Origin of the sequence: Proteus vulgaris, from assembly GCF_033708015.1 — a bacterium.
In the GTDB taxonomy this organism is placed as follows: Bacteria; Pseudomonadota; Gammaproteobacteria; order Enterobacterales; family Enterobacteriaceae; genus Proteus.
Map to the genome: position 1 here is coordinate 3,857,974 of NZ_CP137920.1, position 115,343 is coordinate 3,973,316.

Below are 115,343 nucleotides of genomic sequence, written 5' to 3' on the forward strand. Positions count from 1 at the left end.
CATTAATTGAGAATAAAGAAATAACAGATAATGTCTCTGTTATTCCAGTGACGTTTATTCAAGGTGAAAGCAGTTAATGGTTGATTCAGTTCTTATAGCCGTTTTGTGATAAAAAACGCCAAAGAAAGTTAGCCCTCTTTGGCGTTTTAATTGATTATGTTTTACTTCAAAACGAAATAAAAGCTACCGTCTTTATTTTGCAGGACGAACAGCGATAACTTCAATTTCTACACGCCATGCTGGATTTGCCAGTTTAGCGATTTGGAAAGTTGAACGCGCTGGCAATTGTTCAGTTTTAGAAGCATCAAAGTACTTAGAATAGCCATCCATAAAGCCTTTAAAGTCCATCTCACCTTTAGTTTCTTCACCGCCAACTAAGAAGACTTGCATTTTAACAACGTCTTTCATGTCTAAGCCAAGTTCATTCAAGTGAGTTTTGATTTGCTCTAATACACTGATAGTTTGTTCTTCAGTATTACCATAAGACGCTAATACACCTTCTGGCGCATCTGCTGATTTCTTAGCAGGAACTTTACCGCTTAAGAAAACAAGGTTGTTACCTGCACTCACTTCAACAGATTCTGAAATAGGCATACCGTTTAATTTATGGTGCACAACACCCTCCGCATTCGCACTTGCTACACCAAAAATAAAAGGTAGAGCAACAAGTAAACTTTTATAGCGCATGAAAACTCCTTAACATGTTTAATTTACAGTAAAACAAGGGGTTACTTATTTCTTAAAACGATCCATACTAAATGGTGTTGGATCAATAACGGGTTTTTTGCCCGTAACAATATCCGCAGTCACTTCACCTGCGGCAGGACCTTCAGTCATACCCCATACTGTTGCTGTATTGATAACCAGACCAGGGTACTCTTTGACCTCAGAAATAATTGGCAATTCATCAAATGTTGGGCTAACAACAGCCCCCCAACGTTCTACAACTTGTGATTTTTCAAATACTGGGAATTCTGCTTTCATTCTTTGGAATACAGCATCTAAGTGCTCAGTATTTTGTGTTGCTGTTGCAATGCGATATTGTTCAAACGGTGTTTTTTCATCTAATTTCCAAGATGTTGCCATCTTGAATGAATTAAATAAGTCTTCACCAATAGAAAATTCTAATGGCAGCTCACCACCACCTAATAGGTGCATGAACTTAGGCCCTAACAAGAAGCTATCTTTCACGATAGAACTGGTGAAAATACGTGGCGCGACAGCATAAGTTCCATCGGCTTGTTCACGGAAGTGAATACCATTTGGTAAATGCACGTTACCACGAGGTGCGCCTGGAACACCGGATACACGTTGTTGTGATAAGTAAACATTCAGCGTTGGAATATCAATGCCCATGTTCCCCATAAATAAACGTGACCAAATACCACCAGCAAGAACAACGTGAGATGTTCTAATTGCGCCTTTTTCTGTTACAACATCAGAAATTTTACCACCCGCAGTTTCAATGCCTCTTACCGCGCAGTTGGTATAGATTTTCACGCCAATCTGTTTAGCATAGCGTGCTAATGCTGGTGTCCCTGTTTCAGGATCAACAGAACCTGAGTCTTCTTCAAAAGCGGCAACCGTCCATGGTGTTTGAGCACCAACAAGACGATTTGATAACTCTTCACCTTTAATAATGCGAGTATTTAGTGGTGTATCAAATCCTGCCGTTTCTTTTGCTGTTTTGATCCATGCTTGAGCTTTATCAAATGCTTTTTCATCTGCAAGGGCTTCTACACGACCTTGTGTACGATAACTGGTATCAGCACCAATTTTCTCGTTCATTCCACGCCATAAGATTTTCCCGTAATGGTGTAATGGGAAAATTTCGGGTGATGTTTGATAACTAATAATTTGGCTGTATGCACGGCCAGATTGTTCACCACCAATCTCGCCTTTTTCTAAAATAGTGACACTCATGCCACGTTCTGCAAGGTTGATAGCGGTCATAATACCTTGAATACCACCACCAATAATCACTGCATCAGACTCTTTAGGCAGAGCACCCTCTGTACCTTCGACAAACGATACTCTAGATTTAGCTTCAACGAATTTGCCATCACGACGAACCATCGGAACTAATGCAGCACCACCGGCTAAAACACCCGCAGCACCAACACCTAAAAGCAGCTTTCTCCTTGAAATTTTCATCTTCTACCTCAGTAATGGATTTACCATTTATATTTATAATGTTATTAGTTTGTATCTTTAAAAGTGGATATTACCATAGTTCATTATATTGTTAATAATTATAATTATTTGTTAAGCATTTCACTAAGCAACAATATCCATAGATACTATATGGTTACTATAATTACTTTTTCTCATAAAAAACCGTCAGTTACAGATAATCATTTATTGAGTTAATTATTGTTATGCAATGATAAATAAGAGAATTATCTACAAAATTAAAGTTGTTAATGGAAAGTGTAATCATGCATTTAATTAACATTTTGATACAAATAAGCATGTAAATATGTCAAGATTTGTTTACAAAATAAGCAAACCTATCGCACAATTACATAAATAAAAAAATGAATGTTGACTATGAGATAACTTTATTTTTAAAAAATAAGTCATTTCATTGAGTGGCTGGTTTTTGGGTCAATAAGTAGATAAATATGCTTTTTGGAAAATAGGTAGAAAAGAGGATATTTGAGGGCGACATAAAACTGAAATAAAGACAAATTCTCAATAAAAAAGCCAGAGGGTTAACTCTAGCTTTCCACGTAATAATAAAAATAAGCTTACACAATATAAATGGTAATGGCTTATCTCATCGTCACAAATTCTTCTGCTGCTGTTGGGTGAATTGCCACCGTATCATCAAAGTCTTTTTTCGTTGCGCCCATTTTCAGTGCAACGGCAAAACCTTGTAGCATTTCATCCATACCAAAACCAATACCATGAATGCCAACAATTTTTTCGTCTGCACCAACACAAACCAGCTTCATACGGCATGGTTGACGATGACGAGTCACCGCACTATACATTGCAGTGAAAGACGATTTGTACACTTTCACTTGGTCTGCACCATATTGCTCAATCGCTTGAGGCTCAGTTAGACCAACAGTACCAATAGCAGGATGGCTAAATACAACCGTTGGAATATTAGAATAGTCTAAGTGTTCGTTCGGTTTATTGTTAAATAAGCGCTCTGATAAACGACGCCCTGCGGCAACAGCAACAGGCGTTAATTCAACCGCCCCTGTATTATCGCCAACAGCATAAATGCCTTTTACATTGGTATTTTGGAATTTATCGACTTTGATATAGCCTTTTTCATTTAACTCAACACCCGTTACCGACAGATTCAAGTTATCCGTTGCAGGCTCACGGCCAATTGCCCAGATTAAGGTATCAACTGTTTGCTCTGTGCCGTTTTCCAGTTGTAGCGTTAAACTTCCATCTGCATTCTTTATCACGGCTTTAGGAATAGCGTGTGTATGTAACTTAGGCCCTTCCGTTTCCATCACTTCTAACAGTGTTTCGACGATTAATGGGTCAAAATTACGCAGTGGTGCATGTTTACGTACAAATAGATGTGTTTCGCTACCTAACGCATTTAACACACCCGCAAGTTCAACCGCAATATAACCCGCACCAACAACAGCAACACGTTTGGGTAAAGCAGTTAACTCAAAGAAACCATCAGAATTAATACCATACTCAGCACCTGGAATATTCGGTTGAACAGGACGACCTCCTGTTGCAATCAGAATATTATCAGCCGTGATCTTTTCACCATTAACTTCAATAGTGTTGGCATCAACAAAACGAGCAAACCCTTGGATAACATCAACTTTGTTATTACCTAAGACACGGTCATAAGATTGATGAATACGGTCAATATAAGCAGAACGGCTACTGATGAGGGTATCCCAATCAAAACGGTTCACTGTGGTATTAAAACCATAATCAGGACCATATTGATGAATAGCTTCAGCAATTTGCGCTGCATGCCACATCACTTTCTTAGGTACACAACCCACGTTAACACAAGTGCCGCCTAATGCTTTCGCTTCAATTAATGCACATTTTTGTCCATACATTGCAGCTCTATTAATTGATGCGATACCACCACTACCGCCACCGATGGCGATATAATCGTAATGTTTGCTCATCATTTCTCTGATCCATTTATCTGTAGAAAAATAGGTAACTCACAGGCTAAGTCTTTCATGTCATGAAATCTATTATGACAAAGTTTAAAACATAGCACGTCAGATTTTAGCTTTTACAGTAATAGGCAAAAACAATAATAAAGAGGCTTATTCTGGTACAACCCACTCCACTAATGTATGCCCAATCCCCTCAGGAACTAAGATTTTATGTAACCAAGGGAGTATTGATTTCATTTGTGATTCTAATTTCCAAGGCGGATTAATCACAATCATGCCTGATGCCGTCATCCCTAGTTGATCACTATCCGGTTTTACTGCTAATTCAATTTGTAAAATCTTACGGATCCCTGTTGCTTCAAGCTCTTTTAACATACGCTTGATTTGCTGGCGATGAACGACGGGATACCAAATCGCATAAGTTCCAGTGGCAAAGCGTTTATGGCCTTCAACAACACCTTTCACAACCGCAGAATAGTCTTGTTTAAGTTCATAAGGTGGATCAATTAATGCGAATCCACGGCGACTTGGTGGAGGTAACTTAGCTTTTAATTGGCCAAAACCATCTTCACGAGCAACTCGCGCTCGCTTATCACGAGAGAATTCGGTACGTAATAAAGGAAAATCCGTTGGATGTAATTCTGTTAACGCTAGAGAATCGTGTTCTCTTAGTAATTTTCCCGCTAATAGCGGCGATCCTGGATAATAACGCAGTTCCCCATTTGCGTTTAATTCCCCAACCGCTTCAAGGTAAGGCAAAATAAGCTCAGGCACTTCTTCTTGCTGCCATAAGCGAGCGATCCCTTCTAAGTATTCGCCAGTGCGAGTCGCATGAGCATTGGTTAATTGATACCGTCCAGCGCCAGCATGAGTATCAAGATAAAGAAAAGGTTTCTCTTTCTCTTTTAAAGACTCAATGATGAGTGTTTGAACAATATGTTTTAAAACATCGGCGTGGTTGCCAGCATGAAAACTATGGCGATAGCTCAGCATTCTTTATCTTCCGTTAGAAATAAGTATAGCTTAGTAATTAATTTACTCTGAAATAGTGATTAAACTCAGTGTATCAGAAAAAGCCGAACTTCTTCATTGAAAGCGAAAGAAACGTTGTGTCTTAGTATTCAACCGTTATGATAAGTTTATATTTCACTTAAGTTTAAATAGGATAAAAAAGATGAAAAAATTACTTTTTACTGTCATAACCTTAAGCTTACTTGCGAGTAATGCTTATGCCAATAGTTCAACCAATGGCTGTGAGATAAAAAAACAGAATATCCAAAAACAAATGGAATATGCAAAAGCACATGGTAATCAATATCGTATCCAAGGCTTGGAGCGAGCATTACAAAATGTTGAACGCTATTGCACTCCTGAAAAAGTGGTTGAAAATACGCGCCTTGAATTACGTGAAAAACAACTCGATGTTGAAAAGCGTGAACTGGAATTAAAAGAAGCACAACTTAAGGGTGATGCAGCTAAAATAGCTAAACAAGAAAGAAAGCTAGCTGAAGAAAAAGCTGATTTAAAAGCAATTGAAGAAGAATTAAACCTACTGACAAAGTAGTTATCATCAGTAATTAATGTCTACTCCTTATTTGACTGTGAAATACAGAATAAAATAATAAGTGAGTAGCCATTCTCTTAGTAAACTAAACTTAATTTCATAATTACGGTATTGGTTTTTTTATCCTTTATTAAGCACAAGATTATCTACACCTTTTGATAGGGCATCATCTACACTTAAGCTATAACAAACAAATACATATCCTAAATCAGTGGCTAATTACAATAAGCATAAGGTGTATAATAGAAATTAAGCTATGATATTTTTGAGTGAGAACTATAGTAGTGACACTCAGTTATTAAAAATGGACAGATCTAATTAAAGAGGACATATGTCAGAAGAGCAGCAACCCAAAACAGAAAACGAAAAAACTCAACTGACTCAGCCACTCAAAAAAGGGCTGGAAAAAGGGATCCATGGCGGAAAGAAGGCCATCGGTATTGGGATAAAAATCAGTAACTTTATTACTCACATCCCTTTTATTGCACATCTTATTCGCACTGCCGAACGCTTTACTGACAGAATGGGAAATCAGTTTGGTGCCGCTATTACCTATTTTTCATTTTTATCATTAATTCCTGTATTAATGCTTTCCTTTGCCTGTGCAGGTTTTGTTTTAGCCTCAAACCCAGATTTACTCGCTAAATTAATTACAGGTGTCGCAAATAGCATTGACGATCCAACGCTGGCATCCACGGTTCAACAAAGTATTGATACTGCAGTTCGCCAGCGTACTACCGTGGGTTTAACCGGTTTAGCAATTGCACTTTATTCTGGTGTTAACTGGGTGGGTAATTTACGCCAAGCCATCCTGGCGCAATCTCGCCCCGTTTGGGAAAGAAACAAAGAAGAGCAAGAGAAAATCTATTTTCGCTACTTTCGTGACTTTTTAGCGCTAATTGGCTTACTTTTTGCGTTAATTGTCACTATTACACTCACTTCTGTGGCAGGTTCAGCCCAACGAATGATTGTTCATACATTGGGATTAGATGGCATTGAATGGCTAACACCAGCTTGGACGATCATCGGCTTAACGATTTCCATTACTGCAAATTACTTACTCTTTTTATGGATATTGTGGATCCTTCCTCGCCATCAACCCAAACGAATTTCGCTTATTAAAGGCACACTTATCGCGGCCATTGGTTTTGAAATATTAAAATCCGTCATGACATGGATGCTACCTAAAATCGCAAGCTCACCTTCAGGTGCCGCATTTGGTTCAGTGATAGGCTTAATGGCTTTCTTCTACTTTTTTGCCCGATTAACGCTCTTTTGTGCCGCGTGGATAGCCACCGATGGTCCAAATATGCGCAAAGAACAGTTGAATGAAACGCAATCAACATCTTAACTTTATGATAAAACAACATGGTTAATTCCCTGCATTAACCTCCTATAAATAACGTAATAAGGAAAAAAAATGCCATACGTTAATATTAAAATTACACGCGAAGGTGCAACCGCAGAACAAAAAGAACAACTCATTGCGGGAGCAACACAACTTTTAGTTGATGTATTAGGCAAAAACCCAGCAACGACCGTTGTGGTCATCGATGAAGTTGAAACAGATAACTGGGGAATAGGTGGTAAAACAGTCACCGAGTTACGAGCAGCAACAAAAAGTAAATAAAGCATTTCTGCAATAAAAATAAAGGGTGCCAAGTACACCCTTTTTACTGATTTATTATCCTGACAGATAAGGAAGTAACTATGGTTCAATCAATGACTGATGCTTTTCATGCCTTACCTTCAGCAAGTGCTATTTATATTACAGGTGCAGGTATTCAGTACCCTTTTGGTATGGCACATGGATTTGCTGACGAAAGTATCCAGAAAAAATTAACTGTAGATACACCTTTTCGAATCGCGAGTAATACAAAAACTTTTCTCGCAGCTGCTTTTTTACGTTTATGGGAACAAGATGCCCTATCCCTTGATGATGATATAACTAAATATTTAAGTGCTAACTATCAACAGACATTATTAGAGCTAGGGTATGATCTTAAAACCATTACGCTACGCCATTTATTAAGTCATAGCAGTGGCTTATTCGATCATGCCAATGAAGCTTACCTCGAAGAGGTGATTAAAGATCCCACTCATAAATGGACACGAGAAGAGCAAATAGCGCGCTATGCTCAACAAGGCTTTCCCATTATCCCTGCGGGAAAACGCTTCATTTATTCAGATACAGGATACATTTTGTTAGGTGATATCCTTTCTCAGTTTATGAAAAAAAATATGGCCACCGCCGTGCGTGATTTATTGCATTTTCAAAACTTAGATTTACCACAAACGTGGTGGGAAGGTTTAGAACAACAACCTAAGCATTTTAAAGCGCGAGCTAGACAGTTTACAGGTGAGCATGAAGGGACTCATATAGATGCTTCAATGGATGCTTTTGGCGGTGGTGGGCTTGTGATGACCACCCTTGAGTTAGCTAAATTTACTGCAGATTTGTTCGAAGATAGAGTTTACTTACATCCATCGACCTTAAAAGAGATGAAATGGCAAGGCTCACATACCGGTGCGGAAAATTATCGTTTAGGCTTAATGGCGGAAGAAACTAGCTTAGGCACACTTTACTACCATCTTGGTTATTGGGGCTCAGTCGCTTATTATTTACCTGAAAAACAGATTGCTATTGCCGGTTTTACAACCCAAAGAAATCATCGTGAAGATTTGATAGCCATTATTAAAGAAGCGTTTAAACGCCTTTAAAATCAAAAAATAAAAAGCCAAAAACGTATCAATCACACTTTTGGCTTTTTGTTTATCTTATGGCTGATATATTTTCAATATCAGCCTATCCCTGATTTATTACAATTTCTTCGTTGGTGCTGGAGTTGTTGCAGCAGGCGCTTCAATCGCTTTATTTGGTGTAGCATTAGTTGCAACCGGTGCAGGTGTATTTGTCATTTCAGGATGAACTTGCTTTTCAAATTGAATTCGTAATTCACCTAGATTTACCGTTGGCGTTTCACCACTTTGCGTTAATACAAAAGTAATATCTTCAGATAAAACTCTTGAAAGCTCCTGATTTAATGTCTCTTTTGTTAAACCCGCTAAAAAGGCTTGGCGTAAGCGCTGATATTGTTCAGGTGGAATATCAATAATATTACTTTGTTGTGATAACAAACGCTGATTAATTAAAATAGCCGTACTGGTTTTCGCATAACGAGCAAACAATTGAGTTAATTGAAGTTGTTTCTCTTGTTGTAGCTCTTGGTATAACTCATCACTAATACCTTGGTTACGCAAGCGCCCCAATTCTTCTCCTACCCATGATGCTAATGCAGGAATATGCGCTGTGGCAGTATCAAGATTTAAAGAACAACTTGCACGCTGATATTGTACTCGGCAATCAATGTTAATTTGCGTACTGTCGTTTTCCTTACGCTGTTCAAGGCTACGACCTAAATGCACAAAAATCACTTCACGAGCTAAATCACTTAACCAATATTTATTTAACGTGTCCGAATCTTTTACTGGCGACCAGTCTAAATCCCAAATTAAAGCAATTTGATCCTTTGCACGCATAGGCTCTTGCACATATAACGTTTCAGGTTTCATATCGGCAAGAACAGGTACTGGAACGGGGGTTACACGCTTTCCTGATAGAGGAGAAAAGGCCTGATTAATACTTTCAGTCAATACTCGATTATCAACATTACCTGCAACATAGAGAGTCATCATATCTGGGGTATACCAACGCTGTTGGTAATCTGACAGCTCTTTCGTATTGACAGATTGATTAACCGGTTTGCCCGGATTGTGGCCTTTTAAATTAGACCCTTCAAGACGTGAGCGCCAGATAGGATCTTCAATATTAAGGGGAAACGTTGCAACGGGAAGTGGTGATTGAACTGCGTTACGAACCGCATCTTCAGTATATTGTGCAGGTTTAGCAATACCCGCTAATAATGCAAAAGCATCCTTTAACAGCTCAGGCTGATTATTCGGTAAACTTAGATTATAAACAGTAAAATCGTATGAAACGATCATTGGAGGCAACGGATAATCAGGATCTAACGCATTTTTCCATAAGTTATCACGTTTCTCTGGCGTTAAACCTGTATTTTCCAAAACATTAAGTTTGGACACCAAGGATGAAAAACCCGTTTCACTGCTTTTTTCTGATAAAGAACCCGTATTGACTAATAAACGGATCTGTATTCTATCATTTGGGCGTTGCGGTGTTTGTAAAATTTGCCACTGAAAGCCATTTGCTAGTCGCCCTTCTTGCCAAGCTGGATCAGGCTGTAAAGCCTCTGCTTGAACTTGGCAAACAACAGCGCCGAACATAACGCTTCCCAATAAAATTCGTGTCATTACACCCTGCATGTGAACCTCTGTTGTATTAATCCTTGGTATTAAACCACTTATGAGGTTTAACAATAAGTGCCAAAAGACATGTTTGATGTCGGATGTCTATCTTTTGTATTATCATTCTTTATCACCACAGAAACATGAAATGAAATCACTATGGTGATTAGACTCATTATGGTGTAAGAAGGTTCAGACCTTTGGCAATTTTTGCTCAGATTTTTGATGATTATATCCTTTAACCAGCAAACCAATCTCGTCATCACAATGTGATTTGGGACAAGATAACGCTGAAACTTTGTTATCTTTGTTGAGGGTCACGGCGATTTGGCGTAAAGGTTTTACAACAATACGGTTAATACACCAACTAATAGCAACCGTCAGAATAAGCCCCATCAGCAGATATGTTGTTAGCATCAATGCAACAGTATTACTGGCAAAACGATAAAAACGATTTGTATCTGCCTGTAAAATGAGATGACCACTATAGGACTTATCATCTGTTGAAGTAATACCTAATGGCTGTAAAGGAATAACAGCTTCAACGGGGATACCAAAAAGCCAGCTTGAGAATTCAGAGACTTCTTTTTTAGGTGCAAAGTCTAAATTCATCACTTGCACATTTTCAGGTTGCATAACAATCGCTTTACCTAAAATGCCTGTTGCTTTTAGTGCAACGATTTGTTGTTTAGCATCGTTCAAATCTGATCGTAACAATGCATCAGCAAGTGGTTGCTGGATACTTACACCGGCATTAAAAAGCTGATTTTGATAATCTTCACGCCGTTGATCTATTAAATAAACAAGCTGAATACTGATAAAAATAGCAATAGTCACCAACGTAACGCCCGCAACAGCGGCCATCTGTTTTATTGTTAATGAATGTTTAAGATGAGGTTTCACCGTTGCTATTTCCAATATACATAGTCTGAACAGAGTGATTATACTGTATTTTTGTGATTATGTATCACCTTACCAGAAAGAAAATAATGATTAAAATTATCTATTAAGTATAATAGGTCTCATTAATAAGAAACCTATTTTACTTTATTTGTTAGTTTATTCTGATAAAAACTCGTTTAAAGAGAGTCATCAATAAACTATACTTATTACTCTCATATTAAATTAAAAATCATCTCTACCAAATAAATTTTCACCCTTCTTTTTACTTTCATTAATATTAATGAGTAAACTTTTCTTATCTTTCACTAAAAATGATTTTCCTTTTACATTAAAAAGCACAGAGGCATGTTTTATTGTGACTTTATTATCATTATTTAATTCCATATTATCGGTGTTAAATATGACATTATTATTAATAATACTTAACTGTCCCCTTACTTTAAAATCCTTACTTTCAATAGTTTGTACACTATTAAACTTATCATTTCTATTTCTATTAAAAATGACTAACTTGGCATTTTTATTAATATTGATTGCTTCACTGCTCTTTATATTTATATTGATTGTTCTCAATCGTCCATCAATAAAAAACTCACCACCATCTAATTTAAAACTATCCGTTGTTAGAACTGCCCCATCTTTGATAGTGAAGATACCATAATGTTGATTTAATCCATCCCATAGATAATCACCAAAAACTGTTTTATTATATCCATTAAGAATATTTAAATCATTTATCTTATTATTACCATATATCTTAATATTATTTGATACAATATTTATTGTCTGTTTTTTAGGTGTCTTTCCCATACCATTAATAATGATTTCTTTATCAGAAATATTATAATGATCTTTATTGTTTACATCATTAATTCCTGTCACTAACGACACATGATTAACACCAGAAAATTGGCACTGATTACACTCGATACCATTAGGATTAGCAATGATAAGTGCGGATGTACTTCCTAAAACAGATAAATTACCGTTTAGCTTACTTGTTTCTTGTGAAGTGACCTCATTAATAATGATATTGGCTTTAGCAGAACGATTATCAATAATAGCGCCTGCATGATTAACATTGAATGACGTAAAAGAGTTAAAAGAGGATCCATTTTCATCGGGTTTTTCAATAAATACCGTTTCAATACCTTCTTTGGTTTTAACCACTTTCAAATCTTTATATTTATGAGTATCAACAACAATTCCATTATCAGATGAATAGACATTAGTTGATAAACATAAAATTAATAAACCATAACGGGACTTAGCAAATAGATTTAATTTTTTCATCATCATTAACTCTTCTTTAAAAAAAGGAAATATAACTCACGATATATTTTGAGTATATAAAAATAAGAACAATGCATAATACAAACATTATTCTTTAGATTGATAAAAAAACATATTTTTCTAAACACCCCATTATTGATAACCTTTTCAAGTTCTATTTCGCTTTATACGCAATGGTAACAACTTGAGTCCTATATAATTTGGTAAGAAGCTATCGCGTCTTTTTTAAAACCTTCGAGATAAGTCATCTACTAAATGCTCACTTGAAATAATAATGTCTAAATCTTGATTGTATTTTAATATAAAAAACCCCCAGTAATTGGTTGTCCAACGACTGGAGGTTACTTCAACACTGAGTTATATTTTATAATTACTATTGAACTTGATATTCTTTGCTATTTAATGCATGAGTGTAAGCTAACATTTCTTTTGTTGAAATACCCTGATTTTTAAATTTACTATAAGCAGAATAAATCAAATCATTATCTTTATTTACCTTAATAATGTTTAATTCGTAATAGTTATCGATTTTTTTATTTGCAATCATACCTGGATAGGTTAATTTCAATCCTTTATCAATAGAATACTCAATATTATCTGATCCAAAATAATTTTTTCTTTCAATAGTAATGAGACCATTACGGTAATTAAATCCGTCCCATAGATAATCACCAAAAACTACTTTACTATATCCTCCAATAACATTTAAATAATCTATATCATAATCATCAATTATCTTAATATTATTTGATACAATATTTATTGTCTGTTTTTTAGGTGTCTCTCCCATACCATTAATAATGATTTCTTTATTAGACATATTATAATGGTCTTTATTATTTATATCATTAACTCCTGTCACTAACGACACATTATTAACACCAGAAAATTGGCACTGATTACACTCGATACCATTAGGATTAGCAATGATAAGTGCGGACGCTTTTCCTAAAACAGATAAATCACCGTTTAGCTTACTTGTTTCTTGTGAAGTGACCTCATTAATAATGATATTGGCTTCAGCAGAACGATTATCAATAATAGCACCTGCATTATTAACATTGAATGACGTAAAATAATTAAAAGAGGATCCATTTTCATCGGGTTTTTCAATAAATACCGTTTCAATACCTTCTTGGTTTTTAACCACTTCCAAATCTTTATATTTATGAGTATCAACAACAATTCCATTGTCAGATGAATAAACATTAGTTGATAGACATAAAATTAATAAACCATAACGGGGTTTAGCGAATAAATTTAATTTTTTCATCATGATTAACACTCCTTTTTAAAAAAAAGAAATATAATTCACGATATATCTTGATTATATAAAAATAAGAACAATGCATAATACGAACATTGTTCTTATTTTATAAAATATATTTATCAATCTTCTGATTAAACTTCTGCGTGATCTTGCTCTACGGCAAAACAAGCGATTCGCTGCCCATCATACTCTTTTAAAGTGGGCTGCAGTTGTGTGCACATACCAAATGCTCGGCGACAACGAGCGGCAAAAGCACATCCTGATGGTGGATTTAACGGACTAGGCAATTCACCTGTTAATTTAATACGCTCTCGTCTTAATTCAGGCGTCAATCTTGGTGTTGCTGATAATAATGCCTGTGTATAAGGATGTTGAGGATTTTCAAAAATTTGAGCTTTTGTTCCTTTTTCTACACAACGCCCTAAATACATTACAATAACTTCATCTGCAATATGTTCAACAACGGAAAGATCATGAGAAATAAAAACATAAGAAAGTCCCATGTCTTGTTGCAGATCCATCATCAAATTCAAGACTTGGGCACGAACAGATACATCTAGTGCAGAAACGGGCTCATCTGCAACCACAATGTCTGGATCAAGCATCAGGCCTCGTGCAATAGCAATACGCTGACGTTGACCACCAGAAAACATATGTGGATATCGGCTATAATGTTCTGTTTTTAATCCTACTTTAGCCATCATTGATAATACTTTTTCTTTCCGCTCAGAAGCATTAAGCGCTGTATTAATCAATAAAGGCTCTTCTAAAATTTGTCCCACTTTTTTACGTGGATTCAATGATCCATAAGGGTTTTGAAATACAATCTGGATCTTTTGGCGACGTAGCTTCTCAGCCGATTTATCTTTAACTAATAGATTTTGCCCACGATAAGAAAGCTCACCTGAAGTCGGGATCTCAATCATCGTTAATAATCGACCTAATGTAGATTTACCACACCCTGATTCACCAACAACAGCCAAGGTTTTACCGCGCTCTAATTCAAAAGAGACACCATCAAGCGCTTTAACTGTTCTTTCTTTTGAAAAAATACCGCCTTTTACGCTGTAATACTTCGCTAAATTAACCGCTTTTAATAAGGGAGTTGATACATTTGGATTAATTTCAGCCATGGGTAGGTCTCCCTGCATTATCTAACGGTGTATGACATTTCACACGGTGCGCCCCTAATTCTTTTAATTCAGGCTCAATCTTATAACATTCATCATGAGCATATGGGCAACGTGGATTGAGTAAGCAGCCTGTTGGGCGATCATAGCGTCCTGGTACAACACCCGATAACGATGCTAATCGTGCTTTATTACTCGCAAATTCAGGAAGTGCTCTTAATAATGCTTGAGTATAAGGATGGCGAGGCGCTTTAAATATTTCTGATGCTTTTCCGGATTCCACCACTTGCCCCGCATACATTACAATAATGGTGTCTGCGGCTTCCGCCACTAATGCGAGATCATGCGTGATCAACACGAGCGCCATATTTTCTTGTTTTTGTAAATCTAGCAAAAGTTCTATGATTTGAGCCTGAATAGTCACATCCAGTGCCGTGGTTGGTTCATCAGCAATCAATAATTTAGGGCGACAAGCAATTGCCATTGCAATCATAACACGCTGGCTCATTCCCCCTGAAAGCTGATGTGGATAGACATCTAAGCGAGAAGCGGGATCAGGAATACCCACCAGCGTTAAGAGGTCGATAGCACGTTGTTTGCGTGTTTTACGACTTCCTCCCTGATGGACTTTTAAGGCTTCCATAATTTGATAGCCAACCGTAAAACAAGGATTCAAGCTTGTCATAGGATCTTGGAAAATCATCGCAACATCGGCTCCGACTAAATTGCGTCGTTCTGATTCAGAGATTTTCATCAGATCTCTGCCATCAAAATAGAGCTCTTTTGCGCTCACTCGCCCCGGAAAATCGATAAGCCCCATAATCGCCAATGAGCTAACGGATTTACCTGAACCTGATTCCCCAACAATACCGACAACTTGCCCTTCTTCAACTTGATAGCTAATTCGGTCTACCGCCTTAAACGGAGTATCTTCATCACCAAAGTGAACAGATAGTTGATTAATATTTAGTAATGCCATGTTCTTACCCCGTTACTGCTTTAATTTCGGATCAAGCGCGTCTCGTAAACCATCACCCATTAAGTTAAAGGCTAATACGGTAAACAAAATCGCCAAACCAGGAAACGTTACAACCCACCATGCACTTTGTGTAAACTGTAATACATCAGACAACATGGTTCCCCATTCAGGTGTTGGTGGCTGCGCGCCCATCCCTAAAAAGCCTAATGCTGCCATATCTAAGATTGCATTAGAAAAACCTAAAGAAGCTTGAACAATTAAAGGAGCAAGACAGTTAGGTAAGATATTAATAAACATCTGACGCAATGAACCCGCGCCAGCGACACGAGAGGCAATCACATAATCGCGATTCACTTCAATTAAGACAGCGGCACGAGTGAGTCGAACATAATGCGGTAAGGCAACAAAAGTTAACGCAATAGAAGCATTAACAATAGAGGGACCAAAAATAGCGACCAAAACTAATGCCAATAATAAACTTGGTAATGCCAGCATGATATCAACAACACGCATAATGCCGATATCCACAAGGCCACCGAAATAACCCGCTGCCAACCCTAGAATAATTCCTAAGATAAGTGATAGTACGACAACGATGCAGCCCACCAATAATGAAAGACGAGCACCAAACATTAAACGAGAAAGAATATCGCGACCAACATCATCAGTACCGAGAATAAATTGCCAGCTCCCCCCTTCTTGCCAAACAGGGGGCGCTAATAAGAAATCACGAAATTGTTCATTAGGGGCATGAGGTGCAAGAAAACCTGCCAGTAATGCAATAAGCAACATAATTACAATATAGATTAACCCAACAACGGCACCTTTATTTTGTTTAAAATAGTGCCAAAATTCTTGGAAGGGGGTCATAGGAGCCGGTGCACTGATGACCGGTGTTACTTTATTTTCAGTCATTATGCATTCCTTATTTTTTATGGCGAATACGAGGGTTCACAATGCCATAAAGAACATCAACCAACAGATTGACGAAGATAATCATCGTTGCAATTAACAGCACACCACCTTGCACAACGGGGTAGTCACGTCGCTGTAAGGCATCAATCAACCAGCGCCCTAATCCCGGCCATGAGAAAATTGTTTCTGTTAAAATTGCCCCCGCCAGCATTGTTCCAACTTGTAATCCAATAACAGTGACAACCGGCAACATCGCATTGCGTAATGCGTGGATAAGAATAACGCGAGCGCGACTTAAACCTTTTGCTCTCGCGGTTCGAATATAATCTTCGCCTAATACTTCAAGCATCGAAGAACGCGTCATACGCACGATAACAGCTAAAGGAATGGTTCCTAATACAATGGCAGGTAAAATGATGTGATGAACGGCATCTAAGAAATCCCCTTCCTCTCCCCAAACAAAGGTATCAATCAGCATAAATCCAGTCAGTGGGTTACTGTCATCTAAAAAGACGCTATCAGCAAGGCGGCCAGAGACAGGCGTGAGATCGAGTTTTACAGACACTAGCATGATTAACATGATCCCCCACCAAAAGATTGGCATGGAGTAACCAGCTAATGACACACTAATCGCAGTATGATCAAAGATAGAACCACGTTTTACGGCTGCCAAAACCCCCACAGGGATCCCAACCGAAACCGCAAAAATCATGGCGCAAACGCCAAGTTCTAAAGTAGCTTTAAAGCGAGGTAAAAATTCATCCCATACAGGAATGCGGCTTTTTAATGAAATACCTAAATCACCATGGAAAATGCCATTTAGGTAATTGATATATTGTTGCCATAACGGCTTATCCAGTCCCAACTCTGCCATTAAATAAGCATGTCGCTCTGGAGAAAGTCCACGTTCACCAGCCATAATCATTACCGGATCACCGGGAATAAGATGAACAAAAATAAACGTCAGTAATGTAATTCCGATAAACGTAGGGATCACAAGTCCCAAACGTTGAAGGATAAATTGCAGCATATCCTAATTCTCTTTTCAAACATCAGCTAAAAGATAGCGCTGATAAATCAGAGGAAAGTCCCCTGCGCCCACAGTGTACTGAATGTATTCGTTATTATTGAATAGCGGTGCCTTTCATAAAGAAAAGCACCGTACTTAAGGCAACCCAATAATTAGGAATTGCTATTATTTAAGAGAGACATTCTCGAAGTGATGTTTGCCTAATGGATCAACCACGTAGTTTTCTACTTTTTTACTCACTGGTTCATAAACGGTCGAGTGAGCAATAATCAAAGCTGGTGCTTGGTCATGCATCACAACTTGAGCTTGTTTGTAGAGCTCTACGCGCTTTTCATGATCAGCCGCTACTCGTGCAGGCTGGATCAGATCTTCAAATGGCTTATAGCACCATTTTGAATAGTTCGAGCCTTGCTCTTTTGCCGCACAACTAAACAGCGTAGCGAAGAAGTTATCTGGATCTCCGTTATCACCTGTCCACCCCATCATAACTGCTTGGTGTTCACCGGATTTAGCACGCTTGAGATATTCCCCCCACTCGTAACTTACGATTTTGGTTTTAACACCAATTTTTTCCCAATCCGCTTGTACCATTTCAGCCATACGGCGGGCATTTGGGTTATAAGGACGCTGTACTGGCATTGCCCATAAATCGATAGTAAAACCATCAGCAAGACCTGCTTCTTTTAGCAATGCTTTCGCTTTTTCAGGGTTATATTCGTAATCGACGACATCATCGTTATAACCCCACATTGTAGGAGGAATAAGGTTTTTCGCTTTCTGACCAGCACCTTGATAAACCGCTTCAATAATGGCGTCTTTATTCACCGCCATACTTAATGCTTGGCGAACTTTTTGGTTATCCAGTGGTTTTTTCTCAACGTTAAAAGAGATATAACCTACGTTTAAGCCCGGCTGTTCTAACAGATTGATATCGCTATTTTGTTTCATCTTCGCAATATCAGCAGGATTAGGGAAAGGCATTGCCTGGCACTCCCCTTTTTGCAGTTTTGCATATCGAACAGAGGCATCAGGTGTAATAGAGAAAACTAAACGGTCAATATCGGGTTTTTTACCCCAATATTGATCATTGGCTTTATAAAGAATACGAGAATCTTTTTGATATTGCTGTAATTGAAAAGGTCCTGTACCAATGGGATCTAGATCTACTTTCTCAGGTGTACCTGCTTTCATCATATTATCCGCATATTCAGCAGATAATATGGATGCAAAGTCCATTGCCATATCAGCAATAAAAGGCGCTTCTGAGCGAGTTAAAACAAAACGCACGGTATGATCATCAACTTTCTCGATTTTCTCGATCATGTTGTTCATATCCATTCCAGAGAAGTATTCATAACTTCCACCAGAGACTTTATGGTACGGATGTTTTGGATCCATTTGACGCATAAACGTATACATCACGTCATCCGCATTAAATTCGCGTGTTGGTTTAAAGGTTTTACTACTATGCCAATTCACGCCTTTACGCAAATGGAAGGTATACACTTTGCCATCATCACTCACATCCCAGCTTTCAGCTAAACCGGGAATGATTTCGGTTGTCCCCAGTTTAAATTCAACTAAGCGGTTATAGATAGGCACTGAACTTGCGTCATAGGTTGTTCCAGAAGTAAATAACTGAGGGTTAAACCCTTCAGGTGAACCTTCTGAGCAATACACCAATGTTTTTGCCTGCACTCCCGCAGAAACAGCTAATGCGAGCAATCCAATAGTAGCGGTCAAAATTCCTGTCTGTTTTTTGGAGCTTTTCATTATTATTACTCTCCGAAATTGTTCTGTTGTGTTTTGGCTTCCTGTTTAAAAACGGAATACCTTTTTATTTTGTCATTGTTCAATTAACCAACTGTATTCCTTTACGTCAATAAGGGCTCTAGGCCAAAACGAACAAATTACAAACATAAATTAAACAAACACCAAACAATTACAGGATAAAAATTGGACAAATTCGTTTAATAGTAGAGAATAAAACCACACATTAAGTGAGTCTTAAGTTAAATGACTATTTTAAAAAAAACGATATTTTGTGATTGAACGCTTAAATATTAAACGAATATATTGAAATGAAACAAAGAAGTGAGTGGTTTATTCTGTTAGCCCAAAAGAATAATACCACTATCTAGAAGATAATCAGTGCAATACTAAGCTAACTTAAAAAGAGAAAAATACCTTTTTCTCTTTTTAACTACGAGTATGCTATATAACTCGATAATTTATAGTGATTTATTAGATAGCTTATAAAATAAACAGTAAAAAATATAAAATAAACTGCCATAATCAGAAGTTAAATTGGGCATTAAAATTGAACTGTGATCCTGTTTCTTTTCTACTAGCAGGTGCCGATAGCGGTATGCTCCATACAAATTGATAACTAAGTTGTTTAAAGCTCCCTTCTAGCCCTGCTGCCGCACCAACCAAATATTTATTTTTATTATAAAAAACGTTTTTTCTATCTTCTGAGACAGAACCATAATCTATTGCAGAGAATAACATTTGGTTATAAAAAGGTGTAAGCCAAGTGACCTTATGTCGGGAAACAAACTGGTTTGTATCAGAATAGCCTTTGCCTGGTTCAAAGCCATACACGCTATATAGACCGCCAATGTTTGCTTTATCAAGTAACCCATCAATCTCCGATCGCGTCAGTTGAAAGATGATTTCTGGCTGATAAAAAAATGGCTGTGAATTGATTTTAAAAGGAATTAACGCTTCTAAATTAATATTAAAAATGGGTACACCATTAAGTGAATCTATCGGAGAAAGTCTAGCGCCAGGAATAAAAACACTCTGCTTATAAGCCAATTTAGTATTCAGGTAACCCCCTCTCATAAAGCGATAATTTTGCTCGATACCCGCATTAACATAAGGGCTACGACGCTCATGTACTGATAAGCGATAGCCAGACACTTCATTTCGATAAGTGTAATACTGCATTCCTCCACTTAACGTCACCGTGCGCTGTGTTGAGGGTCTAAACTGACGTTGGATCTCAAAAGAAAGAAGTTGTTGGCGATTTTTTTGTAATCCTTTTGTCGCTTCAGATACTCTACTTTTTGATTCAATATTGTAGCCAAATAGCGTAGCACGCCAATATTGGTAAGGTACCTGCCATAACAATATCTGCTTTTTGATACCTCTTGATTTTAAGGTATCAAGTTGACTTGAAAGAATAACCACTAATGTATCATTAAGTTGCGCTAAATTACCCAGACTGAGCTTTGTCGTACCAAATAGATCTCCGTAAATTTTTTGCTCTTTATTATCAATCGATACCGAGCCAGCAATTGTCCTTTTTCCAACTTGAGAGAGGGAAATAATCGACTCATTTTCTTTTGATGATGGTTCTATCTGAATTTTGACATTGCTTTTAGGACGGATTTTGAAATTTTCAGCCCCCTGTTCAATGTCTTTAATATTTAAAATATCGCCTTTTTTTACTGGCACTGCCTGTGAAATCAGATAGTGTTTATCTGTCTGTGTTTTGGAAACAATATCTTGTACTCTCCCGACATTTAATATGATATCCAATATCTCCTCATCAGCATAAAGATCAACTTTACCCACTTCACTCGTCACATATCCAGCATCGTAAAGCATCGCATTAAGGATCTTGATATCTTGTTCTAATAATGACTGCGAATGGCAATGTCCTATTAATGCAGCTTGCCATTTTGCAACTTGGTGTTGTAATGATGGGGAAGAAAATGCCTCAACATGATGAAGTTTTACCTGCTTAATTGAAAAACAGGGTAAAGAAGTCGTGGCAAACTCCATTTTATTTTGTAGTGCTAAATTGACTAGAGAGACATTGTTATTTTGTTGTAATAAGTTATCTCTAAGTTGTGTTTCTGTCGGTAAATCTACGGGTACGGGAAGATCAAGATGATTTTCATTTGCTACAGAGAAAAAAGCGCAACACCATAAAATACTGCAGATTAGAATAGACAACGCAATACGCATTCAATTTACACTCTTATATAAAAAATAGGAGTGCTATGTATATGTAAAGAGAAACAAAAAAGATTTATAAAAAACGTCTTTTACTCTCATTTACTTCCATAGTTACTAATAATGCAACCATGTCGACCTATCAGAAAGTAAAAAGTCATAAAAGATTATTTATGAAGGGATACCAAAACGACAAAACCCCGCTTTAAAAGCGGGGTTTCTTAATATGGTCGGCGAGAGAGGATTCGAACCTCCGACCCACTGGTCCCAAACCAGTTGCGCTACCAGGCTGCGCTACTCGCCGAAAACGAGGTGCATCTTACTGCCAGAAAGCTACTCCGTCAATACTTTTTTAGTATCTCCTGACTGTTCGTATGGTTTTCAAACAAAACGGTTGATTTTTAACTTTTTATCATAAAAAAAGTGAATTTTAGCGTTATTGCAACAAGCTTACCTTCCTTTCTTCGTTTTACTCTCACTTTCTTACTTAACGTTATTTATAAAACATGACAAAAATAAAAATTTATTTTTAATTATTATCGTTTAATAAGCGTGTTTTTTATATAATTCCCTTATGTCAAATCAGGTAGGTAGTTTAGAAGAATGAAACAACGTTGGTGGAGTATCGTACTACTTTTATTATCAACTACACTTCCAGCTCAAGCATCTACAGTTCATGCTTGCCAAGTGTACTTTAAAGAAGCGGATAAATTTATTCAGTATATTTCTCAACGAGAAGATCTAAAGCATAATATGCCAGAGATTAAAGCTAACTTCGAGCAAAGCAAAAAGCTAATAATGACAACGCCTCTGACAAAGCAAAAAGCAATATGTGACAAAGAAATGCAAGAGCTTAATAGTTTGAATAAAATGTTTGGCCCTAAAGAAGAAACAACACTAAATAAATAATCAAATAAACAGTTAATGACTAGATATAATTACTTATTTATTATTTAGTCATTAATTTGATATTAGTTCTTATTTTCATGATTATTATTCGCAGTTGTACTTTCCAATCTTTTTATGCGCTCTTTAGGTGAATTCTCACTTTTATCTTCCCCCTGAGTATAATAATCATAAGGTAATAATAAAGTATCTAATACGGCACTAAAAGGGAAATCGAGAATAACCAATGGTTTCATTGCCCATCCGGTTTCATCATCTTTTAGCATGGTCATGTTATTTTTTGTCCCTGAATAAAGTTCTTTATTCGGGCCAGCGTGAGTCATAACACTCGAGCAACCTGTCAGTAATGTCGTCAAAAATGTGGCTACTAATGTTAAATTTTTACTTGTTGTTCTGAATATCATAAGGCACCTATAAAACGAGATCTGGAGTCAGCGCTTTTTATCATACAGTTAAACCTGTTTTCACTTATAGGACAAGAGAAAGATGATATAAAAAAGCTTAATTTTTTAGTCATTAAATATATAATTTTAGAGTAAGAAAATTTTCACTTTATCTAATTAAAAAAATCATAATAATATTACATAACTATTATGTTTTTATGATATTAGAATTCAACCTTATTTATTTTAATAAGATATTTTAACTCTATATTTATCTTTCTTATTTTTTTGATCTTTATATATGCTGAATCTGTGCGATAAGACACAGCGAGTTTCTTCGTTCTTTGCCAAAATAGGTTTATCGTTTTAGCTCAAATTTTCTCATTTTTATTTTTGGGTACAGGATCTTTTTTATGAGTGATATTGCATTAACAATGGTGATGTTGTCATTAGCAGGCGCTCTAGGTCTTTGGATCGGCAATATCAAAATTTATCGGGTCAGCCTAGGGATAGGTGGTGTTCTTTTTGGTGGCATCATTGTTGGTCATTTTGCTCAACAGTATAATTTGTCACTTAATACACAAACCCTTCACTTTATTCAAGAATTTGGGCTTATTCTTTTCGTTTATACTATTGGTATCCAAGTCGGCCCTGGTTTTTTCTCCTCACTACGTGTTTCGGGCTTAAAACTAAACGCCTTTGCCATATTCATTATTCTGCTTGGCTCAATCATAACTGCATCTATTTATCGTCTATTTGACGTTCCTTTACCTATTATATTAGGTATTTTTTCTGGTGCTGTTACCAACACGCCTTCTTTAGGCGCAGGACAACAAATACTGACGGATCTGCATGTCGACCCAACATCTGTGGGGCAAATGGGAATGGGCTATGCCATGGCTTATCCTATGGGGATCTGTGGCATTCTGCTAGTTATGTGGCTTATTCGTGTGTTCTTTAAAATCAATATTGATGAAGAAGCAAAAGCCTTTAGCAACCAACAACACAGCACTAAAGATGCGCTACATACTATTAATATTGCGGTTAAAAACCCCAATTTAGATGGCTTATTAATGCAAGATATTCCTTTACTCAATGAAGATGCCATCGTCTGCTCTCGCTTAAAGCGCGGAGATAACATTATGGTACCTATGCCATCAACAATTATTCAGTTGGGAGATTTACTGCATATTGTGGGGTCAAAGGAAGATCTCAATAAGGTACGTCTAGTACTTGGTGAAGAGGTCGATGCTTCACTTTCAACATCAACAAATTTACTGCAATCAGTGCGGGTCGTTGTAACAAATGATTCTGTGCTCAGTAAGCGTTTAAAAGATCTGGATCTTAAAAGAAAATACGATGTCGTCGTCACTCGATTGAACCGCGCGGGTATTGAACTGATCCCAAGCAATAATAGTATGTTGCAATTCGGGGATATCCTTAATGTCGTTGGGCGCCCTGAATCTATTGAAGCCATTACCGTTCTGCTTGGTAATGCTCGTCAGAAATTAGAACAAGTTCAAATGCTCCCAGTCTTTATTGGTATTGGCTTAGGCGTTTTACTTGGTTCTATTCCTATTTTTATTCCCGGTATTCCTGTGGCACTTAAACTAGGGTTAGCAGGTGGTCCCCTTGTTGTTGCCTTAATTTTAGGGCGTATTGGTACATTTGGTAAGCTCTATTGGTTTATGCCTCCAAGTGCAAACTTAGCATTGCGAGAGCTGGGTATTGTCATGTTTCTTGCGGTGGTAGGGCTAAACTCTGGCGGTGAATTTGTCGAAACATTAATTTATGGTCAAGGCTTGAGTTGGATTGGCTATGGTATTTTGATTACGTTATTACCACTATTAATTGTCGGAGTGGTCGCCAGAGTCTTTTTTAAACTTAATTATTTAAGCCTCTGCGGAATGTTAGCAGGTTCAATGACAGATCCCCCTGCATTAGCCTTCGCAAACTCAATTCATAACTCAAGCGGAGCGGCTGCTCTTTCCTATGCCACAGTTTATCCTTTAGCAATGTTTTTACGTATTATAACACCACAATTAATGGCTCTTATTATATGGACTTTGTAGTAAAAATAATAAATATATTAAATAGTTGAACAAAAATTGTTATCAAAATCCACATTTAGCTTAGCAGAGGGACAATTAAGGCAATGAATGGCTCTTATTTAAGCCATAGATTTTATGAATGTCTGTTTTAATAGTTCTCGTGCTAAGAAATTTAGATTGAGACGGATTGCTAAATTTTTAGTAATCAATTTCTTTCCGTCAAACTTATGCTCAAAAGTCCTCGTTATTGTCTTTGCCCCTTCTTCTCGCTGAAGGGGCATTTTTATTAGATATTCACTGGCTGATAGATATTCTCGAGTTCTTCAGCCAGAATTTTTATTCCTTTTTCAATCAATTCAGGCTCAGGTACGTAATTCATTCGCATACATTGATGAGCGTGATCCCATGTATCTTCTAATCCTGGAAAGAAGTAATGTCCTGGCACCATCAATACACCACGTTTTTTCAGGCGGCGGTAAAGCTCTTCACAAGAAACAGGTAAATCTTTAAACCAAAGCCACAAAAAGATCGCCCCCTCAGGCTTATGGATAAGACAACGTTCTTCAGGTAAATAGCGGCGAATAATATGAATAGTTTCAAGTACTCGTTGATGATAGAAAGGACCTATCACATCTTGGGATAATCGCATTAAATCATCACGTTTTAGCATTTCTAATGCCATTGCAGGCCCAATTCCACCAGGTGCAAGGCTAATAATGCCGTTAACATTTGTAATGGCTGAAATCAGCTCTTCATTGGCGATAATAATGCCACAGCGTGCGCCTGGTAAGCCTAACTTAGACAAACTCATACAAAGGATAGTGTTGTCATTCCAACGAGGTGTTGCCTGAGTAAAAATAATACCCGGAAAAGGAACACCGTAAGCGTTATCGATAATCAGCGGGATATTGTGTCGTTTAGCTAAAGCCTCTAGCTTTTCAACTTCGTCATCTGTAATCACATTACCCGTTGGGTTTGTTGGTCTTGAAACACAAATAGCCGCAATATCATCACTGATTTCAAGATGAGCAAAATCAACATGATATTTAAATTGCCCATTCGGCAACATTTCTATTGTTGGTTTATTCGCAACAAACAGATCTTCTTCTAATCCAGAATCAGCATAACCAATGTATTCAGGAGCGATAGGGAAAAGAATTTTACGTTTTTTCCCACTCTTTGTTGTGCCACCTAATAAATTAAATAAATAGAAAAAAGCACTTTGACTACCATTAGTTAGTGCAATATTTTTCGCCGAAATATTCCAGCCTAGCTTCTCTTTTAAACATGTCGCCAACGCTTGTAACATGGCATCTTTGCCTTGTGGACCATCATAGTTACAGACCGCATCACTTAATGAGCCATTTTCTGTCATCTCTTTAAGTAATTGGCGAAAATAATTATCCATTTCAGGAATATGAGCTGGATTTCCACCACCGAGCATCACAGCTCCGGGTGTGCGTATGCCTTCATTTAAGTCTTGCATCAAGCGAGCAATGCCTGAATGCTGAGCAAACTTTTGCCCAAATTGTGATAGTTGAGTCATCTTTGCAGGTATCTTCTATGTTGCTTTCTCGTTAAGAAACACCATACCGCGAGCTTTAATCTGCATCAATAGTTATAATCGAAATGATAGAATAGTAATATTAATATAATTTTAAATATTGAAATATAAAGCTAAAAGTATTCAAAATTAAAGATAACTCAACTCATATTTTACTTTTTATTGGTGTTTTTAGTCTTATCTTGGTGACAAAAACAAGAGAGAATATGGTCATTTACCATACCAACGGCTTGCATAAAAGCGTAGCAAGTTGTCGTTCCCACAAATTTAAAGCCTTTTTTCTTCAGCGTTTTTGCCATTTTATCTGAGATTTCAGTGGATGCAGGCACTTGAGAGATATCACTCCATTGATTAATGATGGGTTTATCATCCACAAATTGCCAAATAAATTGACTAAAATCTTCACCTTGCGCTTCCATCGCCATAAAAATACGTGCGTTATTGATAATGGCGTTAATTTTTCCTCGATGACGAATAATTGCGGGCTCTTGCAATAAAGCTTCAACTTCTTTATCTGTCATTTTGGCAATTTTTTCAGGTGAAAAATCAAAAAAACAGCGACGAAAACCTTCTCTCTTTTTAAGTACGGTATACCAAGATAGCCCCGCTTGTTGACCTTCAAGGCAAATCATTTCAAAAAGCTTATATTTATCTCGCTCAGGTTTACCCCATTCTTCATCATGATATGCCAAATATTCAGGATCATTGGTTACCCAATCGCAACGCTGTTTATTCATTTTCTTATTTCCTTGTTACTAATAACTTTTAATAACACCATTTTATATACTGTATAAACATACATGTAAATAGGCAAAAAAAATTTCAATCTAATTCTTTGAGCATAGTCATAAACTCAATTAAGGGATTATTTTTTTGATCGAGGAAAAATTGCCCTCATTCCTTGCTGTATATCTTTCGTCTAGAAGGTATACTGAAACCTTTCTTTTTATTCTATGTATCGCCATGCGGATATAACATGCAAAAGTTTGATACCAAAACCTTTCAAGGTCTTATCCTGACACTGCAGGATTACTGGGCTCGCCAGGGCTGTACCATTGTCCAACCATTAGATATGGAAGTGGGCGCAGGCACATCACACCCAATGACTTGTTTACGAGCATTAGGACCAGAGCCTATTGCTGCGGCTTATGTACAGCCTTCACGTCGTCCAACAGACGGACGTTACGGTGAAAATCCTAACCGCTTACAGCACTATTACCAATTCCAAGTTATCATTAAGCCATCACCTGATAATATTCAGGAGCTTTATCTTGGCTCACTAAGAGAGTTAGGTTTAGACCCAACAATCCATGATATTCGTTTTGTAGAAGATAACTGGGAAAACCCAACTTTAGGTGCTTGGGGCTTAGGCTGGGAAGTTTGGCTCAACGGCATGGAAGTGACGCAGTTTACCTATTTCCAACAAGTAGGCGGATTAGAGTGCAAACCAGTTACGGGTGAAATTACCTACGGCTTAGAACGTCTAGCCATGTATATTCAAGGTGTTGATAGCGTTTATGACTTAGTTTGGTGTGACGGTCCGTTAGGTAAAACCACCTACGGCGATATCTATCATCAAAACGAAGTTGAGCAATCAACCTATAATTTTGAATACGCCGATGTAGACTTCCTATTTTCTTGCTTTGAGCAATATGAAAAAGAAGCGCGTGAGTTGTTAGAGTTAGAAAAGCCTCTGCCTTTACCTGCCTATGAACGTATTTTAAAAGCAGGACACACCTTTAACTTATTGGATGCACGTAAAGCTATCTCTGTGACAGAGCGTCAGCGTTATATTTTACGTATCCGTACTTTAACCAAAGCGGTTGCTGAAGCATATTATGCTTCTCGTGAAGCGCTTGGTTTCCCTATGTGTAAAAAGTAAGAGGCTATCATGACAACTGAGACTTTCCTCGTGGAAATCGGCACAGAAGAATTACCGCCGAAAGCGCTTCGTTCTTTAGCCGAATCTTTTGCTGCTAATTTTACGGCTGAACTGGATAACGCAAATATCACTCATGGTGATGTATCTTGGTTTGCAGCCCCACGCCGTTTAGCCATTAAAGTGGCTAATATGGCAAAATCACAAGCAGATAGAACCATTGAAAAACGTGGTCCTGCGATTGCTCAGGCCTTTGATGCTGAGGGTAAACCAACCAAAGCGGCTGAAGGTTGGGCAAGAGGTAATGGCATTACTGTTGACCAAGCTGAGCGTTTATCAACAGAGAAAGGCGAATGGTTATTTTATCGTGCAGAAGTAAAAGGTGAAGCGGTTAACAAATTACTGATTGGCATGGTAAGCACTGCATTATCAAAATTACCAATCCCCAAATTAATGCGCTGGGGCGATAAAGACACTCACTTTGTACGCCCTGTTCATACAGTCACCTTATTATTAGGTGATACTGTTATTGATGGTGAAATCTTAGGTATCCAAAGCGATCGCGTTATTCGTGGTCATCGCTTTATGGGTGAAGCTGAGTTCACTATTGATAATGCGGATCAGTATCCTGAAATTCTTTATGAACGCGGAAAAGTTATCGCTGATTACGAAACGCGTAAATCAATTATTCTTCATGATGCTCGCCTTGCTGCTGAAAAACTTGGTGGTATCGCAGATTTAAGCGATAGCTTAGTGGAAGAAGTCACTTCATTGGTTGAATGGCCGGTTGTACTAACAGCAAAATTTGAGGAAAAATTCCTTGAAGTTCCTGCTGAAGCACTGGTTTACACCATGAAAGGTGACCAAAAATACTTCCCTGTTTATGATAAACAAGGTGGATTGTTACCTAACTTTATTTTCGTTACTAATATTGAATCTTCTGATCCACAACAAATCATTAGCGGTAACGAAAAAGTCGTACGTCCTCGTTTAGCGGATGCTGAATTCTTCTTTAAAACTGACCGCAAACAACGTTTAGAAGATAACTTACCACGCCTTGAAACGGTATTATTCCAGAAAGATTTAGGCACACTGCGTGATAAAACAGACCGCATTCAAGCATTAGCTGGCTTTATTGCAGACAAAATGGGTGCTGATGTTAATAAAGCAACCCGTGCAGGTTTACTGTCAAAATGTGACTTAATGACCAATATGGTATTCGAATTCACAGATACCCAAGGTGTTATGGGTATGCATTATGCACGTCATGATGGTGAAGCCGAAGAAGTCGCAGTGGCACTGAAAGAACAATATCAACCTCGTTTCGCAGGTGATGAATTACCTTCTAATCCTGTTGCTAGCGCCCTCGCTATTGCAGAGAAGATGGATACACTTGCGGGTATTTTCGGTATTGGTCAACATCCTAAAGGGGATAAAGACCCATTTGCGCTACGTCGTGCATCATTGGGTGTTTTACGTATTATTGTTGAGCAAGATTTACCGTTAGATATTGAAGAGCTAACACAAGAAGCGGTTCGCCTCTACGGTGACAAGCTGACGAATAAAAATGTCGTCAGTGATGTGGTTGAATTTATGTTAGGCCGTTTCCGCTCTTGGTATCAAGAGCTGGGTTACAGCATTGATACTATTCAAGCTGTATTAGCACGTCGCCCAACACAACCTGCTGACTTCAATGCCCGCGTTAAAGCAGTCACTTATTTCCGTACATTAGAAGAAGCCTCTGCATTAGCAGAAGCTAATAAACGTGTTTCTAATATTTTAGCGAAATCCGCTGATGTAAAACTGAATGACGCCGTTTTAGCTTCCGTCTTAAAAGCACCAGAAGAAGTTCAATTAGCAGCGAATCTTGCGGTATTACAAGATAAGTTGGCACCCTTATTTGCAGAACGCAAATATCAGGAAGCATTAGTTGAGCTGGCATCATTACGTGATGTGGTTAATAACTTCTTTGATAAAGTCATGGTAATGGATGAAGACGAAGCGGTTCGTATCAACCGTTTAACGATGTTAAGTCAATTGCGTGAACTGTTCTTAAGAGTCGCGGATATTTCTGTTTTACAATAAATTGTAAAGTTTAAAAAGTGTAAACCGGCATTGTAAAAGCAATGCCGGTTTTTTATCAAAATCATTATTTTCACTTCAATTATCTTTGAGAGGATGATGGACAAGTTCCATAATTCTTATCGATTGTTTATCAATGATATTCACAATAATATGTAATAAATCATCAATATCTTCTGCATGAAAAGATTCAATTTCCGTTTCTATCTCAATAGGAAACCCATTTATTTTACTAAAACTATAACCAAATAGTATAAACCCAGACTCATCATTTATATTTACTTTATTGATATAAATAAGTCTTTCACTATTAATAAATTTAGGGCAGTAATGATGATTGTCTTTAAATAATATTTTTATTTTATTATTAGTGATCATTTCTAGTTTTTCGATAACTATACTTATCTTATTTTCTATTTGCTTTTTTATATCAATGATAGATGATGCTCTATCCAATGAAGCCTTTATCTTTTCAAAAAAATGATTTTCATCGTTCATGTGAAATCCTACAAAATATTGGATAATGATCAAACTTTTTAAAGAAAATATCATCAAGGCAGTGATTGTCATCAGTGAGGATCCGATAAAAATCAATCTGCTCGAGATCTAACTTAAAACAATCCTCTTTTCCATATAAAAATGATGAAGAAAAGATCATTTGATCAAAAACATACCATCGACTCATTGAAGCTGAATTATAATAATATGTACCTAAATTATTTGTTTTCTTATCAGACAAAAGATACCAAAATGGATTAAATAATAACTCTCTTTTCTTTTTTATTATATGGTAATCTCTCGTTGCATATAATGTATTAATCATCGCATCAGAATAAGGCTCTGTATTATAATCCCCCATACAAATAATTTGAGTATCTTTTCCTTTACTCTCAAATAACTTATCAATACTATTCCTCAATTCTTGGGCGGCTATACGCCTGATCTTATCATCAGCACTGAGTACTGATGGCCAGTGTGATAAAAAGAATGTGATCATTTTTTGATTTTCAATTTCTTTAAATACAACACTCACACCGACTCTTATTGTTCTATTATCAGGTTGAAGCTTAGTTAAAAATTTACTTGAGATAAACTCTAATTTACTCATCTTATACATTATAGATATATCAATAAATATACGCCCTATTCTTCCTGATAGATCAATGTATTCCATATTTAATTCGCAAGCTAATTGTTTAAAATCTAGGTTTTCTTTTTTAGAAATCTCACAAAGTGCAACGATATCCAGTGTTCTTTTTTTTATCATTCTCCCAAGGTATTGTTTGGCTAATCCAATGTCTTCTATATTTGTTTTCTTACTTGATCTTATTGGTGGAGATAATCCCATATTCCACCAGCATAAATTCAATTCCATTTTTATATATTATTCCATTAACAATAAATTATCTTTAAATATTACCCATTATTGTTTCATTAAAGTTTAATAATTTAGCACAATAAATAAAAATAGAAAAAACAATAAAATAAATCAAAACAAATAAATATTTTAATTCACATTTAAATTATTAGTTTTTTATTAAGTGAAAGGTATCTTATTATTTAAGATACCTTTTCAATATATTGAAAATTTTTACAGTTCTGTTTTTACGGTAAATATCTGGCGATAACCCTCAATATCACGCATAAATGCAATATATTGGTCATTCGGAGAGAACACGACCGCATCACTACTTGGTGCTTGTGCTGTTCTTTCTGTTAATCGCGTTAACTCACCCGTTTTTGCATGACATAACATCACACTGTTATCACAAATGAAGGTGAGATATTGCCCGTTACTATTCCATGTAAAGGCTGACTGAATATCCCAATCCTGCGAAGTGACTTGCTTTATCTCTTTCGTACTTGGCGATACGGTATATAACTGCACAATACCGTTATCATCTTTCATTAAAAAGGCGATTGCATCACCTTGTGGTGAACTTCTTAACCAGTGACGAGGCTGATTTAAAACACCCGCATATTTCCTATTTGTTGTATTTGTTAGACGAACTTGATGAATACCTTTAGCCACTGCGGGCATTGTTGTGTCGGTTCCTGCCAGTGGCTTATCTCCTTCAATGCTGAAATCCTGATTATCATCTGGTAAATCCACTAGAAAAATATCAGAAACCTTATCGCCACTTTCACTCACAGTATCGCCGATAAATGCAATCGCCCAACGTTGTTGTGAACCATCAGCCTTTGTATAACCTTGAGTACCAATCCAACACTCTTCATAAGCTTTATTAATTTCATCGCTCCCCTTTTGTGGATGCGCGACGGTTTGGCTGATTACAGTGCAAAAATATTCACCGTCATATTCACGTGGGTGTTTTTTAGCAACGCTAACCGCTTTCAGCGGCACAGCAACAGCGACATTACGTTGATCATATTCGCTGCCAAGTTCATGCATGATATGGTCATTGTAAGTAAAACTTAAACGTGTGCCATCAGGACTAAATACATGAACATGTGTACCGCCACGTAATGCACCAGCTTGATAAGGGGATGTCAATGAACAAGCATCAATATTAAATACCCGATTGTTTTCTGACTCATCAACAATCACACCTCGACGATGATGAAAGTCATAATGCCATTCACTATCTGGATTTTCTGGTCCATGAATAAAAGCATAACGTACGGGCTCTGTTGGGCTTACTGTCACAACCCCTGCATGTGCTCCTTGTGTTGCGGTGTAAATGATCTGTTGCTGTTTTGTTTTCGCATGAATTTTTTCTATGGTTAGACCTGTAAAAGATCCGCCATTGGGACGTACATCATAGACTAACCACTGGCTATCTGGTGTCCAAACATTTATATTGGTTAGCTGATGATGACGGCTATCAAACGTAATCTGGTGTTCCTGAAAAGACATATTTATCCTTATCGGGAAATAAATTTCCACATTATAAAAACTAATTAATTTTACCTGGCACTAAAAAAATTCAGTCGAGACTTTTTCGCAAGGTAATTATTCTACCCTCACTAAATAGTCAAAAAATTAGAAAATCATGTTACTTAGTGTTCTCTATATTATTGGTATTACTGCCGAAGCCATGACTGGCGCACTTGCTGCTGGTCGCCGTAAAATGGATGTTTTTGGCGTTATTATTATCGCCTCTGCAACGGCCATCGGTGGTGGCTCTGTCAGAGACATTTTACTCGGCCATTACCCACTGGGTTGGGTAAAACACCCAGAATATATTGTCACTGTTGCATGTGCTGCTGTGATCACCATGTGGGTTGCTCCTATGATGAAACACTTACAGCGACTCTTCCTTATCTTAGATGCCATCGGTCTAATGGTTTTCTCTATTATCGGCGCACAGATCGCACTCGATATGGAGTATGGTCCAATTATTGCTGCTATTGCCGCGGTGATTACAGGTGCTTTTGGTGGTGTATTAAGAGATATGCTTTGTAATACCATTCCTCTGGTTTTCCAAAAAGAAATTTATGCCGGTATCGCTTTTGGTGCTGCGTGGCTTTATATGGGATTACTATTTTATACACCGTTACCAAGAGATGTCATTATCATCATTACCCTCATTGCGGGGTTAACCGCTCGACTTCTCGCTATTCGTTATAAATTGGGCTTACCTGTCTTTAATTATGAGAATCAAGATTAACGAATCGCTATTTTAACGGTAGCGGTTCTTTTTGATTCTGTGGGGTATCTCAAAATATAATCTCTTTTCACTATTGTGATAAAAGGTAATTCCTATCACTGAATCTTTAATTGTATGTTAATATTGACATCGTTTAATTTTTCTCTTGTTTCTATATTAAGAAAATAGAATGTAATAAGAAAAAAATGGTCCCGTATTAAACATGGGCACTGTATGTCATTCGTTGTATGTGTATACTATATAGGGGATTGTCCCTAAATATGTATTTATACTTAATTCTCCAGTCAAATTCAGAAAGTCATCATGATCCAAGGAACACTTTATATTGTTTCCGCTCCAAGCGGTGCGGGTAAATCAAGTCTTATTCAAGCGTTGTTAAAAACACAACCTTTATATGACACACAGGTTTCTGTCTCTCATACAACCCGCCCAATGCGACCGGGAGAGAACCATGGTGAACATTACTTCTTTGTTACTGAAGAAGAATTTAAAAGCATGATAGACAGCGGGGATTTCCTCGAACATGCTTGTGTTTTTGGTAATTATTACGGCACTTCAGGTAAAATTATCAAAGAGATATTAGCCAGTGGTGTGGATGTCTTTTTAGATATCGACTGGCAAGGCGCACAGCAAGTGCGTAAAGCAATGCCTGAAGCTCGCAGTATTTTTATTCTGCCACCGTCAAAAGAAGAGCTTTACCGCCGTCTTCGTGGACGTGGACAAGATAGCGAAGAAGTGATTACAAAACGTATGTCACAAGCTGTATCGGAAATGGAACATTTTAATGAGTATGATTATTTGCTGATTAATGATGATTTCAATACTGCGCTTGCTGATTTACAATCAATTATTCGTTCAGAAAAATTACGCCTTGATCGTCAAACGCTACGACATGGTGATTTAATCAGCAAATTATTGGCAGACTGAGTTAACTTTCAGTATTATGCCCAGTCATTTCGTTAATGGTGGAGTAACACAAATATGGCACGCGTAACCGTTCAAGACGCTGTAGAAAAAATTGGTAACCGTTTTGACCTCGTTCTGGTCGCAGCACGTCGTGCGCGTCAGTTACAAGTCGGCGCTAAAGATCCTTTAGTGCCAGAAGAAAATGATAAAATGACTGTTGTCGCGCTACGTGAAATCGAAGAAGGCCTGATTAACGGTAAAATTCTTGATGCTCGTGAACGTCAAGAGCAGCAAGAGCAAGAAGCAGCAGAATTACAAGCTGTTTCAGCGATTGCGGAAGGTCGTCGTTAATCGTTTTATAAAATAGGGGTAGGTCTGCCTTGTACCTGTTTGAAAGCCTGAATCAAATCGTTCAAAAATATTTGCCATCGGAGCAAGTTGAACAACTTAAAAAAGCCTTTATCGTCGCCCGAAATGCTCACGAGGGGCAGACTCGTTCAAGTGGTGAGCCTTATATTACTCACCCTGTTGCGGTTGCGTGTATTCTTGCAGATATGCGATTAGATCACCAAACGCTCATGGCGGCGCTGTTGCATGATGTTATCGAAGATACACCTGCAACCTTCCAAGATATCGAAAACCTCTTTGGTAGTACGGTAGCCGATCTTGTTGAAGGTGTCTCTAAGCTTGATAAATTGAAATTTAGAGACAAAAAAGAGGCTCAGGCTGAAAACTTTCGTAAGATGATTATGGCGATGGTAAAAGATATCCGCGTCATTTTGATCAAACTGGCAGACCGAACTCACAATATGCGCACGCTGGGATCATTACGCCCAGATAAACGTCGCCGTATTGCTCGTGAAACACTCGAAATTTACAGTCCTCTTGCACACCGTTTGGGTATACACCATATCAAAACAGAGCTTGAGGAGCTGGGTTTCGAGGCGCTACATCCTAATCGCTACCGTGTAATCAAAGAAGTCGTGAAAGCCGCTCGAGGCAACCGTAAAGAGATGATTAATAAAATCCTCTCTGAAATTGAAGGTCGCCTGACAGAAGCCCATATTGAATGCAAAGTTAACGGTCGCGAAAAACACCTGTACTCTATCTATCGGAAAATGTTGTTAAAAGAGCAACGTTTTCACTCGATCATGGATATTTACGCCTTTCGCGTTATCGTGAAAGAAGTCGATACCTGTTATCGCGTTTTAGGTCAAATGCACAGTCTTTACAAACCACGTCCCGGTCGAGTAAAAGACTATATTGCCATCCCCAAAGCCAACGGCTATCAATCTCTTCATACCTCACTAATTGGCCCTCACGGAGTGCCTGTTGAAGTGCAAATTCGTACTGAAGATATGGATCAAATGGCAGAAATGGGGGTTGCGGCACATTGGGCTTATAAAGAGCAAGGTGAACAACCAGGCACCACGGCACAAGTTAGAGCTCAACGATGGATGCAAAGTTTACTTGAATTGCAACAAAGTGCGGGTAGCTCATTTGAATTTATTGAGAACGTAAAATCAGACCTCTTTCCTGATGAAATCTACGTTTTCACACCAGAAGGTCGCATAGTTGAATTACCCACTGGTGCGACACCTGTCGATTTTGCTTATGCTGTACACACAGATATCGGTCATGCTTGTGTGGGTGCAAGAGTTGATAGACAACCCTACCCTCTTTCACAATCACTACGCACCGGACAAACAGTTGAAATTATTACCGCGCCAGGCGCAAGACCCAATGCAGCTTGGCTAAACTTTGTCGTCAGTTCAAGAGCACGTTCTAAAATTCGACAACTACTGAAAAATCTAAAACGTGAAGACTCTATTAATTTAGGTCGTCGTTTACTCAATCACGCATTAGGCGAGCACAAGCTTGCTGATATTTCAGCTGAAAATATTGAGCGCGAATTGAAGCGTATGAAGCTTCATTCAATCGACGACTTAATGGCTGAAATTGGTTTAGGTAATACAATGAGTGTTGTTGTTGCGCGTAACTTATTGATTGATAGTCAAAATCAAGATGAAAACGCACAAACAGAAACACCCCATGATGAAACCCCTAAACTCCCAATTAAAGGTGCTGATGGCGTATTGATTTCCTTCGCTAAATGCTGTCGCCCTATTCCGGGTGATCCTATCGTTGCACATATTAGTCCAGGTAAAGGTTTGGTTATCCACCATGAATCTTGTCGTAATATTCGTGGTTACCAAAAAGAGCCTGAAAAATTCATGCCTGTCGAGTGGGATAAAGAGATCAATAGCGATTTCATTACTGAAATTAAAGTCGATATGATTAACCACCAGGGCGCTTTAGCAAACTTAACCGCAGCTATTAATGATGCAAACTCAAGTATTCAAAGTATGAATACAGAAGAGAAAGATGGTCGTGTGTATTGTGCTTTTATTCGCTTAACGGCGAAAGACAGAATTCAATTAGCCAATATCATGCGTAAACTTCGCATCATGCCTGACGTTCTGCGCGTTAGCCGTAATAAAAACTAGTCATGAATTCAATTCGATATGCCCGCATCTGCCAAATGATGGCGATGCGGCAGCCTGATCTTACTGTTTGCCTTGAAGAAGTACATAAATCTCATAATGTTGCTGCTGTTATAAGAACGGCTGATGCTGTGGGGATCCCTAAAATTCATGCGATTTGGCCTGAAGAAAAAATGCGGATGTTAGTTTCCCCTGCGGCAGGGAGTAACAGTTGGGTCAATGTAGAAACACATCCTACTATTACAGATGCGGTGAGTGCCTTTCGTGTCCAAGGTATGCAAGTTCTTGCGACTCACCTCTCAGATAAAGCGGTTGATTTTCGTGAGATTGATTACACACACCCGACTTGTATTATTATGGGACAAGAAAAAACAGGGATCTCACAAGATGCTATCGCCCTTGCAGATCAAGATATTATTGTGCCGATGATGGGAATGGTACAATCCCTAAATGTTTCTGTCGCCAGTGCACTCATTTTATATGAAGCACAACGCCAACGTCAGGCTGCGGGTATGTATAATCGAACAGAGAGCATCTTAACGGAAGAAGAACAACAAATTCTTCTCTTTGAAGGTGGATACCCTGTATTGGCAGAAGTTTCTCGTCGAAAAGGACTGCCTCGCCCTTATATTAATGGCAACGGCGAAATTGAAGCACCTGAGTCATGGTGGGCAGAAATGCAAATGACGCAAAAACAACTTAGGAAATTAAAAAAGACGGAGTATTGATCCCATGAAAGGAAAACTGCTTGATGCAATCCCCTTAACCACTCTTCACGGCGTAGGTGCAAGTCAGGCAGACAAACTGGCAAAAATAGGGCTTGTGACTATTGAGGATTTGTTACTCCACCTTCCTTTGCGTTATGAAGATCAAACGCATCTCTATGCTATCAGCGATCTCCTTCCCGGTATTCCTGCCACTGTCTCTGGTGAAATATTAAGAACTGAAGTCAGTTTTGGCAGACGTAAAATGATGACCTGCCAAATTTCGGATGGCTCTGGCATTTTAACACTTCGCTTTTTTAATTTTACAGCAGCAATGAAAAATAACCTTGCTCAAGGTAAACAAGTCACTGCTTATGGTGAAGTGAAACGAGGAAGTCGGGGCCCAGAAATTATTCATCCTGAATACAAAATCAAAGTAGCTGGCTCTGAAGTTAAACTGCAAGAAACACTCACGCCCATCTATTCAACAACAGAAGGCTTGCGCCAAGCATCACTACGTAAATTAATAGAGCAAGCATTAGAATTACTTGATACCTGTGCTATTCATGAACTATTACCCGATCAGTTTATTCACGGTTTACCCCCGCTAGCCACCGCATTACGTACACTGCATAATCCGCCACCAGATATCGCTTTTGCAGAGCTTGAAAAAGGACAGCATCCTGCGCAAAAAAGACTCATTATTGAAGAGTTACTTGCCCACAATCTAGGTATGCTTAATGCAAGAGCTGGCGCACAATCTTATCGTGCAGAACCATTGTTTATGCCAAATACGTCAACATTACGTCAGCAATTTCTCGCATCGCTCCCTTTTACGCCTACGAATGCACAACAACGTGTCGTCAATGAGATAGAAGCCGATTTAGAAAAAGACTATCCAATGATGCGATTAATCCAAGGAGATGTAGGTTCAGGTAAAACGTTAGTTGCAGCGTTAAGCGCATTACGTGCCATTGCTAATGGCAAGCAGGTGGCTTTAATGGCACCAACAGAGTTATTGGCAGAGCAACATGCATTAACCTTTAAAAAATGGTTTGAACCTTTTGATATCCAAGTAGGTTGGCTAGCCGGAAAACAGAAAGGGAAAGCGCGCGAAACACAACAAAACGCCATTGCGAATGGTGAAGTATCGATCATTATTGGAACGCATGCTATTTTCCAAGAACAAGTTAAATTTCACTCCCTAGCCTTAGTGATTATTGATGAGCAACACCGATTTGGTGTTCATCAACGTCTCGCATTATGGAAAAAGGGTGAAGAGCAAGGCTTTCATCCCCATCAATTAGTCATGACAGCAACGCCGATCCCGAGAACATTAGCGATGACGGCCTACGCGGATATGGACACCTCTATTATCGACGAATTACCACCGGGTCGAACACCAGTGACCACGGTCGCTATCCCTGATACTCGCCGTAATGACATTATTGAACGCATCAAGCTAGCGTGCACAGAAGAAAAGCGACAAGCCTATTGGGTATGTACCTTAATTGAAGATTCTGATGTTCTTGAAGCACAAGCCGCCCAAGTTATCTATGATGAACTGACCATTGCACTCCCTGAAATCAACGTGGGATTGGTGCACGGGCGAATGAAACCTGCAGAGAAACAGGCCGTCATGACCGCCTTTAAAGAAAATGCGCTTCAACTTTTAGTTGCAACAACCGTAATTGAAGTCGGTGTTGACGTACCTAATGCAAGTTTAATGATCATTGATAACCCAGAACGACTGGGACTCGCACAGTTACACCAATTACGTGGACGTGTAGGCCGAGGCGCAATCGCCTCTCATTGTGTCTTGCTATATAAAACACCACTCACACAAACAGCACGTTTGCGATTGCAGGTATTAAGAGATAGCAATGACGGTTTTGTGATTGCACAAAAAGATCTCGAAATCCGTGGCCCTGGTGAACTTTTAGGTACTAAGCAAACAGGTAATGCACAATTTAAAGTCGCTGATTTGTTACGCGACCAAGGGCTTATTCCTGAGGTTCAGCGCATTGCTCGTTATCTGCATCAACACTATCCTAAACATTCTCAAGCCTTAATCGAACGCTGGCTACCTGCTAAGACACAATACAGCCAAGCTTAAGGTGATTCTTTTGTATGGCTTAGCGTGCGTTTAAACTCGCTTTGGGCTGATCTTGAAATATTCGTAAATTTAATACCGCATAGCAAAACACCTCAATGCTGATATTCAACATTGAGGTGCTCTTTAACGTTTTGACGCTATTTTAATTTATAGCAACCAAACTACCCTGCAACGATTGGCGTAAAAAACGGTAGCATTAGATACAGTTTAATCACTATTGCATTCACAATATCAATAAAGAATGCACCAACCATAGGCACGACTAAGAACGCAAGATGAGACGGTCCAAAACGGTCTGTTACCGCTTGCATATTCGCAATCGCCGTTGGTGTTGCGCCTAAACCAAAACCACAGTGACCTGCTGCTAAAATCGCGGCATCGTAGTTTTTACCCATGACACGGAAAGTCACAAAAATAGCATACAGCGCCATTACACCGGCTTGAACTCCAAGGATAACCAGCATTGGTATCGCCAGTGATGCAAGCTCCCATAATTTCAAGCTCATTAATGCCATCGCTAAGAATAACGATAAACTCACGTTACCTAAGACTGACACCGCTCTATCAAAAACACGGTAGAACCCAAGCATTGAAAGGCTATTACTTAAAATCACACCAATAAATAGAACACACACAAAGGTTGGTAGTGAGAATGCAGTACCTTCTAACAATTGGGAAAGGAACGTACCTGCCATTAAACAGATAGAGATCATCGCAATCGTTTCTAATAAAACCATTGAAGTGATCATTCGACCTGTTGTCGGCTTCTCAAATGCGGTTGGCATTTCATGGTCATCGGCGCCTAATCCCGGTGTCGGGATATTTTTGATTAAGTAGCGTGCAACTGGACCACCAATCAATCCACCTAAAACTAAGCCAAAAGTAGCACAAGCCATTGCCACTTCAGATGCGCTCATAAAACCATAATTTTCAACAAAGGTTTTACCCCAAGCGGCACCCGTACCATGACCACCCGATAAGGTAATCGAACCGGCCAGTAGCCCCATTAAAGGATCCAGACCTAACATTTCTGCTAATGCAATACCGACGGTATTTTGTACTAACAACAATCCCACAACAACAAAGACGAAAATAAAAAGTGCTTTTCCTCCCGCTTTTAAACTTGCGAGGTTTGCGTTTAAACCAATTGTTGCAAAGAAGGCCAGCATTAATGGATCTTTAAGTGAAAGATCAAAACTCACTTCCCAATCCATAAAAGATTTGAATGCTAATAGAATAACTGCAACAAGTAGCCCACCTGCAACGGGTTCTGGGATCGTATACCGTTCTAAAAAAGGAACAGATTTCACTAATTTACGTCCGATCAAGAGAACCAAAGTGGCCGCAACCAGCGTGCCATAAACATCAAGATGATACATTTATGTACCCCGTCTTATTTGTTAATTTTATATAAAAATACTACGACGCTAAGTTCATCCATAAACAACGCCAAAAGCAGGTATCCCCGATTAGAAAAAAAAATGGAGACAAACACAAGTTAAAACATATAAAAATGTGAGCGCCTCTTAAGCATTTTGATAACATCATTTTCGCGCAAACGATTGCTTTTGTGGCACAGATCATTAAAATACTGTTTTTGTCGAATAAGAAATTCACACCATGGTTACTTCAGAAAATCAAAATTTGCCTAAAAATAGTGACGTTTCAATTAAAAAAAATAGCGAACTTCTTTTTGCTTTAGAAGAGAAACCGCCATTACCTCAAACACTTTTTGCTGCTTGCCAACACCTTTTAGCTATGTTTGTCGCGGTTATCACACCTGCGATCCTTATTTGCCAAGCATTAGGATTACCTGCACACGATACTCAACGTATTATCAGTATGTCTTTATTTGCATCAGGTATTGCTTCTCTTATTCAAATTCGAGCATGGGGTCCAATAGGTTCAGGATTGTTATCAATCCAAGGAACAAGCTTTAACTTTGTTGCTCCACTTATTATGGGGGGATTAGCACTTAAAAATGGTGGAGCCGATATTCCAACAATGATGGCAGCCCTGTTTGGGACATTAATGGTTGCCTCATTAACCGAAATCATCCTTTCTCGTGTACTTCACTTAGCAAGACGTATTATTACACCGCTGGTTTCAGGTGTCGTCGTGATGATAATCGGTCTCTCTTTAATCCAAGTTGGATTAACCTCTATTGGTGGTGGTTATGCAGCCATCGAAAATAATACCTTTGGTTCACCACAAAACCTGTTATTAGCAGGCTCTGTTCTTATTGTTATTATTCTACTTAATCGACAAAAAAACCCTTATTTACGCGTTGCTTCTTTGGTCATTGCAATGGCAGTGGGCTATGTTCTTGCTTGGGCTTTAGATATGTTACCCACACCTGCAGAACATCAAGAAACTCCGCTTATGACTATTCCTGAGCCGTTTTATTATGGGCTGTCATTTGATTGGCATTTGCTTATTCCTTTAATGCTGGTATTTATGATCACATCACTCGAAACGATAGGAGATATTACAGCAACTTCTGACGTTTCAGAGCAACCTGTCAGTGGCCCTTTGTATATGAAACGAATTAAAGGAGGCGTCTTAGCGAATGGAATTAACTCCATGGTTTCGGCATTTTTCAATACCTTCCCAAATTCTTGTTTTGGTCAAAATAATGGCGTTATTCAATTAACAGGCGTTGCAAGTCGCTATGTAGGTTATGTTGTTGCCGCAATGCTCATTATCTTAGGCTTATTTCCATTCGTTGCAGAATTTGTGCAAAAAATTCCTGAACCCGTATTAGGTGGAGCCACATTAGTCATGTTTGGTACGATAGCGGCATCGGGTGTACGCATTGTTTCTAAAGAAGCACTCAACCGCCGAGCCATCATGATCCTTGCGATTTCACTTGCGGTAGGGCTGGGCGTTTCACAGCAACCTCAAATATTGCAGTTTGCACCTGATTGGCTAAAAACATTGCTGTCATCGGGTATTGCTGCAGGTGGTTTAACAGCCATTATTTTAAACCTGATTTTTCCGCCAGAAAAATAATCATTAATTAGTTACAAAATAATAAAGCACTATTTTCATCATCAAAAAATAGCGCTTTATTTATTACCTGCAGATCAATGGCGTTTTTATAAAAGCACTTTCCGTTTGATTACAGTAAATAATATTCATCTTTTATTGAAACTCAAAAAAAAATAAGATGACAACAACTTTTAATCTAATTAAAAATCCTGCACTCGAATACTTAAAAAAGCACGCATCTACTCAAGACTTTCACATACAAACTATTGGGCAATTTTTTACTTATCTCAAAGATTCCATTCTTTCATTGTTTAATAGTGATCATAAATTTACTCATTTAGGAAATAAATCTATTGCTGAATTTAATTTAGAACATATTCAACAAGACTTAAATGAGTTTTTAAAAAATCCTTCCCTTAATAATTCTGAAGATAAAAACAAAAAGGAATATCTAAACTATACGTTTCAATATTCATCAAAACAAGCGGGTATTCTCCCTAATTTTTACGATATTTATCACTCAGGTAGCATTGATCCTAATGAATTAATTTCCCAACTTATTAACTATGGTAATAAATTAAAAACCGGAGAATTAAATGATAGAGAGCAAAGCCATAAAAACATTATAGAAACAATATTGGGTAATATTAAAGCCAATTTACTAGAGAGCAGTAATTCACTCACCAAAGACTTGGTAAACAAGATATCCCTTATCTCAAATAAATAAGCAGTTAAATGATCTTGTTTTATAGAGTGATGAATACTTGAGCATCACCGAGTTTTCAGGCATAACTGTATAATGTTTTGATGGAGTATAAAACAGGAGACAGGTTATGCGCTGGCTGATGAAAAGTTTGGTATCTCTGATACTTATCGTTATTTTATTTATTATTATCATTTATGCTTTTATTCAGACTCAGTGGGGCGCACAAAAAACCAGTGAATGGCTGACACAATACACCGACTATGATATTCGCTTCTCTGGTATTGAGCATGATCTTATGCAACCCGAGCAAGTCATTGTTCATGATCTCCTCATTAATCCTAAGCAAGATAAAGCGATAGTATCGGCAAAATCAGCACAAATTAGATTGAATTGGCAATTTTTTACTACTCCATCTCATCTACAAAAAATCACATTAGAAAATGGCAATATTGATTTTACCAACAAAACACCTTCAATACCGTTAAGCGCCGACATCTTACAATTTAAAAATATGGCGCTACGTAGTGAAAAAGCAGATTTTTCTTTTGATGCCAAGAAAATAACGGGCGGGATCACACCCTGGCTCCCAACATCAACCGACTTAATTGGAGCCGGTCATTTCCAGTTTTCCATTGCTAGTGGCATGATAAATAATAATGAATTCAGTAATTTTATTATTTCTGGACAATATCAACCCAATAATATTCAAATAGAAAAATTAGGTACTCGCCTACTGAATGGCTCACTATCTTTAAGTGGACAATATCAAGACAATCAATGGAAGTTTGATGAAGTTTATATGAATGGCTTGCGCTGGCAATCCTCACAAACCTTTGACGAATTAATTCAATCTCTCTCTGAATATCCTCGTGTTAGCATAAAAACACTCAATATCGTTGATTTGACTGCTGAAGGGAAACAGTGGGCAATAAGTGGTTTTGATGGGCAATTTGCTCAATTGAATTGGGATAACGCGCTTTCATTTACCACTGGTGAACTCAATACAGATGATATTGTTTTTCAAAATGAACACGTTACTGATCTTATTGCAAAACTCAACCAACAGAACAATCAACTCAATCTAGATAACCTCAGTCTACGCTATGAAAAAGGTTTAATTAAACTTGCCGGTCATTGGAATAAAGACAATAAAACCATCACAATCCAAGACGCCACACTATCAGGTTTTTTATATACGTTACCTGAAAATTGGCTCACTTTTTTAGCTCAACCAATAGATAACAAAAGCAATATTCAAAATATCACTATCGAACAGTTATCTATCAATCAATCTATCTTGATTGATATCACGCCAGAATTTCCATTCCAATTCACCAATTTAACAGGAAAATTGCAAAATTTAATGGTTGCAAAAGAAGGTGAATGGGGATTATGGCAAGGTTCAGCCGTATTAAATGCCGATAGCGGTACATTAAATCGTATTGAATTACGTCGTCCTGATTTAAACATTGTCACTCAACACGATAATGCTATTGTTGAGCAATATTCAGCATTTATTGGTAATGGCATTGTTCGAGGTTCAGCCGCTTTAGTGCAATCTAACCAGCAGCGCCAATTTTCACTTATTGCTAATGGTCTCAATGTCCCTTTATCAACGCTATATACATTAGGTTTAAAAACAACCTACTCTGATGAAATAGGCCAATTCACATTAAAATTGAAAGGTGATTTACGTTCAAAACCAGTCATATCAACACTGAATGGCACATTAACTGGCAATAAAGGTGAACAACAAATACTCAACGCAGTGATACAAAATGGTGAGATAATTAATCACCTATAATATTGATTTTTTCGCAGGAGCACGGATTGCTCCCTTTATAAAAAGCGTTACAATGCGCTATTGCCCTTTTCTTTATTGTGGAGTTTTCATGTCTGACGAAGATTTTTCCCCTGAAAAAATATCTTTAAATGTATTTCAACAATCTCCTTTAACTGCACTTGAAGATAACAGCACACTGCTTGTGTGTGATGATAACAAAACTCCGTTGTTCTATTGCCTTTCCAAAGAAGACTATGATGCATTAATTGAGCGAGTTATGGATGCCGAACTTGCAGCGATCGTACTTGAACGTCGCCAAAATAAATTAGATGAGCTTAATTTAGACTAATTTTATCGATGCAATCATTCGTCTTAAAGAGAACAAATAAAAAACACCCTTCCAGGTGTTTTTTTGTTTTTATCGCATTTTCACAGATAAAATTAACGTCTTTTCTTTTTACGACCAGGCTGAACAAAACGCTTACGAGAATTATTTTCCGTTTCTTTGGTTTTTGTTTGAGGAATATGGATACCTAATGCTTTCGCATTACTACTGATTTGTTTTTTCGGTTTATTTTGCTTTGGTTTTGGTGGCGCTTCAGAAGTCGATTTTTCAATTGCTTCAAATAGAGTAATGAGTTCATCATCGGTCAGATCACGCCATTCACCAACAGGTAATCCAGACAAACTAACATTCATAATGCGAATACGTTCAAGCTTAGTGACTTCATAACCAAAATATTCACACATACGACGTATTTGGCGATTTAATCCTTGAACTAAAGTAATACGAAACACCATCGGTGCTTCTTTCTTAACCTTACATTTTTTGGTTTTTTGTCCCATGATAGGAACACCCGCACCCATTCCATGAATAAATTCATCGGTGATCGGCTTGTTCACTGTCACAAGGTACTCTTTTTCATGATCATTACCTGCACGTAAGATTTTATTGACTAAATCACCGTGGTTGGTCAGGAAAATCAATCCTTGGGAATCTTTATCTAAACGCCCAATGGGAAAAATACGGGTACTGTGGTTAACATAGTCAACAATATTATCTTTTTCGCCATCATCTGTGGTGCTAACAATGCCCACTGGTTTATTCAGCGCAATCAAAACTAACTCAGAGTTATCCTGCGCTTCAATCAATCGCCCATTGACTTTGACTTCATCGCCAGCAAAGACTTGATCGCCAATACTGGCGCGCTTGCCATTAATAAGGACAAGTCCTTGCTCAATATAACGGTCAGCCTCACGACGTGAGCAGATCCCGCTTTCACTGATATATTTATTAAGACGAGTAGATAAATTGGTGTCCATGCTTCCCTCCGTAAACTGCGAAATATACATCAATTGGATAGCGATAGAAACTCTATAACACCGGCATTCAAGAATAGATTTTTTATACTCTATTTTTTTAATAAAAAATGCAGAAAATAGAAAAGGTAACCCAAAAGAAAAGAGTGATTTTCCTTTAAGTTACTTTAAAGATGGATAGCTAAATTAGCACTGCTTATTTTGTGAAGGTAAAACAATATAAGTTCCACTAAAAACAGCACCGATACCTTCATCACCACAAATATCAACATCCAGTTTAATTCGAGCCTTACTTCCTTTCGCTAATCGCCCTAAATCTCCACTTAAATTTTCCATATCCGCAACAGCAGCGGGACGCCCTGATACAGGTTTGCGATAACGAATATGCGCATCCACCAGCACAATATCACCTTGCAACTTATGTTCTTGCATTAATAACCAAATCAATCCCCAACCGGTTAAAGTGGCGAGTGAAAATTGGCTACCTGCAAAAATAGTGTGGTGAGGGTTTTGGTTTCCCGCTTCTGGGATAGTGGTATAAAAACGAGTTCCCGTATATTGAGTAATACGTAACCCCATTTTCTCACTTAAAGGAATATGTTGGTGCCACTGTTTTTGTAATTCAGCACACCAATCTGGTCGATGAAGAATATCATCCAGAGACTCAATACTTTTTTTCATAAAAAAGTGCTTAATGGGGGTTGTTTGTGGCCCTGTAACAAGACCGCAATTCTCATAACCCAATTTTTCAAAAAAGCTGACAGACTCTTCTCGGGCACTACACACGATCCGTTTTATCCCTTCTTGGCGAGCCAATGACTCTAGCGCCATGGCAACAAGAGTACCTAAACCTTTACCTTGTGCATCTGTGCGCACTGCCATAAAGCGGATAGCGCCTTCGTTATCGGCATTAATATAAAGTCGGCCAATTGCGACGGGTTGTCCTGTTTCATCGACAACCATTTGATGATGTGCAAAGGTATCATAACCGTCTTTTTCAGAGCCTTCAGGTTGATGTAGCGGTTTACGAAGCATTTCCCAACGAAAAGCATAATAGGCATCAAATTCTGCCTCTGTTTTTGGGGTTCGTAAATGGTACATATCTGAGCTCCTTTTAACATCACTATACGTTTAACATTATACCTGTAACCAAAAGGTGACGGGGCCGTCATTAGTCAGGGTGATTTGCATATCCGCAGCAAACTGACCTGTTTGCGTTTCTAACCCTTGTTGCTGACATTGTTCAATAAAGTAGTGATAGAGATTTTTCGCTAATTCTGGAGGCGCACCGTTCGAAAATCCTGGACGCATACCTTTTTGTGTTTCCGCAGCAAGTGTAAATTGGGATACCACTAATAGACGACCACCAGCTTGTTGCACATTTAGATTCATCTTGCCATTTTCATCGCTAAATACGCGATAACCGCATACTTTTTCACATAATCTTTTGGCTTTCTGTTCGTTGTCGTCTTTCTCTACACCTAATAAAACGACTAAGCCTTGATTAATAGCACCGACTGTTTCACCTGCAATATCCACTTTTGCCTGTGTCACTCGTTGAATTAACGCGATCATACTCTCTCCAAAATAAATCAATAAAAAAGGATAACAAATTCAATCCATTGTCATCCTTACAATAGCATTATTCTTCTACTGGGAGAGAAAAATCATAATCTTTGAAGTAGTCAATGACGGATTGTTTATCAATGACATGTACACCTTTGATACCCACAGCAATTGCCGCATCAACATTGGCTTTTACATCATCAAAGAAAACCGCATCTTGTGCTTCAACATCTTCAGATTCTAAAACATACTTAAAGAGTTCAGGATCAGGTTTTCTCATGCCAAGATCTTGAGATAGGTAAAGAAAATCAGCAGAAGCCGCGATTTCTGGATAATGTTCAGGCCAGTAATCATGATGCAAGCGATTCGTATTTGATAACACCACAACCCGATGCCCTTGCTCTCTTAATTTATTCATTATATCAATGACTTCAGGTCGTACTGCGATAAAAATAGCCTGCCACCCTTCAGCAAATTGCTCAAAACTTAAGTTCATCCCTAGTTCTGAGTTAATTTCTTCAGCAAATTCGATATCTGTAATATTACCGCGTTCATGTAATTTAAAAACTTCGCCTGCTGTAAAGTTCTTTTTTATGCTGGCTAATGGAACACCACTAAGCTTACTCCATACTGCGAATACTCGGTTAAAATCGATATCAATAATCACATTACCCATATCAAAGATATAAAGCATAAATCCTCTCCATAATAGAAAACTCATTTTACTTTAATCATAAATCGCTTTACTGAACAGGCTTAAACACTAAAAAAGGACAATAATCACACTTAATTTTTTGTAAAACATAAAACCAGAATAGGCAAATACAAAAAATGAACCTAAAAGTATCACTATCTGAAATACCTGAGTGATTAAATAATGATATTCGACATTCATTCAAAGCACACAACTCAAAAATTGTCATTAAATCATAAAACAAGACTTACGTTGTAAATGCTAATCGGAAGATAAAAAATAAGAAAAAATAGGTCGAAAAAGGAGAAGTGAAAAAACTTATACGGTGGCAAATTAACCACCGCATTCGTTTTATAATACCATATACTCTAAATAATTTGAGTTACAGATAGGTGACAAGTGAAGATAGGCGAGCAACAGAGATAAACGATGTAACTCGACTCGCTGAGTGTAGTCAATCTCCCTGTAACTTGAAATATGACGAGTATAAACTCAGGGCGCTAACGCGCCCTAAGAATTATGTTATCAGAATTACGAATTAGTCTTTGCTACGGTAAGCACGACGACGATCGTTCTCTGACAAATAGCGCTTACGCAGACGAATAGACTGCGGAGTCACTTCGACTAACTCATCGTCATCAATAAATTCTAATGCTTGTTCTAATGTTTGTTTCAGGTGTGGAGTCAGCGTTGTCGCCTCATCTGTACCAGAAGCACGCATGTTAGTCAGCTTTTTACCTGTTAAACAGTTTACTGTTAAGTCATTAGAGCGAGTATGAATACCAATTACTTGGCCTTCATAAACTTCAGCACCATGAGTAACGAATAATTTACCGCGATCTTGTAAGCTATACAGTGCGTAAGCAACCGCTTTACCTTGACCATTAGAGATCATAACACCGTTATTACGGCGACCGATTTCACCTGGACGAACATCATCATAGTGACTGAATGTTGCGTACAGTAAACCAGTACCTGATGTCATGGTCATAAATTCAGTACGGAAACCAATCAGACCACGGCTAGGGATGATGTAGTCTAAACGTACACGTCCTTTACCATCTGGTTGCATATCACGCATTTCACCTTTACGCTCACCCATCGCTTGCATCACATCACCTTGGTGCTGTTCTTCAATATCGATAGTTACTTGTTCGAAAGGCTCTTGTTTACGGCCGTCAATATCACGGAAGATAACTTTAGGACGAGATACGCCCAATTCGTAACCTTCACGACGCATATTTTCAATCAGAACTGACAGGTGAAGCTCACCACGACCTGATACACGGAATGCATCTGGATCTTCAGTTTCTTCTACACGTAATGCTACGTTATGGACTAACTCTTTTTTCAGACGATCTAAAATCTGACGAGAAGTCACAAATTTACCTTCACGGCCACAGAAAGGTGAAGTATTAACACAGAAATACATGCTAACAGTAGGTTCATCAACGGCTAATGCAGGTAATGCTTCAACAGCACCTGTTTCACAGATCGTATCAGAAATATTCAGTTCACCTAAGCCAGTGATTGCGATGATATCGCCAGCTTCTGCGACTTCAACTTCAATACGCTCTAAGCCTAAGTGACCTAACACTTTACCAACTTTACCGTTACGAGTATTACCTTCGCTATCGATGATAGTGACTTGCTGGTTAGGTTTAACCTTACCACGCTTGATACGACCGATACCGATAACACCTAGGTAGTTGTTGTAGTCCAACTGAGAAATTTGCATCTGGAATGTACCTTCCAGATCCACTTTTGGTGGCTCTACATATTTAACAATAGCTTCATATAACGGAGTCATATCTTCAGCCATGTCATTGTAATCTGTTCCCGCAATACCATTTAATGCAGATGCATAGATAATTGGGAAATCAAGTTGTTCGTCAGTGGCACCTAAGTTTACGAACAGGTCAAATACCTGATCAACAACCCAGTCTGGACGCGCACCAGGGCGGTCAACTTTATTGATAACAACAATTGGTTTTAAGTTGTTAGCAAACGCTTTTTGTGTCACAAAACGCGTTTGTGGCATTGGGCCATCCATCGCGTCAACCAGCAATAGAACGCTGTCTACCATAGACATAACGCGTTCTACCTCACCACCGAAGTCGGCGTGTCCTGGGGTATCTACGATATTGATACGATAGTCATTCCATTTAATCGCTGTATTTTTCGCAAGAATAGTAATTCCGCGCTCTCTTTCGAGATCATTTGAATCCATCACGCGCTCAGCAACAGTTTCACGTTCACCGAACGTACCAGATTGCTGGAGTAATTTATCGACGATAGTTGTTTTACCATGGTCAACGTGGGCGATGATGGCGATATTACGCAAGTTTTCGATCACAAAATTTGCCTCAGGCATTGTAGAAATAAGCGCAGTATTGTACACGCTTTAGACGAGAGACTAAACAAGATCACAATAATGATTGCTTAACAATATGCAATTAATTGAATTGTGATCCTTTTCACGCCTCAGAATTTAGTCGCATCCGTTCAGTTGCACCAAAATGGTGCAGTTAATTAGGCTTAATTTGCACCAATTTTGTGCAATAATTAAAAAATCACAGGAGATATTCTACACTAAACTTCATCAATACAGTATATATCCCTTTTTAGATAAGTTGGCATGCTTTTCGCAATAGAATTTAGGTGAGCAAAAAATTCACCGAAAAATGTGTAAGGCCACTGCACTCAATAAAACCATTCGCCAGGAGAGTTCCTATGTCCCTTGAACATGTATTATCCATGATTGAAGAACATAAAGTTAGATATATTGACTTACGTTTCACTGATACCCGAGGTAAAGAACAACATCTTACTATTCCGGCTCATCAGATTAACGATGATTTCTTTGAAGAAGGAAAAATGTTCGATGGTTCCTCTATTGGTGGCTGGAAAGGCATTAACGAATCAGACATGGTGCTGATGCCAGATGCAACAACCGCAATGCTTGACCCATTTTTCCAAGATCCGACCTTGATTATTCGTTGTGACGTTTTAGAACCAGGCACAATGCAAGGTTACGATCGTGATCCCCGTTCTATCTCAAAACGTGCTGAAGACTATTTAAAATCAAGTGGTATCGCAGACACAGTCCTGTTTGGACCAGAACCAGAGTTTTTCCTATTTGATGATATTCGTTTCAAAAACGATATTTCCGGTGCATCTTACGCTATCAATGATATTGAAGCGGCATGGAACACCAATACCAAATACGAAGACGGCAACAAAGGCCACCGCCCGATGGTGAAAGGGGGTTATTTCCCACTGCCACCCGTTGATTCATCACAAGATATTCGTTCTACTATGTGTAACATCATGGAAGAAATGGGCTTAGTTGTTGAAGCTCATCACCATGAAGTTGCAACGGCTGGTCAAAATGAAGTGGCAACTCGCTTTAATACCATGACCAAAAAAGCAGATGAAACCCAGATTTATAAATATGTGGTACAAAATGTGGCTCACGTATTTGGTAAAACAGCGACCTTTATGCCAAAACCTTTAGTGGGTGATAACGGTTCTGGTATGCACTGTCATATGTCACTGTCTAAAAATGGTGTAAACCTGTTTGCAGGTGACAAATACGGCGGATTATCTGAAATGGCGCTGTACTACATCGGCGGTATTATCAAACATGCTCGTGCATTAAATGCGTTTACTAACCCAACCACGAACTCTTACAAACGTTTAGTCCCAGGTTTTGAAGCACCAGTCATGCTGGCTTACTCTGCACGTAACCGTTCAGCGTCAATTCGTATTCCCGTTGTTGCTAGCATGAAGGCACGTCGTATAGAAGTCCGTTTCCCAGATCCTTTAGCAAACCCTTATCTTGCATTTGCAGCGCAGTTAATGGCGGGTCTTGATGGCATTATCAATAAAATTCACCCTGGTGATGCTATGGATAAAAACCTCTATGACTTACCACCAGAAGAAGCGAAAGAGATCCCAACTGTCGCGGGTTCATTAGAAGAAGCATTAAATACATTAAATGCCGATCGTGAATTCTTAACCCGTGGTGGCGTATTTACTGACGATGCTATTGATGCTTATTTAGAATTATTACGTGCTGATGTTCAGCGTGTACGTATGGCTCCGCATCCTCTTGAATTTGAAATGTATTACAGCGCTTAAGATAACTTGTTGATAAACCTTTAAGCCAAGATGTAAAACTGTTTTTTTTTGCCGTGAAGCTATTTTGCCCATCTTCGGATGGGCACTTTTCTCCCATTTAAGGGATCAGCCTTTTCACTTACGCATTGGTTCACTACTGTAATAAAGGTAAGATGCACTAAAATGGTGCAATGGGGTATTCAATATGGAAACGGCGGACTTACCTGACAACACATTAATTTTAGACTCATTGATACACTCTGTATTGGTTATCAACAAAGAGTTTATTATTTGCTACGCAAATCATTCTGCGTTACAGGTTTTAGCACAAAGCCGTCGAAAACTATTTGAAACGCCTTTCACTGCCCTCTTCAGTTATTACTCTTTTGATGCTGATTTAATGCGTGAAACATTAGCGAATGGGCAAAGCTTTACCGACAATGAAGTGATACTGGTTATTAATAACCAATCACACACAATGTCGCTCAGTGCCCAACCTATTTCCGAGCAACATATTTTGCTGGAACTGGCGCCTATGGATAGTCAACGCCGGTTAAGCCAAGAGCAGATACAACAAGCCCAGCAAATGGCTGCTAGGGAATTGGTTAGGGGGCTGGCACATGAAATTAAAAATCCATTGGGAGGATTACGGGGCGCAGCGCAATTGCTAGCAAAATCCTTACCTGATCCTACTTTAACGGAATATACGCAAGTCATTATTGAGCAAGCTGATCGCCTGCGTGTGCTAGTGGACAGATTACTTGGCCCCCAACATCCAGGAACAAAAACACATCAGAGTATTCACCATGTTGTTGAGCGCGTTGCTCAGCTTATTTCGCTCGAATGCCCTGAAAATGTCATCTTATTAAAAGATTACGATCCCAGCTTACCGGAGTTATCACATTATCCAGATCAAATAGAACAAGTCCTACTAAATATTACACGTAACGCCTTACAAGCCGTTGAAAAAACAGGTGGGACAATTATTTTGCGTACCCGTACTGCTTTTCAAGTCACACTTCATGGCGAACGTCATCGCCTTGTGGCTCGTATAGATGTGATTGATACAGGTGATGGCATTCCCTCTCATCTACAAGATACGCTTTTTTATCCGATGGTAAGTGGTAGAGAAGGTGGTAATGGATTGGGGCTCTCTATTGCGCGTAATTTAGTGGATCAACATGCAGGTAAAATTGAATTTACCAGTTGGCCCGGAAATACTGAGTTTTCTATTTATTTACCAATTAAGTAGGAGATAACCAATGCAAAAAGGAAATGTATGGGTTGTTGATGATGACAGCGCTATTCGCTGGGTACTTGAGCGTGCCATTTCTCGTGAAGGTATGTCTTGTAAAACCTTTGAACATGCGAATGATGTGCTTAATGCGCTCAATACAGAAATACCTGATGTGTTGTTATCAGACATTCGTATGCCTGATATTGATGGCTTATCTCTTTTAAAAATAATTAAAGAACAATATCCTACCTTGCCCGTTATTATTATGACGGCACATTCTGATCTTGATGCTGCCGTTAATGCCTATCAACAAGGCGCTTTTGATTACTTACCAAAGCCGTTCGATATCGACGAAACACTGGCATTAATTAATCGCGCCATAACGCATTATCGCGAACAAAAACAACCGAATACCGATGAAACCTCACTACAATCAGTGACAGATATGATTGGTGAAGCACCAGCAATGCAAGAGGTTTACCGTATTATTGGTCGACTTTCTCGCTCTTCAATTAGTGTCCTCATTAATGGGGAATCGGGCACAGGAAAAGAGTTAGTCGCACATGCATTACATCGCCACAGTCCAAGAGCTTCTTCTCCTTTTATTGCGCTAAATATGGCGGCAATCCCTAAGGACTTGATTGAATCAGAGCTGTTTGGTCATGAAAAAGGCGCATTTACAGGTGCCTCACAAGTACGCCAAGGTCGATTTGAACAAGCGAATGGTGGTTCACTATTTCTTGATGAAATCGGCGATATGCCCCTTGATATTCAAACACGTTTACTGCGAGTCCTTGCTGAAGGACAATTTTATCGAGTAGGCGGTTATGCCCCTGTAAAAGTCGATGTACGTATTATTGCCGCGACACATCAAGATTTAGAAAAACGAGTTCAAGCCGGTGATTTTCGTGAAGATCTCTATCATCGACTCAATGTCATACGCATTCAGTTACCACCACTGCGCGATAGAACCGAAGATATTCCCAACTTAGCGCGCTATTTTCTACAAAAAACAGCAAAAGAATTGGGTGTTGAAGCCAAAGTTCTTCATCAACAAAGTTTGCAAATCATGATGGAATACAACTGGTCAGGTAACGTTAGACAATTAGAGAATGTATGCCGCTGGTTAACGGTCATGACGGCAAGCCAAGAGATTATGCCTCAAGATTTACCACAAGAAATTCGTCAACCTGATAAAAAAACTAAAAATATCAGTCGAATAGCTTCATCTCAACATTGGTCACAACATCTTTCATTATGGGCAAATGAAGCATTAGGGGAAGGAAAAGAAAACATCTTAACAGATGCGCTACCTCAATTTGAACGTACACTATTACTTAGTGCTTTGGCATATACACAAGGGCATAAACAAGAGGCAGCAAGATTATTAGGTTGGGGCAGAAATACACTAACCCGTAAATTAAAAGAATTAGGGATAGAGGAATATTGATCCTCTAACCCTTAATCAATTAAATCACACGCGAGAATTGACGTTGGCGCATTTGGTTTCGTAAATAGGTATCAAAACACATACAGATATTACGAATAAGCAAACGTCCTTGTGGCGTAACTTGGATACCGTCTATTGTTATTTCAACCAAACCGTCATCCTTCATTGGCACAAGTAATTCTAGATCTTCTTTAAAATAGTCATGGAAGACAATATGGTGCATTTTTTCAATATCAGAAAAACGCAGGCTAAAATTACAAATTAAGGTTTTAATCACATCACGGCGGATACAATCATCATGAGTCAGAGATAAACCTCGCCAGAGTGCATTTCCTTCACTATTGACTCGCGCATAGTACTCTTTCAATACTTTTTCATTTTGCGCATAGTTATCACCTAACATACTTATTGCAGAAACGCCCATACCTAACAAATCACAATCTTCGTGGGTGGTATAGCCTTGGAAATTACGATGTAAAATACCTTTACGCTGAGCAACCGCTAACTCATCATCAGGTTTAGCAAAGTGATCCATACCAATAAATTGATAGCCATTTGTTGTCAGCGTAGAAATTGTCTCTTGTAATATTTCTAATTTTTCCTCTGCTAAAGGAAGATCTTCATCTTTGATTTTACGCTGAGCCGCGAATAAATTAGGTAAATGTGCATAATTGAAAACACTCAATCTATCTGGTGATAACTCAATAACACGTTGTAGTGTGAAGGCAAAACTCGCTTTAGTTTGCTTAGGTAAACCATAAATCAAGTCAATGCTGGTGGAGTGAAAACCTACCTCACGCGCACGCTCTACCAATGCAAAAATAAACGCTTCATCTTGCTCACGATTGACTTTTTGTTGCACTTCTTTATTGAAATCTTGCACTCCCATACTCAAGCGATTAAATCCTTCATGACGTAGATGATCAATAACATCTAGCTCAATTTCACGAGGATCAATTTCAATAGAGAGTTCTGCATTATCAACAAAATGAAAATGCTGACGTAATAGTGAAACTAATCGGCTAATTTGTTGTTTATCCAGAAAAGTCGGTGTCCCTCCCCCCCAATGCATTTGAGTCACTTTTCTGTCTTTAAAATAGCGCGCTCTATTAATAATTTCTTTTTCTAAAACATCAAGATATTCGTCTGCCTTATGTTTATGACGTGTAATAATTTTATTACAGCCGCAGAAATAGCACAGCTTATGGCAGAAAGGAATATGAATATAAAGCGATAAAGGGCGCTCAAGATAACGTTGCGTTGCTTTAATAAAATCATCATCGCCATATTGCTGATTAAACTCTAATGCTGTTGGGTATGATGTATAGCGAGGACCTGAATAGTTATACTTATGGATCAGGTCAAGATCCCAAATAATTGTTTGTTCTGACATGCCTCTACCTTCCAAAAGTGAACCGCTGATATTCATACCAGCAAACAGACATTATGAATATCTGAAAGAATAGTGTAACCAATAAATCGGGAACTGAATATGATCGAAAGAGGTATCGTATAAATCCTTACCCTCATATTGATAGGCGATAACACGCCAATATACGACGTGATGTAAATCACATTATGTAAAAATAATCTTATCCATTAAAGATATCTGTAAATAAATTACGTTTATTCAATATGTTAGTAGTTTTAATTCATCGTGGAATATCAGAAGAAAAAATTTACACCGAGTTTAAAACGATATATTACTCAAAATACGATTTAAATTAATTAAATATATCGTTATATTAGTTTTATTATTCTTTTATTCCCTCTTAATTTGATGATTATAATAATAGTAACAATTATATCTTTACCTAAATTATAATATTACATATCCTAAGAACAAACATTGATTAATATCCAACTAAGTCGTGTTTTGACTTAAATTTGAGGACTATTTAAAGAATAAAGGTCGCTATATTACAAGGAAAGATAGCATCCCCCCATACCTTATCTTATTCTAATTGACGTTTCTCTTATTTGGTCAGTCTCTTTTATATACCCGAATTATGGATTATTAACCACGGAGGGAAACGGACCAGCAACCAAGGATGGTTTATCTTTTCAATAACAATGCCTCTTTTTTATTTACTCTCTATTTCATACTTATTCTGTGATAAATATAGGTAGTATTACGCAACATCAAATAAGAATAATGATTATCCTTGAATAAAATAAGGCTCTGCTTATTTTAAATTCATCAAACAGAGCCTTATCGTTATAATACTTATTTTATTGTAGTTGCTTATTCAGCATCTTTACCATAACTTGGAGAACGGGGACCATATAGAATACCGTTTGCATTTCCGGCTGAAAGCAAACGTACACTTGTTATGCCCGCGATTTGGTAGCTTTTATCTGATACCGTATTCACAATTTGATTCACAACAGCCGAAACCAATATTCCGATTAAACTACCTGACGAACCTTCAGTTTCTGTACTTGATGCCGTTGCAGAACCACTCCACAACACGCCACCATGACGAAGATCAACAAGCTTTGCAGTAACAGTCACTCGCGTATCACTAGAAATAATTTTATATGACGTTCCAAATTCTATGATATCTAAGTATAAAACAGCATCAGCACCAAAGATTTCACGTAGTTTATTAGGACTTACTGCATGAATATCTCCAGCCATGGATAAACCATTTTGCTTAAATGTCTCTTCAACAACAGCAACAGGGAAAACATAATATCCCGCTTCTGCCAAAGGGTATGTCACTTGAGATAAGAAACTGTGCTCCGCTCCGACTTCCGTTGTGTGGTTTTGAGGTACTAAGACTAAAATGCTTTTTGGCTTACTCTGTTTAAATGCAGTGTAATCTGTTTTAACTGGCTGAGCACATCCCGTTAATACCAACGCAAAAGCCAAGCAAATTAAAGTGAATAAGCGGCTCATTTTTGTATTCCTTTATTTTTCATCAGGCGATCCATAAATTCCGCTGATTCAGGGTAAAGTACTTTTTCTTCATTAAATTCGGCCATCGCTAGATCTAATGCCCCCGTCGCACTATATAACATCCCTAAATGCGCATGTAATCCTGGTGGAATACCTAATGATTTAGCACGAGAAAGCTCAATACTTTTCTTCAATGCATCAATTTGTGCTTGAGGATCACTTTCACTTTGTTGATAGTGCTGATATACCACTTGTTGATAACTGTCCCAGTTATAAAGTGGTTTAGAGCCACTAGCGCAGCCCGTCAGTAATAATGCCCCAAAAATAAGGCTTATTAATGATTTAGACATCGTTATATCCTTATAAATATAGATTATTTTGAAGGCTGCCAAGCATTACTCTCAATACCTGCGACTAAGTTATTAACGGCTTCACGGATCGCGAGATCAAGGACTTTACCGTTAAGTGTTGAGTCATAGCTGGCTGTACCACCAAACCCAATAATTTCACGGTTAGAAAGCTCGTATTCACCCGCTCCTTGAGATGAAAATACCACTTCTGATGTATTCACATTCACAACGTTTAAATTCACTTTTGCGTAAGCAACTTGTGTTTTACCGCGACCTAAAATACCGAATAATTGACGATCACCGACTTCTTTACGACCAAATTCTGTCACATCGCCTGTGATCACATAAGTAGCGCCTTTCAATTGTTGGCTTTGCCCTTTAATACCCGCTTCTTCTTTTAATTCAGATAAATTGGCTCTGTCTAATACATTAAAACGCCCTGTTTGTTGCAAATGCGTCATTAAAATAGTTTTAGATTGATTTCCTAATCTATCCACGCCATCAGAGAATATTCCATTCATATAACTAGAACGGTTATCAAACTTACCAATAGAAATAGCGCTCTTAGTACCTGTATACGTTGTGTTATAGGTTGCAACTTTAGCAACATCTAAAGAGCGTGAAGATTCTGATGCACATCCTGCTAGTAATGAAGCAGAAATCATAATCAAACCAAACGATAATTTATTTAAATTCATATTAATAACCTAATAAAGGTGAAATAAACCCATAGATATTCATTGTATTAATTAATAGAAGAGCTGATATAAACAGAAATAATACTTTTCAGTTTTAGCGCGTAGGCATCTTCCTTAAAACCCTAATAATAATAAGGTTAAAAAAGTCTCAACTCTTATTTGATAATATAAAGGCAATCAGCGATGGGGAGAATAGAAGATAGGTGATAAAAATAATAACAAATAAATATACAGATAAAACAGAGAATACTTTATCTATTCTTTCTCTAATATCCCTTAAGTCAGTTCAAAATTAAATCGATAAGAGAACGGAAGCAGATTTATATTACTTTACTATTTAATTAGTTCTTATAAATATTCTTATCTAAAGAAAACCTCTAAATAACGTGTAATAAAATAATGTGTAACAAAAACGCGATATAACCAACATGGGTTATATCGCGCTCATTATTTTGTCCTTTTACTCACTTATGCAAGAGTAATAAATGCGTGATTAGCGTTTTTTTCCAAATGCGGCGGCTAAAGCATCACCCATTGCACTATTTCCTGCATTATTACCATTATTCATTGACTGACGGTTATTACGAGTGGGTTTTTGCCCTTTGCTATTTCTAATAGAATTTGTGTTATTAGATGATGATTGTTTTTTATCACTATCACCCGCCACTTCATCTAAGCGCATAGTCAGCGCAATACGCTTACGCGCTAAATCAACTTCAAGAACTTTGACTTTAACAATATCTCCGGTTTTCACCACCGTATGTGGATCTTCAATAAATCTATCCGCTAAAGAAGAGATATGAACCAAGCCATCTTGGTGTACACCGATATCAACGAATGCACCAAAATTAGTCACGTTAGTCACTGTTCCTTCAAGGATCATGCCACTAACTAAGTCATTCATCGTTTCGACACCTTCTGCAAACGTCGCTGTTTTAAACTCTGGGCGTGGATCGCGTCCCGGTTTTGCTAACTCTTTTAAGATGTCATTAATCGTTGGTAGACCAAACTGCTCCGTAATAAATGCTCTTGCATCTACTTGTGAAATCAACGTGCTATTACCCATTAAATCATCAATTTTTTGATGGGTAGATTGCAGGATATTTTCAACAATTGGATATGCTTCAGGGTGAACCGTTGAGGCATCAAGTGGGTTTTTACCATCTCGAATACGTAAGAACCCAGCACATTGTTCAAAAGCTTTTGGTCCTAAACGCGCCACTTTAAGTAACTGTTTTCTATCAACAAAACGGCCATTTTCATCACGCCAGCTAATGATATTTTGAGCAATAGATTGGCTAAGCCCCGCAACACGGGTTAATAACGGTACTGATGCTGTATTTAAATCAACACCAACGCCATTCACACAGTCTTCAACAACAGTATCAAGTTTTCTCGCTAATAATGTTTGGCTAACGTCGTGCTGATATTGACCAACACCAATTGATTTGGGATCAATTTTGACAAGTTCAGCCAGAGGATCTTGTAAGCGACGCGCAATAGAAACCGCACCACGGATAGAAACATCTAAATCGGGGAATTCATTAGCTGCAAGCTCTGACGCTGAATACACGGATGCACCAGCTTCACTGACAATCACTTTTTGCGCTTTCACTTCTGGATAACGTTTTACTGTTTCAGCAAAAAAGCGTTCCGTTTCACGAGAAGCCGTACCATTACCAATCGCGACCAATTCAACATTATGCTTAATACATAACGCAGCAACACTTGCCGCCGCTTTATCTGCTTGTCCTGTATGTGGATAAATGGTATCTGTGGCGATTAATTTACCCGTGCTATCAACAACCGCAACTTTAACCCCCGTACGTAAACCCGGATCAAGTCCCATTGTGGCACGCATGCCAGCAGGCGCTGCCATCAATAAATCATTAAGGTTGCGGGCAAAAACATTAATCGCTTCTTCTTCCGCTTTCTCCCGTAATTGGCTCATCAACTCAGTTTCAATATGCATTAAAACTTTTATGCGCCAAGTCCAACTTACAACGGCTTTACGCCAGCTATCTGCGGGTTGATTATTTAAACGTAACCCTAAATGCTCAGTAACCAGTTGTTCACCGTAGCTCTCTTTAGGTGCTTCTTCAAATTGCGGATCTGGATTAAGTGATAATTGAAGGATCCCTTCGTTTCGACCACGAAACATAGCTAATGCGCGGTGGGAAGGAACGTTAGCGATAGGCTCATGGTGATCAAAATAATCACTAAACTTCGCCCCTTCTGCTTCTTTACCTTCAATCACTTTGGCGACAAGATGTGCATTTTTCCATAGATATTGACGAACTTTCGCCAATAATCCAGCATCCTCTGAAAAACGCTCCATTAAAATATAACGCGCACCATCTAAAGCGGCTTTTGTATCATCAACACCCTTTTCGGTGTTGATATAAGCAGTTGCCGCGTCTTCTGGATTATGTTGTGGTTCATTCCACAGTAAATCCGCTAAAGGTTCTAATCCATTTTCAATCGCAATTTGGCCACGAGTACGGCGCTTAGGCTTATAAGGAAGATAGAGATCTTCAAGCTCTGTTTTACTTTGAGTTGCATTAATTGAAGAGTGCAATTCTGGTGTCAGTTTTCCTTGTTCTTCAATTGATTTTAAAATTGTTTGGCGGCGATCGTTGAGTTCCCGTAGGTAACCGAGGCGGGTTTCTAATTGACGTAATTGCGTATCATCTAATCCGCCGGTGACCTCTTTTCGATAACGGGCAACAAATGGCACCGTATTCCCTTCATCCAGTAACGTTATGGCCGAAAGGACTTGCTGGGGCTTAACAGAGAGCTCATCTGCAATAATTCGGCTTAATGATTCATTCATAATATATTTACCTACCGAGAGGAATAGTTAAAAAAGATGGCTATTATACACGCAGAGCACTAAAAAAATTTGGCAAATTTCCTATCTAGCTCGACAATTATGAGGAAATTAACAGATTATTTTAACATTCACGCTATAGTACCTTTATGAAATTCAATGTTGATGATAGTTTTTATTCGTAATGGCAAAAAGTAACTATATTACCCGTGATGGCTGGTATGCCTTAGACAAAGAGCTAAAATATCTTTGGAAAGAAGAGCGCCCGCGTGTCACACAATCAGTTTCAGAAGCGGCGGCACAAGGTGACCGTTCAGAAAATGCTGAATATATTTATGGAAAGAAGCGATTACGTGAAATTGATAGACGTGTTCGTTTTTTATCAAAACGTCTTGATGAACTCAAAATCGTTGACCCAGATCCTCGCCAAGAAGGAAAAGTCTATTTTGGTGCTTGGGTCACGCTTGAAGATGATAACGAAAATATCAAAACCTTTAGGCTTGTGGGTCCCGATGAATTTGATCCAGCAAAACAGTGGATTTCTATTGATTCCCCTGTTGCCAGAGCGCTTATTGGTAAGCAAGTTGATGATGAAATTAGTGTGCAAACACCCGGTGGTGAAGTTAATTACTGCGTATTATCTATCAAATACAATTCGGAATAAGATAAATCAATAGTTTTATTCACTTTAGCTGAGCCAATGAACAAGTTTTACCTATAAATTATTAACATTTATTCTTTGGTTTTGGTTTAATATTCTTATCGATGATAGAATTCGCTAACAAAAGCATTTGCACTTCAGGAGCTTAAAAAATGCAAGAAAGTTATAAAGTGCTAATCGTGGATGATGATTTACGTCTGCGTTCACTCTTAGAGCGCTATTTGACAGAGCAGGGTTTTCAAATCCGTACTGCCGCAAACGCCGATCAGATGGATCGTCTGCTCACTCGCGAATCTATCCATCTTATTGTGCTCGATTTAATGCTTCCTGGTGAAGATGGTCTCTCTATTTGCCGCCGCTTAAGAAGCCAAAACAACCCTATCCCTATTATTATGGTTACTGCGAAAGGGGAAGAGGTTGATAGAATTGTTGGACTTGAAATTGGTGCTGATGATTACATCTCAAAACCCTTTAATCCAAGAGAACTACTCGCACGTATTCGCGCAGTTCTCCGCCGCCAAGCAAACGAATTACCAGGTGCGCCTTCACAAGATAACGCCGTTATCTCTTTTGGTAAGTTCAAGTTAAACCTTGGTACACGAGAAATGTTCCACGAAGAAGAGCATATGCCTCTGACAAGTGGTGAATTTGCTGTATTGAAAGTACTGGTATCACACCCTCGTGAACCGCTTTCTCGTGATAAGTTAATGAGTCTTGCTCGTGGTCGTGAATACAGCGCAATGGAGCGCTCAATTGACGTTCAAATTTCTCGTTTACGCCGCATGATTGAAGAAGATCCTACGCACCCTCGTTACATTCAAACGGTTTGGGGACTGGGTTACGTCTTTGTTCCTGATGGAACCAGTGCTCAATGAGAAGACTGAGGCTTTCCCCTCACAATAAACTGACACGCTCGTTATTTCTGGTTATCTCGCTACTTTTTTTTAGCTTGATAGCCAGTTATATCGTTGTACAGCACCTTATTGTTGGACCAAGCCTGCAGCAATTTAATAAAGTATTAGCGTATGAAATACGCACATTAATGCCTGAAGAATTGATCCTAGTCGATGGCACTCCGCTAAAAATTTCCCCTGCATTACGCAATAAAATCTATAACGAATTGGGTATCTCTTTCTTTGATAAGGAAGCCGCACTTGAGGCAGGACTCTATTGGGCAAAAATGAATGATGAACTCAGTGAACAGATGACTGAGTATCTCGAAGGGGAAACCGAAATTTGGATCGAGAATACGTTGGAATATCCTGTCTTATGGGTCAATACACATATCTCTCCTTCTCTTTGGATCCGAGTCCCACTGACGGAATTAGGGCAAAACTACTTACTGCCTGTTTATCGCCAAGCGATTATTTTTATTATTATCGTTGTCGCTTTTTTCTGGCTTTATAGCCGTTTTCAAAATCGCCCACTCAATGAAGTAGAGTATGCCGCACGTCGTATCGGGAAAGGGGTTATTCCCCCTCCAATCCCTGAATCTGGCTCTTCTGAAATGCGATCAATTATTCGTGCCTTTAACCAAATGTCGTCAGGAATTCGCTCATTAGATAATGATAGAACGCTTGTTATGGCAGGTGTTAGCCATGATTTGCGTACACCATTAACTCGAATTCGTTTGGCAACGGAAATGATGAGCCCCGAAGATAGTTACCTTGCAGACTCTATCAATAAAGATATCGAAGATTGTGATGCCATCATTGGGCAGTTCTTAGACTATATGCGCACAGGTAAAGAGATGTCTTTAGAACTGTGTGATATGAATAATCTATTACAAGAAGTCATTTCAGCTGAATCTAATTCAGGAAAAATCAGTGAAGAACATCTTCATCCTGAACCTATCAATATCACCGCTAATCCTATTGCAGTAAAACGGGCACTTGCCAATATGGTTGTGAATGCCACTCGCTATGGCAATGGCTGGATAAGCATTTCAAGTGGCAAAAATGAAGAATATGCGTGGTTCCAAGTTGAAGATGACGGCCCGGGTATTCCACAAGAAGATAGACAACGACTTTTTCAACCTTTTGTTCAAGGTGAGCAAGCACGTAGCTCAACGGGTGCAGGTTTAGGATTGTCCATCATTCGCCGTATTATGGATGCTCATGGTGGTTATGTTGAGCTTGATGATAGCGTTAAAGGCGGATTATTAATTCGTGCCAACTTCCCATTAAAAGAACGTGAAGATGAGGATGATTAGTCCACTCGATTTCAAGTCTTAGACCGGCTTTTTATTACGCCATTTCCATTCTGTTTTTCTCCCCCTATAAATATTTCATCATTTTTTCGCTTTGTCATAAAACTGTCACAATTAAGACATTTAATTGTCATCAAACTGACCTATTGTCTGTGCGTACCGTAACCGAAGTTGATAGATGTCGAAATTTATTCTACCTATCCCACAGGAGGGATTATGAAACTGATGCGTACCACCCTGACTAGTGTCATTGCCGCTGCGTTTTCAATGACCGCTCTTTCTGCACAGGCAACGACCTCGCTGACTGGTGCTGGCGCAACGTTCCCTGCCCCAGTTTATGCTAAATGGGCAGATTCCTATCAGAAAGAAACGGGTAACAAAATTAACTATCAAGGCATTGGATCCTCTGGTGGTGTTAAGCAAATCATTGCAAATACGGTTGATTTTGGTGCTTCTGATGCGCCATTAGCAGATGATAAATTACAAGCTGACGGTTTATTCCAATTCCCTACCGTGATTGGTGGCGTTGTTATGGCAGTCAATATTCCTGGTATCAAATCAGGTGAACTGACCTTAGATGGCGAAACTATCGGTAATATCTATTTAGGCAAAATCCAAAAATGGAATGACCCTGCCATTGCTAAACTCAATCCTGGCGTAAAATTACCGGATCAAAATATCGCGGTTATTCGTCGTGCTGATGGTTCAGGAACATCTTTCGTTTTCACTAGCTACTTATCAAAAGTCAATAACGTCTGGAAAGATGAAGTCGGCGCTGGCTCTACCGTTAAATGGCCGACAGGCTTAGGTGGAAAAGGGAATGATGGTATCGCTGCATTCGTTCAACGTGTACCCGGTTCAATTGGTTATGTTGAATATGCTTACGCGAAACAAAACAATCTTGCTTACACTAAATTAGTCACCGCTGATGGCGAAGTTATCGCTCCGACAGCAGACAGTTTCAGTGCTGCTGCAAGAAAAATTGATTGGAGCAAAAGCTTTGCACAAGATCTGACTAATCAGAAAGGTGAAAATGCATGGCCGATTACATCAACCACCTTTATCTTAGTGCATCAGAAGCAGCAGAATGCAGAAAAAGGTAAAGAAGTACTGAATTTCTTCAACTGGGCTTACGACAAAGGTAATCAAGAAGCGAAAAATCTAGATTACGCCGTATTACCCACAGAAGTTGTAGAACAAATTCGTGCTGCATGGAAAACCAGTATTAAAGACAGTAATGGTAAACCGATTTACTAATAAAATTGGTAATCATTAAGAGATAAGTTAACGTTCACCCCCTGCTAAACAGGGGGTAATAAATTAAAAGAGGCTTTATGGCCGAGCATACAACGGTAATAAAGGCCCCTAGTAAACGAGGGGACGTTATTTTCAGCGCACTGGTTCGCCTAGCTGCGTTGGTTACACTTTTGCTTTTAACAGGTATCATTGTTTCACTGATTTTCGCCTCATGGCCAAGCATTCAACAATTTGGTCTTTCATTCTTATGGTCAAAAGAGTGGGATCCTCCTGCTCAGGAATTTGGTGCACTAGTACCTATTTACGGCACCATCGTTACCTCTGTCATCGCACTAATTATTGCCGTTCCTGTCAGTTTTGGTATCGCGCTTTTCTTAACGGAATTAGCCCCTAATTGGTTAAAACGTCCGTTAGGTATCGCGATTGAGTTACTCGCGGCTATTCCAAGTATTGTTTACGGCATGTGGGGACTATTTGTCTTCGCACCACTCTTTGCAACCTACTTCCAAGAGCCCGTTGGTAATGTACTTTCTTCCATTCCTATCGTTGGCGAACTGTTTTCCGGTCCTGCTTTTGGTATTGGTATTTTAGCTGCGGGCGTTATCCTCGCGATCATGATCATTCCTTATATCGCTTCTGTTATGCGTGATGTGTTTGAACAAACACCGGTCATGATGAAAGAGTCTGCTTACGGCATTGGTTGTACAACATGGGAAGTGATTTGGAATATCGTTCTACCTTATACCCGTAATGGCGTTATCGGCGGTATTATGTTGGGATTAGGTCGTGCCTTAGGTGAAACGATGGCAGTAACCTTTATCATCGGTAATACCTACCAGTTAGATTCTATCTCGCTGTTTATGCCGGGTAACAGTATCACGTCTGCATTAGCAAACGAATTTGCTGAAGCAGAAACAGGATTACACACGGCCGCATTAATGGAATTAGGGCTTATCCTGTTTGTCATCACCTTTATCGTTCTTGCGATTTCGAAGTTTATGACATTACGTTTATCAAAAAATGAAGGCGCGCGCTGATATGTCCAAAACATCCTCTTCTTCATTACAAGTTCAGACTGAAAGCGAATTACGCATACGCCATAAACGCCAACTTTGGCGTCGTCAAAAGAATCGTATCGCACTGTTCTTATCCATTTCGACTATGGCATTTGGTCTTTTCTGGTTAACGTGGATTTTATTCTCTACGTTCACCAAAGGCTTTGATGGTATGTCACTTGCGCTTTTTACTGAAATGACACCGCCACCGAATACCGATGGTGGTGGATTGGCAAATGCCATTGTCGGTAGTGGATTACTGATTTTATGGGCGACAGTGATTGGAACACCGTTAGGTATTCTTGCAGGGATTTATCTTGCTGAATATGGTCGCCGTTCATGGCTTGCTGAAACGACACGTTTTATTAACGATATTTTGCTATCAGCACCATCAATCGTTGTCGGGCTCTTTGTTTACACCATTGTTGTTGCACAGATGCAGCACTTTTCAGGATGGGCTGGAATTATCGCATTAGCGTTACTGCAAATTCCTATCGTTATTCGTACTACTGAAAATATGTTGAAGTTAGTCCCTGATAGCTTACGCGAAGCCGCTTACGCACTAGGGACACCAAAGTGGAAAATGATCTCTAAAATCACCTTAAAAGCCTCGGTATCAGGCATTATTACAGGTGTGTTATTAGCGATTGCACGTATTGCAGGTGAAACTGCGCCACTGTTATTTACTTCACTATCAAATCAATTCTGGAGCACAGACTTAAACGAACCGATAGCTAACTTACCTGTAACTATCTTTAAGTTCGCCATGAGTCCTTTTGCACAATGGCAAGAGCTTGCTTGGGCTGGCGTATTACTTATCACCCTCTGTGTTCTATTTATCAATATTATTGCGCGCGTGCTGTTTGCTAAACGCAAGCACGGTTAACGCAGAAAGTTAAGCAAGAGAGACGTTGAATGATTATGGCTAATGATAACGCAGGAAATAAAATTCAAGTTCGTGATTTGAACTTCTACTACGGTAAATTCCATGCGCTGAAAAATATCTCTTTAGATATTGCCAAAAATAAGGTGACTGCATTTATCGGCCCTTCAGGCTGCGGTAAATCGACCTTACTGCGTACTTTTAATAAAATGTATGAGCTTTATGGTGAACAACGTGCAGAAGGTGAAATCCTGCTAGATGGCAACAATATCCTAACAGATAAGCAAGATATTGCGCTATTACGTGCCAAAGTCGGAATGGTATTCCAAAAGCCAACACCTTTCCCAATGTCTATTTATGACAACATCGCCTTTGGTGTACGTTTATTCGAAAAATTGTCTCGTGCGGATATGGACGAACGCGTTCAGTGGGCGTTGACTAAAGCCGCATTATGGAACGAAACCAAAGATAAATTACATCAGAGTGGATATAGTCTATCAGGCGGTCAACAACAGCGTTTATGTATCGCGCGCGGTATCGCTATTCGTCCTGAAGTTTTATTACTTGATGAGCCTTGTTCAGCACTTGACCCAATCTCAACAGGCCGTATTGAAGAACTTATCAGCGAACTCAAATCAGAATATACCGTGGTTATCGTGACACATAACATGCAACAAGCGGCACGTTGTTCCGATTACACTGCATTTATGTATTTAGGCGAGTTAATTGAATTTAGCGATACGGATACGTTATTTACGCGTCCTGCGAAAAAACAAACTGAAGATTACATCACTGGGCGTTATGGCTGATAACGAGGCAATAAATGGATAATTTAAATCACAATAAGCATATTTCTGGTCAATTTAATGCTGAATTAGAGCATATCCGTACCGAGCTGATGGTTATGGGTGGGCTTGTTGAAGAGCAACTGAAAAAAGCCATTATGGCAATGCATAATCAAGACCAAGCATTGGCAAATGAAGTTATTCAAGGTGACCATAATGTCAATATGATGGAAGTTGCCATTGATGATGCGTGTATGCGAATTATTGCTAAACGCCAGCCAACAGCGAGTGACCTACGTTTAATTATGGCGATATCAAAAACAATCGCTGAGTTAGAACGTATTGGTGATGTCGCTGAAAAAATCTGTAAAACGGCGCTTGAAAAATTTTCACACCAACATCAGCCACTGCTCGTGAGCTTAGAATCGTTAGGTCAACATGCCATACAAATGCTTCATGATGTTCTTGATGCATTTGCACGCATGGACTTAGATGAAGCCGTACGTATCTATCGTGAAGACGCTAAAATTGATAACGAATATGAGGGTATCGTCCGTCAATTAATGACTTATATGATGGAAGATCCTCGTACCATCCCAAGCGTGCTAACCGCACTATTTTGTGCCCGTTCAATTGAACGTATTGGCGACCGTTGCCAGAACATTTGTGAATTTATTTTCTATTACGTAAAAGGTCATGATTTCCGTCACTTAGGCGGCGATCAAGTTGAAAAAATGCTCACAAAAAATGATGACAGCAACACCTCTAAATAACGTTCTCCCTCTTTTTCTATTCTTCAAAACAGCGACACTTATGTCGCTGTTTTTTTATTCTCTCATAAATGAATGCCGTTATAGCTCAACGCTTCTTCTCATCTTATTCCTTAAAAGCATATACATATCAATTTTTATTATTTTATGAACTTAGATCAACTTGATAGCGTGATATCCAACATAACGATGATAATTCTTTTCTTTGGGGTGAATAATGAAATTACGTGTTTTGGCAACCGCATTAATTGCAGGCTCTGTACTATTTTCTGGTATTGCAAAAGCCGATAAGCTCGATGATATAAAAAAAGCCGGTGTAGTACGTATCGCGATTTTCGATAGCAATCCTCCTTTTGGCTTTATTGATCCTCAAACCAAAAAACTCGCAGGTTATGATGCGGATATCGCCAATGAGATCGCCAAAGATTTAGGCGTAAAACTGGAACTACGTCCAACTAACCCAGCAAACCGTATCCCACTTTTAAGTTCTAAGAAAGTCGATTTAATCGCCGCTAACTTCACTATTACTGATGAACGAGCGAAGCAAGTTGACTTCTCTGTTCCTTACTTTGCAACTGGGCAAAAATTTATTGCACGTAAAGGCGTTTTAACTCATCCAGAACAAATTCATTCACTGCGTATTGGTGCCGATAAAGGGACTGTTCAAGAAATCACTTTACGTGAACGCTATCCCGACACCAAAGTGATCTCTTATGACGATACACCACTCGCATTCGCTGCATTACGTAACGGTAACGTACAAGCCATCACACAAGATGATGCAAAATTAGTGGGTTTATTAGCAAATCTTCCTGATGCCATTAAAGCAGATTTTGAAGTGTCATCATTTAGCATTACACGTGAATACCAAGCCGTCGCTGCGGCTAAAGGTGAAGAACGTTTAATTAATGAAATCAATAACACGCTATTAAGATTGGAAAAAGAAGGCAAAGCAGACGAGATCTACAACCGTTGGTTTGGCCCTGAAACAAAATCAGCTCAGCCTCGTGGCGATTTCAAATTTGCCCCATTATCAGAGCAAACACCACAGTCTTGATCCTTAAAGCGTAATAACTTTCTTCTTTTATTAAAAATAAAGTTATTCCTTTATTAAAACACCTACCCCGCTTCTGCGGGGTTTGGTGTCTACAATAGGTCTATATATGTTTGAGCAATTTCTTTCACATTACCTTCTTGAGCCACACTATTTAAGCTGGCTCTGGCGCGGTTTTCTCATCACCTTGCTTATCTCTTTTTGGACTATTGTCATTGCAACATTAATGAGCTTCGCCCTTAGTGCTGCAAGAGATAGCACTTTTGCCCCATTACGCTGGTTAGCTGCAACCTATACATCGTTATTTCGGAATACACCGTTATTAGTCCAACTCTTTTTTTGGTATTTCGCCTCAGGAGAAATACTGCCACAAAGCGCAATGATGTGGCTAAATACGCCTCATGAAGTTTCATTTTTAGGACTTACACTGTCTTGGCCTTCCTTTGAATTTCTGGCGGGTATTGTGGGTCTAACCTTTTATTCCACACCTTTTATCGCTGAAGAGCTAAGAGCGGGTATTCAAGGCGTTAAACAAGGGCAAAAATATGCTTCTTTGGCATTAGGTTTAACGCAATGGCAATCTATGCGTTATGTAATTTTACCTCAAGCCTTTCGTATCGCTCTACCTCCGTTACTGGGTCAATACATGAATGTGATAAAAAACTCATCACTGACTATGGCGATAGGTGTTGCGGAGCTTTCTTATGCATCAAGACAAGTCGAAACAGAATCATTACGTACCTTTGAAGCCTTTGGGGTCGCAACCATCCTTTATATTGCGGCAATCGCATTAATGGAAGCTTGGGGACAATGGCATCAGCAACGTAAATTAGCACAAGGGTATTAATATGGACTTCACTGTTATTGCTGATAACTGGCAGTACTTACTTTTTGGTGCTTATCCTGATGGGCCTTTAGAAGGTGCAGCGTTGACTCTTTTTATCAGCATCATTGCGGGTATTGTATCTATTATTTTAGGTACACTAGGTGGCATTGCACTGGCTATGCTCAGAGGTGTTTGGGTTAACCTTTTCGCTGCTTTTTTAGGTTTTTTCCGCGCTATTCCCGTCATTATGTTGATCTTTTGGGTCTATTTTTTATTGCCCGTTGTATTGGGAATGGAAATACCTGAAATCACCACCGTCATTTGTGCATTGGCTTTAATTACATCGTCTTATATTGCGCATGGCGTTAAAGCGGGCATTTTGGCAATAGGAAAAGGGCAATGGCAGGCAGGATTATCGTTAGGCTTTAATCGCTGGCAAGTACTATGGTATATCGTATTACCTCAAGCATTACGCATGATGGTGCCTTCATTTATAAATCAATGGATAGCCTTAATTAAAGATACTTCATTAGCTTATGTGGTTGGTGTCGGTGAGCTTTCATTCTTAGCGACACAGGTCAATAACCGCAGTATGGTTTATCCAATGGAAGTCTTTTTATTTGTGGCCTTCGTCTATTTTGTGCTCTGTTTCTCATTAGAAATGATTGCCAATAGCGTGGCTAAATTATTCTCAACGCAAAAAGAGAAGCGTCCTTTTTGGCAAATGGTGTTGCCGATAAAAAAGAGACCCTTTGTTGAGAAAAGTTTAGGTTAATACATTACTAGGCTAAAGCAATTTAGCCTTTTTATTATGCTTATAATCTATCCTATAAGAAAATAATTAAACACATTAACGAACTCATAAAAGAGATTAAAAGAACACCGTTTAGCGGAATAGGCAAACCTGAGCCCTTGAAACATGAATTAACCGATTTTTGGTCAATACGGAGCACTGATGAACATCAGTCTCATCTACCGTGTTACTGATCCCGCGATGGAAATTGCATTATATCAATACCATTATTAGCCTCCTTACATTTATCTAATTTAACCCTCAAAGGATCTCAACGTATTTTTAAGCTTTAGATTTATCCGCCGACGCAATCGATTACTTTTTAGGTGCAGTTCTTGTTTTATTTGTGTAGGATAAAGCGAAAAACATTTTTTTTGGGATCTTTTGTCTATGAGCATGTCATCACCAAATTCTGGTTCACAGAGTTTGCTCCAACGCCTGTTTAAGCTACAAGAACACGGTACAAACGCTCGCACTGAACTGATTGCGGGTATCACGACTTTCTTAACGATGGTTTATATTATCTTCGTTAACCCTCAAATTCTCGCCGCTGCCAATATGGATATTAAAGCCGTCTTCGTGACAACCTGCTTAATTGCGGCTTTCGGCAGTATTTTAATGGGATTAGTGGCCAATTTACCTATTGCAGTTGCCCCAGCTATGGGCCTAAATGCTTTCTTTGCCTTTGTGGTTGTGGGGGCAATGGGCTATTCATGGGAAGTCGCTATGGGAGCGATTTTCTGGGGGGCTGTGGGGTTATTTTTACTGACTCTTTTTCGTATTCGTTATTGGATAATTGCCCATATCCCATTGAGTTTACGAGTGGGTATTACTAGCGGTATCGGGCTATTTATCGCCATGATGGGGCTAAAAAACTCGGGTATTATTATTCCTAACAATGATACCATCGTCACTATTGGTAATTTTGCCTCTCATAACGTGTTATTAGGTGCCTTAGGCTTTTTTATTATCGCCATTCTTGCTGCACGTAATATTCACGCAGCAATTCTTATCTCAATTATTATCACTACTGTCATTGGTCTCCTCTTAGGGGATGTTCAATATCAAGGCATCTTTGCTATGCCACCTTCTATTACCACAGTGGTAGGTAAAGTCGATATTGTCGGCGCATTAGATATCAGCCTTTCTGGTGTTATTTTTGCCTTTATGTTGGTTAACTTATTTGACTCATCAGGCACTTTAATTGGTGTGACGGATAAAGCAGGTTTAACTGATGACAAAGGTAAATTTCCACGCATGAAACAAGCGTTATATGTCGATAGTTTAAGCTCAGTTGCAGGCTCTGCAATGGGAACATCGTCAGTCACAGCCTTTATCGAAAGTACTTCAGGGGTTTCTGTGGGTGGCCGTACAGGCTTAACAGCGGTTGTTGTGGGTGTCCTTTTTCTACTCGCTATCTTCTTATCCCCACTTGCAGGTATGGTACCAAGCTACGCAACCGCTGGTGCATTAATTTATGTTGGTGTATTAATGACATCCAGCCTGACTCGCGTGAAATGGGATGATTTAACGGAATCCGTTCCTGCCTTTATCACTGCGGTAATGATGCCATTTAGCTTCTCAATTACCGAAGGTATCGCACTAGGCTTTATTGCCTATTGCGTGATGAAAGTGGGCACATTCCGCTGGAAAGAAATTAATCTGTGTGTTGTGATTGTTTCACTGCTGTTTATTTTAAAAATATTACTGATCGATACTCATGTAATTGATTTGAATTCTTTATTCTAATATTCAATAAATTAAGATCATGATGATACAGATAAAAGAGGTGATTATGCACGTACTCCTACAAGTCGATTTCCCTTATCATGGTCCTTTCGGTGATGAAATGACACAAGCTATGGATGCATTGTCTACATCAATCAACCAAGAGCCTGGCTTTATTTGGAAAATATGGACTGAAAATAAAGAAACACAAAAGGCAGGGGGAATTTATCTGTTTGATTCAGAAGAAAACGCTCAAGCTTATTTAGATAAACACAGCGCTCGATTAAAATCTTTTGGAATTCCGGAAGTACGCGGTGATATTTTTACGGTAAATCAGGCATTAAGCTTAAAAAATCAAGCCTCTTTTTTGGCTAAATAACGAAAGGCACAAGTGTTATATGTCACTTGTGCCTTTCTATTCTCTACAATTACGCGACTTTTGTGGGCAACAACAAACCAAAAATAATCGAATCAGAAACCTCATGACCGACTATCCAACGCTGTTTTAGATACCCTTCTTGTTCAAAACCTAATTTCGCTAATAATGCAGCTGAAGCTTTATTTTCAGGGTGGATATCCGCTTCTAAACGACGAATAGAAAGATGTGTTTGAAGATACGCAATAAATGCGATCATCGCTTCTTTCATGATGCCTTTACCTTGATAAGCTGTATCAAGGCAATACCCGATTTCACCACGTCGTGAATTAGGGTAATGATTAAAGAAAACACACATGCCCATCAGTGCATTTGTTGTTTTATCTATTACCGCTAAACGCAGGTACTCTTTTCTTTCCATATGCGTGATATCTTGAATAATATCTTCCTGCGCTTCTTGCAGTGATTGCCAAGGGAGATGGCTCCAGTAGCGCGTCACTTCAGGTGAATTCATGATCTTAAACCAATCTTCACTATCCCCCATTTCAAAAGGGCTCAATCTCAACCTTTCCGTTTCAATCTGAATATCAGCGTAACGCATCTCTACTTTTCCTTATGTGTTTTTGGCGCCACAAAAGCAATACAAACGGGTTCTGCAATAGCATTTGGTTCGGAACGAAACATTATCTCTTGAGTATCAGCTATTTTTAAACTCGGCCAATGCTTTAATCCTTCATCAAAATGTGCTTTTTCACAGTAATAGCCTACTTCACTTACGAATACGACACCTTTTTCTTCTAATTGTTGAAGGGTAATATGTCGATTATAAATATTAGGAGGCTGCACATTCTCTTCTAACACCCAAGGCTGTGAAGATAATGGTCTATCTTTACCATAAAAAGTCACCCATTCATGCATATACTCGCCACCCACATACGCCAGTGGTGTGTGATAATGCTGATGCCAAGCTTGTTCAACATCTTGCACAAAAGGTTTTATGCCAATAAATTTTTGACCTGCATTACGCACATTAGCAGCTTGAACGACGGTATAACCAGAAATAACCAACATACCGAAAACACCTAAACCGTACAGTGCACCACGTAATGAACGCTTAGGCATGACACTAATTGAGCCTACAAAAAGCGCAGTCGCAATCGACATAAAGGGTTGTAACCATTCGCTGATACGCCCCCCTTCATGAAAACTAAACCAAATAAAAATAATCGCTAAGGGAAACAGAAAAATAAAATTGAGTAATTGGCTATCTTTAGATGCAGACCAACTTACACGTCCACCATAAAAACGTAAAATTCCCCACATTAAAATCACAGGGTAAAAAACGGTCAGCGCAGCCCGAGTTGTACGCAAATTAAAACGGTTTTCGATTTGTGAATCGACCCATTTAAAAGCCGCAAAATCGGTTTGCCATAACCAAATAAAATTGGGAATAACAAAAGCAAACCAAATCGCCAACGCTAAATAGAAATAGGGAGAACAATAACTTGCTCGAACTTTAGGTACAAAAAGGCTTGATAAAAACACAGAACCAATAAAAGCTAATGATGAATATTTCCCCATTGTGGCAATACCCATCGTGATCGCGAAGCCAATCCAATATTTTTGATTGTCATTAATCGCACAAAGGAAAAAATAAAACGCCCATGCCCAACAACCCACTAGAATATAGTTATCGTTATAAGGGATAATATCGAAATTGATGACGCCAGATAAATTAAGTCCCAACATGGCAAACCATGCAAGGCGAGTATTACGTGTCAATTTATAAGCTAAATTCCAAACACCTAATAATCCAATGGCAATAACAATAAAGTGGATAAAATACCAATAAAAGCTAAAATCGATACCGCCATAAATAGCGGGTGTCATTATAAAACCCACAAACCAAGGATTTTTTGGAGAACCCCACCCTCCGTTAGTGCCCCAATTGACAGCCTCAACGGCATCATAAGGTACCGTAGGGTCAAAGAGATAACTCACTAAGATCCAAAGTGTCGCATAACCAATAACCCACCAATATACTGGTTTACGTGATTGTACAGATGATAATGTCATAATAAATATAATTTACGTTAATTAATTTAGTTTGGACGTTAATTGATGTCACAACACAATAAAGTATAGTGAAACGAACCGCACATTGTACGTGAGCAAAAATTAAATTGTCTTAAATTTGCGCTTTTATTGAAAATTTGTTTCTGATAGATTGCGCAACCAAGAAGATCACTATCGAGTTACCATTATGAATATGATTAAAAGAAAGCCCGCAGCTAAAACACGTAAAAAATCACGTGAAGAGCTGAACGCGGAAGGACGTGAACGTAAACGTCAAAAGAAACACCGCGGCAATCCTGCTGGTAACCGTCAGCAGGAAGCAGAAAATAAACAACAAGCCACAAATACGGCACCGAAAGATCCACGTATTGGAAGCAAGAAACCGATCCCTCTAATTGTGGGTGATGCTCCTAAAGTGGTGAAGAAAAAACCTGCGCCCGTTAAAAAAGAGCCCGTTCGTTTAACGCCTGAACAAGAGTTAGACCTGTTAGAAAATGATGCACGTTTAGATGAATTACTGTCTCGTCTTGAAAACGGTGAAAAACTCAACGCTGAAGAGCAGGCTTATACTGAAAAAAACCTTGATCGCATTGATGAATTAATGGTTGAGCTAGGTATTGAGTTTGAAGATGATGACGATGAAGAAAAAACAGAAGACATCATGCAATTACTGAAAGGTAAATAATCCAGAGGCGGATCATTTGTCTTGATCGGCTTACATTTAGAGGATATCAATAACTTATTGATATCCTCTATTTTTATAACAATCTCTCTCTATTGTGCCTTCATTAAAAATAATGATTAACAATAGATGAAATCACCTTCTCAAGCTCAGATAACTCCATCTATTCCTCTCTTGTTATCCCTGATATCCTGTTTTTCTATCTTTAATATAAATATACGAGTGATAAGAAATATGGATAACAGACAGCAGTACCTAGATATCGCAGCTGGGCAAGGAGAAAAAGTGCCCTCTCGTATAGTGGCTTTTCCTGCACAGCCACTAAACTATGCACTTATTGAGCAACGCCTAGAAGAGCAGACGGATTATACGGATGGTGAAATCAATTATCTGAGTGAAAATATTGATGATGGTTTTTTCTATCGTTGCCAACATGGCGATAATGAATTGCATTTTTTTGTCTGTCTTTATCCTCGAGATGAAGATTATGAAATACGCCCAATGTATTCGACAGATGAACTGACCCCGCAATTGTTAGCGCACGCAAATGCCACTACTCAAGATTTATTATTAGAAACACGCTTTACGGAGGCATTGCATCCCTTAGCAAGTTACCGCCATCAACTGAATTTTCTCAATATCATCGCTCCTGAAATGGTTTTGGCATTAGATGAATCAGCGGCAGGTAAAGCCTTGACACCAGAATGGATCCGCTTTCAATTAGAAACCCCCGATCTCTATCCTGAAGTTGAAAGCTTATATGTTATTCATGCTGTCTATGACACAGAAAATGATCCACCAACCATGTTCTGGTTCCATACGCATGGATTAGCGCGTTGTGGCTTAACAGAAGTCGATTTAGTTATTCCAAGTATGCTTGAATCTTACTATGGTATTCCTGATCTCTTCCGTTGCTTTGTTAACAACAGTATTAATCATCGTCAAATCGAATTTGGTGAACCGATGCTGTGTGGCCAAACATCGTCAGGTTTAGAATATCTTGTCGCATTACCCTTTGAAGAAGGCATTCGCCATATTAATCAATCAACACCTCTCGACAATCTGAGACCTTTAGAAGAGATGCGTTATGACACTGAAGGCGCGCCAAATGGCGTTTTCTTGGGTGATTTAGCCGATCGAGATGAATATCATCAACATCCTTCTTCTATGCTATTTAGAACCAATGAAGAAAACCCTGTTTTAGAAACCTTCTTTAAAGGTTATGAAGAGCAGCAAGCGATGATGCTACTGCGTAGCAATGAAGAAACCTATGAAATGTCCGAAAAAGCCAAGCGACGCTGGAAATACTTCGTTTCTATGTTTGATAACTACAATCAACCACCTGTTGAGAAAAAAAGTGGGTTTCTCTCCAAATTATTAGGAAAAGACAAACCCGAAGAGACCGAAAATCCTTGGCAATTTATGATCAAATTCGGCATTCCTTATGGCGAAGAAGAGGAAGAAAAAGAGCTCGAGCATATGTGGTTTGTACCACAGTCTCGCGATGGGGACACGGTTTATGCAAAATTACTCAATGTGCCATTTTATGTTAAAGATATGCAAGAAGGTGAAATCTATCCTATCAACACCGCATTAATAACAGATTGGGTCATTTCATACGAAGATGATAGTTATACCCCTAACAATATTTATCAACTTTTTAGCCACCAGCAAACTCACTAATTAGCGGATATTTCACAATAACAACGCGAGCTTTTCCCTGAAGCTCGCGCTTTTCATCTTCTTAAAATCTACTTTTATACCGTTGCCCGTTAATATCATTAATTAATTGTTATTTTGTTGCTACATTGACATGTCAGTTCTTCACATTCTGTTTTTGTCTAGTAACAGATAGGGCAAACCGTCTATTTTCATCTCAATATCTTTTCTCTGGTTGATTTAAATCAAGTGCAGATAAGCCGAGACTAGGCTAAATTATACCCAATAAGGATAATTATAATTCTCATTAGCATTAAAAATATTTATTATAATTAACCTGACTACTATTATGTGAATTCTCATACTCGTTAATACTTATCAATATCACTATTTTTTGTATCAATATTCGTGGAAGGACAATTATGTCTCTGATCCCTAATCACAGTTATAAAATCTTGAGCTACTCACCTCAGATTAGCCCTGCATACAGACAGAAACTATTATCTTTAGGTATGCTACCTGGCGCTGTGTTTAACGTTATTCGTATCGCGCCACTGGGTGATCCTATTCAAATAGAGACGCACCGAGTATCCTTAATTTTGAGGAAAAAAGATCTCGCTCTCATTAATCTTAGCGAAGTCGTTCATCACGAAAAATAATTGTTATTTCTCATTCAACCAGGCAAGACAACTATTGGCATCACTATTATGACTCCTCTCACTATAGGCCTTATCGGTAATCCCAATGCCGGTAAAACAACACTCTTTAATCAGTTAACAGGCTCTCGTCAACGTGTTGGTAACTGGGCAGGTGTAACGGTCGAACGCAAAGTTGGTCGCTTCACAACAGCAAATCATAAAATTGAGCTCGTCGATTTACCCGGAACTTACTCTTTAACGACAATATCAGAACAGACATCACTTGATGAGCAAATTGCCTGTCATTTCATTTTAAGTAATGAAGCAGACATGCTGATTAACGTAGTTGATGCATCCAACCTTGAGCGTAACCTCTATTTGACATTGCAACTGCTTGAGCTCGGTATTCCATGTATCGTGGCGTTAAACATGCTCGATATTGCAGAACACCAAGATATGCAAATTGATATCAAGGCACTTTCAGAGCAACTGGGTTGCCCTGTTATTCCAATGATTTCAACCAAAGCATCTGGCATTGATAAGCTCAAAGAAGCCATTGATACCTTCCCTGCTGAAAAGAAAAAACCTCAAGAATTACTGACTTCTTATCCACTATGGTTATTAAATGAAGTTGAGGCACTTGCTGAAAAAATTAATCATGATGAATTTAATTTACAACAACGTCGTTGGATGGCATTACAGTGCTTAGAGGGTGATATCTATACTCACCAACGAGCTCAAATCACGAATGAAGATATCAAAATCATCCGCCAACGCATTCAAGATGAACAGAATAATGAACCCGAGCTCGTCATCGCTGATGCTCGTTATCAAAATATTGAGCGCATCTGCCATACCGTCATTAATATGGAAGCCATTAAACCTAATATCCTGACGCAAAATATCGATAAAGTGATATTAAACCGTTGGTTAGGTGTTCCTATCTTCCTGTTTGTGATGTATTTAATGTTTGTCCTCGCCATTAATATCGGTGGTGCTTTACAACCTGCTTTTGAAGGTGGCTCCGAAGCTATCTTTATTCATGGCATTCAATGGGTTGGTGCAACTTTTAACTTCCCTGAATGGTTAACAATTTTCCTTGCTCAAGGTGTCGGTGGCGGTATCAATACTGTTCTGCCATTGGTACCACAAATCGGGATGATGTACCTCTTTTTATCTATTCTGGAAGATTCAGGTTATATGGCTCGCGCCGCATTCGTTATGGATAGATTGATGCAAGCTCTGGGTTTACCAGGTAAATCATTCGTACCACTGATTGTCGGTTTTGGTTGTAATGTACCGTCCATTATGGGTGCCCGTACTCTTGATGCACCAAGAGAGCGGTTAATTACCATATTAATGGCACCCTTTATGTCTTGTGGTGCACGTTTAGCCATCTTCGCGGTATTTGCGGCTGCTTTCTTTGGTAAAAACGGCGCGAGTGTTGTTTTCTCTCTTTACCTTCTGGGTATTGTCGTTGCTATCCTCACAGGCTTACTGCTAAAACACACCATTATGCGCGGTGAAGCGTCACCTTTCGTGATGGAGCTACCTGTTTATCACGTTCCTCACCTAAAAACGTTACTCATGCAAACATGGCAACGTCTAAAAGGTTTCGTGATACGAGCAGGTAAAGTCATCATTATTGCCAGTATGTTTATTGGTGCACTAAATAGCTTCACCTTCTCTGGTAAACCCGCAGATAACATCAATGATTCTGCATTAGCTTCTGTCAGTAAAGTGATCACGCCATTACTGCAACCTATTGGTGTTCACAATGATAACTGGCAAGCAACAGTGGGTTTAGTCACTGGTGCAATGGCAAAAGAAGTGGTTGTCGGAACATTAAATACCCTCTATACCGCAGAAAGTATTGTTAATGAGCCATTTGATCCTGAAGAATTTGATTTGTGGGGAGAAATTGGTGATGCATTTGGTGAAACATGGGATAGCTTAAAAGAGACTTTCACATTAGCCGCACTTTCTAATCCAATTGAAGCCAGTAAAGGTGATGGTGAAATGGATACGGGTACAATGGGAACGATGGGGGCAAAATTTGGCTCAGGTATTGCGGCTTATAGCTACTTAATCTTTGTCTTACTGTATGTACCTTGTGTTTCAGTGATGGGAGCTATTGCTCGTGAAACCAGTCGTGGCTGGATGACCTTCTCGATCCTTTGGGGATTAAATATTGCTTACTCACTGGCAGCCCTGTTCTATCAAGTGGCAACCTTTAGCGAGCACCCACAAAGCAGCACTATCACGATTGTTGCCGTAATTATCTTTAACTTAATTCTGTTTATCGCCTTGCGTAATGCACGTAATCGCCTAACAATTAACTTAAGCAATAAACCTTCATTGGCAAAACAGTGTTGTTCAAAAGGTAGCTGTCACTAAGTGACAAAGGAAATGAAAGATGGCCAGTCTGATAGAAGTACGTGATTGTATCGCCCTTAATGGTCGAGCCGATGCCCGTCTTATCAGCCATCAACTCAATATGCCTGAACCTTTGGTACAAGCAATGTTAGAGCGGCTCACATTGATGGGTAAGCTTCAAGAGGTCGAAGTGGAAGATTGTCTCTCAGGCAGTTGTAAACATTGTCCAGAAGCCACGGCATGCCAAACAAAGCTTTATCAATTACGCTAACGAGTTGTTAACTCTGTTCAAAGACAAAATCCTTTATGAGAATAAAGGATTTTTTTTATCTCATTACTCATCTACCTTTTTATCTTCTTTTTATTGGTTTACTTTTCGAATTATCTCACCATAATAAAATAGACATAAAGACGTCTATATGTCTAAATTGAAATTATATATAAGGATAATAGATTATGCCAATAACTGAATTTTCGTCGATTATTACCAGTGGCAAGCAAGGTGGATTACAGATGCAATGTGCATCGCGGCAATTTCAAATTTTACTTGATGAACCCTTGTCATTAGGTGGAAAAGACAGTGCAATGAATCCGGTTGAAGCATTACTGGGTACATTGGGTGCTTGTAAAGGTATTGTCGCTAAAAGCTTTGCAAATATGCACAAAATTAACCTTAACGATCTTCGCATTGAGGTTAACGGTGAATTAGATATTGATGGTTTTACAGGAAAAAACAAAAACGCAAAAATCGGTTTTAGTAAAATTACGACAAAATTCTTTATTGATGCAGATAACAATGACGAAGAAATTGCTGCATTTATCGCTTTTATTGAACGTACTTGTCCTATTGCTGACACAATTAAAAATGCACCTATCTTGGAAACATCCTATCACCATAGTGTTAAAAATATAGAAGCATAAATTATCCAGAACTGCCTTTAAGTATGGGCAGTTCTGAGTGTGAGTTATGATGTCATGTTACAGGCATTAATTAACGCCTGAGCAAATTCATCAGGATGGGAAATAAACGGCGCATGGGCTGCATTACGGAAAATAACCGAAGGTGAATGTGGATAAATATCATCTAATAATCCAGCTACTTTCCGAGGCACTAAGCCATCTAAATAGCCATAAAAACGAATAAAAGGGCGTTGTAGATCTTTTAGCGCTTCTCGTAAATCCTCAGTACGTAGAATTTCTAATCCCCCATTCAGCACTTCAACAGAAGGGAGCGGCTGCTCTAATACCACTGATTTTAATGCCTTCATATCTTCGCGAGCACTCTGAGTACCCAATGTTTGCAGTGCCAAAAAACGTTCAACGGTACGATGGAAATGCTCATTTAACTGTTGTTCAAATCCTTTTAAAACCTCAGGTTTGATGCCCGGCCAATCGTCATGAGCACCAAAGCAAGGTGAAGACGCTACCGTAATCAATGCTTGCACATTATTGGGATTATCCAAAGCAACGCGACTCGCCACTAATCCGCCTAAAGACCATCCTAACCAAATAGCATGCTCAGGGGCTTTGGCAAAAACAATGTCAGCCATCTCTTTTAATGTGAGAACAGGATAACCTTGGCTACGACCGTAGCCCGGTAAATCAACAAGATGCAGTGTAAAATGCGAGTTTAGTCGCGGTATTAATGATTGCCAGACCTCTGCATTCAATCCCCATCCATGTAATAGCACAAGATGCGTATTTCCTTCACCTATTGTCTGCCAATACAATTTATTCATTGTTATGCTCTCTTCTCTTAATTCAGGGATTTTCATTATGTGGATAACAATAGCAGGATATTGTTGGTTATGTCGCCAACCCTTACATTATGATACTAAAGGTATTTGTTCGAGTTGTATTCGCTATTTACCTAAACAGCATAACCGTTGCCCATGCTGTTTATATCCCTCATCTCACCCCATGATGTTATGTGGACACTGCTTACAATCACCTCCACCATGGAAACAGATGTTGACAGTTACTGACTATCAACCTCCATTAAATAAATTATTACACCTTTATAAATATCAACCTTGCCCTCAAATAGCGTTATGTCTTGCACGACTTTTTCTTTTGCGGTGGCTCTCACATCGGCGAGAAAATTTGGTGCAGAAACCCGATAGAATTATTAGCGTTCCTTTACATCGTCATCGCCGTTGGTCTAGAGGCTTTGAGCAAGTAGAAGCTATCGCTAAGCCTTTGGCAAGGTGGCTAAATTGTGCTTATCAACCGGATACCCTGATAAGAACTCGTGCTACACTGGTGCAAACGCATCTTAATGCCAAGCAAAGGCAACAAAATTTAAAGCATGCATTTGTATTAAATAACACGGTGTCGGTATCAGGGAAAAATCTGGCACTAATTGATGATGTTATCACTACTGGTGCGACATTAAAGAGCATTGTACCCTTGTTATTTCGTGCGGGAGCACGCTCTGTTGAGGTATGGGCGATTTGTCGAACCTTGTAGTTAACCGCCAATTGGGCGTATGATAACCAACCAGAACAGTCAACTATTGAGCAAGACAATATGATTACTATTACTGATGCCGCACAGGCGCATTTTGCCAAACTACTGGCTAATCAAGAACCCAACACCCAAATTCGTGTATTCGTTATCAACCCGGGCACACCTAATGCTGAATGTGGCGTTTCATACTGCCCGCCCGATGCCGTAGAGCCAAACGATACTGAAATTAAGTTCGAAAAACTTTCTGCGTATGTTGATGATATCAGCGCGCCTTTCTTAGAAGATGCAGAAATTGACTTTGTCACTGACCAACTGGGTTCACAATTAACGCTGAAAGCACCTAACGCCAAAATGCGTAAAGTCGATGCTGATGCACCGTTAATTGAACGTGTAGAATACGTACTACAATCACAAATTAACCCACAATTAGCAGGCCATGGTGGTCGCGTTAGCCTAATGGAAATCACTGAGGATGGTTATGCTATCTTACAATTCGGTGGTGGTTGTAACGGTTGTTCAATGATTGATGTCACATTAAAAGATGGTATTGAAAAAGAACTGTTAAACCTGTTCCCTGATGAGTTAAAAGGTGTGAAAGATTTAACTGAACACCAACGTGGCGAACATTCCTACTACTGATCTCTCAGTATCACATCCCCTATGATACTCACCTGCACTGATATCATGGGGGATTTGTTTATTAAAATAATCATTTACAAAGTATAACGTCATCTTTACCTATTTGACGTTATGATAAATGTATCGTTCTCTCGCTCAGAACAAATAAATTAACAATATAATAAATAAGACAATTATGGATAAGTTTCAATTTCTTAGTATTGAACAAGCCTATCAATTCTGGACATCTCAATCAGCGATATTGGTTGATGTTAGAGATCCTCAGAGTTACCGCATTGGTCATGCTACCGGCGCATTTCATCTCACCAATGATACGCTAAACCAATTTTTACAAGATGCTGACTTTGACGTGCCCGTTATGGTGATGTGTTATCACGGTCATAGTAGCCAAGGTGCAGCTCAATATCTGGTCAATATGGGCTTTGAAACCGTTTATAGTATTAACGGTGGTTTTGAAGCATGGCTAAGAGAGTTTCCACAAGCGATAACTTCTCTGCAATAACTACAGATGAGTTTTGTTAATGATCCACATTATTACGCTTTCTAACCCTCAAGCAGCTGATTTATTTGTCAATTACATGGCAACGAAAGGTGTGCGAATTCACGCAAAAAATGAAAATCAGCAGATCTCACTTTGGTTAGAAGACCAACATCAATTGGAAATGGTTGAAAAAGAACTAAATGTTTTTTTACGTGAGCCTTTTCACCCACGTTACCAAGCCGCAAGTTGGCAAACCGGTGATCCGAAAAATACAAGTATCAAATATCGCCCCGCCTTTTCGATAAAAAATATGGTGCAACGATCAGGCCCATTAACGGTACTCTTGGTTATTTTATGTATCGTTATCTTTATCCTACAACAAGTATTAGGTGACCAAGATGTCCTAACCTACCTTGCATGGCCTTATGATGAAAGCCTAAACTTTGAAGTATGGCGCTATATTACACCGGCATTTCTCCACTTTTCCTTAACGCATATCGCCTTTAACTTGGCGATATGGTGGTATCTTGCGGGTCAAGTAGAACAACGGATTGGCTCTGGTAAACTGTTTGTTGTCTTACTTATCTCTGCACTGGTCAGCAATTGGGCGCAGGCACTTGTTATCAGTTCTAGCTTTGAAACCTTTGGTGGCCTTTCTGGCGTCACCTTTGCGTTAATTGGCTATACAGGCTTAACCAGTTTACGTAATCCAGAAAAAGGCATTTACGTACCGTCAGGCTTACTGGTGATGTCTGTTTTGTGGATTATTATGGGTTATATGGGCGTTTTAGATAGCCTAGTAGGAGGTTCGATTGCGAACACTGCACATTTTGCAGGCTTCCTTATCGGCTTATTGATGGCTTTGTGGGATAATCGACATCAATTATCTCGTAGATCATAATAAAATGAACATAATATTTTTAACATTAGGGGATACCTGTGAAGCAAACGCAACGACATGATGCCATCATTGAACTGGTACGCCTGCAAGGCTATGTCAGCACAGAAGAGTTGGTGGAGCATTTTGAAGTCAGCCCACAGACAATCCGACGTGATTTAAACGAATTAGCGGAAAAGAACAAAATCCAACGTCACCATGGTGGCGCGGCATTACCTTCAAGCTCAGTGAATACGGCTTATCATGATCGTAAAATCATGTGGTCGGATGAAAAGTCACGTATCGCACAACGTGTTGCCAGCCTTATCCCTGATGGTGCAACACTGTTTATTGATATCGGTACAACACCTGAAGCGGTTGCACATGCATTAATTAACCACAAAAACCTACGTATCGTGACGAATAACCTCAATGTGGCAACGCTACTGATGGGTAAAGAAGACTTTCGCTTAATTCTTGCTGGTGGTGAAGTGCGTACACGAGATGGCGGTATTGTCGGTGAAGCCACACTTGATTTTATCTCTCAATTCCGTCTCGATTACGGTATTTTAGGGATAAGCGGCATTGATATGGATGGTTCTCTACTTGAGTTCGATTACCATGAAGTTCGAACTAAACGCGCAATTATCGAAAACTCACGCTGTGTCATGTTGGTGACGGATCATTCTAAGTTTGGTCGTAATGCGATGGTGAATTTAGGGAATATGAATCTGATCGATTACTTATTTACCGATCAAGAACCGCCTGCGGGGATCCAAAAAATTGTTGAGCAGCACAACGTTCAACTCGAATTATGTTAATGAAATAAATACCTCGAAAAGTACCTGATCAGGTACTTTTTTTTACTAATTTCTCACAATCCTCTGAGTAACTCATTCTATTTACTCTTATTTTTGACTTACCTTCACTCTTTTTTATTAAGACATAAACGATGTTGCTTCTTTTTAATAAGCACACAAAAAATGTGGATATGATAATAAATTGTTATCCATATCACGCAGTTATGTTTTTTATCAGTTATATAGTTGGCATTTTCATCAAACTTCATTACAATTATGAGCGAAAACGAACATTAAAGAATTGTTTCGCGCATTCGTAGGAGGATGTTATGAAAACTCAAGACTTGATTGTCATCGGCGGCGGAATAAACGGCGCTGGAATTGCGGCGGATGCAGCTGGCCGAGGCCTTTCAGTACTTATGCTGGAAGCTCAAGACTTAGCAAGTGCGACATCTTCCGCGAGCTCTAAACTTATTCATGGTGGTTTACGTTATCTGGAACATTATGAGTTTCGCTTAGTAAGCGAAGCACTGGCAGAGCGTGAGGTGCTATTACGCTTAGCACCACATATTGCATTTCCAATGCGTTTCCGTCTGCCACACCAACCTCATTTACGCCCAGCTTGGATGATCCGTATTGGTCTATTCCTTTATGATCATTTAGGGAAACGCGTCAGCCTACCCAGCAGTAAAGGCATTAAATTTGGTGCAAACTCTGTTTTAAAACCAGAATTAACACGCGGTTTTGAATATTCAGACTGTTGGGTTGATGATGCACGTTTAGTGGTACTCAACGCACAAGAAATCGTCCGTCGTGGCGGTGAAGTACGCACACGCACTAAAGTCACTCGTGCTTGGCGTGAAAACAATTTATGGATGGTAGAGGCACAAGATTTACGTACTGGTGAAATTTCGCTCTATCAATCAAAAGCCCTTGTCAATGCTGCTGGTCCTTGGGTTAAGACACTGTTTGATGAAGGCTTAAAACTGAAATCACCTTATGGTATCCGTTTAATTAAAGGTAGCCATATTGTTATTCCTCGTGCCCATAACGAACCCCAAGCTTATATTTTACAAAACGAAGATAACCGTATTGTCTTTGTTATTCCTTGGATGGATGAATTTTCTATCATTGGTACTACGGATGTTGAATATAAAGGTGATCCTAAAGATGTCGCTATTGATGACAACGAAATTCAGTATTTACTGAAAGTGTATAACGATCACTTTAAAAAACAGTTAACCAAAGAAGATGTGGTTTGGAATTACTCTGGTGTGCGTCCATTATGTGACGACGAATCAGATTCACCACAAGCAATCACCCGTGATTACACCTTAGATGTTCACGACGATAATGGTCAAACACCGCTATTATCTGTATTCGGTGGTAAATTAACGACTTACCGTAAATTAGGTGAGCATGCCGTTGATAAACTGGTCAATTACTTCCCTAACATGGGTAAACCGTGGACTAAAAATGGTCAATTACCAGGCGGGAATTTAGAAGGTTGTGATCGTGATGGTTATTCACGTTTAATTCGTCAACGTCACCCTTGGTTACCAGAAGCACTGGCACTACGTTTTGCTCGCACTTATGGTAGCAATACTGAATTACTGCTGGAAGGCATTACTGATTTAGCAGGTATGGGTGAAAACTTCGGTCATAATCTGTATGAAGCAGAATTACGTTATTTAGTGAAACATGAGTGGGTTATTGAAGTTGATGATGCTATTTGGCGTCGTACTAAACTCGGTATGTGGCTAAATGACGAACAAAAACAACGTATTAGTCAATGGTTAACGGCAAATACACACACTGCATAAAAGTAGCAAAATATTCTCTGACTCTGTTCGATGTTTTTATTAGCAATTTTTGTGGCGCCTAATACCGCGCCACTTTTTTTTACATTTTTATCAAAATGAAAAAATATAACGATTAACAATGTATGAGTTGTTTTTCTAAAAAGTTTTTTAACACTGTTGCATTGTTTTGCTGTTCATCTTTTCCTGAATAAAGTAATACTAACGGTTGCTTTTTTGCAATCACTAGGAGAGGTTGCCAATGTTCAGGAGCACCTGTTAATTCGGCAATATAACGTTGCGTAAATTCAGCGAAATCCCCTTTCCCCGCATGAAACCATTTTCGTAATTCGGTAGAAGGTGCAACCTCTTTATTCCACTCATCATAATGAAAATCTGTTTTTTTCACGCCTCTAGGCCACAATCTATCAACTAATACGCGATAACCTTCATTCGTCCCGTCTTTATCGTGATATACGCGTTTACAAGTGATCATTTCACCTCCCATTAATAAATTCGTTAGTTTTATTGTAGAAGAAAAATCACTCACCTTATCAGGCCACCTCCTCACTTTTCTCATCATTACCGTTTACAACATGAATTTTTCTCTCATTGTGACTGAATTATCCTCATCAAAAATAGGGCGAATAAGTGTTGACTAAATAACCTAATTAAGAGAATCTACATCTAGACGTCTAAATGGTTAGATGGGTAAATAGGTAGTGATACTTAAATAAAAATAACAACACAGTGACATAATTGATGAGGTACAGGTATGAGCTTTTATCACGCAAGCCAACATGAAGCATTAAACCAAAATCTTGCCGAACTTGATGGTCAGATCCAAGTTTCCTTTGAGTTTTTTCCACCTCGTACCGAAGAGATGGAAAATACCCTTTGGCAATCTCTTGCGCGCTTAAATACCTTAAAACCGAGCTTTGTTTCTGTGACTTATGGTGCAAATTCAGGTGAGCGAGATAGAACACACTCGATTATTAAAGGAATTAAAGAGCGCACAGGATTAGAAGCTGCACCGCATTTAACTTGTGTTGATGCCAGCCGTGAAGAACTACAACATATCGCACAAGATTATTGGCAAAATGGTATTCGCCATATTGTCGCCTTACGAGGCGATTTACCAGACAACACACAAAAACCTGACATGTATGCCACAGATTTGGTTCATTTACTGAAAGATGTCGGTGACTTTGATATCTCTGTTGCGGCTTATCCTGAAGTGCACCCTGAAGCAAAAAGCGCACAAGCGGACTTAATTAACTTAAAAAGAAAAGTCGATGCAGGTGCAAATCGCGCGATCACTCAATTTTTCTTTGATGTCGAAAGCTATTTACGTTTTCGTGATCGCTGTGTTTCAACGGGTATTGATGTTGAAATTGTGCCAGGAATTTTACCTGTCACTAATTTTAAACAGCTAAAACGTTTTGCCGGTTTAACCAATGTGAAAATTCCAGGTTGGATGCATAAAATGTTTGATGGGTTAGATAACGATCCGGAAACCCGGAGCCTAGTTGGAGCTTCAATTGCTATTGATATGGTGAAAATTTTAAGCCGTGAAGGCGTCAAAGATTTCCATTTTTATACACTTAATCGTTCAGAATTAACTTATGCTATTTGCCATACGCTCGGTGTTCGTCCTGAGCTTGTGCAAGTCTGATCTTATCTCACAATTACCCCGCCAATTAAGCGGGGTGATATATTGATGAATTACTCACCAAAATAGTATGGTTTTTCTACCGGTAATAGGCTGTATGCAGTGTCGAGATCACCATTAGCAATACAAGCATCTATTTTATGTACCTTATCGGTAATATCGGTAATATTCACAATCCACTCTTTGCAATATTTTTCAACGGCTTGATTTCGCAAACCAATTTGTATGGTGCGATAACTGAGCCGATTCAGATAAATATCACGCTCAGGATCCCATTGAATGCGAATATTACTGGTTTCTGATGCCTCTTTCCAAGCTTCAGCACTGACATAGCGGTCTGGATCAAAATGACTCACCACACCTTGTGTCAGCATCTCTTGAAAACCTTCATGCGTAATATCGACAGCAAGAATAGAAGCTTGATTAGCGTCTTTACGTCCCCAACCAGAACGGTACATCATCCAAAGAAAGGAGGGTTTTACCCAAGTCATGCGGGTCATACTAAAAGGGGGGGAAACAAATGTTCCGTTTGCGACTGCGCTCTGAGCAATAGTATTTGAATAGGCTTGATAAACACGAACAAAATCATTCGTATAATATGCCCTTACTTCACACTCAGGACATCGGTCAACATCATCGTTCATCTTTCTTTAATATCCTTTTATATTAATAAAATGGAACTATTCGCTTAAATTATGAGCCTCTAACCAGAGATAATCAAGAGCCCCTATTCTTGTTAAAATGCTATCAATAGAGTAGCGCGCATTTAGAAAAGTAAAAAAGAGAATAACAATAAAACGAGCAGATTAATGTTTCTATTATGTTTTATTTATACAGTGATGAGTCAATTAATCTTGCTAATCTACTCACAAAGTAAAGCGAATAAGCGATTTAATTGACTCATTGGGTAGCGATTAGGCGCTCGATAAGCTGTGTTTTTATTAATGCTGGAGATTTGACTGCGGTGCCAGCTATCTTTGCCGACATGATTTCAAAGGCCTTTTCAACTAATAACGCTTCATCCTGCTTCATTGACCACACATTATTAGGTAAAAAACTGAGCATGACATGATCATCGAAGGTACCAATATGAAGATGATCAGGAATGCTTCCTTCACGTTGACGGATAACACTCAATAAACCTTCAAGAATAGGCAATGATGAGGCAATAAAATGAGAGGGAATTTGCTGATATTGCTCCAAATACTGTTTCATCATCTGCTCACCATCTTTGGTCGTATTATGCTCAGCATAAGAGACAGTGACTCGGTTATCATCACCATAATGCCCTTTTATGGTTTGCACATAACCGCGCAAACGCGCGGCAATGGTAGGAAGCAACGCATCACCTGCAAAAAAATGAATGGGTGCATCTTGTTTGATTAACATCGCTTTTGTGAGCTGGGCACCGCTATCGCAGTTATCGGAAGCAACACAAATAGCCTCACTGACAGAAAAATCTCTATCTAAAAAAACCAATGGTTTTTGGCGATGCTTAACATGATGTAGCTGATTTTTACGACTTGATGAAACAATAAAAATGCCATCAACATTGCGCTCATCCATTGATTTAACGAGCTTATTTTCATTTTTGATATCACCATAGGTACAACTAATCGTTAGCTGACAACCGATTTGGTGACAATGCATTTCTAATTTTTCAGCCAAAGCAGCGAAGAATGGGTTAGAAAGGCGAGGGATAACTAATCCGTAGGTATCTGTTTTATTAAGTTTTAAGCTTCTAGCGGCATGGTTGACAGTATAACCAAATACCTCAACATAGTCCGCTATCTTCTTTTGCGTTTTTGCACTGATCCGGTATTGATCACCTTTGCCATTTAATACCAATCTGACTGTGGTAATAGACAAATTCAGGTCATTTGCAATCTGTTCAACTGTTTTTGCCATTAATATTCCATCATTGATATTGCCCTCACCTTAATGATGAGGGCCAGTTAACCTTACTGAGCAGGCTTAGCTCGGTATTTCTTCCACATTGCTTTTAACGAAGGTCCAATAATAGGTAGGATCAACGTCAATATCGCAATACCTAAAAATGTCGCTGTAATCGGGCGTGTATACAGGATAGATAAATCACCCTGAGACATCATTAAAGCACGACGTAAGTTTGATTCTGCCATCGGCCCTAAGATAATCCCGATAACCACAGGAGACATGGAAAAATCGAGCTTGATCATAATGTAAGCGAGTAATCCTGCCCCCATCATCACAAATACATCGATGATACTATGGTTCACAGAATAAGCACCTACACTACATAATACAAAGATAATGGGTACTAATACGCGACGCGGAACATCCATCACTCGAACAAAGAGTTTCATACATAAGAAACCTAAGATACCGAGGAAAATATTCGCCATCATCAAACCAATAAAGATACTGTTAACTTCAACAGGATTGTCAGTAAAGAGCTGAGGACCTAATGCCAGGCCTTGAACCATAAATGCACCCATGATAATGGCTGTTGCACCATCACCTGGAATACCTAAGGTCATTAAAGGCACCATGGTTCCGCCTGTTACTGAGTTTGCACCCGCTTCTGGTGCAGACACACCTTCTGGTGAACCGTGACCAAACTCTTCAGGGTGTTTAGACCAACGTTTTGCTTCGTTATAAGAGATAAATGATGAAATATCTCCCCCCGTTCCCGGAATAGCCCCAATCGTTGTACCAATAGCAGATGAACGAAAGTACGTTGGCAACACACGTTTAAAATCAGCCCATGTTGGTAATACACGGTGAATACGTGCGTTAATTTTTTCACTCTTTTTCTGCTTACGCTCACGGTACTCTTCTTCAAAACTGATCAAGCCTTGAGAGAAAGCGAACAGACCAACCAAGATAGGAATAAATGAAACCCCACCCATTAGGTAAACGGTATCAAAGGTGAAACGAGGCCCGGATGTCATTGGATCAAGTCCAATAGTGGCAATCGCTAAACCTATTGCTCCCCCCATTAATCCTTTCACAATCGATTGCGATGATACACTGGTAATAATACTTATGCCAAATACCGCGAGTGCAAAATATTCAGCCGCAGAGAAACCTGTTGCCACTTTTGCTAATTGAGGCGCAATAACAATCAAGGCAATCGTACTAAAGATCCCCCCGAACATAGAGCCCATCGTAGATAAACCCAGTGCTCTTCCTGCTTCCCCTTTTTTCGCCATTGGATAACCATCCAATACCGTTGCCGCAGAAGCGGGAGTACCCGGTGTACTAATTAATATCGCAGTAATTGAGCCTCCGTAAACGGCACCACAATACATACCTAATAACAGGAGGATCCCCGTCATTCCTTGGAAGGAGTAAGTTAATGGGAGAAGTAATGCAATTCCCATATTTACTGTCAGGCCAGGTAATGCGCCGATAATAATACCCGCGAACACCCCCAACAAGATCATCGTTATCGTTTCCAGACTGAAAACGACCATTAAAGCGTCTAGTATTTCCATCTCAAAGCTCCTTTACCGCTTACTCAAAAAAGACGGAGGTTGGCAGAGGTGAATTAAAGATAATGTCAAAGAAGACATAAACGGCGGCAACCATTACAATCGGAATAATAACCAATGCAATAGGTTTTCTTTCATTCATCAGCCACATAATGACTGGGATAAGAAGCAGTGACGGAATAATAAAGCCAAAAAAGTGCAGGCCAGTGGCATAGACCAACATAAAGAGGCCTAAACCATAAGCGCGTTTAACTGCGGTAGAGCTCAGATCAACAGATTGGTGTACATGTTTGATTTTATCAACCACAACACTGATCCATTGAAAAATCCCCAGTAAAATAAATAAAATGGCTAAACCGTAAGGCCAGAAACGCTCCCCTGGTACACCATAATCATCAAACATGCTCATATCACGGGAGAGATAGATAATAAGTGCCCCGAAGGCCACTGAAATCGCACCGATGATTGTATTGATTTTTGTCATGTCGGGATCTCCCCGACCCTACCTGCCGTAACAGGTAGGGTGGTTTATAATAATAGAAAAGTTATTTTTTCAGGGTTGTTGAAATGAGCTCAGCATACATCTCATGATCTTCTTTCATCATTTCGTAAGCATCGTCACCCGTGATAAATACAGGCATAATACCTTGTTTTTTCAGTGCTTCTTGATATTCAGGTTTTTGAACCACTTCAGAGAATGCACCAACTAACTCGTTCTTCACGTTATCAGGTACATTAGCCGTTGTTGCTAATACAGCCCAAGCACGCATTTTCACGTTAGTGTCTAATTTCAATGCTTCTTTGAAAGTAGGAACGGCTGGGAATAGTGGGAAGCGACGCTCATCCATTACACCAAGAACACGTAGAATACCGGCATCAACTTGAGATTTAACAGCACCTGGCGTTGTTAATACACCATCGATATGGTTACCCACTAAAGCAGCGATTGATGGACCAGTACCTTCGTTATAAGGGATATGGTTAAATTTAGTACCTGTGGTACGTTCGATATTAACACCCGCTAAGTGATAAATAGCCCCCATACCGGAGTTACCGACTTTCAGTTTACCTGGATTCGCTTTTGCGCCATCGATAAACTCTTGTAACGTGGTGTAAGGTGATTCTGCGTTAACAACTAATACCACTGGATCAGCGATAGTTGTTGCAATTGGCGTGAAGTCTTTATAAGTAACGGGTGATTTTCCTTGGTGTGGGAACATCGCGAGTTCAACCGTTGTCATCACTAATTTTGTACCATCAGGGCGCGCATTAGCCACTTCAATCAGACCTGTTAAACCATTACCTGCAGGTTTATTCACGGGAACGAAAATGCGCCCCGCTGGCATAACATCTTTTGCAAATTCAATGATAGTACGAGCAGAAGTATCAGTACCCCCACCTGGATTTTTCGGAATGACAACATCAATATTTTTTGTAGGATACGTTAACTGTTGGGCAACTGCGTTCCCCATGCCCAGTGTCATCGTAATCGCCAACGCTGCGAGTAGACTCTTTTTCATAAAACCCTTTCTCCACATTTTTATTGAGTAGCTATTAATTGCTGATAAACAATGTTTTTTCGATTCCAAGTAAAGGTCACGTGTAGGGTATTGTTTTCAGCAATAATAGCCGGATATGAAAATTCGCCTTCCCCATCGAGTAAATCGAATGGTTCAGACCAAGTACTGCCATTATCGGATGAAAGACTGACAGAGATAGGATAACGACGACTCCAGTTACCTGAATTCGGGTTATACACCAATGCCAGTTGACCATCTGCGAAGGAGACGACATCAATGCCGCTATTATTATTTGGTAATATTGTTGCATAAGCCGGACACCAATTGCGCCCATAATCCGTTGAATCGCTACGATAAATAGTACCGCGCGTACTCCGCATCATGGCATGCACATGCCCAGGCTGGGATTCCCATAGTGTTGGCTGTATCACGCCATCCCATTGAAAAACACGTTGTAAATCAGTCTCCCATAGGGCATCGTCCTTTAAACCCTGCCAGATTTCATGTTCCGCTTGTTCACCTTTATGATGCTCAATTGGAATATCGACTCGCAGCCAATGTTGACCGTTGTCACTCGAAATATCGACAAACGCATCCCAGAATTGGTCATCCTCCACCGATCCTGGTGCCAACCACTCGCCATTCGACATCACTAACACTTTATTTTTCACAGGACCTCTAGGTGCGACATCACCAGAAACCAATTCTCTCGGTAAACCCCAACTATTTCCGCCATCCTTCGAGATAACGTATTGGGTCGTCCAACTATGTACGTCGGGACCCGTTTTATAAAACAGCCAGATATTACCTGTTGATGGGTCAACATGTAAAACGGGATTCCAGTGCGCAACACCCAGATTTTTAACAACAGGTTGAGCATGTTGCCAATGATCACCCTCTTTCATCACTAGCCAGATAGCGGTATTACCGCTACCTTCTTTATCACCAGCGAAAAAAGCGGTTAACAAACGCTCAGAGTTAGGCACACGCACAATCGTTGAAGCATGGCAGTGATTAAAAAGTGAATGTGCATTATCAAGCACAAACTGGGTTTCCTTCATCACGAAAGGCATATTCCTACTCCTGTGTCCTAAATTAATCTAACGAAAGCCACTTCTTCATATTCTCACCCAATGCAGTCATGCTATTGACGGCAGAAGGGAAAAATGAGTTTTCAAACTGACTGCTGTTACGGGAACGGCAGACCAGTGTGCTGAAGTTACCAATCAGGCGCTGATGATATTTAGCGCATGCTGGATAATCCAGAGTTTCGGTCATCGCTGCTGTTGATAAATAATCAGCTAACACCGCAGCCTGCTCTGGTTTATTTTTCCAATTCTCATAAAGCCAAACATAAAGCTCCGGATGGAAGTTTGCCATAACACCGCTATATGCCTGACATCCTGCTTGGAATGAAGCTAATAACGTTTGACTGTTGGCGTTTGCAAGATGCAAGCGAGTCCCTTTTGATAATGCCAAACGACGTTCTATCATCGGAAGAGAACAGCACGTATCTTTGATAAAGGTAAAGCGATTACTTTGTGCACACCACTCTACAATTTCTTCAGATAACAAACGCTTGTAAGGATAAGGGCATTCATAGATACCCAAATCAATCTCTTTAGGTACCACATTGGTTAACACTTGCAGTGTTTCCAACGCTTTCTCATCCGACTCCCCGACAAGAGCCAAGCGATTACTGATCATAATGACGCCATCGACGCCTGTATCCGCCATTGCCTGCAATTGTTCTTTTTGCTGACTTAATGCGGTTGCAGTATGACCCGAAGCTACTACGGGGACTCTTCCATCTGCTTTTTCAACGATAAAGCGGGTAAGTGCTTGCGTTTCCTCATCACTTAAATAAAACATTTCGCTTGATTGGCAGGCGGCAAAGAGTCCATGTACACCAGAATCAATATACCAATCTACAAGGCGCGCTAATGACGCCCAATCAATCTCCCCTTTGGCATCAAAAGGGGTTAGCATAACAGGCCAAACACCGACGTATTTTTGCTGGCTCATCATCAATTCCTTACAGTAAGTTAATGGCATCACCTGCCACTTTCACTTGGATACCTTGAGTCAGTGCTTGCGCCACGAAGGCTTTTAGCACAAACGCCAATTTATCTTCATCAACATAAGCCACCGTAATGTGGTTACTTTGATGTCCCGCCATAAGGTCATCACGTGTTACACCATCCAACGTGCAGTTTAATAATGGCCATTCGTAGTTAGTTGCTCTACGGCGACGTTCAAACTCTGCTTCAGGTAGTTCTACCGCCACACCAGTACCGATATGCATAATTACATCCGTACCTTCATAGTGTGCACGGCTCCATAACAAGCGACCTGCCTTGCCTTGACCTGCGATAGTTGACCCTCCTTTAGGGAAGAACATCGGAGGCTGGCGATAACCTGTTGCGCCTTTTAGGCCGCCTTTGAGGTGTTCAAAAGGAACAGATCCTGAAATTTCCATATCCCAGTAGAATGTTCCTTCATACTCACTACCCCAACGAATATCATGTAGTGTGGTTTCAGCTGGTAATCCTAATGATGTTAATAAACGCCATAACATCGTTTGAGGAATAGCCGTACCCATATCCACTTCATTGATGCAAGGAATTGGCGTATTAGGGCAGATAATCTCACCGTTTTCATCTGGCAACGGAAAACGCGCGGTTGAACCAATCGCACCTTCAGCAAAATCAGACGCTGGGCAACAATCTTTTAAGCCCTGCTGATATTGCACACCCACTGCGGTTAAACCAAAACGTTTTACGAAACGCGCCATGGCAATCATCATGGCACACTGCTCCATCACTTGTTCACGAGTGAGTTCAGTTTTGTCATCTTGACCAAACATAAACGTCATCCCGTTATCCTCGTACCACTGTAAACATGCCTCTCTTAACTCTGTCGGTACTTTCGCCATTTCGACCAGTAACGCAGATTGAGAAAGAGATTCAATTGGCATACCAATATTGATCATGGCCTGTTGTGGGAAGACCCCGTTAATCATTCCCATACAGAATGTATCGAACAAACCTATTATTTCTTTATTTTTAATTATATATTCGCCGACTTTACGACCCACTTCGCCAGCTTCTGTCGCCATTACCCTGTGTGTTGGCGCAATATCCGTAAGATAGCTAAGCTTATGATTTACATAACCATATTTTAACCAAGTCGCTAAGCCATCTACAAAGAATTCATCATCAAACTCTTCTGACCATAAACGTGAATAATTTTTACCTAAACTGGTCATCGTACCCGCTAAACACAACATGCCCACCAGACCTGGCCATGTACCATCAAAGTTAGCCAGCAGTAAAATAGGACCACGATGGTGTGCTAAAGAAGAGGCAATATGGTGTGAATATTGCCACGCGGTTAATAACACGATAACCGGAGCATTCGGATCGATTGCGGCAAACATATCGCAACCTTCGCGCTGACTACTGATAAAACCATGACCGCGAGCTTCATTAATTTCATGAGCACGCTTCATTTTGTAACCTTGGGCTTCTAATGCCGCGGCCAGTTTATCTTCAAATTTTTTCTGTACAGGCCAGCACGTTACGTTTGCAGGCTCACGTAAGTCTGCGTTAGTGACCATCAGGATCTCGTTCTGACCTGCTGTGATGGTTGTTGGTAAGTTTGGTAGATTTAAGTTCAACATAAGATATCCCTGGTAAGGTAAACTCGGTACATAATCGGAAAAATTAGAGGTCAACAATCTGACATCATTTCGTTATAACGCTGCTGATCTTGGTACATCTGCAAATAAACTTGATATTTAGCCTGATGGAAGGCAAATGTGTCGCTATCTGGTGTGATAATGCCACCTTCTCGCACCATTGCACTGGCAGCTTTAGAGAAATCATCAAAGGCTTTACACGCTACGGCACCTAATAATGCTGCTCCTAAATTCACCGCATCTTCTTCTTGTGCTAAATGAATTTCACGGCCTGTTGCATTAGCGTATTCACGTAGCCACAATGGATTTTTTGTGGCGCCACCACACATCACAATGCGATTGATTTGATGTCCAGCATCTTCAAGAGTGTCAATAATATGGCGTGTGCCATAAGCAATAGATTGCAGTGTCGCAAGATAATAACGAGCCAATGCAACACGACCACTTTCCAGCGTTAATCCACTTACCATGCCTTTGGCAGCAGGGTTTGCGCGTGGAGAGCGATTACCATGGTGATCCGCTAAAACATGAAACTGAGCAGTTGGATATTGTTCATTTTCTTCCAATTCAGCGACAGCTTCGTTTAATAGGGCATAGTAGTTAACCCCTTTTTCATTCGCTTCTTGCTCTAATTCAGCCCATGACTCATGACGGCGGATAGACCATTCAACTAACGCACCAGCGGCACTTTGACCCCCTTCGTTTAGCCATAATTCGGGCAACATCGCGCCAAAATAAGGTCCCCAAACACCGGGTACCATAATGGGATATTGGCTTACGATCATGTGGCAGTTAGACGTACCACTGATAATGGCTAAACTCCCTTCAGGTTGTGATGCCGTTAATGCCAAACCACCTGCATGCGCGTCAATAATGCCTGAAGCAACAATGACACCTGTGTGCAAGCCAAACGCATTAGCAACTGACTCATCTAAACAACCCGCTTGTTCACCTAACGCAAGAATGGTTTGTGGTACTTTTTCTAATAATTCATCCAAACCTACATCGGCTAACAAACTCTCACTAAATTGCCCCTGATGGGCTAAATAATTCCATTTACAGGTTAATGTACAAGTACTTGCTACATCCCCTGATGTTGCTTTCCAAACTAAAAAATCAGCTAAATCAAAGAATCGCCATACGTTTTGATAACGCTCTGGATAATGATTTTTTAACCACAGAATTTTTGGCAATTCCATTTCAATACTCACTTCACCACCGACATATCGCAGTGAAGGATCATTCGTCAAATTGATGGTGACCGTTTCTTGTACAGCACGGTGATCCATCCACATGATGATATCGTGTTCCACTTTACCGCTTGGTGAAACAGACAGTCCCTTACCGTCCTTACCCACAGCAACTAAAGAACAAGTGGCATCAAAACCAATAGACTTCACATGGATAGGATCAATAGCAGATAACGCCACCGATTCTTTTACGGTCGTACAAACCTGCTGCCAAATATCGGTAGACGATTGCTCAACGAAATCCGTTTTTGGGCGAAATTGAGCAATAGGGCGGACAGAAAAGCCCAAACGCTTTCCATTGCTATCAAATACCGCTGCACGGACACTGGCTGAGCCAACATCAACGCCAATAAAATATTGTTGTTCCATGCGAACCCTCATCATTTGCTAACGCTATGCTAATTTTTGCTACTTCGAGTTAGCAAGTTAATTCGAGCATGACGAAAAAACAATCACTATAAGATTAGTTTGTGATGCAGATCTACATAGATAATTTAACTTAATGATTTTATTGATAATTTATTTATTTGGCTTTATGCATTATTTAGATGATGTACTGAATCGATTATGTTCGTTATGAAACTAACGAACATTTAATAAATAAAATCAGCAAGAATACTTATTAAAATAATAATATCTGGATAATTCTCTAAATTTTATTAAAAGGTATCTCATTAATAATGATGAGATATTATTCAAAAAATAATGAAATTAAAAATAATAATATTCCTATTGCTATAACACGCTATTACTTTATTTTTAATATGTTCATTTTAATTTATATATTCTTTTTTGGAGCATTTAATTATGTTGAAAAATATGGCTATTAGCCTTTCCCTACTTCTTATTTCTTCTTCTGCCTTTTCTGCGACATTAGCTGAAAAAGAATTACAACAAAAATTCGAGGAGAATATTCAGTCTCGTGTTGTTGATTTAAATAAAAGCTGTGATGCTGATATCAAAGTTGTGTTTGATTGGTCTGCGTTCACAGCTGATGATTTAAAAACAACAGGTGTTGATAGTTATTGTAGCGAAGGATTAAAAGGCGTAATAAATACTTGTGAGAGTTCAAAAGTAGCACAAGAAACAGTAAAAGAAAAAATACAGACTATTACCTGCTCTAAGGCAACACCACGTAATATTGAACTCAAAGAAGGCACGTTAAATTTTGGTATTGATTTCAATGCCGCAAACGATGCAAAAGCTGTTCAAGAACACCTAATAAATAATCTCTAAAGAGAATAAAATTCGACAAACAGTAATACGTTAAGATATTGCTGTTTGTTGATTAAATAACAGATTGAATAAGCTTTTTAGAATAATCATGAGAAACATTACCTAGATTATTTATCTCACATAATTCAATATTTTTACCTCGTAAAAAGAACATCACCTTATCGCAAAAATAAGCCACTGTTTGAATATCATGACTAATAAAAAGATAAGAGAGAGTAAATTCTTCTTTTAACTGTTTTAATAAATCCAATATTTGAACTTGCGTTGGAATATCTAAAGAACTAAGGGCTTCATCTAATACAATAAGTTTTGGATAAGACGCTAACGCACGACATAAACATACTCGTTGAGCCTGCCCCCCAGAAAGTTCAAATAGATAACGTGTATAACTATTTTTAGGTAATTCTACTTTATCTAAAAAAGAAAAAATAAGTGTTTTTAATGCTTGATGACTCATGCTTGGATTAATGATTTTAATCGGCTCAGCAATAATTTCGCCTACCGTTAATGTCGGATTAACAGAAGTCATATAATCTTGAAAAACAATACTGATTATACCTTGACGATGAAGTCGTTTTGTAACCGGTTTATTATTTAAAGAGATAGCCCCACGATCAGGTAACTCTAATCCACAAATTAAACGCGCTAACGTACTTTTACCACTGCCACTTTCACCGACCAAACCAAAAGCTTCACTCGCATTAATATTAAAAGAGAGTGAGTCAATAACCTTCACTTTTTCACCAAAAAGTGTGTTATTTTTTTGAGTATAATACTTACTTATATTCTCAACGTTTAATAACATAACCCCTCTTCATGATGACAATATTAATCTGTTTTTTTATTAATCAATTGCTCGAACCGTAATGAAAGCTGTCGACGTGCATGAATTAAATAACGCGTATATTCTTGTGTTGGATAGGATAAAACGGTTATCTTCTCACCACATTCAACCATTTTCCCTTTTTGCATGACTAATATATCGTCAGCAATTTCATTGACTATCCCTAAATCATGAGAAATAAAAATTAATGTTGAGTGATGCGTCGTAACAACATGCTGGAGTAGTTTTAAAATATCTTGGCGTAAAGGTGCATCAAGCGCCGTTGTTGGCTCATCTGCAATTAATAAGGTCGGTGATAAAGCAAGTGCAATTGCGATCATCACACGTTGTAATTGTCCACCACTTAATTGATGAGGAAAAGCCTGCATAATAGATTGAAATTGATGAGGAAATACATGAGATAATGCCAATTCAGCTTTTTCTATCGCTTGCTTTTTAGAATAGGAAAAATGGTAGATTAACGTTTGGCAAAATTGCTTTCCTATTCTCATTAAAGGATCAAAGGCACTCATACCATTTTGCACAATGACACCTAAAGAGGTACCCAATAAAGCTTGTCGTTGAGAAAACGTCTCATGATTGATTGTCTTTCCATTCAAGAAAATCTCCCCTGACATGACGAATTGTTCAGGCAACAATCCCATAATGGCTTTACTCACTAAACTTTTACCGCTACCGCTTTCTCCTACGATCGCTAATGTACGTCCTTGCTTTATCGAGAAAGAGATATCATCAATCAATTTTTTTCCACTTTCTTGATGAGTAATCGAAACGTGCTTAAGCGTCAGTAAGTTGTTCATGCTTTTCTCCTACTGACTGACGATTATCTGGATCAAACACATCACGTAAGAAATCGCCCCAAAAATTAAATGCGGTGACAACAAGGGTAATGGCAATTCCTGCGGGTAACATCTGCTCTGGGTGTAATACCATGACATTTTTTGCTTCACTGAGCATATTTCCCCATTCTGGCGTTGGTGGTTGTACACCTAACCCTAAAAAGGAAAGTGCCGAGATCATTAAAATAACACTCCCCATATCTGTTGATGCTAAGACAATAGTTTCAGCAAAGGTGACAGGTAATAAATGACGCCGTAAAATATGACGAGAAGGTGCACCAATCACCTGTGCATATGCAATGTAATTACGATGAGCGTATTGACGAACAACGCCCCTGATCATTCTGGCATACCATGCCCATTTCACTAAAATAACGGCAATTAAGATATTACCAATACCCGGTCCCATTATTCCCACTAATGCTAAGATCATAATTTCTGCAGGGAATGACAAAACGACATCACATAACCGCATAATCAATGTATCTATCTTGCCATGGAAAAATCCGGCTAACATTCCCATTAGCCAACCAATCATTAATGTCACACTCATGGCTAATAAGGCATAAAATACTGTTGTTCTGATACCAAACAATAATCTTGAAAAAATACAGCGTCCTAAATTATCCGTACCTAACGGATAATCAAAGCTCATCGGTTTAAATTTCAAGCGTATCGACGTTAATGTAGGATCATGTGGTGCCAACCAAGGGGCGAATATTCCTGCAATGACTACCATCATAATCACCAATAAACACAGTTGTGCACTTTTATCTTTTCCGAGTCGTTGCCAAAAAAGTCGCCACATCATTATCGCCTTAACCGTGGATCTGCCATCATTTGAATGACGTCCATCAGAAAATTAAAAAAGAGAAATAACAGTGACATTAATAAAATATAAGCTTGTATCATCGGATAATCACGACCAAATATAGCGCTGATACAGAGTCGTCCGATCCCCGGCCAAGCAAAAATATTTTCAATCACCACCGTACCCGCAATAAGCTTAGGAATACTCATCCCCAACGCCGTTAAACTGGAATACAGCGAATTACGTAAAATATGGCGGCGTAAAATAAGATTATCGGGTAATCCTCGCGCTTTGGCATAAAAGACATACGGCTGATGCCATTGATTTAACATCGCACCTCGTAATAGTCGTAAATAAGTGCCGATATATCCTAAAGAGAGCGCCAAAGCAGGCAAAATAACAGACTGAGGCGATAACATTCCGCTGACAGGCAACCAATCTAAATAAACAGCGACACCCCAAATTAATAATAATCCTAACCAATAATTAGGAATAGCCGTTAAAACAAAAACAATAAAACGGATACATTTATCCGTAAAACTTTGAGGTTTAGCCACACACCATAGTGCCAAAGGGAGTGTCAGAACAATCGTAAAGAATAGCGCCGTTGAGGCTAGCCAAAGTGTGGGTGGTAACGCCCTTAACATCTCTTGAATAACGGGGGTTCTTGTAAGAAAAGAGGTACCAAAATCGAGTTGCAAACCTGCTATTAACCATAAAAAGTAACGCGTAAAAAAAGGCTTATCTAATCCTAACTCATGGCGCATGCCTTCAATGGCTTCGGGTGTTGGGACTATTTCATTGACACGTAGCGCGACTTCCGCAGGATCAGACGGGGCTAACTCCAACAGAATAAAAGCAATAAATGAAATTATCAGTGCCAGTGGGAAGATAGCCAGCACTCTCCAGAATATATAACGTAGCATAAGAGTTGAATCAGTGTGGCTCGTGGATATGACATGCCACACGTATTTGGGTTAATCTCATTGATGCATTAACTAAGGCTTAAAGCGCATCTTTTCAAAGGGTATTTCATATTGAGAGGGATTAAAGCCCACATTTTCTAATTCACTACGATGGATAGCCTTAGTACGTGAATAGGTTAGCGGAATATAGACCGCTTGCTCTGCCAATGAAGTAAATAAGGTTTTATAGAGTTCCTGACGACGAACCTCATTAGGTGTAATTAATAACTCGCCAATTATTGCATCCAATTGAGCTTTATTTGCCAATCCTTTTTGCCCTTGATAATCTGCATGAGCGGGTATTCTAAATGATGAAACAAAAGAAGCCGGATCGTAAGGCGTACCCCATGAGAGTGAATATTGTAAATCAAAATCACCATTTTTTTGTCTATCTAAATAAGCTTGTTTCTCTTCACCTAAAATCGTTAAACCGACACCAATCTTTTTAAAGTCATCTTGAATAAGTTCAGCTATCTCTTTCTCAACGGCATTATTCACATTATAAGAGAGCAACAACTGTAATTTTTCACCTTGTTTCTCACGGATGGTCTTACCTTTTGGTAATACCCAGCCTTCGGCTTCTAATAGCTCAATCGCTTTTTCTGGCTGATAAACATAAGTTGGAGAAGTAAAATCACAGTAAGGCACACTGCGTGCCATTAACGTATCAGCGACTTTTTCACTGCCCGCTAAAATACCTTCGGCAATTCCTTCTTTATCAACCGCATATTGCAACGCTTGGCGGACTTTTTGGCTGGATGTCATTGCTCGGCTGCTATTGAGCACAATTGCGCGAGAAGCGATTGGTGCACTCATTTCAGTTTTGAATTTATCAGACGCCATAAGAGCCTCAAATGAATCCATATCTAACATGTCGCCATCTGCACCAAAAATAAGCTGAATATCCCCTTTTTGTAGCGAAAGTAACATGGTTTGTCTATCGGGGATCACTCGCCATATCACGCCATTAAGTACAGGCTTCTCTCCCCAATAATTAGGGTTAACCTTAAACTCAGCATATTGGTCTTTTTTATGCTCAGTTAACACCCAAGGCCCTGTACCCACATAGCTCGCAACACCTGTTTTAGTTTTGCCATTAATAAAAGAATTTGGCGAAATAAAGCGGAATGGGCGAGTTAAACCTAATTCAGTTAATGTTGGGTAGTAAGGATTTTTTAGATTTAATTTAACCGTGAATTCATCCACAATTTCAACACGATCAATCTGGCGAACTAACTCTAACCACGCATGACGTTCATAGTTGTCTAAAACAGCGTCAATATTTAATTTTACCGCTTTAGCATTAAAGGGGGCACCATCACTAAAGGTCACATCATGACGTAAAAAGAAAGTGTAGCTCTTTCCATCAGGAGAAATATCCCAACGCTCCGCTAAATAAGGTGCAACACCTTTTTCGGTATTTAATACTAGAGGTTCAAATACCATATTTTGAGCCGCCATCTCGCCAGAGTAGAGATGCGGGTTTATATCACGAATGTCTTTTGTGCTGGCATAATCCAACATATTATTGCTTTTATCTGCTAACGCAGGAAAAGTGCAGGCAAATGCTAACAGTAGTGTTGGGAACACTGAAAATAAGGGCTTCACGTTATTCTCCTTTAATTATCTATTCGTTGCTTTTGTGCGTGGATCATAAACATCGGTGTTGAGCCATAATTAATTTTTTCTTCTTCGTTCCACACAAAATCACCAATGCGAGTGTCGATCATATATCGACTAAAACCAACTTCTAGCAGGGTATTAATATCCCATTGTGGGCGTTTAATTTGACTTAATGGTAATTGGCGAGCAATGCGTTCCATCTCTTTGGTATCTGTATTGACGTAATGATCTTCAACTTGCTTTTCAATTGAACGCGCTCTATCTGCCACAAAACCTTGCCAATAATTCTCATCAAAGAGATGTAAATACCAGTTAGCATCAAAATTAATTAAACTGCCCCCCGGTTTTAATACACGAAACCACTCTGAATATGCTTTTTGAGGCGCTTTTAAATTCCATGTTACGTTGCGACTCACCACTAAATCGAATTGTTCACTGGCAAAAGGCAGTTGATGTACATCACCACGAATAAATTGGATCTTTGCTTTATGCGTTTGCGCATTTTGTTTAGCTTCCAGTAGCATACCCTCTGTTGCATCAATAGCCGTAACATCATGGCCCGATAACGCTAATAAAATGGCAAAAAAACCCGGTCCCGTTCCAATATCAAGCACTTTTAAGGTGTTACCGTCTTTGATATGTCCCAATAACAGATGACGCCATTTCTGTTGTTTCTCGCTTAGCAATTCCTGTTGATTCGACTCACTATAACTTTCAGCTCTGATATTCCAGTAGCGCGTTACATCATTAAGTAATTGGTTATTATTTATTTTGTTTATCATCAGAAACCTGCTGTTATATCAACGTAAAGAGAGGTATAACTACCTCTAAAAGCGAATGATTTGGTTATTTTTTAGTGTGGGTAACATACCTTGTAACCCCGAGCTGCTCTATGTGCTATATCAATATTCACCCGTACTCAACAAGGGAGAACTGCCAATTTGCGATCTTCATCTTTAGCATAAATATGCATCCTAATGGGAGTGAAGTTAAATAAGCAAATGGATTATTTCCCCTGTTAAAATAGAGAAATAAATTGAGCGAATTTAGAAATAAAAATTAATTTTTTCTTATATTAAAAAAGTGGATCCTTTAATTTCACCTTTTTTATAAAACCGTTATAGTCAATAATATTGCTATCTTAACTTTCTTTTTTTTAACGAATATAGCCGTCACATAAGGCTCTCTAAAATATGAATCGAATTTCACGATTAACGGCTGATATTACCCGCGCCGATTTTGCCTTAACCCATCAACAGCAATTACTTCAATTGCTGACTCAACACTTTCCTGCTAAGTATCGTTCTCTATTTGCTACCCCAGAGAAAAAATCGGATGACGTGATTGAATGGTACTCTCCTGTTTCTGGTGTTCCTGTCGCTTTAACGTCGTTACAAGGGCAAGAGCGACAAGAAATAAGTCGTATTTTAGATGAACGCCTCAACGATATTAAAACGCAAACAGCACTATTAGCATCACAAAATAGAATTACAGATGAAGAGCGCCATCTTTTAGATACAGCATCAACACTTCCTGATAGTGAAAGTGTCTATATTATTAATGGACAACCTGTTATTACATGGTGGCCACGTACAACACCATTGCCACCCCCTATTGCACAAGTCACCGCAGGTGCAAGTGCGGCAGCGGCGGGTGCGGCACTTGCCGATGTTCCTGCCAAAACACGCAACCGCTGGCTACGTTGGTTATTACTACTGTTATTTTTACTGTTTTTGGTCTTACTGGCATCTTGGCTGAAAGGCTGTTTTGATCCCAATACCGTTCCTCCTAGGGTTGAAGAGAAACCTGCCGTTGTCATACCGCCAAAACCAGAGACAGCTCCTGAGCCGACCCCGGAACCCGTTCCAGAACCAGAACCAGAGTCTATTTCTGAGCCTGAACCAGTACCTGAACCCAAGCCTGTGCCAGTAAAACTCACCCCGCTCGAAGCTTGTGTACAAGATGAAGTGAAAAAAACGGGTGTGACAGAAAAAAGGGCAAATACGACTTGTGAAAATCGCTTAGCAAACAAAATTAAGCAAATGTGTCCTGCCGATCGCCCTGCAGAACTGGCCCCTCAAGTGATCCTTATCTTTGATGCATCAGGATCTATGGCACTAAGCATGAATTTAACAGAAAGTGATTTAGACTATCTCGCGTTAACTGGACAACTTTTCCCTGGTTATGATGCTGAACCTCGACGGATCACGACAGCAAGAAACGCAGCAATAAAAATTATTAATAACATGCCGTCAGATATGAAAATTACCACTGTTGTGGCATCTGACTGCGGTGTTGTGAAATCAAGTCCGACTTATGGTAGTAATGAAAGGTCAAAATTACTCAGTTATATTAAACGTATTGAGCCTGATAGTGGCACACCATTAGCTGAATCTATTAAACGTGCAGGTAATTTAATTAAAGGCAATAATCGTGACACGATTATTGTGTTGTTATCAGACGGTTTAGAATCTTGCGATCAAGATCCATGTGCAGCGGCGAGAACCTTAAAACGCGCTCACCCTCGCGCCATTATTAATGTTGTCGATATCTTAGGTACTGGTGCAGGTAACTGCGTTGCCGATGCCACTGGCGGAAAAGTCTTCACTGCGCGTAATGCGAATGAAGTCAGTTTAATGACACGAAAAGCGATTGAAGATTATATTCCGAAGAACTGTAATGATTGATTACTGTGACTCATATTGAGTTCACTCTCTTTAATTTCACATTGAGGGTGAACTTTTTCATGTATCACGTGTATTTTATTATATTGAAGTTGGCAAGCTCTATATCTTATCTATCTTAAGCCTCTTTAATTATGTGTTTTTTCTTTTTTATTTTCACGTTATTCAGAATAACCCTATTTTGTGACTATTATCACAGTGACTAAACAATCATTAATAGTTTGTTCTTTTATATTTTGTCTTTTTTTTCTTCTACTCCATTATTTTTTAATGTAAAACTCAACATCTCGGTGATTTAATCTATATATTTAAGAAAATATAGCGCAACCTGTAAAATCATTATTTAATTATCATAATCGTTATCTTAATATTCCCTCTTTCACACAAGAAAAATAAAAAAACCTTTAATAATAATTAGTTAATTAACCCTAAATAATCCGCTAGATAGACACATAATTTCTGATAATATAAAATGTATATCAATTTTATATCTTTATTTTTAGCCTTAAAGCCTATTTACGGATAAGCCAACTTACCCATAGATAATCTTGCCTAGCGGAATGATCGTCGTGAATAAAGCATTCTTACGAAGTGGTAAATTAGAAAATTACCTCCCAATGGGGGAAAATGGACAGGCTGTTTATATCTCTGCACTGCAGCTGCGTGAAACTCTACGTTTAAGAGGAAAGGCTCATATTTCTCAATGCCTTGCTATTCCTCAGCCAAATGAAACTGGCGAACGCATTGACTGGTATTCACCGATTGACGGCTCTGTTATTCCTTGGTCTGCGGCTTCAGAAGAAGAGCGCGCCGCCGCTTATGCTTTACTGAAAAAGAACCAAGATGATTTAATCGCCTTCAGTGAACAAGAACAACAAAAGACTGGAAATAAAGAAAGTCAGCTATTTGGTGCTCTGCTCAGTAAAACGATCCAATTTCCTGACGAAAACCATATTTTTATTGTTGATGGACAACCGATTATTACTTTTTGGGGTTTTGTCAATGCCAACCAACAACTTAGAGCTGATCCTGTTGCTTGCTTAAAACCCGCTGTTGTCCCTATTGCACCCACATCAACAGCAGTTCCACCAGCACAAGAAGAAAAAATCATTATTACTGATACGAAACGCTCTTGGTGGCGCTTCTTATGGTGGTTGTTACCTTTATTATTGCTTCTACTCGCAATTTTCTTTTTAAGAGGTTGTTTCTCAACGCCAGCGTTACCGATGATCGATAGTAAAACACCCGATATTGAAGCGCCTAAATTGCCAGAACCGACGCTTGAAAAACCGAAAGTCCCCACAGTAGTTACTCATGGCCACACAGTCGGCGTACCAACAGGTACAGTTCATACAGGAACATTAGGTACCGTAGAGGCGAATGGAAATGTGATTGATAGCACTGGTGGTAATAGCACACAGGCTGATCCTAATACGGATTTATCTAGGGTAGATCCTCAAACAGACAATAACCAAGGTGCATTGCCTGAAGGAATATTACCTGAAGAAGCACAACAACCGACTGTACCGCCGGTTGATCCTACTACACAAAATGAGCAACCGAAAACAGATAACACTCCAAATATGGGAAATGAGAGTAAACCCTCTACCCCGCCTGTTGATCCCAATGCGCCACCCGATGTCACACCGCCCACGACAGCAGATAACACAACACCACTGACCATTCCTGCGAATGCGTTAGCGAATGGCTCAACCCAGTTCCTGAATGGTCAATGGAAAGCTGGGGCAGGAATTCAAGATCAAAAAACAGGTAAACCACTGAGCCTGAATTACCAACTCGATAATGGTAAAGGGCAAGTCGTCATGACACGCAGTGATGGCGTGACCTGTAAAGCCCCTGTCAATGCAACCATTAATCAAGGCGGATTAAATATTAATAACCAAGGTCAAGCTCTGTGCAGTGATGGTTCAAACTATTTGATGCCAAATATCATTTGCCAGCCAGGAAGCCAAAATATAGCTGATTGCCAAGGAAAATATGAAAATAATCAGCCATTCCCATTATCAATGAAGCGGGAGAATAACTAATTCATGTTAGCGCCACTGACCGATTATAAAGATAAAATTACCCTTATCCGAGACAGTAATATTCAGTTTCTGGATTTTGGCTTTAAGCTACCACAACGTAAAGAATACGGTGAGTTTGTTAAAAAAGGCGAAAACGGCCCATTAATGCGACTCATCTATAATGAACGAGATGATAACTATCTTTATCCTGCACCTAAGGATCAGCCTCAAACCCCGAGAGAAGCTGAATTTAGTTTCTCCCTTGAAGCGTCATTAACACTCTTAAATGACACATGGCTACCTGTACCATTTTTCCGCTTTAATCCACCACGAGCGTTCTCTCAAGGCCCTGATAACTGGGTAAGAATGATGTTCCATCAACTGACAGAGCCAGATGAAGATGGGCATACACATCGCGTTGTTGTGGCATTTGACACACGAATTGAGCCGAATCGCGCCAATACAGCTTATCTGGCACCAAACGAAGAAGATGTTCGCTCGGGTGTTGCTTTTGCGCTTGCCTATTTAGGCTATGAAGTTGAGAACTTCCTTGAAACACCATGGATTGATGGTTGGTTAAAGGAAGTCTTTAGCGAAAGAGCGCTGGCGGTGACTAAAATGTACCATGATGAACTTGAAGATGCGCTCAAAGAGTTTCAACATCAGGCACATTATCTCAATTTGCTCAATATATTAGGTGAGAAACTACACTTGCCTGAAATCAAAATTAACGAAACCAAACCGCAAGAGCCCGCGATTGACGTTGATCTTATTCTTGATGTGGGTAACTCACGTACCTGTGGGATCTTAATTGAAGATCATATCAATGATAACAAAGGGTTAACGCAACTCTATGAAATGACGCTGCGTGATTTAAGTCACCCTTATCAAATCTATAATGAACCATTTGAAAGCCGTGTTGAATTTGCGCAAGCGGAATTTGGTAAACAAGATTTTTCAGTTAATAGCGGTCGCAACAATGCCTTTATGTGGCCCACTATTGGTCGCGTTGGCCCTGAAGCCAATCGCATGGCAGCGCAACGGTTAGGAACGGAAGGCTCAACGGGTATTTCAAGCCCTAAACGCTATTTATGGGATGACTCACCATATTCTCCAGGTTGGCGCTTTAGCCGCTCTTTTGGTCAAACAGACCGAGAGCCACTGGCGACGGCTGTTCCAATGACATACCTGCTAAACGATCACGGTGAACCGTTATTCCGTTTAGAACCAGATGATCGCATGCCAGTATTTACGCCAAACTATACTCGCAGTTCATTAATGACCATGATGTTAACCGAAGTGTTAGCACAAGCATTGACGCAAATGAACAGCCCAGCTCAACGCCTTAAAATGAGTCACGCAAGTGCGCCTCGTCAGTTGCGCAATATCATTTTGACTATTCCACCTGCAATGCCAAAACCCGAGCGTGCAATTTTTGAAACGTGCATGGAAAACGCATTAGGGCTCATTTGGAAAGCAATGAATTGGGATCCGACGGATGAGAAACTCCGTTTTGATGGTAAAGATGAACAATGCCGTATCCCGATGCCAAACATCCATGTGAAATGGGATGAAGCCACTTGTGGCCAGTTAGTTTACCTCTATAACGAAACACAAATTAAATTTGGTGAGCGTACTGAAGCCTTTTTTGCCAGCCAAGTGCGTGAAGATAACCGCGCATTAACGGGTGATAGCGCCTTAAAGATTGCCTCAATAGATATTGGTGGCGGAACAACCGATCTCGTGATCACACGCTATAAACTGGATACGGGGACGGGGAGCAACGTCAAAATTATTCCAACACAGTTATTCCGTGAAGGATTCAAAATTGCAGGTGATGATATTTTATTAGATATCATCCAGATTTGCGTATTGCCTGCATTACGCACAGCATTAACGGATGCGGGTATTTCTGATGCTGATGCGCTGATGTCTTCTCTTTTTGGGAGCGAAGGTTTAGATGCAGGGCAACAAGTGTTACGCCAACAGCTTACCCTACAAATCTTTAATCCGATTGGGTTAAAGATTTTAAGCCAATACGAAAACTACGATCCATTAGTTCCTCATGAAGGCATTAACAGTACTTTTGGTGAATTACTTAGCGTTCTACCTACAGAGCATGTACGTCGTTATATTGATGACGCAACGAATAAAGAGCTCGGTGGCGGCGACAGTTTCTCCATTTTAAATGTGCCTGTACAAATTAACTTTGCACAATTACACGCTGAGTTTATTTCGGGTGAACGTATTAATATCACCCGTAGTTTAAAAGCCCTATGTGAAGTGCTTTATTACTACTCCTGTGATGTTTTATTGCTGACGGGTCGCCCTTCTCGTTTACCGGGTATTCAGGCGCTATTAAAAGTATTACAGCCTGTACCGCCTTCGCGTATTCTGCCATTACACGGCTACAAAACAGGTGGTTGGTATCCATTCAACAAAAAAGGTCGTATTGACGATCCAAAATCTACCGCGGCAGTCGGTGCGATGCTGTGTTTAATGGCTGAAAATGCACGTTTGCTCAACTTCTACTTCTCAACAGGTAACTTTAAAACGTATTCAACCGTCCGTTATTTAGGGATGTTGGATAATAACAACACAATTTCCGATAATGACGTTTACTACCGTGATATTCAGGATAAATTTGAGCCTGATCCTGATACCTATTTCGAAGTCAGAGGCGGGATCCGCTTAGGTTTCCGTCAATTAGATAATGCCCGTTGGCCAGCATCTCCACTTTATACCTTACGCATTAAAAATCCGAAATTGGCGCAACAACTTAGCCAAGAAGACAGCGTATTGCATATCAAGCTTGGAGAAGAAAGAGGCGCCTCTGGTCATAATAATGACAATAAATCTGAAAAATTACGTATTGAAGAAATGGAACTGATTAATGGCAAAGGTGGCGTTAATAAAAACGGGTTAAG

Annotated in this window: 102 protein-coding genes, 1 tRNA gene and 1 pseudogene (2 of these 104 only partly in view); 53 read left to right on the forward strand and 51 right to left on the reverse strand. The window is 39.2% G+C overall.

Annotated elements, in window-relative coordinates; genetic code table 11:
• Positions 1-77 carry the end of a LacI family DNA-binding transcriptional regulator gene (locus SB028_RS18120; protein WP_141002578.1) on the forward strand. 928 nt of this gene lie to the left of the window's left edge, so the window shows 77 of its 1,005 coding nt (coding positions 929-1,005); its start codon lies off the left edge, out of view; it ends in the stop codon at positions 75-77.
• 115 nt (positions 78-192) lie between these two features.
• On the opposite strand, the gene SB028_RS18125 is transcribed toward SB028_RS18120, so the two are convergent.
• From SB028_RS18125 to SB028_RS18140, 4 genes are all read right to left on the reverse strand, one after another.
• Positions 193-687: a RidA family protein gene (locus tag SB028_RS18125; protein ID WP_069369589.1), complete on the reverse strand. Its 495-nt coding sequence runs from the start codon at positions 685-687 to the stop codon at positions 193-195.
• Between the two features lie 45 nt (positions 688-732).
• Entirely contained in the window at positions 733-2,154 is a 1,422-nt protein-coding gene (locus SB028_RS18130) for an NAD(P)/FAD-dependent oxidoreductase (RefSeq protein ID WP_069369588.1), read from the reverse strand.
• 620 nt (positions 2,155-2,774) lie between these two features.
• The gene (gene gorA, locus SB028_RS18135) at positions 2,775-4,127 is read right to left on the reverse strand and encodes a glutathione-disulfide reductase (RefSeq protein ID WP_069369587.1); all 1,353 of its coding nucleotides are present in this window, start codon (positions 4,125-4,127) and stop codon (positions 2,775-2,777) included.
• Between the two features lie 147 nt (positions 4,128-4,274).
• Positions 4,275-5,117 carry a 23S rRNA (adenine(2030)-N(6))-methyltransferase RlmJ gene (locus SB028_RS18140; RefSeq protein WP_069369586.1) on the reverse strand — a complete coding sequence of 281 codons (843 nt, stop codon included), beginning with the start codon at positions 5,115-5,117 and terminating at the stop codon, positions 4,275-4,277.
• Positions 5,118-5,298: 181 nt separating this feature from the next.
• On the opposite strand from SB028_RS18140, the gene SB028_RS18145 reads away from it, so the two are divergent.
• The 4 genes from SB028_RS18145 to SB028_RS18160 all read left to right on the forward strand — a co-directional run bounded on the left by SB028_RS18145 (position 5,299) and on the right by SB028_RS18160 (position 8,409).
• Complete coding sequence (locus tag SB028_RS18145) at positions 5,299-5,688, forward strand: DUF1090 domain-containing protein (RefSeq protein ID WP_069369585.1); 390 nt, start codon at positions 5,299-5,301, stop codon at positions 5,686-5,688.
• A 331-nt stretch (positions 5,689-6,019) separates the two neighbouring features.
• Positions 6,020-7,039, forward strand: coding sequence for an inner membrane protein YhjD (yhjD, locus tag SB028_RS18150; RefSeq protein ID WP_069369584.1), 1,020 nt, complete (start codon positions 6,020-6,022; stop codon positions 7,037-7,039).
• Between the two features lie 69 nt (positions 7,040-7,108).
• Positions 7,109-7,318, forward strand: coding sequence for a 2-hydroxymuconate tautomerase family protein (locus SB028_RS18155; RefSeq protein ID WP_006534633.1), 210 nt, complete (start codon positions 7,109-7,111; stop codon positions 7,316-7,318).
• 80 nt (positions 7,319-7,398) lie between these two features.
• Positions 7,399-8,409 (forward strand): serine hydrolase domain-containing protein, encoded by a 1,011-nt coding sequence (locus SB028_RS18160; RefSeq protein WP_069369583.1) that lies wholly within the window; start codon positions 7,399-7,401, stop codon positions 8,407-8,409.
• Positions 8,410-8,508: 99 nt separating this feature from the next.
• On the opposite strand, the gene SB028_RS18165 is transcribed toward SB028_RS18160, so the two are convergent.
• From SB028_RS18165 to SB028_RS18215, 11 genes are all read right to left on the reverse strand, one after another.
• On the reverse strand, positions 8,509-10,032 hold the full coding sequence (locus SB028_RS18165) for an insulinase family protein (protein WP_069369582.1): 1,524 nt from the start codon (positions 10,030-10,032) through the stop codon (positions 8,509-8,511).
• 174 nt (positions 10,033-10,206) lie between these two features.
• Positions 10,207-10,917 (reverse strand): HAMP domain-containing protein, encoded by a 711-nt coding sequence (locus SB028_RS18170; RefSeq protein WP_069369581.1) that lies wholly within the window; start codon positions 10,915-10,917, stop codon positions 10,207-10,209.
• Positions 10,918-11,139: 222 nt separating this feature from the next.
• Entirely contained in the window at positions 11,140-12,213 is a 1,074-nt protein-coding gene (locus SB028_RS18175) for a filamentous hemagglutinin N-terminal domain-containing protein (RefSeq protein WP_069369580.1), read from the reverse strand.
• A 370-nt stretch (positions 12,214-12,583) separates the two neighbouring features.
• Positions 12,584-13,486, reverse strand: coding sequence for a filamentous hemagglutinin N-terminal domain-containing protein (locus tag SB028_RS18180; protein WP_069369579.1), 903 nt, complete (start codon positions 13,484-13,486; stop codon positions 12,584-12,586).
• Between the two features lie 125 nt (positions 13,487-13,611).
• Positions 13,612-14,613 carry a dipeptide ABC transporter ATP-binding subunit DppF gene (gene dppF, locus SB028_RS18185; protein ID WP_069369578.1) on the reverse strand — a complete coding sequence of 334 codons (1,002 nt, stop codon included), beginning with the start codon at positions 14,611-14,613 and terminating at the stop codon, positions 13,612-13,614.
• A complete protein-coding gene (gene dppD / locus SB028_RS18190; protein ID WP_069369577.1) occupies positions 14,606-15,589 on the reverse strand; it encodes a dipeptide ABC transporter ATP-binding protein in 984 nt (327 codons plus the stop codon). Before dppD ends, dppF begins: the two co-directional genes overlap by 8 nt.
• Before the next feature lie 12 nt (positions 15,590-15,601).
• Positions 15,602-16,504, reverse strand: a complete 903-nt coding sequence (gene dppC, locus SB028_RS18195) for a dipeptide ABC transporter permease DppC (RefSeq protein WP_069369576.1) — start codon at positions 16,502-16,504, stop codon at positions 15,602-15,604.
• Between the two features lie 10 nt (positions 16,505-16,514).
• On the reverse strand, positions 16,515-17,534 hold the full coding sequence (dppB, locus tag SB028_RS18200; protein WP_318859711.1) for a dipeptide ABC transporter permease DppB: 1,020 nt from the start codon (positions 17,532-17,534) through the stop codon (positions 16,515-16,517).
• A gap of 165 nt (positions 17,535-17,699) precedes the next feature.
• Positions 17,700-19,307, reverse strand: a complete 1,608-nt coding sequence (gene dppA, locus SB028_RS18205) for a dipeptide ABC transporter periplasmic-binding protein DppA (RefSeq protein ID WP_069369574.1) — start codon at positions 19,305-19,307, stop codon at positions 17,700-17,702.
• A gap of 522 nt (positions 19,308-19,829) precedes the next feature.
• A complete protein-coding gene (locus tag SB028_RS18210; RefSeq protein WP_069369573.1) occupies positions 19,830-21,512 on the reverse strand; it encodes a ShlB/FhaC/HecB family hemolysin secretion/activation protein in 1,683 nt (560 codons plus the stop codon).
• 215 nt (positions 21,513-21,727) lie between these two features.
• Positions 21,728-21,804, reverse strand: a tRNA-Pro gene (locus SB028_RS18215).
• A 299-nt stretch (positions 21,805-22,103) separates the two neighbouring features.
• On the opposite strand from SB028_RS18215, the gene SB028_RS18220 reads away from it, so the two are divergent.
• Complete coding sequence (locus SB028_RS18220; protein ID WP_069369572.1) at positions 22,104-22,409, forward strand: DUF5339 family protein; 306 nt, start codon at positions 22,104-22,106, stop codon at positions 22,407-22,409.
• 62 nt (positions 22,410-22,471) lie between these two features.
• On the opposite strand, the gene SB028_RS18225 is transcribed toward SB028_RS18220, so the two are convergent.
• Positions 22,472-22,810 carry a YceK/YidQ family lipoprotein gene (locus SB028_RS18225; RefSeq protein WP_069369571.1) on the reverse strand — a complete coding sequence of 113 codons (339 nt, stop codon included), beginning with the start codon at positions 22,808-22,810 and terminating at the stop codon, positions 22,472-22,474.
• A gap of 392 nt (positions 22,811-23,202) precedes the next feature.
• On the opposite strand from SB028_RS18225, the gene SB028_RS18230 reads away from it, so the two are divergent.
• The gene (locus SB028_RS18230) at positions 23,203-24,861 is read left to right on the forward strand and encodes a putative transporter (protein WP_318859712.1); all 1,659 of its coding nucleotides are present in this window, start codon (positions 23,203-23,205) and stop codon (positions 24,859-24,861) included.
• 265 nt (positions 24,862-25,126) lie between these two features.
• Here the strand turns inward: SB028_RS18230 and SB028_RS18235 are convergent, their stop codons facing one another.
• On the reverse strand, positions 25,127-26,386 hold the full coding sequence (locus SB028_RS18235; protein ID WP_069369570.1) for a valine--pyruvate transaminase: 1,260 nt from the start codon (positions 26,384-26,386) through the stop codon (positions 25,127-25,129).
• Positions 26,387-26,556: 170 nt separating this feature from the next.
• Complete coding sequence (locus SB028_RS18240; RefSeq protein ID WP_069369569.1) at positions 26,557-27,141, reverse strand: DNA-3-methyladenine glycosylase I; 585 nt, start codon at positions 27,139-27,141, stop codon at positions 26,557-26,559.
• Between the two features lie 239 nt (positions 27,142-27,380).
• Between SB028_RS18240 and glyQ the strand changes: the two genes are divergently transcribed.
• Positions 27,381-28,286: a glycine--tRNA ligase subunit alpha gene (gene glyQ, locus SB028_RS18245; protein ID WP_004246832.1), complete on the forward strand. Its 906-nt coding sequence runs from the start codon at positions 27,381-27,383 to the stop codon at positions 28,284-28,286.
• 9 nt (positions 28,287-28,295) lie between these two features.
• Complete coding sequence (glyS, locus tag SB028_RS18250; RefSeq protein ID WP_069369568.1) at positions 28,296-30,368, forward strand: glycine--tRNA ligase subunit beta; 2,073 nt, start codon at positions 28,296-28,298, stop codon at positions 30,366-30,368.
• A 75-nt stretch (positions 30,369-30,443) separates the two neighbouring features.
• Here glyS and SB028_RS18255 read toward each other — a convergent pair whose 3' ends face one another.
• The 3 genes from SB028_RS18255 to SB028_RS18265 form a co-directional block, all read right to left on the reverse strand.
• Positions 30,444-30,863 carry a hypothetical protein gene (locus SB028_RS18255; protein ID WP_069369567.1) on the reverse strand — a complete coding sequence of 140 codons (420 nt, stop codon included), beginning with the start codon at positions 30,861-30,863 and terminating at the stop codon, positions 30,444-30,446.
• Positions 30,853-31,740: an endonuclease/exonuclease/phosphatase family protein gene (locus tag SB028_RS18260; RefSeq protein WP_069369566.1), complete on the reverse strand. Its 888-nt coding sequence runs from the start codon at positions 31,738-31,740 to the stop codon at positions 30,853-30,855. Before SB028_RS18260 ends, SB028_RS18255 begins: the two co-directional genes overlap by 11 nt.
• 216 nt (positions 31,741-31,956) lie before the next feature.
• Entirely contained in the window at positions 31,957-33,243 is a 1,287-nt protein-coding gene (locus SB028_RS18265; RefSeq protein WP_069369565.1) for a DUF3748 domain-containing protein, read from the reverse strand.
• A gap of 136 nt (positions 33,244-33,379) precedes the next feature.
• On the opposite strand from SB028_RS18265, the gene SB028_RS18270 reads away from it, so the two are divergent.
• The 6 genes from SB028_RS18270 (at position 33,380) to recG (ending at position 40,227) form a co-directional block, all read left to right on the forward strand.
• Positions 33,380-33,997, forward strand: coding sequence for a trimeric intracellular cation channel family protein (locus SB028_RS18270; RefSeq protein WP_006534609.1), 618 nt, complete (start codon positions 33,380-33,382; stop codon positions 33,995-33,997).
• A 303-nt stretch (positions 33,998-34,300) separates the two neighbouring features.
• A complete protein-coding gene (gene gmk, locus SB028_RS18275) occupies positions 34,301-34,924 on the forward strand; it encodes a guanylate kinase (RefSeq protein ID WP_069369564.1) in 624 nt (207 codons plus the stop codon).
• A gap of 54 nt (positions 34,925-34,978) precedes the next feature.
• Positions 34,979-35,254 (forward strand): DNA-directed RNA polymerase subunit omega, encoded by a 276-nt coding sequence (rpoZ, locus tag SB028_RS18280; RefSeq protein WP_006534607.1) that lies wholly within the window; start codon positions 34,979-34,981, stop codon positions 35,252-35,254.
• Between the two features lie 29 nt (positions 35,255-35,283).
• Positions 35,284-37,410: a bifunctional GTP diphosphokinase/guanosine-3',5'-bis pyrophosphate 3'-pyrophosphohydrolase gene (gene spoT / locus SB028_RS18285; RefSeq protein WP_069369563.1), complete on the forward strand. Its 2,127-nt coding sequence runs from the start codon at positions 35,284-35,286 to the stop codon at positions 37,408-37,410.
• A 2-nt stretch (positions 37,411-37,412) separates the two neighbouring features.
• Positions 37,413-38,135, forward strand: a complete 723-nt coding sequence (gene trmH, locus SB028_RS18290; protein WP_069369562.1) for a tRNA (guanosine(18)-2'-O)-methyltransferase TrmH — start codon at positions 37,413-37,415, stop codon at positions 38,133-38,135.
• A 4-nt stretch (positions 38,136-38,139) separates the two neighbouring features.
• Positions 38,140-40,227, forward strand: a complete 2,088-nt coding sequence (gene recG, locus SB028_RS18295; protein ID WP_069369561.1) for an ATP-dependent DNA helicase RecG — start codon at positions 38,140-38,142, stop codon at positions 40,225-40,227.
• Between the two features lie 161 nt (positions 40,228-40,388).
• Here the strand turns inward: recG and gltS are convergent, their stop codons facing one another.
• A complete protein-coding gene (gene gltS, locus SB028_RS18300; RefSeq protein WP_069369560.1) occupies positions 40,389-41,606 on the reverse strand; it encodes a sodium/glutamate symporter in 1,218 nt (405 codons plus the stop codon).
• Positions 41,607-41,847: 241 nt separating this feature from the next.
• Here gltS and SB028_RS18305 point away from each other — a divergent pair, with 241 nt between their 5' ends.
• From SB028_RS18305 to SB028_RS18320, 4 genes are all read left to right on the forward strand, one after another.
• Positions 41,848-43,239, forward strand: coding sequence for a uracil-xanthine permease family protein (locus SB028_RS18305; protein WP_069369559.1), 1,392 nt, complete (start codon positions 41,848-41,850; stop codon positions 43,237-43,239).
• A 157-nt stretch (positions 43,240-43,396) separates the two neighbouring features.
• Complete coding sequence (locus SB028_RS18310) at positions 43,397-43,945, forward strand: hypothetical protein (protein ID WP_069369558.1); 549 nt, start codon at positions 43,397-43,399, stop codon at positions 43,943-43,945.
• 106 nt (positions 43,946-44,051) lie between these two features.
• Positions 44,052-45,728: an AsmA family protein gene (locus SB028_RS18315; RefSeq protein WP_260664897.1), complete on the forward strand. Its 1,677-nt coding sequence runs from the start codon at positions 44,052-44,054 to the stop codon at positions 45,726-45,728.
• Between the two features lie 88 nt (positions 45,729-45,816).
• Positions 45,817-46,056, forward strand: coding sequence for a hypothetical protein (locus SB028_RS18320; RefSeq protein ID WP_069369557.1), 240 nt, complete (start codon positions 45,817-45,819; stop codon positions 46,054-46,056).
• 92 nt (positions 46,057-46,148) lie between these two features.
• Here the strand turns inward: SB028_RS18320 and rluF are convergent, their stop codons facing one another.
• The 5 genes from rluF to typA all read right to left on the reverse strand — a co-directional run bounded on the left by rluF (position 46,149) and on the right by typA (position 51,661).
• The gene (rluF, locus tag SB028_RS18325) at positions 46,149-47,030 is read right to left on the reverse strand and encodes a 23S rRNA pseudouridine(2604) synthase RluF (RefSeq protein ID WP_069369556.1); all 882 of its coding nucleotides are present in this window, start codon (positions 47,028-47,030) and stop codon (positions 46,149-46,151) included.
• A 183-nt stretch (positions 47,031-47,213) separates the two neighbouring features.
• Positions 47,214-48,128, reverse strand: coding sequence for a fatty acid biosynthesis protein FabY (gene fabY, locus SB028_RS18330; RefSeq protein ID WP_069369555.1), 915 nt, complete (start codon positions 48,126-48,128; stop codon positions 47,214-47,216).
• Positions 48,129-48,164: 36 nt separating this feature from the next.
• Complete coding sequence (dtd, locus tag SB028_RS18335) at positions 48,165-48,602, reverse strand: D-aminoacyl-tRNA deacylase (protein ID WP_069369554.1); 438 nt, start codon at positions 48,600-48,602, stop codon at positions 48,165-48,167.
• Between the two features lie 67 nt (positions 48,603-48,669).
• The gene (yihX, locus tag SB028_RS18340; protein WP_069369553.1) at positions 48,670-49,287 is read right to left on the reverse strand and encodes a glucose-1-phosphatase; all 618 of its coding nucleotides are present in this window, start codon (positions 49,285-49,287) and stop codon (positions 48,670-48,672) included.
• A 538-nt stretch (positions 49,288-49,825) separates the two neighbouring features.
• Positions 49,826-51,661: a ribosome-dependent GTPase TypA gene (gene typA, locus SB028_RS18345; protein WP_069369552.1), complete on the reverse strand. Its 1,836-nt coding sequence runs from the start codon at positions 51,659-51,661 to the stop codon at positions 49,826-49,828.
• A gap of 359 nt (positions 51,662-52,020) precedes the next feature.
• Here typA and glnA point away from each other — a divergent pair, with 359 nt between their 5' ends.
• From glnA to glnG, 3 genes are all read left to right on the forward strand, one after another.
• Positions 52,021-53,430, forward strand: coding sequence for a glutamate--ammonia ligase (gene glnA / locus SB028_RS18350; protein ID WP_069369551.1), 1,410 nt, complete (start codon positions 52,021-52,023; stop codon positions 53,428-53,430).
• A 184-nt stretch (positions 53,431-53,614) separates the two neighbouring features.
• Entirely contained in the window at positions 53,615-54,661 is a 1,047-nt protein-coding gene (gene glnL / locus SB028_RS18355; protein WP_069369550.1) for a nitrogen regulation protein NR(II), read from the forward strand.
• Positions 54,662-54,671: 10 nt separating this feature from the next.
• Entirely contained in the window at positions 54,672-56,096 is a 1,425-nt protein-coding gene (gene glnG / locus SB028_RS18360) for a nitrogen regulation protein NR(I) (protein WP_318859713.1), read from the forward strand.
• Positions 56,097-56,115: 19 nt separating this feature from the next.
• Here glnG and hemN read toward each other — a convergent pair whose 3' ends face one another.
• The 5 genes from hemN to SB028_RS18385 form a co-directional block, all read right to left on the reverse strand.
• A complete protein-coding gene (hemN, locus tag SB028_RS18365) occupies positions 56,116-57,489 on the reverse strand; it encodes an oxygen-independent coproporphyrinogen III oxidase (protein ID WP_069369548.1) in 1,374 nt (457 codons plus the stop codon).
• 852 nt (positions 57,490-58,341) lie between these two features.
• Positions 58,342-58,998: a DUF799 domain-containing protein gene (locus SB028_RS18370; RefSeq protein WP_069369547.1), complete on the reverse strand. Its 657-nt coding sequence runs from the start codon at positions 58,996-58,998 to the stop codon at positions 58,342-58,344.
• Positions 58,995-59,348 carry a DUF4810 domain-containing protein gene (locus tag SB028_RS18375; RefSeq protein ID WP_069369546.1) on the reverse strand — a complete coding sequence of 118 codons (354 nt, stop codon included), beginning with the start codon at positions 59,346-59,348 and terminating at the stop codon, positions 58,995-58,997. The genes SB028_RS18370 and SB028_RS18375 overlap by 4 nt, the downstream gene beginning before the upstream one ends.
• Before the next feature lie 23 nt (positions 59,349-59,371).
• Entirely contained in the window at positions 59,372-60,046 is a 675-nt protein-coding gene (locus SB028_RS18380; RefSeq protein WP_069369545.1) for a CsgG/HfaB family protein, read from the reverse strand.
• Between the two features lie 493 nt (positions 60,047-60,539).
• Complete coding sequence (locus SB028_RS18385; protein ID WP_069369544.1) at positions 60,540-62,879, reverse strand: Tex family protein; 2,340 nt, start codon at positions 62,877-62,879, stop codon at positions 60,540-60,542.
• A 181-nt stretch (positions 62,880-63,060) separates the two neighbouring features.
• Between SB028_RS18385 and greB the strand changes: the two genes are divergently transcribed.
• The 14 genes and pseudogenes from greB (at position 63,061) to SB028_RS18455 (ending at position 75,276) form a co-directional block, all read left to right on the forward strand.
• Complete coding sequence (greB, locus tag SB028_RS18390) at positions 63,061-63,540, forward strand: transcription elongation factor GreB (RefSeq protein WP_069369543.1); 480 nt, start codon at positions 63,061-63,063, stop codon at positions 63,538-63,540.
• A gap of 149 nt (positions 63,541-63,689) precedes the next feature.
• Positions 63,690-64,412 carry a two-component system response regulator OmpR gene (ompR, locus tag SB028_RS18395; protein ID WP_069369542.1) on the forward strand — a complete coding sequence of 241 codons (723 nt, stop codon included), beginning with the start codon at positions 63,690-63,692 and terminating at the stop codon, positions 64,410-64,412.
• Positions 64,409-65,749, forward strand: a complete 1,341-nt coding sequence (gene envZ, locus SB028_RS18400; RefSeq protein ID WP_069369541.1) for a two-component system sensor histidine kinase EnvZ — start codon at positions 64,409-64,411, stop codon at positions 65,747-65,749. The genes ompR and envZ overlap by 4 nt, the downstream gene beginning before the upstream one ends.
• Positions 65,750-65,962: 213 nt before the next feature.
• Positions 65,963-67,003: a phosphate ABC transporter substrate-binding protein PstS gene (gene pstS, locus SB028_RS18405; RefSeq protein WP_069369540.1), complete on the forward strand. Its 1,041-nt coding sequence runs from the start codon at positions 65,963-65,965 to the stop codon at positions 67,001-67,003.
• 77 nt (positions 67,004-67,080) lie between these two features.
• On the forward strand, positions 67,081-68,040 hold the full coding sequence (gene pstC / locus SB028_RS18410) for a phosphate ABC transporter permease PstC (RefSeq protein WP_069369539.1): 960 nt from the start codon (positions 67,081-67,083) through the stop codon (positions 68,038-68,040).
• A gap of 1 nt (position 68,041) precedes the next feature.
• Positions 68,042-68,944 carry a phosphate ABC transporter permease PstA gene (gene pstA / locus SB028_RS18415; RefSeq protein WP_036914354.1) on the forward strand — a complete coding sequence of 301 codons (903 nt, stop codon included), beginning with the start codon at positions 68,042-68,044 and terminating at the stop codon, positions 68,942-68,944.
• Positions 68,945-68,973: 29 nt separating this feature from the next.
• Positions 68,974-69,750: a phosphate ABC transporter ATP-binding protein PstB gene (gene pstB, locus SB028_RS18420; protein ID WP_006534565.1), complete on the forward strand. Its 777-nt coding sequence runs from the start codon at positions 68,974-68,976 to the stop codon at positions 69,748-69,750.
• A 14-nt stretch (positions 69,751-69,764) separates the two neighbouring features.
• Positions 69,765-70,499, forward strand: a complete 735-nt coding sequence (gene phoU / locus SB028_RS18425; RefSeq protein WP_069369538.1) for a phosphate signaling complex protein PhoU — start codon at positions 69,765-69,767, stop codon at positions 70,497-70,499.
• Between the two features lie 214 nt (positions 70,500-70,713).
• On the forward strand, positions 70,714-71,553 hold the full coding sequence (locus SB028_RS18430; protein ID WP_069369537.1) for an ABC transporter substrate-binding protein: 840 nt from the start codon (positions 70,714-70,716) through the stop codon (positions 71,551-71,553).
• 106 nt (positions 71,554-71,659) lie between these two features.
• Positions 71,660-72,397, forward strand: a complete 738-nt coding sequence (locus SB028_RS18435; protein WP_069369536.1) for an amino acid ABC transporter permease — start codon at positions 71,660-71,662, stop codon at positions 72,395-72,397.
• A 1-nt stretch (position 72,398) separates the two neighbouring features.
• Entirely contained in the window at positions 72,399-73,151 is a 753-nt protein-coding gene (locus SB028_RS18440; RefSeq protein WP_069369535.1) for an amino acid ABC transporter permease, read from the forward strand.
• A gap of 56 nt (positions 73,152-73,207) precedes the next feature.
• Positions 73,208-73,403 (forward strand): annotated as a pseudogene (locus tag SB028_RS18445) (Txe/YoeB family addiction module toxin); the annotation flags it as partial.
• A 162-nt stretch (positions 73,404-73,565) separates the two neighbouring features.
• The gene (locus SB028_RS18450; RefSeq protein ID WP_248619829.1) at positions 73,566-74,918 is read left to right on the forward strand and encodes an NCS2 family permease; all 1,353 of its coding nucleotides are present in this window, start codon (positions 73,566-73,568) and stop codon (positions 74,916-74,918) included.
• A 46-nt stretch (positions 74,919-74,964) separates the two neighbouring features.
• Positions 74,965-75,276, forward strand: a complete 312-nt coding sequence (locus tag SB028_RS18455) for a monooxygenase (protein WP_069369533.1) — start codon at positions 74,965-74,967, stop codon at positions 75,274-75,276.
• A 49-nt stretch (positions 75,277-75,325) separates the two neighbouring features.
• Here the strand turns inward: SB028_RS18455 and SB028_RS18460 are convergent, their stop codons facing one another.
• Both SB028_RS18460 and SB028_RS18465 read right to left on the reverse strand, forming a co-directional pair.
• Complete coding sequence (locus SB028_RS18460) at positions 75,326-75,874, reverse strand: GNAT family N-acetyltransferase (RefSeq protein ID WP_069369532.1); 549 nt, start codon at positions 75,872-75,874, stop codon at positions 75,326-75,328.
• Between the two features lie 2 nt (positions 75,875-75,876).
• Positions 75,877-77,349, reverse strand: coding sequence for a glycosyltransferase family 39 protein (locus tag SB028_RS18465; RefSeq protein WP_069369531.1), 1,473 nt, complete (start codon positions 77,347-77,349; stop codon positions 75,877-75,879).
• Between the two features lie 187 nt (positions 77,350-77,536).
• On the opposite strand from SB028_RS18465, the gene yihI reads away from it, so the two are divergent.
• The 6 genes from yihI (at position 77,537) to SB028_RS18495 (ending at position 83,625) form a co-directional block, all read left to right on the forward strand.
• Entirely contained in the window at positions 77,537-78,034 is a 498-nt protein-coding gene (gene yihI, locus SB028_RS18470) for a Der GTPase-activating protein YihI (RefSeq protein ID WP_069369530.1), read from the forward strand.
• A gap of 231 nt (positions 78,035-78,265) precedes the next feature.
• On the forward strand, positions 78,266-79,714 hold the full coding sequence (locus tag SB028_RS18475; protein WP_069369529.1) for a DUF4026 domain-containing protein: 1,449 nt from the start codon (positions 78,266-78,268) through the stop codon (positions 79,712-79,714).
• Between the two features lie 398 nt (positions 79,715-80,112).
• Entirely contained in the window at positions 80,113-80,349 is a 237-nt protein-coding gene (gene feoA, locus SB028_RS18480) for a ferrous iron transporter A (RefSeq protein ID WP_069369528.1), read from the forward strand.
• Positions 80,350-80,397: 48 nt separating this feature from the next.
• Positions 80,398-82,725 (forward strand): Fe(2+) transporter permease subunit FeoB, encoded by a 2,328-nt coding sequence (feoB, locus tag SB028_RS18485; RefSeq protein ID WP_069369625.1) that lies wholly within the window; start codon positions 80,398-80,400, stop codon positions 82,723-82,725.
• A 19-nt stretch (positions 82,726-82,744) separates the two neighbouring features.
• On the forward strand, positions 82,745-82,975 hold the full coding sequence (locus SB028_RS18490) for a FeoC-like transcriptional regulator (protein WP_069369527.1): 231 nt from the start codon (positions 82,745-82,747) through the stop codon (positions 82,973-82,975).
• Between the two features lie 185 nt (positions 82,976-83,160).
• Positions 83,161-83,625: an OsmC family protein gene (locus SB028_RS18495; RefSeq protein ID WP_069369526.1), complete on the forward strand. Its 465-nt coding sequence runs from the start codon at positions 83,161-83,163 to the stop codon at positions 83,623-83,625.
• 44 nt (positions 83,626-83,669) lie between these two features.
• On the opposite strand, the gene bioH is transcribed toward SB028_RS18495, so the two are convergent.
• Positions 83,670-84,443 (reverse strand): pimeloyl-ACP methyl ester esterase BioH, encoded by a 774-nt coding sequence (gene bioH / locus SB028_RS18500; RefSeq protein WP_069369525.1) that lies wholly within the window; start codon positions 84,441-84,443, stop codon positions 83,670-83,672.
• Between the two features lie 37 nt (positions 84,444-84,480).
• On the opposite strand from bioH, the gene gntX reads away from it, so the two are divergent.
• From gntX to glpD, 6 genes are all read left to right on the forward strand, one after another.
• Complete coding sequence (gntX, locus tag SB028_RS18505) at positions 84,481-85,173, forward strand: DNA utilization protein GntX (protein WP_069369524.1); 693 nt, start codon at positions 84,481-84,483, stop codon at positions 85,171-85,173.
• 60 nt (positions 85,174-85,233) lie between these two features.
• Complete coding sequence (gene nfuA / locus SB028_RS18510) at positions 85,234-85,812, forward strand: Fe-S biogenesis protein NfuA (protein ID WP_069369523.1); 579 nt, start codon at positions 85,234-85,236, stop codon at positions 85,810-85,812.
• A 175-nt stretch (positions 85,813-85,987) separates the two neighbouring features.
• Positions 85,988-86,314: a thiosulfate sulfurtransferase GlpE gene (gene glpE, locus SB028_RS18515; protein WP_069369522.1), complete on the forward strand. Its 327-nt coding sequence runs from the start codon at positions 85,988-85,990 to the stop codon at positions 86,312-86,314.
• Between the two features lie 19 nt (positions 86,315-86,333).
• Complete coding sequence (glpG, locus tag SB028_RS18520) at positions 86,334-87,194, forward strand: rhomboid family intramembrane serine protease GlpG (RefSeq protein WP_069369521.1); 861 nt, start codon at positions 86,334-86,336, stop codon at positions 87,192-87,194.
• A gap of 38 nt (positions 87,195-87,232) precedes the next feature.
• Positions 87,233-87,991, forward strand: coding sequence for a DeoR/GlpR family transcriptional regulator (locus SB028_RS18525; protein WP_006534541.1), 759 nt, complete (start codon positions 87,233-87,235; stop codon positions 87,989-87,991).
• 308 nt (positions 87,992-88,299) lie between these two features.
• Entirely contained in the window at positions 88,300-89,793 is a 1,494-nt protein-coding gene (gene glpD, locus SB028_RS18530) for a glycerol-3-phosphate dehydrogenase (protein ID WP_069369520.1), read from the forward strand.
• 112 nt (positions 89,794-89,905) lie between these two features.
• On the opposite strand, the gene SB028_RS18535 is transcribed toward glpD, so the two are convergent.
• The gene (locus SB028_RS18535) at positions 89,906-90,265 is read right to left on the reverse strand and encodes a DUF488 domain-containing protein (protein WP_069369624.1); all 360 of its coding nucleotides are present in this window, start codon (positions 90,263-90,265) and stop codon (positions 89,906-89,908) included.
• 279 nt (positions 90,266-90,544) lie between these two features.
• Between SB028_RS18535 and metF the strand changes: the two genes are divergently transcribed.
• Entirely contained in the window at positions 90,545-91,444 is a 900-nt protein-coding gene (gene metF / locus SB028_RS18540) for a methylenetetrahydrofolate reductase (protein WP_069369519.1), read from the forward strand.
• 50 nt (positions 91,445-91,494) lie between these two features.
• On the opposite strand, the gene SB028_RS18545 is transcribed toward metF, so the two are convergent.
• The 9 genes from SB028_RS18545 to SB028_RS18585 all read right to left on the reverse strand — a co-directional run bounded on the left by SB028_RS18545 (position 91,495) and on the right by SB028_RS18585 (position 101,756).
• Positions 91,495-92,085, reverse strand: coding sequence for a DUF4291 domain-containing protein (locus SB028_RS18545; RefSeq protein ID WP_069369518.1), 591 nt, complete (start codon positions 92,083-92,085; stop codon positions 91,495-91,497).
• A 256-nt stretch (positions 92,086-92,341) separates the two neighbouring features.
• Positions 92,342-93,349, reverse strand: coding sequence for a LacI family DNA-binding transcriptional regulator (locus SB028_RS18550; RefSeq protein ID WP_069369517.1), 1,008 nt, complete (start codon positions 93,347-93,349; stop codon positions 92,342-92,344).
• A gap of 53 nt (positions 93,350-93,402) precedes the next feature.
• Complete coding sequence (locus tag SB028_RS18555) at positions 93,403-94,920, reverse strand: tripartite tricarboxylate transporter permease (RefSeq protein WP_069369516.1); 1,518 nt, start codon at positions 94,918-94,920, stop codon at positions 93,403-93,405.
• A 19-nt stretch (positions 94,921-94,939) separates the two neighbouring features.
• Complete coding sequence (locus tag SB028_RS18560) at positions 94,940-95,401, reverse strand: tripartite tricarboxylate transporter TctB family protein (RefSeq protein WP_069369515.1); 462 nt, start codon at positions 95,399-95,401, stop codon at positions 94,940-94,942.
• A 61-nt stretch (positions 95,402-95,462) separates the two neighbouring features.
• The gene (locus SB028_RS18565; RefSeq protein WP_248620491.1) at positions 95,463-96,437 is read right to left on the reverse strand and encodes a tripartite tricarboxylate transporter substrate binding protein; all 975 of its coding nucleotides are present in this window, start codon (positions 96,435-96,437) and stop codon (positions 95,463-95,465) included.
• A 20-nt stretch (positions 96,438-96,457) separates the two neighbouring features.
• A complete protein-coding gene (locus SB028_RS18570) occupies positions 96,458-97,510 on the reverse strand; it encodes a sialidase family protein (protein ID WP_069369513.1) in 1,053 nt (350 codons plus the stop codon).
• 22 nt (positions 97,511-97,532) lie between these two features.
• Positions 97,533-98,462 (reverse strand): dihydrodipicolinate synthase family protein, encoded by a 930-nt coding sequence (locus SB028_RS18575; protein ID WP_069369512.1) that lies wholly within the window; start codon positions 98,460-98,462, stop codon positions 97,533-97,535.
• Between the two features lie 10 nt (positions 98,463-98,472).
• A complete protein-coding gene (locus tag SB028_RS18580; RefSeq protein WP_069369511.1) occupies positions 98,473-100,119 on the reverse strand; it encodes a signal transduction protein in 1,647 nt (548 codons plus the stop codon).
• 50 nt (positions 100,120-100,169) lie between these two features.
• Positions 100,170-101,756, reverse strand: coding sequence for an FGGY-family carbohydrate kinase (locus SB028_RS18585; protein ID WP_069369510.1), 1,587 nt, complete (start codon positions 101,754-101,756; stop codon positions 100,170-100,172).
• Between the two features lie 438 nt (positions 101,757-102,194).
• Between SB028_RS18585 and SB028_RS18590 the strand changes: the two genes are divergently transcribed.
• Complete coding sequence (locus SB028_RS18590; RefSeq protein WP_069369509.1) at positions 102,195-102,623, forward strand: hypothetical protein; 429 nt, start codon at positions 102,195-102,197, stop codon at positions 102,621-102,623.
• A gap of 52 nt (positions 102,624-102,675) precedes the next feature.
• Here the strand turns inward: SB028_RS18590 and SB028_RS18595 are convergent, their stop codons facing one another.
• The 6 genes from SB028_RS18595 to SB028_RS18620 all read right to left on the reverse strand — a co-directional run bounded on the left by SB028_RS18595 (position 102,676) and on the right by SB028_RS18620 (position 108,487).
• Positions 102,676-103,428: an ABC transporter ATP-binding protein gene (locus tag SB028_RS18595; protein ID WP_069369508.1), complete on the reverse strand. Its 753-nt coding sequence runs from the start codon at positions 103,426-103,428 to the stop codon at positions 102,676-102,678.
• 23 nt (positions 103,429-103,451) lie between these two features.
• The gene (locus SB028_RS18600; protein ID WP_069369507.1) at positions 103,452-104,267 is read right to left on the reverse strand and encodes an ABC transporter ATP-binding protein; all 816 of its coding nucleotides are present in this window, start codon (positions 104,265-104,267) and stop codon (positions 103,452-103,454) included.
• Entirely contained in the window at positions 104,245-105,114 is an 870-nt protein-coding gene (opp1C, locus tag SB028_RS18605) for a nickel/cobalt ABC transporter permease (protein ID WP_069369506.1), read from the reverse strand. The genes SB028_RS18600 and opp1C overlap by 23 nt, the downstream gene beginning before the upstream one ends.
• 2 nt (positions 105,115-105,116) lie before the next feature.
• Complete coding sequence (opp1B, locus tag SB028_RS18610; RefSeq protein WP_069369505.1) at positions 105,117-106,043, reverse strand: nickel/cobalt ABC transporter permease; 927 nt, start codon at positions 106,041-106,043, stop codon at positions 105,117-105,119.
• Positions 106,044-106,115: 72 nt separating this feature from the next.
• The gene (nikA, locus tag SB028_RS18615; protein WP_069369504.1) at positions 106,116-107,690 is read right to left on the reverse strand and encodes a nickel ABC transporter substrate-binding protein; all 1,575 of its coding nucleotides are present in this window, start codon (positions 107,688-107,690) and stop codon (positions 106,116-106,118) included.
• 11 nt (positions 107,691-107,701) lie between these two features.
• Positions 107,702-108,487: a class I SAM-dependent methyltransferase gene (locus SB028_RS18620; RefSeq protein ID WP_069369503.1), complete on the reverse strand. Its 786-nt coding sequence runs from the start codon at positions 108,485-108,487 to the stop codon at positions 107,702-107,704.
• A gap of 411 nt (positions 108,488-108,898) precedes the next feature.
• Here SB028_RS18620 and SB028_RS18625 point away from each other — a divergent pair, with 411 nt between their 5' ends.
• The 3 genes from SB028_RS18625 to SB028_RS18635 form a co-directional block, all read left to right on the forward strand.
• Positions 108,899-110,392: a vWA domain-containing protein gene (locus SB028_RS18625; protein WP_077885154.1), complete on the forward strand. Its 1,494-nt coding sequence runs from the start codon at positions 108,899-108,901 to the stop codon at positions 110,390-110,392.
• 566 nt (positions 110,393-110,958) lie between these two features.
• On the forward strand, positions 110,959-112,437 hold the full coding sequence (locus tag SB028_RS18630; protein WP_077885153.1) for an SrfA family protein: 1,479 nt from the start codon (positions 110,959-110,961) through the stop codon (positions 112,435-112,437).
• 3 nt (positions 112,438-112,440) lie between these two features.
• Positions 112,441-115,343, forward strand: the 5' portion of a protein-coding gene (locus SB028_RS18635) for a virulence factor SrfB (protein ID WP_248620484.1). The gene runs 82 nt beyond the window's last position; only the first 2,903 of its 2,985 coding nucleotides appear in the window; the start codon lies at positions 112,441-112,443; its stop codon lies off the right edge, out of view.

Bases quoted from the DNA above. Each gene is read 5' to 3' on its own strand.
- SB028_RS18125 (WP_069369589.1), bottom strand. From the start codon at position 687: ATGCGCTATAAAAGTTTACTTGTTGCTCTACCTTTTATTTTTGGTGTA.
- SB028_RS18130 (WP_069369588.1), bottom strand. From the start codon at position 2,154: ATGAAAATTTCAAGGAGAAAGCTGCTTTTAGGTGTTGGTGCTGCGGGT.
- gorA (WP_069369587.1), bottom strand. From the start codon at position 4,127: ATGAGCAAACATTACGATTATATCGCCATCGGTGGCGGTAGTGGTGGT.
- SB028_RS18140 (WP_069369586.1), bottom strand. From the start codon at position 5,117: ATGCTGAGCTATCGCCATAGTTTTCATGCTGGCAACCACGCCGATGTT.
- SB028_RS18145 (WP_069369585.1), top strand. From the start codon at position 5,299: ATGAAAAAATTACTTTTTACTGTCATAACCTTAAGCTTACTTGCGAGT.
- yhjD (WP_069369584.1), top strand. From the start codon at position 6,020: ATGTCAGAAGAGCAGCAACCCAAAACAGAAAACGAAAAAACTCAACTG.
- SB028_RS18155 (WP_006534633.1), top strand. From the start codon at position 7,109: ATGCCATACGTTAATATTAAAATTACACGCGAAGGTGCAACCGCAGAA.
- SB028_RS18160 (WP_069369583.1), top strand. From the start codon at position 7,399: ATGGTTCAATCAATGACTGATGCTTTTCATGCCTTACCTTCAGCAAGT.
- SB028_RS18165 (WP_069369582.1), bottom strand. From the start codon at position 10,032: ATGCAGGGTGTAATGACACGAATTTTATTGGGAAGCGTTATGTTCGGC.
- SB028_RS18175 (WP_069369580.1), bottom strand. From the start codon at position 12,213: ATGATGAAAAAATTAAATCTATTTGCTAAGTCCCGTTATGGTTTATTA.
- SB028_RS18180 (WP_069369579.1), bottom strand. From the start codon at position 13,486: ATGATGAAAAAATTAAATTTATTCGCTAAACCCCGTTATGGTTTATTA.
- dppF (WP_069369578.1), bottom strand. From the start codon at position 14,613: ATGGCTGAAATTAATCCAAATGTATCAACTCCCTTATTAAAAGCGGTT.
- dppD (WP_069369577.1), bottom strand. From the start codon at position 15,589: ATGGCATTACTAAATATTAATCAACTATCTGTTCACTTTGGTGATGAA.
- dppC (WP_069369576.1), bottom strand. From the start codon at position 16,504: ATGACTGAAAATAAAGTAACACCGGTCATCAGTGCACCGGCTCCTATG.
- dppB (WP_318859711.1), bottom strand. From the start codon at position 17,534: ATGCTGCAATTTATCCTTCAACGTTTGGGACTTGTGATCCCTACGTTT.
- dppA (WP_069369574.1), bottom strand. From the start codon at position 19,307: ATGAAAAGCTCCAAAAAACAGACAGGAATTTTGACCGCTACTATTGGA.
- SB028_RS18210 (WP_069369573.1), bottom strand. From the start codon at position 21,512: ATGCGTATTGCGTTGTCTATTCTAATCTGCAGTATTTTATGGTGTTGC.
- SB028_RS18220 (WP_069369572.1), top strand. From the start codon at position 22,104: ATGAAACAACGTTGGTGGAGTATCGTACTACTTTTATTATCAACTACA.
- SB028_RS18225 (WP_069369571.1), bottom strand. From the start codon at position 22,810: ATGATATTCAGAACAACAAGTAAAAATTTAACATTAGTAGCCACATTT.
- SB028_RS18230 (WP_318859712.1), top strand. From the start codon at position 23,203: ATGAGTGATATTGCATTAACAATGGTGATGTTGTCATTAGCAGGCGCT.
- SB028_RS18235 (WP_069369570.1), bottom strand. From the start codon at position 26,386: ATGACTCAACTATCACAATTTGGGCAAAAGTTTGCTCAGCATTCAGGC.
- SB028_RS18240 (WP_069369569.1), bottom strand. From the start codon at position 27,141: ATGAATAAACAGCGTTGCGATTGGGTAACCAATGATCCTGAATATTTG.
- glyQ (WP_004246832.1), top strand. From the start codon at position 27,381: ATGCAAAAGTTTGATACCAAAACCTTTCAAGGTCTTATCCTGACACTG.
- glyS (WP_069369568.1), top strand. From the start codon at position 28,296: ATGACAACTGAGACTTTCCTCGTGGAAATCGGCACAGAAGAATTACCG.
- SB028_RS18255 (WP_069369567.1), bottom strand. From the start codon at position 30,863: ATGAACGATGAAAATCATTTTTTTGAAAAGATAAAGGCTTCATTGGAT.
- SB028_RS18260 (WP_069369566.1), bottom strand. From the start codon at position 31,740: ATGGAATTGAATTTATGCTGGTGGAATATGGGATTATCTCCACCAATA.
- SB028_RS18265 (WP_069369565.1), bottom strand. From the start codon at position 33,243: ATGTCTTTTCAGGAACACCAGATTACGTTTGATAGCCGTCATCATCAG.
- SB028_RS18270 (WP_006534609.1), top strand. From the start codon at position 33,380: ATGTTACTTAGTGTTCTCTATATTATTGGTATTACTGCCGAAGCCATG.
- gmk (WP_069369564.1), top strand. From the start codon at position 34,301: ATGATCCAAGGAACACTTTATATTGTTTCCGCTCCAAGCGGTGCGGGT.
- rpoZ (WP_006534607.1), top strand. From the start codon at position 34,979: ATGGCACGCGTAACCGTTCAAGACGCTGTAGAAAAAATTGGTAACCGT.
- trmH (WP_069369562.1), top strand. From the start codon at position 37,413: ATGAATTCAATTCGATATGCCCGCATCTGCCAAATGATGGCGATGCGG.
- recG (WP_069369561.1), top strand. From the start codon at position 38,140: ATGAAAGGAAAACTGCTTGATGCAATCCCCTTAACCACTCTTCACGGC.
- gltS (WP_069369560.1), bottom strand. From the start codon at position 41,606: ATGTATCATCTTGATGTTTATGGCACGCTGGTTGCGGCCACTTTGGTT.
- SB028_RS18305 (WP_069369559.1), top strand. From the start codon at position 41,848: ATGGTTACTTCAGAAAATCAAAATTTGCCTAAAAATAGTGACGTTTCA.
- SB028_RS18310 (WP_069369558.1), top strand. From the start codon at position 43,397: ATGACAACAACTTTTAATCTAATTAAAAATCCTGCACTCGAATACTTA.
- SB028_RS18315 (WP_260664897.1), top strand. From the start codon at position 44,052: ATGCGCTGGCTGATGAAAAGTTTGGTATCTCTGATACTTATCGTTATT.
- SB028_RS18320 (WP_069369557.1), top strand. From the start codon at position 45,817: ATGTCTGACGAAGATTTTTCCCCTGAAAAAATATCTTTAAATGTATTT.
- rluF (WP_069369556.1), bottom strand. From the start codon at position 47,030: ATGGACACCAATTTATCTACTCGTCTTAATAAATATATCAGTGAAAGC.
- fabY (WP_069369555.1), bottom strand. From the start codon at position 48,128: ATGTACCATTTACGAACCCCAAAAACAGAGGCAGAATTTGATGCCTAT.
- dtd (WP_069369554.1), bottom strand. From the start codon at position 48,602: ATGATCGCGTTAATTCAACGAGTGACACAGGCAAAAGTGGATATTGCA.
- yihX (WP_069369553.1), bottom strand. From the start codon at position 49,287: ATGCTTTATATCTTTGATATGGGTAATGTGATTATTGATATCGATTTT.
- typA (WP_069369552.1), bottom strand. From the start codon at position 51,661: ATGCCTGAGGCAAATTTTGTGATCGAAAACTTGCGTAATATCGCCATC.
- glnA (WP_069369551.1), top strand. From the start codon at position 52,021: ATGTCCCTTGAACATGTATTATCCATGATTGAAGAACATAAAGTTAGA.
- glnL (WP_069369550.1), top strand. From the start codon at position 53,615: ATGGAAACGGCGGACTTACCTGACAACACATTAATTTTAGACTCATTG.
- glnG (WP_318859713.1), top strand. From the start codon at position 54,672: ATGCAAAAAGGAAATGTATGGGTTGTTGATGATGACAGCGCTATTCGC.
- hemN (WP_069369548.1), bottom strand. From the start codon at position 57,489: ATGTCAGAACAAACAATTATTTGGGATCTTGACCTGATCCATAAGTAT.
- SB028_RS18370 (WP_069369547.1), bottom strand. From the start codon at position 58,998: ATGAGCCGCTTATTCACTTTAATTTGCTTGGCTTTTGCGTTGGTATTA.
- SB028_RS18375 (WP_069369546.1), bottom strand. From the start codon at position 59,348: ATGTCTAAATCATTAATAAGCCTTATTTTTGGGGCATTATTACTGACG.
- SB028_RS18380 (WP_069369545.1), bottom strand. From the start codon at position 60,046: ATGAATTTAAATAAATTATCGTTTGGTTTGATTATGATTTCTGCTTCA.
- SB028_RS18385 (WP_069369544.1), bottom strand. From the start codon at position 62,879: ATGAATGAATCATTAAGCCGAATTATTGCAGATGAGCTCTCTGTTAAG.
- greB (WP_069369543.1), top strand. From the start codon at position 63,061: ATGGCAAAAAGTAACTATATTACCCGTGATGGCTGGTATGCCTTAGAC.
- ompR (WP_069369542.1), top strand. From the start codon at position 63,690: ATGCAAGAAAGTTATAAAGTGCTAATCGTGGATGATGATTTACGTCTG.
- envZ (WP_069369541.1), top strand. From the start codon at position 64,409: ATGAGAAGACTGAGGCTTTCCCCTCACAATAAACTGACACGCTCGTTA.
- pstS (WP_069369540.1), top strand. From the start codon at position 65,963: ATGAAACTGATGCGTACCACCCTGACTAGTGTCATTGCCGCTGCGTTT.
- pstC (WP_069369539.1), top strand. From the start codon at position 67,081: ATGGCCGAGCATACAACGGTAATAAAGGCCCCTAGTAAACGAGGGGAC.
- pstA (WP_036914354.1), top strand. From the start codon at position 68,042: ATGTCCAAAACATCCTCTTCTTCATTACAAGTTCAGACTGAAAGCGAA.
- pstB (WP_006534565.1), top strand. From the start codon at position 68,974: ATGATTATGGCTAATGATAACGCAGGAAATAAAATTCAAGTTCGTGAT.
- phoU (WP_069369538.1), top strand. From the start codon at position 69,765: ATGGATAATTTAAATCACAATAAGCATATTTCTGGTCAATTTAATGCT.
- SB028_RS18430 (WP_069369537.1), top strand. From the start codon at position 70,714: ATGAAATTACGTGTTTTGGCAACCGCATTAATTGCAGGCTCTGTACTA.
- SB028_RS18435 (WP_069369536.1), top strand. From the start codon at position 71,660: ATGTTTGAGCAATTTCTTTCACATTACCTTCTTGAGCCACACTATTTA.
- SB028_RS18440 (WP_069369535.1), top strand. From the start codon at position 72,399: ATGGACTTCACTGTTATTGCTGATAACTGGCAGTACTTACTTTTTGGT.
- SB028_RS18450 (WP_248619829.1), top strand. From the start codon at position 73,566: ATGTCATCACCAAATTCTGGTTCACAGAGTTTGCTCCAACGCCTGTTT.
- SB028_RS18455 (WP_069369533.1), top strand. From the start codon at position 74,965: ATGCACGTACTCCTACAAGTCGATTTCCCTTATCATGGTCCTTTCGGT.
- SB028_RS18460 (WP_069369532.1), bottom strand. From the start codon at position 75,874: ATGCGTTACGCTGATATTCAGATTGAAACGGAAAGGTTGAGATTGAGC.
- SB028_RS18465 (WP_069369531.1), bottom strand. From the start codon at position 77,349: ATGACATTATCATCTGTACAATCACGTAAACCAGTATATTGGTGGGTT.
- yihI (WP_069369530.1), top strand. From the start codon at position 77,537: ATGAATATGATTAAAAGAAAGCCCGCAGCTAAAACACGTAAAAAATCA.
- SB028_RS18475 (WP_069369529.1), top strand. From the start codon at position 78,266: ATGGATAACAGACAGCAGTACCTAGATATCGCAGCTGGGCAAGGAGAA.
- feoA (WP_069369528.1), top strand. From the start codon at position 80,113: ATGTCTCTGATCCCTAATCACAGTTATAAAATCTTGAGCTACTCACCT.
- feoB (WP_069369625.1), top strand. From the start codon at position 80,398: ATGACTCCTCTCACTATAGGCCTTATCGGTAATCCCAATGCCGGTAAA.
- SB028_RS18490 (WP_069369527.1), top strand. From the start codon at position 82,745: ATGGCCAGTCTGATAGAAGTACGTGATTGTATCGCCCTTAATGGTCGA.
- SB028_RS18495 (WP_069369526.1), top strand. From the start codon at position 83,161: ATGCCAATAACTGAATTTTCGTCGATTATTACCAGTGGCAAGCAAGGT.
- bioH (WP_069369525.1), bottom strand. From the start codon at position 84,443: ATGAATAAATTGTATTGGCAGACAATAGGTGAAGGAAATACGCATCTT.
- gntX (WP_069369524.1), top strand. From the start codon at position 84,481: ATGTGGATAACAATAGCAGGATATTGTTGGTTATGTCGCCAACCCTTA.
- nfuA (WP_069369523.1), top strand. From the start codon at position 85,234: ATGATTACTATTACTGATGCCGCACAGGCGCATTTTGCCAAACTACTG.
- glpE (WP_069369522.1), top strand. From the start codon at position 85,988: ATGGATAAGTTTCAATTTCTTAGTATTGAACAAGCCTATCAATTCTGG.
- glpG (WP_069369521.1), top strand. From the start codon at position 86,334: ATGATCCACATTATTACGCTTTCTAACCCTCAAGCAGCTGATTTATTT.
- glpD (WP_069369520.1), top strand. From the start codon at position 88,300: ATGAAAACTCAAGACTTGATTGTCATCGGCGGCGGAATAAACGGCGCT.
- SB028_RS18535 (WP_069369624.1), bottom strand. From the start codon at position 90,265: ATGATCACTTGTAAACGCGTATATCACGATAAAGACGGGACGAATGAA.
- metF (WP_069369519.1), top strand. From the start codon at position 90,545: ATGAGCTTTTATCACGCAAGCCAACATGAAGCATTAAACCAAAATCTT.
- SB028_RS18545 (WP_069369518.1), bottom strand. From the start codon at position 92,085: ATGAACGATGATGTTGACCGATGTCCTGAGTGTGAAGTAAGGGCATAT.
- SB028_RS18550 (WP_069369517.1), bottom strand. From the start codon at position 93,349: ATGGCAAAAACAGTTGAACAGATTGCAAATGACCTGAATTTGTCTATT.
- SB028_RS18555 (WP_069369516.1), bottom strand. From the start codon at position 94,920: ATGGAAATACTAGACGCTTTAATGGTCGTTTTCAGTCTGGAAACGATA.
- SB028_RS18560 (WP_069369515.1), bottom strand. From the start codon at position 95,401: ATGACAAAAATCAATACAATCATCGGTGCGATTTCAGTGGCCTTCGGG.
- SB028_RS18565 (WP_248620491.1), bottom strand. From the start codon at position 96,437: ATGAAAAAGAGTCTACTCGCAGCGTTGGCGATTACGATGACACTGGGC.
- SB028_RS18570 (WP_069369513.1), bottom strand. From the start codon at position 97,510: ATGCCTTTCGTGATGAAGGAAACCCAGTTTGTGCTTGATAATGCACAT.
- SB028_RS18575 (WP_069369512.1), bottom strand. From the start codon at position 98,462: ATGAGCCAGCAAAAATACGTCGGTGTTTGGCCTGTTATGCTAACCCCT.
- SB028_RS18580 (WP_069369511.1), bottom strand. From the start codon at position 100,119: ATGTTGAACTTAAATCTACCAAACTTACCAACAACCATCACAGCAGGT.
- SB028_RS18585 (WP_069369510.1), bottom strand. From the start codon at position 101,756: ATGGAACAACAATATTTTATTGGCGTTGATGTTGGCTCAGCCAGTGTC.
- SB028_RS18590 (WP_069369509.1), top strand. From the start codon at position 102,195: ATGTTGAAAAATATGGCTATTAGCCTTTCCCTACTTCTTATTTCTTCT.
- SB028_RS18595 (WP_069369508.1), bottom strand. From the start codon at position 103,428: ATGTTATTAAACGTTGAGAATATAAGTAAGTATTATACTCAAAAAAAT.
- SB028_RS18600 (WP_069369507.1), bottom strand. From the start codon at position 104,267: ATGAACAACTTACTGACGCTTAAGCACGTTTCGATTACTCATCAAGAA.
- opp1C (WP_069369506.1), bottom strand. From the start codon at position 105,114: ATGTGGCGACTTTTTTGGCAACGACTCGGAAAAGATAAAAGTGCACAA.
- opp1B (WP_069369505.1), bottom strand. From the start codon at position 106,043: ATGCTACGTTATATATTCTGGAGAGTGCTGGCTATCTTCCCACTGGCA.
- SB028_RS18620 (WP_069369503.1), bottom strand. From the start codon at position 108,487: ATGATAAACAAAATAAATAATAACCAATTACTTAATGATGTAACGCGC.
- SB028_RS18625 (WP_077885154.1), top strand. From the start codon at position 108,899: ATGAATCGAATTTCACGATTAACGGCTGATATTACCCGCGCCGATTTT.